Origin of the sequence: Mesorhizobium sp. AR02, from assembly GCF_024746835.1 — a bacterium.
Classification (GTDB): domain Bacteria; phylum Pseudomonadota; class Alphaproteobacteria; order Rhizobiales; family Rhizobiaceae; genus Mesorhizobium.
On the sequence record NZ_CP080531.1, the window covers coordinates 5580749 to 5693776 of the forward strand.

The 113028-nt window shown below is 63.2% G+C and carries 101 protein-coding genes (2 of these 101 only partly in view); 62 read left to right on the forward strand and 39 right to left on the reverse strand.

The genetic code is table 11. The features are described 5' to 3' along the window. Positions 1-654 carry the 5' portion of an ATP-binding cassette domain-containing protein gene (locus tag DBIPINDM_RS31245; RefSeq protein WP_258582816.1) on the reverse strand. The gene continues 90 nt to the left of window position 1, outside the view, so only the first 654 of its 744 coding nucleotides appear in the window; its start codon is at positions 652-654; its stop codon lies off the left edge, out of view. A gap of 487 nt (positions 655-1141) precedes the next feature. Between DBIPINDM_RS31245 and DBIPINDM_RS31250 the strand changes: the two genes are divergently transcribed. Next, positions 1142-2131, forward strand: coding sequence for a sugar-binding protein (locus DBIPINDM_RS31250; RefSeq protein ID WP_258582817.1), 990 nt, complete (start codon positions 1142-1144; stop codon positions 2129-2131). 187 nt (positions 2132-2318) lie between these two features. Continuing rightward, positions 2319-3101, forward strand: a complete 783-nt coding sequence (locus tag DBIPINDM_RS31255; protein WP_258582818.1) for a FadR/GntR family transcriptional regulator — start codon at positions 2319-2321, stop codon at positions 3099-3101. 22 nt (positions 3102-3123) lie between these two features. Here DBIPINDM_RS31255 and DBIPINDM_RS31260 read toward each other — a convergent pair whose 3' ends face one another. Then, complete coding sequence (locus tag DBIPINDM_RS31260; RefSeq protein ID WP_258582819.1) at positions 3124-4062, reverse strand: NAD(P)-dependent oxidoreductase; 939 nt, start codon at positions 4060-4062, stop codon at positions 3124-3126. Between the two features lie 119 nt (positions 4063-4181). Here DBIPINDM_RS31260 and DBIPINDM_RS31265 point away from each other — a divergent pair, with 119 nt between their 5' ends. The 9 genes from DBIPINDM_RS31265 (at position 4182) to DBIPINDM_RS31305 (ending at position 14100) form a co-directional block, all read left to right on the forward strand. Then, on the forward strand, positions 4182-5078 hold the full coding sequence (locus tag DBIPINDM_RS31265) for an NAD-dependent epimerase/dehydratase family protein (protein ID WP_258582820.1): 897 nt from the start codon (positions 4182-4184) through the stop codon (positions 5076-5078). Positions 5079-5180: 102 nt separating this feature from the next. Beyond that, the gene (locus DBIPINDM_RS31270; protein ID WP_258582821.1) at positions 5181-5957 is read left to right on the forward strand and encodes a FadR/GntR family transcriptional regulator; all 777 of its coding nucleotides are present in this window, start codon (positions 5181-5183) and stop codon (positions 5955-5957) included. A 184-nt stretch (positions 5958-6141) separates the two neighbouring features. Beyond that, on the forward strand, positions 6142-7371 hold the full coding sequence (locus DBIPINDM_RS31275; protein WP_258582822.1) for an MFS transporter: 1230 nt from the start codon (positions 6142-6144) through the stop codon (positions 7369-7371). A gap of 136 nt (positions 7372-7507) precedes the next feature. Then, a complete protein-coding gene (locus tag DBIPINDM_RS31280; RefSeq protein ID WP_258589389.1) occupies positions 7508-8536 on the forward strand; it encodes a LacI family DNA-binding transcriptional regulator in 1029 nt (342 codons plus the stop codon). Between the two features lie 299 nt (positions 8537-8835). After that, on the forward strand, positions 8836-9963 hold the full coding sequence (locus tag DBIPINDM_RS31285) for a sugar ABC transporter substrate-binding protein (protein ID WP_258582823.1): 1128 nt from the start codon (positions 8836-8838) through the stop codon (positions 9961-9963). Between the two features lie 78 nt (positions 9964-10041). Continuing rightward, the gene (locus DBIPINDM_RS31290) at positions 10042-11589 is read left to right on the forward strand and encodes a sugar ABC transporter ATP-binding protein (protein WP_258582824.1); all 1548 of its coding nucleotides are present in this window, start codon (positions 10042-10044) and stop codon (positions 11587-11589) included. After that, entirely contained in the window at positions 11586-12566 is a 981-nt protein-coding gene (locus DBIPINDM_RS31295) for an ABC transporter permease (RefSeq protein WP_258582825.1), read from the forward strand. The genes DBIPINDM_RS31290 and DBIPINDM_RS31295 overlap by 4 nt, the downstream gene beginning before the upstream one ends. Next, on the forward strand, positions 12563-13549 hold the full coding sequence (locus DBIPINDM_RS31300; protein ID WP_258582826.1) for an ABC transporter permease: 987 nt from the start codon (positions 12563-12565) through the stop codon (positions 13547-13549). Before DBIPINDM_RS31295 ends, DBIPINDM_RS31300 begins: the two co-directional genes overlap by 4 nt. Positions 13550-13551: 2 nt before the next feature. After that, a complete protein-coding gene (locus DBIPINDM_RS31305; protein WP_258582827.1) occupies positions 13552-14100 on the forward strand; it encodes a gluconokinase in 549 nt (182 codons plus the stop codon). Here the strand turns inward: DBIPINDM_RS31305 and DBIPINDM_RS31310 are convergent. The 3 genes from DBIPINDM_RS31310 to DBIPINDM_RS31320 form a co-directional block, all read right to left on the reverse strand. Beyond that, a complete protein-coding gene (locus DBIPINDM_RS31310; protein WP_318036910.1) occupies positions 14095-15279 on the reverse strand; it encodes a hypothetical protein in 1185 nt (394 codons plus the stop codon). The genes DBIPINDM_RS31305 and DBIPINDM_RS31310 overlap by 6 nt on opposite strands. A gap of 43 nt (positions 15280-15322) precedes the next feature. Next, positions 15323-15772 (reverse strand): RrF2 family transcriptional regulator, encoded by a 450-nt coding sequence (locus DBIPINDM_RS31315; RefSeq protein WP_019859201.1) that lies wholly within the window; start codon positions 15770-15772, stop codon positions 15323-15325. A 249-nt stretch (positions 15773-16021) separates the two neighbouring features. Next, a complete protein-coding gene (locus DBIPINDM_RS31320) occupies positions 16022-17008 on the reverse strand; it encodes a sulfate ABC transporter substrate-binding protein (protein ID WP_258582828.1) in 987 nt (328 codons plus the stop codon). 249 nt (positions 17009-17257) lie between these two features. On the opposite strand from DBIPINDM_RS31320, the gene DBIPINDM_RS31325 reads away from it, so the two are divergent. Together DBIPINDM_RS31325 and DBIPINDM_RS31330 are read left to right on the forward strand one after the other, a co-directional pair. Continuing rightward, positions 17258-17539: a DUF1778 domain-containing protein gene (locus tag DBIPINDM_RS31325; protein WP_258582829.1), complete on the forward strand. Its 282-nt coding sequence runs from the start codon at positions 17258-17260 to the stop codon at positions 17537-17539. After that, a complete protein-coding gene (locus tag DBIPINDM_RS31330) occupies positions 17539-18024 on the forward strand; it encodes a GNAT family N-acetyltransferase (protein WP_258589391.1) in 486 nt (161 codons plus the stop codon). The genes DBIPINDM_RS31325 and DBIPINDM_RS31330 overlap by 1 nt, the downstream gene beginning before the upstream one ends. Before the next feature lie 53 nt (positions 18025-18077). On the opposite strand, the gene DBIPINDM_RS31335 is transcribed toward DBIPINDM_RS31330, so the two are convergent. From DBIPINDM_RS31335 to DBIPINDM_RS31365, 7 genes are all read right to left on the reverse strand, one after another. Then, positions 18078-19118 (reverse strand): sulfate/molybdate ABC transporter ATP-binding protein, encoded by a 1041-nt coding sequence (locus DBIPINDM_RS31335; RefSeq protein WP_258582830.1) that lies wholly within the window; start codon positions 19116-19118, stop codon positions 18078-18080. A 13-nt stretch (positions 19119-19131) separates the two neighbouring features. After that, entirely contained in the window at positions 19132-20016 is an 885-nt protein-coding gene (gene cysW / locus DBIPINDM_RS31340; protein ID WP_258582831.1) for a sulfate ABC transporter permease subunit CysW, read from the reverse strand. After that, positions 20009-20860, reverse strand: coding sequence for a sulfate ABC transporter permease subunit CysT (gene cysT, locus DBIPINDM_RS31345; protein ID WP_258582832.1), 852 nt, complete (start codon positions 20858-20860; stop codon positions 20009-20011). The genes cysW and cysT overlap by 8 nt, the downstream gene beginning before the upstream one ends. A gap of 80 nt (positions 20861-20940) precedes the next feature. Beyond that, positions 20941-21969: a sulfate ABC transporter substrate-binding protein gene (locus DBIPINDM_RS31350; RefSeq protein WP_258582833.1), complete on the reverse strand. Its 1029-nt coding sequence runs from the start codon at positions 21967-21969 to the stop codon at positions 20941-20943. Between the two features lie 207 nt (positions 21970-22176). Then, positions 22177-22890, reverse strand: a complete 714-nt coding sequence (locus DBIPINDM_RS31355) for a M15 family metallopeptidase (RefSeq protein WP_258582834.1) — start codon at positions 22888-22890, stop codon at positions 22177-22179. Between the two features lie 254 nt (positions 22891-23144). Further along, positions 23145-25235, reverse strand: coding sequence for a penicillin-binding protein 1C (gene pbpC / locus DBIPINDM_RS31360; protein ID WP_258582835.1), 2091 nt, complete (start codon positions 25233-25235; stop codon positions 23145-23147). Positions 25236-25352: 117 nt separating this feature from the next. After that, positions 25353-30851 (reverse strand): alpha-2-macroglobulin family protein, encoded by a 5499-nt coding sequence (locus tag DBIPINDM_RS31365; RefSeq protein WP_258582836.1) that lies wholly within the window; start codon positions 30849-30851, stop codon positions 25353-25355. Positions 30852-31123: 272 nt separating this feature from the next. Between DBIPINDM_RS31365 and DBIPINDM_RS31370 the strand changes: the two genes are divergently transcribed. The 8 genes from DBIPINDM_RS31370 to DBIPINDM_RS31405 all read left to right on the forward strand — a co-directional run bounded on the left by DBIPINDM_RS31370 (position 31124) and on the right by DBIPINDM_RS31405 (position 46494). Beyond that, positions 31124-33052, forward strand: coding sequence for an autotransporter assembly complex protein TamA (locus tag DBIPINDM_RS31370; RefSeq protein WP_258582837.1), 1929 nt, complete (start codon positions 31124-31126; stop codon positions 33050-33052). A gap of 1 nt (position 33053) precedes the next feature. Continuing rightward, a complete protein-coding gene (locus DBIPINDM_RS31375; RefSeq protein WP_258582838.1) occupies positions 33054-39107 on the forward strand; it encodes a translocation/assembly module TamB domain-containing protein in 6054 nt (2017 codons plus the stop codon). Positions 39108-39359: 252 nt separating this feature from the next. Next, entirely contained in the window at positions 39360-41015 is a 1656-nt protein-coding gene (locus DBIPINDM_RS31380; RefSeq protein ID WP_258582839.1) for an ABC transporter substrate-binding protein, read from the forward strand. A 222-nt stretch (positions 41016-41237) separates the two neighbouring features. Then, a complete protein-coding gene (locus DBIPINDM_RS31385) occupies positions 41238-42272 on the forward strand; it encodes an ABC transporter permease (RefSeq protein ID WP_258582840.1) in 1035 nt (344 codons plus the stop codon). A 12-nt stretch (positions 42273-42284) separates the two neighbouring features. Further along, on the forward strand, positions 42285-43442 hold the full coding sequence (locus tag DBIPINDM_RS31390) for an ABC transporter permease (RefSeq protein ID WP_258582841.1): 1158 nt from the start codon (positions 42285-42287) through the stop codon (positions 43440-43442). A 48-nt stretch (positions 43443-43490) separates the two neighbouring features. Next, a complete protein-coding gene (locus tag DBIPINDM_RS31395; protein ID WP_258582842.1) occupies positions 43491-45677 on the forward strand; it encodes an ABC transporter ATP-binding protein in 2187 nt (728 codons plus the stop codon). Between the two features lie 155 nt (positions 45678-45832). Then, entirely contained in the window at positions 45833-46060 is a 228-nt protein-coding gene (locus tag DBIPINDM_RS31400) for a CopG family transcriptional regulator (RefSeq protein ID WP_258582843.1), read from the forward strand. After that, on the forward strand, positions 46057-46494 hold the full coding sequence (locus tag DBIPINDM_RS31405) for a TA system VapC family ribonuclease toxin (protein WP_258582844.1): 438 nt from the start codon (positions 46057-46059) through the stop codon (positions 46492-46494). The genes DBIPINDM_RS31400 and DBIPINDM_RS31405 overlap by 4 nt, the downstream gene beginning before the upstream one ends. Positions 46495-46575: 81 nt before the next feature. Here the strand turns inward: DBIPINDM_RS31405 and DBIPINDM_RS31410 are convergent, their stop codons facing one another. Further along, positions 46576-47166, reverse strand: a complete 591-nt coding sequence (locus tag DBIPINDM_RS31410; protein ID WP_258582845.1) for a transglycosylase SLT domain-containing protein — start codon at positions 47164-47166, stop codon at positions 46576-46578. A 217-nt stretch (positions 47167-47383) separates the two neighbouring features. On the opposite strand from DBIPINDM_RS31410, the gene DBIPINDM_RS31415 reads away from it, so the two are divergent. The 3 genes from DBIPINDM_RS31415 to DBIPINDM_RS31425 all read left to right on the forward strand — a co-directional run bounded on the left by DBIPINDM_RS31415 (position 47384) and on the right by DBIPINDM_RS31425 (position 52572). Next, positions 47384-48922: a trimethylamine methyltransferase family protein gene (locus tag DBIPINDM_RS31415; protein ID WP_258582846.1), complete on the forward strand. Its 1539-nt coding sequence runs from the start codon at positions 47384-47386 to the stop codon at positions 48920-48922. 57 nt (positions 48923-48979) lie between these two features. Continuing rightward, a complete protein-coding gene (locus tag DBIPINDM_RS31420) occupies positions 48980-51406 on the forward strand; it encodes a GcvT family protein (protein ID WP_258582847.1) in 2427 nt (808 codons plus the stop codon). 173 nt (positions 51407-51579) lie between these two features. Beyond that, a complete protein-coding gene (locus DBIPINDM_RS31425; protein WP_258582848.1) occupies positions 51580-52572 on the forward strand; it encodes a DUF2806 domain-containing protein in 993 nt (330 codons plus the stop codon). A gap of 70 nt (positions 52573-52642) precedes the next feature. On the opposite strand, the gene DBIPINDM_RS31430 is transcribed toward DBIPINDM_RS31425, so the two are convergent. Further along, positions 52643-53035, reverse strand: coding sequence for a DoxX family protein (locus DBIPINDM_RS31430; protein ID WP_258582849.1), 393 nt, complete (start codon positions 53033-53035; stop codon positions 52643-52645). A gap of 200 nt (positions 53036-53235) precedes the next feature. On the opposite strand from DBIPINDM_RS31430, the gene DBIPINDM_RS31435 reads away from it, so the two are divergent. After that, positions 53236-53724, forward strand: coding sequence for a hypothetical protein (locus DBIPINDM_RS31435; protein ID WP_258582850.1), 489 nt, complete (start codon positions 53236-53238; stop codon positions 53722-53724). Between the two features lie 192 nt (positions 53725-53916). On the opposite strand, the gene DBIPINDM_RS31440 is transcribed toward DBIPINDM_RS31435, so the two are convergent. Next, the gene (locus DBIPINDM_RS31440) at positions 53917-54693 is read right to left on the reverse strand and encodes a VOC family protein (RefSeq protein ID WP_258582851.1); all 777 of its coding nucleotides are present in this window, start codon (positions 54691-54693) and stop codon (positions 53917-53919) included. Positions 54694-54865: 172 nt separating this feature from the next. Between DBIPINDM_RS31440 and DBIPINDM_RS31445 the strand changes: the two genes are divergently transcribed. The 7 genes from DBIPINDM_RS31445 to DBIPINDM_RS31475 all read left to right on the forward strand — a co-directional run bounded on the left by DBIPINDM_RS31445 (position 54866) and on the right by DBIPINDM_RS31475 (position 61038). Next, positions 54866-55600, forward strand: coding sequence for a gamma-glutamylcyclotransferase (locus tag DBIPINDM_RS31445; protein ID WP_258582852.1), 735 nt, complete (start codon positions 54866-54868; stop codon positions 55598-55600). Between the two features lie 121 nt (positions 55601-55721). Beyond that, complete coding sequence (locus DBIPINDM_RS31450; protein WP_258582853.1) at positions 55722-57077, forward strand: NAD(P)-dependent oxidoreductase; 1356 nt, start codon at positions 55722-55724, stop codon at positions 57075-57077. 5 nt (positions 57078-57082) lie between these two features. Beyond that, a complete protein-coding gene (locus DBIPINDM_RS31455; RefSeq protein ID WP_258582854.1) occupies positions 57083-57925 on the forward strand; it encodes a class I SAM-dependent methyltransferase in 843 nt (280 codons plus the stop codon). 12 nt (positions 57926-57937) lie between these two features. Continuing rightward, positions 57938-59251, forward strand: coding sequence for an NAD-dependent dihydropyrimidine dehydrogenase subunit PreA (gene preA, locus DBIPINDM_RS31460; RefSeq protein WP_258582855.1), 1314 nt, complete (start codon positions 57938-57940; stop codon positions 59249-59251). A gap of 339 nt (positions 59252-59590) precedes the next feature. Continuing rightward, on the forward strand, positions 59591-60121 hold the full coding sequence (locus DBIPINDM_RS31465) for an RrF2 family transcriptional regulator (RefSeq protein ID WP_258582856.1): 531 nt from the start codon (positions 59591-59593) through the stop codon (positions 60119-60121). Positions 60122-60133: 12 nt separating this feature from the next. After that, entirely contained in the window at positions 60134-60592 is a 459-nt protein-coding gene (locus DBIPINDM_RS31470) for a carboxymuconolactone decarboxylase family protein (RefSeq protein WP_258582857.1), read from the forward strand. Between the two features lie 68 nt (positions 60593-60660). Further along, a complete protein-coding gene (locus tag DBIPINDM_RS31475; RefSeq protein WP_258582858.1) occupies positions 60661-61038 on the forward strand; it encodes a DoxX family protein in 378 nt (125 codons plus the stop codon). A gap of 9 nt (positions 61039-61047) precedes the next feature. Here DBIPINDM_RS31475 and DBIPINDM_RS31480 read toward each other — a convergent pair whose 3' ends face one another. After that, positions 61048-61770 carry an SDR family oxidoreductase gene (locus tag DBIPINDM_RS31480; protein ID WP_258582859.1) on the reverse strand — a complete coding sequence of 241 codons (723 nt, stop codon included), beginning with the start codon at positions 61768-61770 and terminating at the stop codon, positions 61048-61050. Then, the gene (locus tag DBIPINDM_RS31485; RefSeq protein ID WP_258582860.1) at positions 61767-62606 is read right to left on the reverse strand and encodes an SDR family oxidoreductase; all 840 of its coding nucleotides are present in this window, start codon (positions 62604-62606) and stop codon (positions 61767-61769) included. Before DBIPINDM_RS31485 ends, DBIPINDM_RS31480 begins: the two co-directional genes overlap by 4 nt. 104 nt (positions 62607-62710) lie before the next feature. Here DBIPINDM_RS31485 and DBIPINDM_RS31490 point away from each other — a divergent pair, with 104 nt between their 5' ends. Beyond that, on the forward strand, positions 62711-63583 hold the full coding sequence (locus DBIPINDM_RS31490; RefSeq protein ID WP_258582861.1) for a helix-turn-helix transcriptional regulator: 873 nt from the start codon (positions 62711-62713) through the stop codon (positions 63581-63583). Positions 63584-63796: 213 nt separating this feature from the next. Here DBIPINDM_RS31490 and DBIPINDM_RS31495 read toward each other — a convergent pair whose 3' ends face one another. Continuing rightward, on the reverse strand, positions 63797-64432 hold the full coding sequence (locus tag DBIPINDM_RS31495) for a TetR family transcriptional regulator C-terminal domain-containing protein (RefSeq protein ID WP_027051045.1): 636 nt from the start codon (positions 64430-64432) through the stop codon (positions 63797-63799). A 227-nt stretch (positions 64433-64659) separates the two neighbouring features. On the opposite strand from DBIPINDM_RS31495, the gene DBIPINDM_RS31500 reads away from it, so the two are divergent. The 5 genes from DBIPINDM_RS31500 to DBIPINDM_RS31520 all read left to right on the forward strand — a co-directional run bounded on the left by DBIPINDM_RS31500 (position 64660) and on the right by DBIPINDM_RS31520 (position 69605). Continuing rightward, a complete protein-coding gene (locus DBIPINDM_RS31500) occupies positions 64660-65988 on the forward strand; it encodes an aspartate aminotransferase family protein (protein ID WP_258582862.1) in 1329 nt (442 codons plus the stop codon). Between the two features lie 66 nt (positions 65989-66054). Continuing rightward, positions 66055-67305, forward strand: coding sequence for a Zn-dependent hydrolase (locus DBIPINDM_RS31505; protein WP_258582863.1), 1251 nt, complete (start codon positions 66055-66057; stop codon positions 67303-67305). A gap of 65 nt (positions 67306-67370) precedes the next feature. After that, entirely contained in the window at positions 67371-68822 is a 1452-nt protein-coding gene (gene hydA, locus DBIPINDM_RS31510) for a dihydropyrimidinase (RefSeq protein ID WP_258582864.1), read from the forward strand. A 2-nt stretch (positions 68823-68824) separates the two neighbouring features. Further along, complete coding sequence (locus DBIPINDM_RS31515) at positions 68825-69196, forward strand: hypothetical protein (RefSeq protein WP_258582865.1); 372 nt, start codon at positions 68825-68827, stop codon at positions 69194-69196. A gap of 31 nt (positions 69197-69227) precedes the next feature. Further along, positions 69228-69605, forward strand: coding sequence for a hypothetical protein (locus tag DBIPINDM_RS31520; protein WP_258582866.1), 378 nt, complete (start codon positions 69228-69230; stop codon positions 69603-69605). Positions 69606-69622: 17 nt separating this feature from the next. Here the strand turns inward: DBIPINDM_RS31520 and DBIPINDM_RS31525 are convergent, their stop codons facing one another. Beyond that, positions 69623-70027, reverse strand: coding sequence for a cupin domain-containing protein (locus DBIPINDM_RS31525; protein ID WP_015317160.1), 405 nt, complete (start codon positions 70025-70027; stop codon positions 69623-69625). A gap of 130 nt (positions 70028-70157) precedes the next feature. Here DBIPINDM_RS31525 and DBIPINDM_RS31530 point away from each other — a divergent pair, with 130 nt between their 5' ends. From DBIPINDM_RS31530 to DBIPINDM_RS31550, 5 genes are read left to right on the forward strand one after another with little or no spacing between them, the layout of a single operon-like run. Next, positions 70158-70949: an ABC transporter ATP-binding protein gene (locus DBIPINDM_RS31530; RefSeq protein ID WP_258582867.1), complete on the forward strand. Its 792-nt coding sequence runs from the start codon at positions 70158-70160 to the stop codon at positions 70947-70949. Next, complete coding sequence (locus DBIPINDM_RS31535; protein WP_258589392.1) at positions 70942-71457, forward strand: endonuclease domain-containing protein; 516 nt, start codon at positions 70942-70944, stop codon at positions 71455-71457. The genes DBIPINDM_RS31530 and DBIPINDM_RS31535 overlap by 8 nt, the downstream gene beginning before the upstream one ends. Beyond that, a complete protein-coding gene (locus DBIPINDM_RS31540) occupies positions 71458-72336 on the forward strand; it encodes an ABC transporter permease (RefSeq protein WP_258582868.1) in 879 nt (292 codons plus the stop codon). Beyond that, positions 72333-73487 carry an ABC transporter permease gene (locus tag DBIPINDM_RS31545; protein WP_258582869.1) on the forward strand — a complete coding sequence of 385 codons (1155 nt, stop codon included), beginning with the start codon at positions 72333-72335 and terminating at the stop codon, positions 73485-73487. Before DBIPINDM_RS31540 ends, DBIPINDM_RS31545 begins: the two co-directional genes overlap by 4 nt. 40 nt (positions 73488-73527) lie before the next feature. Continuing rightward, on the forward strand, positions 73528-74499 hold the full coding sequence (locus DBIPINDM_RS31550; protein WP_019859152.1) for an ABC transporter substrate-binding protein: 972 nt from the start codon (positions 73528-73530) through the stop codon (positions 74497-74499). Between the two features lie 48 nt (positions 74500-74547). Here the strand turns inward: DBIPINDM_RS31550 and DBIPINDM_RS31555 are convergent, their stop codons facing one another. Then, on the reverse strand, positions 74548-75006 hold the full coding sequence (locus DBIPINDM_RS31555; RefSeq protein WP_258582870.1) for an Lrp/AsnC family transcriptional regulator: 459 nt from the start codon (positions 75004-75006) through the stop codon (positions 74548-74550). 121 nt (positions 75007-75127) lie between these two features. On the opposite strand from DBIPINDM_RS31555, the gene DBIPINDM_RS31560 reads away from it, so the two are divergent. Both DBIPINDM_RS31560 and DBIPINDM_RS31565 read left to right on the forward strand, forming a co-directional pair. Next, positions 75128-76411, forward strand: coding sequence for a cystathionine gamma-synthase family protein (locus tag DBIPINDM_RS31560; RefSeq protein ID WP_258582871.1), 1284 nt, complete (start codon positions 75128-75130; stop codon positions 76409-76411). Positions 76412-76572: 161 nt separating this feature from the next. Beyond that, the gene (locus DBIPINDM_RS31565) at positions 76573-77016 is read left to right on the forward strand and encodes a CHRD domain-containing protein (protein ID WP_258582872.1); all 444 of its coding nucleotides are present in this window, start codon (positions 76573-76575) and stop codon (positions 77014-77016) included. A 51-nt stretch (positions 77017-77067) separates the two neighbouring features. Here the strand turns inward: DBIPINDM_RS31565 and DBIPINDM_RS31570 are convergent, their stop codons facing one another. The 3 genes from DBIPINDM_RS31570 to DBIPINDM_RS31580 all read right to left on the reverse strand — a co-directional run bounded on the left by DBIPINDM_RS31570 (position 77068) and on the right by DBIPINDM_RS31580 (position 80932). Continuing rightward, a complete protein-coding gene (locus tag DBIPINDM_RS31570) occupies positions 77068-78717 on the reverse strand; it encodes a thiamine pyrophosphate-binding protein (RefSeq protein ID WP_258582873.1) in 1650 nt (549 codons plus the stop codon). Then, positions 78714-79889: a CaiB/BaiF CoA transferase family protein gene (locus DBIPINDM_RS31575; protein ID WP_258582874.1), complete on the reverse strand. Its 1176-nt coding sequence runs from the start codon at positions 79887-79889 to the stop codon at positions 78714-78716. Before DBIPINDM_RS31575 ends, DBIPINDM_RS31570 begins: the two co-directional genes overlap by 4 nt. 113 nt (positions 79890-80002) lie before the next feature. Next, on the reverse strand, positions 80003-80932 hold the full coding sequence (locus DBIPINDM_RS31580; RefSeq protein WP_258582875.1) for an alpha/beta fold hydrolase: 930 nt from the start codon (positions 80930-80932) through the stop codon (positions 80003-80005). Positions 80933-81116: 184 nt separating this feature from the next. Between DBIPINDM_RS31580 and DBIPINDM_RS31585 the strand changes: the two genes are divergently transcribed. Together DBIPINDM_RS31585 and DBIPINDM_RS31590 are read left to right on the forward strand one after the other, a co-directional pair. Continuing rightward, positions 81117-82124: a ribonuclease T2 family protein gene (locus DBIPINDM_RS31585; protein WP_258582876.1), complete on the forward strand. Its 1008-nt coding sequence runs from the start codon at positions 81117-81119 to the stop codon at positions 82122-82124. A gap of 93 nt (positions 82125-82217) precedes the next feature. Next, positions 82218-82829 (forward strand): hypothetical protein, encoded by a 612-nt coding sequence (locus DBIPINDM_RS31590; protein ID WP_258582877.1) that lies wholly within the window; start codon positions 82218-82220, stop codon positions 82827-82829. 9 nt (positions 82830-82838) lie between these two features. Here the strand turns inward: DBIPINDM_RS31590 and DBIPINDM_RS31595 are convergent, their stop codons facing one another. Beyond that, positions 82839-84125, reverse strand: a complete 1287-nt coding sequence (locus DBIPINDM_RS31595; RefSeq protein ID WP_258589393.1) for a sensor domain-containing diguanylate cyclase — start codon at positions 84123-84125, stop codon at positions 82839-82841. Between the two features lie 257 nt (positions 84126-84382). Here DBIPINDM_RS31595 and ettA point away from each other — a divergent pair, with 257 nt between their 5' ends. From ettA to DBIPINDM_RS31625, 6 genes are all read left to right on the forward strand, one after another. Then, complete coding sequence (gene ettA / locus DBIPINDM_RS31600) at positions 84383-86032, forward strand: energy-dependent translational throttle protein EttA (protein ID WP_258582878.1); 1650 nt, start codon at positions 84383-84385, stop codon at positions 86030-86032. 54 nt (positions 86033-86086) lie between these two features. Next, on the forward strand, positions 86087-86335 hold the full coding sequence (locus tag DBIPINDM_RS31605; RefSeq protein ID WP_258582879.1) for a DUF6290 family protein: 249 nt from the start codon (positions 86087-86089) through the stop codon (positions 86333-86335). Beyond that, entirely contained in the window at positions 86295-86564 is a 270-nt protein-coding gene (locus DBIPINDM_RS31610; protein ID WP_318036957.1) for a type II toxin-antitoxin system RelE family toxin, read from the forward strand. The genes DBIPINDM_RS31605 and DBIPINDM_RS31610 overlap by 41 nt, the downstream gene beginning before the upstream one ends. After that, positions 86561-87355 (forward strand): trans-aconitate 2-methyltransferase, encoded by a 795-nt coding sequence (tam, locus tag DBIPINDM_RS31615; protein WP_258582880.1) that lies wholly within the window; start codon positions 86561-86563, stop codon positions 87353-87355. Before DBIPINDM_RS31610 ends, tam begins: the two co-directional genes overlap by 4 nt. A gap of 110 nt (positions 87356-87465) precedes the next feature. After that, positions 87466-87801: a hypothetical protein gene (locus DBIPINDM_RS31620; protein WP_258582881.1), complete on the forward strand. Its 336-nt coding sequence runs from the start codon at positions 87466-87468 to the stop codon at positions 87799-87801. A gap of 106 nt (positions 87802-87907) precedes the next feature. Continuing rightward, positions 87908-89029, forward strand: coding sequence for a beta-ketoacyl-ACP synthase III (locus tag DBIPINDM_RS31625; protein WP_258582882.1), 1122 nt, complete (start codon positions 87908-87910; stop codon positions 89027-89029). 19 nt (positions 89030-89048) lie between these two features. Here the strand turns inward: DBIPINDM_RS31625 and DBIPINDM_RS31630 are convergent, their stop codons facing one another. The 4 genes from DBIPINDM_RS31630 to DBIPINDM_RS31645 form a co-directional block, all read right to left on the reverse strand. Then, positions 89049-89615, reverse strand: coding sequence for a methyltransferase family protein (locus DBIPINDM_RS31630; RefSeq protein ID WP_258582883.1), 567 nt, complete (start codon positions 89613-89615; stop codon positions 89049-89051). A 150-nt stretch (positions 89616-89765) separates the two neighbouring features. Further along, positions 89766-90275 carry a hypothetical protein gene (locus DBIPINDM_RS31635; protein ID WP_258582884.1) on the reverse strand — a complete coding sequence of 170 codons (510 nt, stop codon included), beginning with the start codon at positions 90273-90275 and terminating at the stop codon, positions 89766-89768. Between the two features lie 94 nt (positions 90276-90369). Continuing rightward, positions 90370-90768, reverse strand: a complete 399-nt coding sequence (locus tag DBIPINDM_RS31640) for a glyoxalase/bleomycin resistance/extradiol dioxygenase family protein (RefSeq protein WP_258582885.1) — start codon at positions 90766-90768, stop codon at positions 90370-90372. A gap of 15 nt (positions 90769-90783) precedes the next feature. Next, complete coding sequence (locus DBIPINDM_RS31645) at positions 90784-91206, reverse strand: hypothetical protein (protein WP_258582886.1); 423 nt, start codon at positions 91204-91206, stop codon at positions 90784-90786. Positions 91207-91325: 119 nt separating this feature from the next. On the opposite strand from DBIPINDM_RS31645, the gene DBIPINDM_RS31650 reads away from it, so the two are divergent. Together DBIPINDM_RS31650 and DBIPINDM_RS31655 are read left to right on the forward strand one after the other, a co-directional pair. Then, a complete protein-coding gene (locus DBIPINDM_RS31650) occupies positions 91326-91955 on the forward strand; it encodes a TetR/AcrR family transcriptional regulator (RefSeq protein WP_258582887.1) in 630 nt (209 codons plus the stop codon). Between the two features lie 17 nt (positions 91956-91972). Then, a complete protein-coding gene (locus tag DBIPINDM_RS31655) occupies positions 91973-92590 on the forward strand; it encodes an MOSC domain-containing protein (protein ID WP_258582888.1) in 618 nt (205 codons plus the stop codon). A 47-nt stretch (positions 92591-92637) separates the two neighbouring features. On the opposite strand, the gene DBIPINDM_RS31660 is transcribed toward DBIPINDM_RS31655, so the two are convergent. Beyond that, on the reverse strand, positions 92638-93477 hold the full coding sequence (locus DBIPINDM_RS31660) for an SDR family oxidoreductase (protein WP_258582889.1): 840 nt from the start codon (positions 93475-93477) through the stop codon (positions 92638-92640). 132 nt (positions 93478-93609) lie between these two features. Continuing rightward, complete coding sequence (locus DBIPINDM_RS31665) at positions 93610-94572, reverse strand: D-amino acid aminotransferase (protein WP_258582890.1); 963 nt, start codon at positions 94570-94572, stop codon at positions 93610-93612. A gap of 155 nt (positions 94573-94727) precedes the next feature. On the opposite strand from DBIPINDM_RS31665, the gene DBIPINDM_RS31670 reads away from it, so the two are divergent. Then, positions 94728-95237 (forward strand): hypothetical protein, encoded by a 510-nt coding sequence (locus tag DBIPINDM_RS31670; RefSeq protein WP_258582891.1) that lies wholly within the window; start codon positions 94728-94730, stop codon positions 95235-95237. A 43-nt stretch (positions 95238-95280) separates the two neighbouring features. Here the strand turns inward: DBIPINDM_RS31670 and DBIPINDM_RS31675 are convergent, their stop codons facing one another. Together DBIPINDM_RS31675 and tsaA are read right to left on the reverse strand one after the other, a co-directional pair. After that, positions 95281-95595: a DUF2293 domain-containing protein gene (locus DBIPINDM_RS31675; RefSeq protein ID WP_095202134.1), complete on the reverse strand. Its 315-nt coding sequence runs from the start codon at positions 95593-95595 to the stop codon at positions 95281-95283. After that, positions 95592-96131 carry a tRNA (N6-threonylcarbamoyladenosine(37)-N6)-methyltransferase TrmO gene (gene tsaA, locus DBIPINDM_RS31680; protein WP_258582892.1) on the reverse strand — a complete coding sequence of 180 codons (540 nt, stop codon included), beginning with the start codon at positions 96129-96131 and terminating at the stop codon, positions 95592-95594. Before tsaA ends, DBIPINDM_RS31675 begins: the two co-directional genes overlap by 4 nt. A gap of 194 nt (positions 96132-96325) precedes the next feature. Between tsaA and DBIPINDM_RS31685 the strand changes: the two genes are divergently transcribed. Both DBIPINDM_RS31685 and metF read left to right on the forward strand, forming a co-directional pair. Next, positions 96326-97348, forward strand: a complete 1023-nt coding sequence (locus DBIPINDM_RS31685; protein ID WP_258582893.1) for an ArsR/SmtB family transcription factor — start codon at positions 96326-96328, stop codon at positions 97346-97348. Then, positions 97348-98265 carry a methylenetetrahydrofolate reductase [NAD(P)H] gene (metF, locus tag DBIPINDM_RS31690; RefSeq protein WP_258582894.1) on the forward strand — a complete coding sequence of 306 codons (918 nt, stop codon included), beginning with the start codon at positions 97348-97350 and terminating at the stop codon, positions 98263-98265. The genes DBIPINDM_RS31685 and metF overlap by 1 nt, the downstream gene beginning before the upstream one ends. 443 nt (positions 98266-98708) lie before the next feature. Here the strand turns inward: metF and DBIPINDM_RS31695 are convergent, their stop codons facing one another. Further along, positions 98709-99626 carry a DMT family transporter gene (locus tag DBIPINDM_RS31695; protein WP_258582895.1) on the reverse strand — a complete coding sequence of 306 codons (918 nt, stop codon included), beginning with the start codon at positions 99624-99626 and terminating at the stop codon, positions 98709-98711. A 209-nt stretch (positions 99627-99835) separates the two neighbouring features. On the opposite strand from DBIPINDM_RS31695, the gene DBIPINDM_RS31700 reads away from it, so the two are divergent. Then, positions 99836-101056: an alanine racemase gene (locus DBIPINDM_RS31700; protein WP_258582896.1), complete on the forward strand. Its 1221-nt coding sequence runs from the start codon at positions 99836-99838 to the stop codon at positions 101054-101056. An 87-nt stretch (positions 101057-101143) separates the two neighbouring features. Here DBIPINDM_RS31700 and DBIPINDM_RS31705 read toward each other — a convergent pair whose 3' ends face one another. Further along, entirely contained in the window at positions 101144-102322 is a 1179-nt protein-coding gene (locus DBIPINDM_RS31705) for a lytic murein transglycosylase (RefSeq protein ID WP_258582897.1), read from the reverse strand. A gap of 208 nt (positions 102323-102530) precedes the next feature. Then, positions 102531-103328 (reverse strand): glycoside hydrolase family 25 protein, encoded by a 798-nt coding sequence (locus DBIPINDM_RS31710; protein ID WP_258582898.1) that lies wholly within the window; start codon positions 103326-103328, stop codon positions 102531-102533. A 228-nt stretch (positions 103329-103556) separates the two neighbouring features. Between DBIPINDM_RS31710 and DBIPINDM_RS31715 the strand changes: the two genes are divergently transcribed. Beyond that, positions 103557-104936, forward strand: coding sequence for a serine hydrolase domain-containing protein (locus DBIPINDM_RS31715; protein WP_258582899.1), 1380 nt, complete (start codon positions 103557-103559; stop codon positions 104934-104936). 112 nt (positions 104937-105048) lie between these two features. Here the strand turns inward: DBIPINDM_RS31715 and DBIPINDM_RS31720 are convergent, their stop codons facing one another. The 4 genes from DBIPINDM_RS31720 to DBIPINDM_RS31735 form a co-directional block, all read right to left on the reverse strand. Continuing rightward, positions 105049-106146, reverse strand: a complete 1098-nt coding sequence (locus tag DBIPINDM_RS31720) for an ISAs1 family transposase (RefSeq protein WP_258582900.1) — start codon at positions 106144-106146, stop codon at positions 105049-105051. A gap of 65 nt (positions 106147-106211) precedes the next feature. Continuing rightward, a complete protein-coding gene (locus DBIPINDM_RS31725) occupies positions 106212-106916 on the reverse strand; it encodes a class I SAM-dependent methyltransferase (protein WP_258582901.1) in 705 nt (234 codons plus the stop codon). Then, positions 106913-108211, reverse strand: coding sequence for a DUF3419 family protein (locus tag DBIPINDM_RS31730; RefSeq protein WP_258582902.1), 1299 nt, complete (start codon positions 108209-108211; stop codon positions 106913-106915). Before DBIPINDM_RS31730 ends, DBIPINDM_RS31725 begins: the two co-directional genes overlap by 4 nt. A 32-nt stretch (positions 108212-108243) precedes the next feature. After that, positions 108244-111876, reverse strand: a complete 3633-nt coding sequence (locus DBIPINDM_RS31735; protein WP_258582903.1) for a hydantoinase B/oxoprolinase family protein — start codon at positions 111874-111876, stop codon at positions 108244-108246. Between the two features lie 177 nt (positions 111877-112053). On the opposite strand from DBIPINDM_RS31735, the gene DBIPINDM_RS31740 reads away from it, so the two are divergent. Together DBIPINDM_RS31740 and DBIPINDM_RS31745 are read left to right on the forward strand one after the other, a co-directional pair. Then, on the forward strand, positions 112054-112260 hold the full coding sequence (locus DBIPINDM_RS31740; RefSeq protein WP_258582904.1) for a hypothetical protein: 207 nt from the start codon (positions 112054-112056) through the stop codon (positions 112258-112260). A gap of 161 nt (positions 112261-112421) precedes the next feature. Continuing rightward, positions 112422-113028: the 5' portion of a J domain-containing protein gene (locus tag DBIPINDM_RS31745; protein ID WP_258582905.1), read on the forward strand. The gene runs 113 nt beyond the window's last position; only the first 607 of its 720 coding nucleotides appear in the window; the start codon lies at positions 112422-112424; the stop codon falls past the right edge of the window.

The window sequence follows — 113028 nt, forward strand, 5'->3', positions numbered from 1 at the left end:
GCGCCGCATGACGATGACGCGGTCGGCAACGTCGAAGACGTCGGGCATGCGGTGGCTGATCAGCACGACAGCAATGCCCTGGTCGCGCAGATGGCGGATCAGGTTCAGCACTTCGGCCACCTGCCGCACCGAGATCGCCGCCGTCGGTTCATCCATCAGCACGATCTTGGCCTGCGACAGCATGGTGCGGGCGATCGCCACAGCTTGGCGCTGGCCGCCCGACATCTGCTTGACGAGGTCGCGTGGACGCGTCTCCGATTTCAGCTCGGCGAAGATCTGGCCGGCGCGCTTGTACATTGCTGCATAGTCGAGAATGCGGAACGGACCGATGCCGCGCCGCAACTCGCGGCCGAGATAGACGTTCGCCGCTGCCGTCAGATTGTTGCAGAGCGCGAGGTCCTGGTGGACGATCTCGATGCCGTGCTGGCGCGCCTCGACCGGCTTGTGCAGGATCAGTTCCTTGTCGTCCATGCGCATCGCGCCATGGCTCGGCCGGAAATTGCCGGCGATCATCTTGACCAGCGTCGACTTGCCGGCGCCGTTGTCGCCCATCAGGCCGACGACCTGGCCGGGTTCGATCGACAGCGACACGTCGTTGACCGCCTGGATGGCGCCGAAATGCTTCGAGATATTGGTGAGTTCGAGAACCGCCACCAGCCTGTTGCCTCCCCGTGCTTGCCGCATGCCCACGACAGGGTGCAGCTTTCGCACCGCTCTCCCCAGCTCCTCCCGGAAACAGCGATGGCAGGCATTTACGCAAATGCCTGCGCGGGCGTCAATTGTCAGACGAATAAGAACCGGCAATTGTCGGAGAAACAAGGCCGGCGCCTTCCGGGACGCAGATTTTGCCATTTCGAAAAATCCGTTTTGTAGGACAAATGGCATTGACGTTGGCTTCGCGCCGTTATTAGCTGAGTTCTGGAGGAGTACTCTACCGATCCTGTTGCCGGTTTGCCGCGCGAGGTCTGGTGGAAATTGTCGGTCCTTGCCAGCCCAGTCTGAATCTGGCTGACCGAACTGAAAATGCTTATCGACCTGGCTTGGTGACACGAGCGCTCGCATAACGATCCTCTGTCATCGCACCCTGGTTGGTCTGTGTGGCGGGCACGCCGTGTCCGTCTGTTTCCAAGGGAGGACTGATATGAGGAAAACAGTTTTGCTCGCTGCCGTCGCCGCCATGGCGCTGGGCGCCGGGCCGGCTTTGGCCAAGAAGCAGCTCGTCATCGTGGTGAAAGGTCTCGACAATCCGTTCTTCGAAGCCATCCACCAGGGCTGCGAGAAGTGGAACAAGGAAAACGCCAGCTCGGAATATGAATGCTTCTACACCGGTCCGGCATCGACTTCCGACGAGGCCGGCGAGGCGCAGATCGTCCAGGACATGCTGAGCAAGGCCGACACGGTGGCGATGGCGATTTCGCCGTCCAACGCGCCGCTGATCGCGCAGACGATCAAGACCGCCAATCCGACGATCCCGATCATGACCATCGACGCCGACCTCGCCAAGGAGGACGCCGCACTGCGCAAGACCTATCTCGGCACCGACAACTACCTGATGGGCAAGAAGATCGGCGAGTACATCAAGAAGGGCAAGCCGAAAGGCGGCACGATCTGCACCATCGAAGGCAATCCTGCGGCCGACAACATCCTGCGCCGCGCGCAAGGCATGCGTGACGCGCTGTCGGGCAAGGACGGCCTCGCGGCACTTGCCGGCGAAGGCGGCTGGACGGAAGTCGCCGGCTGCCCGGTGTTCACCAATGACGACGGCGCCAAGGGCGTGCAGGCGATGACCGACATCCTCGCCGCCAACCCCAAGCTCGATGCCTTCGGTATCATGGGCGGCTGGCCGCTGTTCGGCGCGCCGCAGCCCTATCGTGATCTGTTCGGGCCGCTGAAGGACCGGATAGCCAAGAACGACTTCGTCATCGGTGCCGCCGACACGATCGGCGACGAGGTGGCGATCGCCAGGGATGGCCTTGTCACCGCGCTGGTTGGCCAGCGGCCCTTTGAAATGGGCTACAAGGCGCCTTCGGTGATGATCGATCTCATCAAGGGCACCAAGGTCGCCGATCCGGTGTTCACCGGCCTCGACGAGTGTACCAAGGACACGGTCGACACCTGCATCCAGAAGTAAGCTCATGACTTCGGGGCGCTCGGCAGCGGGCGCCCCGTCCCTTTGAATTCCTGGACAAGACGCGGTGGCGAGGGGCAACAGGCTCCAGCCTTGGCGCGTCCATAAGTTTGGATTTTCGGCAACGGGATCGGCGCCGTGCAGCTCCGGATCAGTCCGGGTGACAGACGGCCGACCTATTGGAACGTGGATGCCGGACGAGAAGGCAAACAAACAGGCCAGCCGGGCCAAGGCGCAAGCCAACGGCGATCCGGCGGTCGTGCGCAGGGCGGATGCGGCGCACTTTCCCGGGTCCAGCGTCCATGCCTCGCTCGCCAGCGAGATTGGTCTGCGGATCGTGCGCGGCGACTATCCGCCCGGCAGCATCCTGCCCAACGAGGCCAAATGGGCCGAGACCTTCAATGTCAGCCGCTCGGCGGTGCGCGAAGCGATCAAGATGCTGATGGCCAAGAGCCTTTTGGCATCGCGCCCCAAGATCGGCAGCTGGGTCGAGCCGAAGGAACGCTGGAATCTGCTCGATCGCGACGTGCTTGCCTGGTACGCGACCGCACCCGACCGCGAAGCGTTCCTGCGCACCGTGCAGGAGTTCCGCCACATCATCGAACCGGAAGCATCCGCCTTTGCCGCCATGCGGCGCAGTGACGAGCAGATGGCCGAGATCAGCCTCGCCTGCCGCGAGATGGGCGAGGCAGCGAACCTGCCGGAACGCATCCGTGCCGACACGCGCTTCCACCTCGCCATCCTGCGGGCCTCGGGCAACGACCTTCTGGTGCCACTCGGCGTGCTGATCGAGTCCGCGCTCGACCATCTCTTCGTCTTCACGACACGCCAGGTCGGCGACCAGAACCGGGCGCAGAAACTGCACGAGGCCATCGAGAAGGCCATCCGCCTGCAGCGCCCCGCGGCGGCGCGCAATGCCGTGCACAAGCTGCTCGCCGACACCGATGAGGGGATCGGAAGCAGGCGGCGATAAGGCCGGCCGACCGCTCGTACTTTCAGATCGTCTGCTTCTTGCCATCCTTCGTTGGCATCAGGTCCACCCCATTCACCTTGGCGATATGCGTTGCCAACATCGGCACGAACTGCTCCGCCGGACCGGCGGCATGGGCGCCAGCGAAGGAGTTCTTGGTGGCGTTGCCGAGCGGGTTGGCGATGCCGGCCGCACCCGCCATCGATTCCAGATAGGTCAGGTCCTTGAAGGCGTTGGCGATGGTGAATTTATGGGCGTCGCGGTCGCCTTCCAGCGTCCAGCGCATGAAGGTCTGGTAGAAGCCGCAATCCATGCGGCCGTTGCGGATGACGCTGTCGAAGCGCGGCGGCGAGATGCCGACCTTTTCGGCCAAAGCCAATGCTTCGGAATAGATGGCGGCATAGCCCAGCGAGATGAAATTGTTGAGCAGTTTCATGCGGTGGCCGTCGCCGGTGTCGCCGATGTGCACAATGCGGCCGGCCCAGGTTTCGATCACCGGCTTGACCCTGGCAAAGACGGCGTCTGGCGCGCCGACCATGGCGTCGAGCGTGCCTTCCCAAGCTTCCTTTGGCGTGCGGCTCAGCGGCGCATCGACAAAGTCGACGCCGATCTCCTTCAGTTCTACCGCGAGCGCCACGGTCGAAACCGGATCCGAGGTCGAGCAATCGACGACGACCGATCCCTTCTTCAGGCCTTCCTTGAGGCCGCCGGGGCCGCGGATGATGGCTTCCACTTCGCGCGAGCCGGTGACGCAGATGAAGATGATATCAGATGCCGCGGCGACATCGCGCGAGGTGGCGGCTTCCCTGGCACCCCGGCCGAGCAGATCTTCCGCTGGTTTGCGGTTCTTGCGGCCAAGGAATGTCAGGGGATAGCCCTTGTCGACGATGTTCTTGGCGATGCCGTGCCCCATCAGGCCAAGGCCGATGAAGCCGATCTTTTCGCGCGCGGCGGTGGTGTTCATGTCGTCGTTCCTATCCCGGATTATCGATAATTGCGCTGCCGTTTTAGCCATATGCGGTTGCAGAAAGCAATATTGTCTGACAATAGACGTGAATTCCAGAGCCTGTCATGGAGACCAGAATGACGAAGCGGATCATGTTCACCGGCGGCAGCGGCAAGGCGGGGCGTCATGTCGTGCAATATCTTGTCGAACAGGGCTGCCAGGTGCTCAACATCGACACCAAGCCGCTCGACAATCCCAAGGTGCGCACGCTGATCACCGACATCACCGACAGCGGGCAGGTGTTCAACGCGCTGTCGAGCTATATGGGCCTGCATGAATTCGACCCCTCGCTGCGGCCGCAGCCGGTGGATGCGGTGGTGCATTTCGCCGCCATTCCGCGCATCATGATCACGCCCGACAATGAGGTGTTCCGCATCAATGCGATGGGCACCTACAATGTCATCGAGGCAGCGGTGAAGCTCGGTATCCGCAAGGTGATCATCGCCTCCAGCGAGACGACCTACGGCCTGGTCTTCGCCAACGAACCGCGCGATCCCAAGTATTTCCCACTCGAAGAGGACTATGACGTCGACCCGATGGACAGCTATGCGCTGTCGAAGATCGTCAACGAGAAGACCGCGCGGGCATTTGCTCTGCGCAGCGGTATCGACATCTATGCGCTTCGCATCGGCAACGTCATCGAGCCGCACGAATATTCGCTGTTCCCGAAATGGTTCGCCGATCCCGGTTTCCGCAAACGTATCGCCTGGAGCTATGTCGATGCACGCGATCTCGGCCAGATCACGCTGCGCGCCATCGAAAGGGACGGGCTCGGCTACCAGGTGTTCAACGCCGCCAATGACGACACCTCGTCCGACCTGCCGACGGCGGAACTCCTGAAGCGGTTCTATCCCAACGTGCCGGTCAAGGCCGAACTCGGCGAATACGAGACGCTGCTGTCGAACCGCAAGGCGCGCGACATGCTCGGCTTCCGCCCGGAACATAGCTGGCGCAAATATGTAAAAACCGCCTGAGCAAGCAGCTAAATGAGGCTGGCTTGTGTATAGCGGCGCGCTTTGCGGCCCAAGCGTTCGGTGGTGCTTGACAGCTTCCGTAAACCGGCCTTTCTGAAGCGTATGCGGGACGCAAAGCCGAACAAGGAAAAATCGCCGAAAAAGGCGGCTGCCGCCGAGCGCCCGGCCGGTGTTCGCCGGGCCGATGCGGCGCGCATTCCCGGCGCCAGCGTGCACACGTCGCTGGCCAGCGAAATTGGTCTCAGGATCGTGCGCGGCGATTACCCGCCTGGCACCATATTGCCCAATGAGGCCAAATGGTCGGAAACCTTCAGCGTCAGCCGCTCGGCGGTGCGCGAGGCGATCAAGATGCTGATGGCCAAGAGCCTTTTGGCCTCACGCCCCAAGATCGGGAGCTGGGTCGAGCCCAGGGAACGCTGGAACCTGCTCGATCGCGACGTACTCGCCTGGTACGCGACATCGCCCGATCGCGAGGTCTTCTTGAAGACGGTGCAGGAATTCCGCCACATTATCGAACCGGAAGCGACCGCCTTTGCCGCCATGCGCCGCACCGACGAGCAGATGTCCGAGATCAGCCAGGCCTGCCGTGACATGGGGGAGGCGGCCAGCCTGCAGGAGCGCACGCGCGCCGACACACGCTTCCACCTCGCCATCCTGCGGGCCTCCGGCAACGACCTTCTGGTGCCGCTCGGCGTGCTGATCGAATCCGCTTTCGATCACCTCTTCACCTTTACCACGCGGGCCGTCGACGACCTCAACCATGCGCAGAAGCTGCATGAGGCGATCGAGAAGAACATCCGCCTGCAGCGCCCGGACGCCGCGCGCGCCGCGGTGCGCAAGCTGCTGGCCAACACCGACCACGTGATCAAGTCGCGTTAGACAACCAATCAGCCAGCAGCACGATTGCTCCGGCTATTTGCGCGCGATCCCGGCGGAAGGCCATTGCACTTAGTTCGGGTCTGGAGCCACGGATTTGCCCGCCGTGGCGCTGCTGCGTCCTGAGAATGTGCCGATAGTGGCTCAAACGGCAGCCGGTTTTCGCGACCGCCGACAGGAAACGCCTTTGACCCGAACCGACTTGAGCCAGGCCAGCCCCGGCATCGACAGCTCCTACGCCTGGATGCGGCTCGCCATCTCGATGGTGCTGGCGACGATCGGTGCGGTCGGCATGTGGGCCGTGGTCGTGGTGCTGCCCGCCGTGCAGGCGGAATTCGGCGTCGATCGCGCCGCGGCGTCGATGCCCTACACCGCGACCATGGTGGGCTTCGCCGCCGGCAATGTGCTGGTCGGCCGCGCCATCGACCGCATGGGCTATTGGATCCCGGCGCTGATCTCTTCCGTGGCGCTCTCGGCCGGCCTGCTGCTCGCCGCGCTGTCGACCTCGATCCTGCAATTCACCCTTGCCCAGGGCGTGCTGATCGGTGTCGGCACGTCGGTGATCTTCGGGCCGCTGATCGCCGACATCTCGCATTGGTTCAACCGCAGGCGCGGCGTCGCCGTCGCGGCGGCGGCCGCCGGCAATTACTTGGCCGGCGCGCTCTGGCCGACCATCATGCCGACGCTGATCAAGGCGGAAGGCTGGCGCTTCACCTATGCGGCGATCGGCATCTTCTGCCTGGTCACCATGGTGCCGCTGGTGCTGTTGCTGCGGCGCGGCGCCCCTGAGGCGGCCGCCGCCGGCTCGCCGGGGAGCCGGTCGGTGCAGCCGATTCCGATGTCGCCGGCGGCGTTGCAGGTGCTGCTGGTCGTCGCCGGTCTTGGCTGCTGCGTGGCGATGTCGATGCCGCAGGTGCACATCGTCGCCTATTGCATGGACCTTGGCTACGGCATGGCGCATGGCGCCGACATGCTGTCGATCATGATGGCGGCGGGCGTTGTCAGCCGGCTTGCCTCCGGCTTTATCGCCGATCGCATCGGTGGCGCGAAAACCCTGATCATCGGTTCGGTGCTGCAATGCCTGTCGCTGCTGTTTTACATCCCGTTCGACGGGCTCGCCTCGCTCTACGTCGTATCGCTGGTGTTCGGCCTGTCGCAAGGCGGCATCGTGCCTTGCTATGCGATCATCGTGCGCGAATATCTGCCTGCCAAGGAGGCCGGCCAGCGTATCGGCATCGTCATGATGGCAACGATTTTCGGCATGGCGATCGGCGGCTGGATGTCGGGCTGGATCTACGATCTGACCGGTTCCTACGCCGCCGCCTTCCTCAACGGCATCGCCTGGAATCTGCTGAACATACTGGCCGTCGGGCTGTTCATGTGGAAGGCAAGGCACAGGGCCGTCATGGCAGCCTGAGGCACCTCGGCTTGACAACGGACAGGCACTGCGCGACCCCAGAGGCCAGGGTGCGGCAACAGGCCGGTGAGATGGCGACAACTGGGATGATCCTATTGCGGGCGCACTTCGGCGGCCATGCGCACGGGCCTTGGCCTTGATCAAGCCGCGCTCGCGCCGGGGCGGCGGTCGCCCGACCATATCGGATGTCGCGCGCAAGGCCGGCGTCGGCGCCATCACCGTGTCGCGCGCGCTACGCGAGCCGGAGCGCGTCAGCCAGGATTTGCGCCGCCAGATCCAGGCCGCCGTCGATGAGCTCGGCTATGTGCCGGACCCCAATGCAAGGGCGCTGGCCTCGGCGCGTGCCGAGGTGTTTGGCGTGCTGGTGCCTTCGCTCACCAACAACGTCTTCGCCGAGGTGGTGCGCGGCATCTATGACAGCCTGTCGGACAGTCCGTTCCGCATCCAGCTCGGCAACACCCATTATTCCGGGCTGGAGGAAGAGCGGCTCTTACAGGTGTTCGGCTCGCAGCGGCCGGCAGCGCTGATCGTGGCCGGCATCGACCAGACGCCAACCTCGCGAAAACTGCTGGAAAATGCCGGTTGCCCGGTGGTGCAGGTGATGGAGACCGGGCCTGATCCGGTCGACATGATGGTCGGCTTCTCGCATCTCGACGGCGGCAGGACGGCGACCGAGCACCTGATCGAGGTGGGGTATCGCCGCATCGGCTTCATCGGCGCCCGCATGGATCCGCGTTCGCAGCGACGGCTGGCCGGTTACCGCGCGGCGATGGAGAAGGCCAGCCTGTTCGACCCACGCCTGATCACCACCACGCCGGTTCTGTCAAGCGTGCCGCTTGGGCGTGAACTGTTCCGCGATGCGCTGGCCAAGATGCCGACGCTCGACGGCGTGTTCTGCAACAATGACGATATCGCGCTCGGCGTGCTGTTCGAATGCCATCGGGCCTCGATCGACGTGCCGAAGACAATCGGCATTGTCGGCTTCAACGATCTCGACATGATGCAGGTGGCTTTTCCCTCGATCACCAGCGTCCGCACCCACCGCTACGAAATCGGCAGACGTGCCGTCGCCATGGCGCTGGCGGCGATCGCCGGTGACAGGCCGGAACAGCGGATCGTCGACCTCGGATTCGAGCTCAAGCGCCGCGAGAGCACCGCGCGCTGAACATGCTTTCGAGAACGCCCGCAAATGGCGCTTTACACAACGTCATGGTAGCGCTACCATTTTTGTCGAGCCGGCATCGTCGCTAAGACGCCGAGCCTGTTTATTATACATAAGCGACAGCTCATGCTTGTTTATTATGGATAATATGATAGATTTCACCCGGCTGAAGGGGACGGCAAAGGGAGGGATTGTGGAGGTCTTCGGCACCTGGCAGGCGTGACTGGGCAAGGCGGGAGAAGCCGGCCGGAAACGCGAAAATTCCATAAAACTGAACAGAACTGCAATTGGGAGGATTATCGATGATCAAGTCACTTGTTGGTGGCATCGTTGCCGCCACTGCATTCGTCATGTTGAGTTCGTCGGCGATTGCCGCAGGCCCTGAAATCGTCAAGGGTCCGGCTGCCGAGCCGGATTGCTTCGCACCGTGGGCCGCGGACACGCTGTTCTTCAAATTCCCCAAGAAGGCCGGCCCATACCGCATTGCGCTCGCCAATGGCTACATCGCCAACACCTGGCGCATCCAGATGATCCAGACCGCGAAGGCCTATGCAGCGCAACCGGATGTCGCCAAGAAGCTGAAGGAATTCAAGGTCGTCTCGACCGGTGAGGATGTTCCGGCGCAGATATCGGCGATCAACAACTTCATCGACTCCGGCTTTGATGCCATCGTCGTCAATGCGCAAAATCCGACTGCTTTCGGACCGGTCATCAAGCGCGCCAAGGAAGCTGGCGTTGTGCTGGTCGCCTTCGACAACATCCTCGACACCAAGGATGCCATCGACGTCAATGTCGACCAGAAGGGTCTCGGCGAGCTGTGGGGCAAATGGCTGATCTCACACGTGCCGAATGGCGGCAAGGTACTCGAGGTGCGCGGCGTCGCCGGCACGTCGGTCGACACCGATCGCCACAATGGCATCCATGAGGTGCTCGACGCCTCCGGCAAGAAATGGGCCGTCACCGAGGTGGTCGGCAAGTGGGATGACGGTGTGGCGCAGAAGGCAACAGCCGACGCCATCGCCACCAGCGGACCCTTCGATGGCGTTACCGGACAGGGCGGCGACACCGGCATCGTGCAGGCGATGATCGATGCCAAGCATCCGTTCGTGCCGTTCGGCGGCGAGACTGAAAACGGCTTCCGCAAGTTCTGCGCGGCCCACGCAGCCGACGGGTTGAAATGCTCGTCGGCCGGTACCGGCCCGGCGCAGGTGGCGGTCGCCATCAAGACGGCGATCTCAGCGCTTGAAGGCAATGTCGTCCCGCAGTCGGTCAAGCTGCCGCTGGCGATCGTCGAGGACCCGAACTTCAAGGCAGGTCAGGATTTCTTCCCCGATCAGTCCGACAATTTCTTCGTCGGCAATTCCTTCCCGACCTGCGGCATTAATTTCACCGCGCAGGAGATCATGGGCCAGACCAAGGAAAACAAGTAGTCTGACCGGCCGATGTCGCGGATGGAACCCGCGGCATCGGCTGCTTGACGCTGACGGCAAGATAGCTGGGGAGGGCCGATGGACGGCACGGTTCCGCTCTTCCGCATGGAAGGCATTTCCAAACGCTACGGCGGTGTAAGGGCTCTGGAGAAAGCGGAGCTTTCGGTCACCTCGGGCAGCATCCATGGCATTCTCGGTGAAAACGGTGCCGGCAAATCCACGCTGATCAAGGTCATGGCCGGTGTCGTGGCGCCCGACGAAGGCCGCATGATGCTGGACGGGCGCGAGGTGACCTTCGCCTCGCCGGCGGCGGCAAACCAGGCCGGCATCGTCTGCATCTTCCAGGAACTGTCGCTGGTTCCCGAACTCAGCGTCGCCGACAACATCGTCATATCAGACCCGCCCAAACGCTTCGGCATGATCGACCGCAAGGCGCAGCGCCGTATCGCCGAGGAGGCGCTGGCACGTGCGGGCGCTGCCGATATCCACCCGCTGGCATTGGTCAAGGACTTGCCCTTGTCGCGCCGGCAGATGGTCGAGATCGCCAAGGCGCTGGCACGCAAGCCGCGCATCCTGATCCTCGACGAGGCGACCTCGGCGCTGACGGCAGCGGATGTCGCGAAGATTTTTGGCGTGCTGAAGCGGCTGCGCTCGGAAGGGCTGGCGCTGCTCTACATCTCGCACCGCATGAATGAGATCGACGAACTGGCGGATCAGTGCACGGTGTTCCGCAACGGCCGCAACGTCGCCAGCTACAAGGCTGGCTCGAAGAGCGACAATGAGGTGGTCGAGTTGATGATCGGCCGCGAATACAGCCACATCTTCCCGCCCAAGCCGGCGACCGTGCCAACTACAGCCGCACCCAGGCTTGAAGCCCGCAAGCTCTCGTGGACTGACCGGCTGGACAACATCTCGCTGACCGTCAGGGCAGGCGAGGTGGTCGGCCTCGGCGGTCTCGACGGCCAGGGCCAGCGCGAATTGCTGCTCGCTTTCTTCGGCGTGCTGCGCGGCCTTTCCGGCGAGGTGCTGATCGATGGCAAGCCGGTGGCGATCGGCAGCCCCGCCAAGGCGCGGCAGGATGGCATCGGCATGGCGCTGATCCCGGAGGACCGCAAGACCGAAGGGTTGATGCTGCCGATGACGGTGCGCGAAAACCTGTCCTTCGCCGCGCTTGACCGGTTGTCCAGGGGCGGCATCATCGACCGCGCCGCCGAACAGCGGCTGATCGATGACATGGTCGGCCTTCTGGCCATCAAGACGGCGGGTCTCGACATTCCGGTCGGCGCGCTATCGGGCGGCAACCAGCAGAAGGTGGTGATCGCCAAATGGCTGATGCGCCAGCCGCGGATCATCCTGCTCAACGATCCGACGCGCGGCATCGATGTTGGCACCAAGCAGGAGCTTTACCAACTGATGCGCAAGCTGGCGGATGCGGGAGCGGCGATCCTGTTCTATTCGACCGACTATGACGAGCTGATCGGCTGCTGCGACCGCGTGCTGGTGCTCTATGACGGGGCGGTCAAGCGCGAACTGGTCGGCGCCGAGATCACCGAGCGGGCGCTGATATCAAGCGCGCTCAACATCCATGGCGAGGATATCCCCGTGAGCCAAGGAGCGGACGCGTGAAAGATTGGCGCTACTGGCTGGCCGAGCAGCGCGGGACGCTGCTGGCGTTCGGCATCTTCATCGTCATGTTCGTCATCTACACATCGAACCACCCGGCCGGTTTCACCGCCAATGTCGTGCAGACGGCAGCGAACAAGGGCGTGCTGCTCGCCTTCGTCGCCATGGCGCAGTCGCTGGTGGTGATCACCGCCGGCATCGACCTGTCCGTCGGCATGATTTTTCTCCTGACCAACTGCCTGGCCTCCTGGCTGGTGGTGGGTACGCCGATGCAGACGACGCTCGGCGTCATCGCCGTGCTGGCGGTCGGTCTTCTCTGCGGCGCGATCAACGGCGCCATCGTCATCTACGGCCGGCTGCAGCCGATCGTCGCCACGATCGCCACCGGGGCCGTCTATTACGGCATCGGCCTTCTGCTGCGGCCATTCCCTGGCGGTTCGGTCAATGAGGATCTGGCCGATGCGCTGACCGGCCGCGTGCTCGGTGTGGTGCCGGCGAGCCTGGTCGTGCTGCTCGCCATCGTGCTGGTGATCTGGGTGCCGTTCAGCCGCTCGGTGCTCGGCCGGGCGGCTTATGCGGCGGGTTCATCGGAAACGGCGGCCTACATGTCCGGGGTGCCGATAAGGCGGGGCAAGTTCGCCGCCTACACGCTGGCCGGGCTGCTGGCGGCGATCGGCGGGCTGTTCCTGACCTTCTTCACCTATACGGGCGATGCGGCCTATGCCAGCGGCAACGCCTATACGCTGTTCTCGATCGCCGCCGTGGTGCTCGGCGGCGTCTCGCTGTTCGGCGGCAAGGGCAGCGCCATCGGCGCCATCTTCGGCGCGCTCGCCTTCCGCACCATCGGCGATTTGTTGTTCGTGTTCGATTTCGATCCGCTCTGGCAGCCTTTGTTCCAGGGCGTTATCCTGCTGATCGCGGTCAGCCTCGGCGCCTTCGCCCTGTTTCGGGTCCGCAACCGGCTGGAGTGGTTCCTGTGAGCGAAACGACGCTTGGCGGCATTGCCGGCCGCATGCCGAAATTCATCCGCCGCGCCGATCCGGCGGTGTTGACGGCATTCGCCTGTATCGTGCTGTTGCTGTTCCTCGGCAGCCTCTATTCCAGAAGTTTCCTGTCGCCTGAATATCTGCTGCAGCAGCTCAAGGTCGCTTCGTTCCTCGGCGTCATTGCCACCGGCATGATGCTGGTCGTGCTGCTCGGCCAGATCGACCTGTCGGTGCCGTGGGCGGTGGCGGCGGGCGCGATGATGGCCTGCGCGGCGGCCGCCTACGGTCCGGTTGGCGTGGCGCTGGCCATTCCGTTCGGCATTTTCTGCGGCGTGCTGATCGGTATCGTCAACGGTATCGGCGTCGCCTATCTGCGCATTCCCTCTATGATCATCACGCTCGCCACCAACGCGGTCGCGCAAGGGCTTATGGTGGTCTACACCGGTGGCTTCTCGCCACAGGATTCGGCGACCCGCGCCATGCGCTACCTCGCGACGGGTTTTACCATTCCGGGCGTGCCCAACGCGGTCATCATCTGGGCTGTCATCGGCGCGGCAATGGTCTTCGTGCTGACCCGCACCGGCTTTGGCCGCACCGTCTATGGCATCGGCAACCGCGAGCGTGCCGCCTATCTCTCGGGCATCGACACAAGGCGCGTGGTGATGATCGCCTTCGCCGTCTCAGGCGGGCTCTCGGCCTTTGGCGGCGTGCTGCTTGCCGGCTATGCCTCGAAGGCGGCGCAGTCGATGGGCGATGCCTATCTCTTGCCGTCGATCGCCGCCGTGGTGCTCGGCGGCACTTCGATCCTCGGCGGGCGCGGGTCCTATCTCGGCACTGTCGCCGGCGTCATCCTGATCACGCTCCTGCAATCCATCCTGTCGGTCATGCAGATGCCGGAGGCGGGGCGGCAGATCATCTATGGCGTCGTCATCGTCGCCATGTTGCTGCTCTACGGCCGCGCGCCGGCAAGCCGCTGACCGTGGACGAAGAAGCAGCGCAGGCGCTGACGAGCGCTCCCGGTTCGGTGCCTCCGGCCATCGTGGTGATGGGGGTCGCCGGCTGCGGCAAGTCGGCTGTCGGCATCGCGCTGGCGGCCACGCTGGACGCCGTCTTCATCGAAGGCGACCGGCTGCATCCTCCGGAGAACGTGGCGCGCATGGCCAGCGGCGAGCCGCTCACCGATCAGTTGCGCGAAGGCTGGCTCGACGCGATCGGCGAGCGCATCGCGGCATCGGTCGGCAAAGGGCAGGGTGTGGTCGCGGCCTGCTCGGCGCTGAAGCGCAGCTATCGCGACCGACTGCGCGGTTTTTGCGCTGACATCGTCTTCCTCTATCTGGAGATCGATCAGGCGACGGCGAGCAAGCGGGTCGCCAGCCGCAAGGACCATTTCATGCCGGCAAGCCTGGTCGACAGCCAGTTCGCCATCCTGGAGCCACCGGAGAGGGATGAGCGGGCACTGACAATCGACGCGACGCGTCCCGTTGCCGATGTCGTTGCCGACGTGACGCGGCTGCTGGCCAGATCATGAGCCGGTTTCGTCGCCGGTCATGGCATCGTCCGAGGCTTCCGTCATCCGACGGCTGCCGGACCAGATCAGCATCTGTTCGGGAAAAAGTTTCAGCGCTTCGAGCAGCCGGTCACGCTTGAGCAGGATATAGCGTGCCTGCAGCACCATGTCCTTGGCTCCGTCCCGTCCCATCTCCGCTTCAGCCGGCAGCAGCTCCGGGCTGATGACGGCCTGGTATTCGCGGAAGGGAATGGTCTCGAAGGTCGACATGGCAAACAGCGCCGCCTTGCCCCTGGCGGCGAAATTCGCTGGCGCCGAAGCAAGATGCGTCCAGCCGCCTTCGCCGAGCGCGACCTCGGTGAAGGTCGAGCCTGCGTGGATGGTGTTGGTCATCAGCACCACGCCATTGTGCCTCAGGATCTTCTGGATGCGGATGGTGACCTGATAGGCGTCGTCGCGCTCGAAGACGATGCGGCTTTTCAAGTAGCGGTTCTCGACCTTGACCAGCGGCTGGTTCAGGAAACGCAGACCGAACATCGATTCCGAGACACCGTGGGAATTGACGCTCACCTGGTGCGCCTCGATGCCCGCCTCGTGCAGGGCGCGCTTGCCGAAGATGGTCTGGGAGGTGAACTGATCGCACCAGACGATGGCGCCGTGGCCGCGCAGCAAGGCTGCCTGCAGTCCTTCCTGTCCCTCCAGCCGGATTGTGGGCACCCATCGGAAGCCGACGAGGTGTGCGGCAAGCTGCAGCCGGCGGCGATGGCGGGCCGCGAGCAATGCCTCGAACAGCGTGCGCGCGTCGAGGCCGCTGCCAAGCACGGCGCGCGTCGCTGCGGCATAGCCTGGAAACTGCTTGCGCATATGGCGTTTCAGGCGAAGCCTGGACATCCGATCGCAGATCGACGCCCACCAGCGCACCGGCACTGCAGCCGCGACCACGAGATAGAAGAGGGCCATCGCGCTTTCGCGCAGGTCCTGGTTCGAGAACCGGCGCACCCTGCCAGGATGGACGACCTTACGGCTGAAGAAGCGCACGTCCTCAGCCCTTTCCGGCACGGGGACGTCGGCGATGATTTCAGTCTGGAACCTGGCCGTGGCGGTCGGCCTACGGGCAGTTTTTCGGGATTTCGCGAACTTCGACAGCCTCATCCAGCGGGCGTCCATCTGTTCCTGCTGCTTCAATGCGCCTGCGCGCATCACGCAATCTTACGATGATGAACGCCGATCGCCAGCCGTCGATCTAGATCTGCGACGACAGCTCGACCGGGAAATCGTCGTTGTCGGCATCGCGCATGGCGGCGAGGCTGCGATTATCAAGCACCTCGGCGATCGCCTGACGCACTTCCAGCATCATGTGCCGGACCTGGCAGGTCGCCTCGTCGCAATCCTCGCAGCGCTGGTACTGCGTGCGGCTGGCGCATGGAATCGGCGCCAACGGCCCGTCCAGCACGCGCACGACATGGCCGATCTTGATCTCGGAGGCCGGGCGGGCGAGGCGATAGCCGCCTTCCTTGCCCTTGCGGCTCTGGACGAAGCCGGCATTGCGCAATTCGCCAAGGATGGCGTCGAGGAATTTCTTCGGGATGTTGTTGGCGACCGCGATGTCGTTGACGAAGGCCAGTTGGCCAGCCGGCAGGCCAGACAGATGCACGAGGGCCTTGAGGCCGTATTTGCCTTTTTTTGTCAGCATGCCCGAGTCAACCCGTTGAAGCCCCAACCACCTCGCATCTGGCGGCTGTTTGTGTGCAAATAATGACGGTTTCGCCGCGCGAAGGCATTTCGCGACAACAAGACGCCAAATGGCACGTTAGGCACAAACGCGTTGATTCTTTGTAACGTTTTGCAGGGATGGTGCCGTATTTGTCCTGGCCGATGGCAAAAACGAAGAAAGCCGGCTTGTTGCCGGCTTCCTTCGTCTGTTCAATGTATGCTGTAGCCGTCAGCGGCTGCCATAGGCCTGGTCGAGCAGGCCGCCGGCGGCGAAATGCTCTTTCTGGATCTTGTCCCAGCCGCCGAAGACGTCTTCCACCGTCAGCAGGCGCACATCCGGGAAGTCGGCCTTGTATTTGGCGGCGACGGCTGCGTCGCGCACCCGGTTGCCGTTCTGCGCCAGGATGTCCTGGCCCTGGGGCGTGTAGAGGAAATCGAGATAGGTCTTGGCCAGGTCGCGGGTGCCATGCTCGCCGGCGACCTTGTCGACGATGGCGACCGGGAATTCCGCCAGCAGGCTGACCGAGGGCGTGACCTGCTCGAACTTGCCGTCGCCATACTCCTTGCGGATGCCGCGCGTCTCGGACTCGAAGGTGATCAGCACGTCGCCGATCTCGCGCTGCACGAAGGTGGTGGTTGCGGCGCGGCCGCCCGTGTCGAAGATCGGCACGTTGTTGAACAGCTTGGTGATGAACTCCTTCACCTTGGCATCATCGCCCTTGAACGCTTCCTTGGCATAGGCGGTGGCCGCCAAATAGGTGTAGCGCGCATTGCCCGAGGTTTTCGGGTTGGCGAAGATCACCTGCACGTCGTCGCGCACCAGATCGTTCCAGTCCTTGATGTGCTTGGGGTTGCCGGCGCGGACAAGGAACGAAGGCAGCGAATAGAAGGGCGAGGCGTTGTTGGGAAAGTCCTTCTGCCAGTCGGCGGAGACGAACCCCTTCTTGACCAGGAAATCGATGTCGGTGACCTGATTGAAGGTGACGACATCGGCGCCCAGACCCTCGGCGATGGCGCGCGCCTGCGCCGAGGTGCCGGCATGCGACTGGTCGACGGTCACGTCCGGATGCCCGGCGACGAAGGCCTTGTTGACCTGGACGAACAGTTCGCGGCCGACGTCATAGGAGGCGTTGAGCAATTTGTCGGCCGACCAGGCTTGGGAGGATGCGAGGAGCAGGCCAACGACAGTGGCAACGCCGAGGAAAAATCGCTTCATGAAAAAGGCTCCGGATGCAATGCGTTATGGTTCGACCATAGCCGTGGCGCGGGGGACGCGACGAGGCATGGGGTCGAGGGCTTGGCGCTCATTGCTAGAAAAACCATTGCCCGAACAGGCGGATCGTAGGATTTTCTTTCATGTCCATCCACTCTGTTTGGCCGAACCCCTCAATCTCTCCTTGGCATAGGCGACAAACAGATACACATTGTGTATGCGGAGTGCTATGGAACTGGAAAGGAGTCTTCTATGACAAAAGCCGCACCTGAGACCCACGCCAAGCCTGTCAATCTGCGCATCCGAGAGGACATGCGCATGCTGATTGACCGCGCCGCGAAAATACGCGGCAAAACCCGTTCCGACTTCATGATCGATGCCGCCTACCGTGCAGCCGAGGACACGCTGCTCGACCAAACCCTGATCAAGGTGGATCCCGAGAGTTACCGGCACTATATCGACATCCTTGATGAACCGCCAAGCGGGGAAGATTTTGCGCGCCTTATGAACGCGCCCAAGCCATGGCAGGACTGATGCTATCGGCGCCCACGCCCCTGGCCGAAAACCACGATCTCGAACTTTTCCAAAGTGGTACGGAAAGCCTCGACCAATGGCTTCGCCGCAGGGCACGGGCCAACCAGGTCGGTGGCGCGTCGCGTACTTATGTGGTGGCGGAAGGCGCCCGCGTTGTCGGCTACTACTGCCTGTCTTCGGGCGGCCTTGATCTTGCGGAGGCGCCTGGGCCCATCCGTCGCAACATGCCGGATCCCATCCCAATGGTTGTGCTCGGGCGTCTCGCCGTGGACGCGGGCTGGCAAGGGAAGGGACTGGGTGCAGCGCTGCTCCAAGACGCCGTTCTGCGCGCCGGCCACGCCGCGACGATCCTCGGGATTCGCGGCATTTTTGTTCATGCCATATCGGATGACGCGAAAGCCTTTTATGAGCGCTACGGTTTTGCGGCTTCCCCGAGAAATCCGATGACCTTGGTGCTGTCGTTGAAAGGCCTGGTGAAAGGATAGGTCACGGCCATCGGACCGAGATGTCCCTTTGCCGTACCAAAGTCACCATGGTCTCACGCCGCCGGAAACAGCTTCCAACGCCCCGGACGGAACGCCACCCGGCTTTTCTGTGCCGCCGGATGATCGACCGGCAGTTCGATCTCGACCCGCTGGCGCTCACCGCCGATCTCAAGCTCGACGCGCCTGGTGCCGGCGACGCGGCGGCTGGCGGCGACCGTGCCGGCGATGCAGCCGCTGCAGCCGTCGAGCAGTTCGACATCGTGCGGGCGGAAATATAGCGTCGCGTCGCCCTCGGGCGCGTGCGGCGCCGTCAGTCCGATCGGGCGGTCGGCGAGCCAGATCTCGCCATTCTCGACCTTGACGGGAAGCGAGCTCGATTCGCCGATGAAGCCATAGACGAAGGGTGAGTTCGGCGTGTCGTAGATATCGTCGGCGGTGCCGACCTGCTCGATGCGGCCCTGGCTCATCACCACGACGCGGTCGGCGAGTTCCAGCGCCTCTTCCTGGTCGTGGGTGACGAAGACGGTGGTGTGGCCCGTGCGGTCATGGATCTCGCGCAGCCAGCGGCGGAGCTCGCGGCGCACCTGCGCATCGAGCGCGCCGAACGGCTCGTCGAGCAGCAGCACCTTGGGTTCGATCGCCATGGCGCGCGCCAGCGCGACACGCTGGCGCTGGCCGCCGGAGAGCTGCGCCGGATAACGCTTTTCGAGACCGGAAAGCTGGACGAGGTCGAGAAGCTCGGAGGCGCGACGGCGGATTTCCTGCGCCGGCGGACGCGACGGCCCGTGCCGGACCTTCAGGCCGAAGCCGATATTGTCGGCCACGGTCATGTGCCGGAACAGCGCGTAATGCTGGAAGACGAAGCCGACATTGCGCTCCTGGATCGACTTCTGTGAAGCATCCTCGTCGCCGAAGAAGATTTTTCCACGCGTCGGCCGTTCCAGCCCGGCGATCAGCCTGAGCAGCGTCGTCTTGCCGGAGCCGGACGGCCCCAGCAGCGCGATCAACTCGCCCGACTTGATGTCGAGCGACACGTCGTGGAGTGCGGGAAACCGCTCGAACTCCTTGCGCACGTTGGCAACGCGAACTTCCATACAAATCCCTCTGCTAATGTCCGCGCGTCGCGGCAAGCTCGGCGCCGTAGCGCATCTCGAGCAGTGTTTTCAAGACCAGCGTGACGAGCGCGAGCCCGGCAAGCAATGAGGCGACGGCGAAGGCGCCGACCGCGTTGTACTCATTGTAGAGGATTTCGACATGAAGCGGCATGGTGTTGGTCAGGCCCCTGATATGGCCCGATACCACCGACACCGCGCCGAATTCGCCCATGGCGCGGGCGTTGCACAGGAGCACGCCGTAGAGCAGTCCCCATTTGATGTTGGGCAGCGTCACGTACCAGAAGGTCTGCCAGCCATTGGCGCCGAGCGAGAGGGCTGCCTCCTCGTCGCCATTGCCCTGTTCCTGCATCAGCGGGATCAGTTCGCGGGCGACGAAGGGGAAGGTGACGAAGACGGTGGCCAGCACAATGCCGGGCACGGCGAACAATATCTGGATGCCATGTCCCTTAAGCCATGCGCCGAGCAACCCTTGCGCGCCGAACAGCAGCACATACACCAGGCCCGAAATGACCGGCGAGACCGAGAAGGGCAGGTCGATCAGTGTGGTGAGAAACGCCTTGCCCTTGAACTCGAACTTGGCGATGGCCCAGGCGGCAGAGATGCCGAAGACGACATTGAGCGGCACCGAGATCGCAGCGACAAGCAGTGTCAGGTGGATGGCCGAGCGTGCGTCCGCTTCGCCCAATGCTTGCGTATAGGCACCGATGCCTTTCGCCAGCGCCTCGTGGAAGACGATGATCAGCGGCAAGAGCAGAAAGATGCCGAGGAAAGCGAAAGCGATGGCCATCAGAACGGCCTGTGCCGGACGGCTTTCGGTCACCGCCGCCGAGCGGCTCTCATGGTACGGTTCGTAGGATTTGATCTCGGGATCAGCCATAGCGCTTGCGGCTCCATGTCTGCACGAGATTGACAACCAGCAGCATGACGAACGACAGAGCCAGCATGATCGCCGCGATCGCGGTCGCCGCCGGGTAGTTGTATTCCTCCAGCCGGATGACGATCAGCAGCGGCGCGATCTCGGATTTGTAGGGCAAGTTGCCGGCGATGAAGATGACCGAGCCGTATTCACCGACGCCGCGCGCAAAGGCCAGCGAAAAGCCGGTGATGATGGCCGGCGCCAGGCCCGGGAACAGCACGCGGGTGATGATCTGGAAGCGGCTGGCGCCAAGGGTCGCGGCGGCTTCCTCCACCTCCTTGTCGATTTCTTCCATGATTGGCTGCACGGTGCGCACGACGAAGGGCAGGCCGATGAAAACGAGGGCGACGACGATGCCGAGCGGCGTGTAGGCGACCTTGATGCCGAGCGGCATCAGCAATTTGCCGATCCAGCCATTCGGCGCATAGAGCGTGGTGAGCGCAATACCGGCCACCGCGGTCGGCAGGGCGAAGGGCAGGTCGACCATGGCATCGACGATGCGGCGGCCGGGAAAGCGGTAGCGCACCAGCACCCAGGCAACCAGCGTGCCGAAAACGACATTGACGGCAGCCGCGAGGAAGGCGGTGCCGAAGCTGATTTCCAGCGCGTTGAGGGTACGGCGGTCGCTGGCGATCGCCCAGAATTCAGCCCAGCCGAGAGAGGCCGAGCGCCAGACCAGCCCGGACAGCGGAATGAGGATGATGAGGGTGAGGTAGGCAAGCGAGAAGCCGAGCGTCAATCCGAAACCCGGAATGACACTCGGCTGCCTGAATCGCCACCCCGCCTGCGCGGGTGCTGTGGTCATGGAGTTCTGGATTGTCCCTTCTTACTCAACCAGACTTGCTGAAGAAGCCCATTCGCGGGCTTCTTCAGGGCTGCCGAACCTCACTGGGCCGGCTTGTAGATCTGGTCGAATATACCACCGTCGCCGAAATGATAAGGCTGTGCCTTCTTCCAGCCGCCAAAAAGCGGGTCGTCGATGGAGATCAGCTTGATATCGGGGGTCTTGGGCAGATCCGCCGGCGCCACCAGTTCGGGCTTGGCGGGGCGATAGTGGTTCTTGGCGATGATCGTCTGGCCTTCCTTGGAATAGAGCCAGCCGAGATAGGCTTCGGCCACCTTGCGCGTACCCTTGGCATCGACATTGGCGTCGACAATCGCCACTGGCGGCTCGGCCAGGATCGATGTCGGCGGATAGACGATCTCGAAATTGTCGGCGCCGAATTCGTTGAGTGCCAGATAGGCGTCGTTTTCCCAGCCGATCAGCACGTCGCCGATGCCCTTTTGCGCGAAGGTCACGGTCGAGCCGCGCGCGCCGGTGTCGAGCACCGGGGCATTGGCGTAGAGCTTGCCGACGAATTCCTTGGTCTTGGCCTCGTCGCCGCCATCATGGGCGTTGGCATAGGCCCAGGCTGCAAGATAGTTCCAGCGGGCGCCACCGGAGGTTTTCGGATTGGGCGTGATCACCTGGGTGCCGTCCTTGATCAGGTCGTTCCAGTCGTGAATGCCCTTGGGATTGCCCTTGCGCACCAGGAAGATGATGGTCGAGGTGTAAGGTGCTGAATTGTTTTCGAATTTCTTGCGCCAGTCGGGGTTGATCTTCTTCGACTTGGAGACGATGGCGTTGATGTCGCCCTCGAGCGCCAGCGTCACCACGTCGGCGTCGAGGCCGTCGATCACGGCGCGGGCCTGGGCGCCCGATCCGCCATGCGACTGCTGGATGGTCACCGTCTCGCCGGTCTCGGCCTTCCAGTGCGCGGCGAAGGCCTCGTCATAGGCTTTGTAGAGCTCACGCGTCGGATCATAGGACACGTTGAGGATGGTGGTGTCGGCGAACGCGAAACCGAGCGTGCCGAACTGGACAGATGTGGCGACCAGTGCGCCGAGCAGTTTCCTGAAATGAGGTTTGGTCATTTCTGCCTCCGTTGAACCGGCGCCAAATCTACCGAATTGATAGAAATTAGATGCATCGAATGTTGCCTTTTTTGCCCTCTTGAAGAAAATCTTCGATGATCTTCGGCCACATCGGGAAATATTTTCCTCGCCGGCGCGCTGCGCGGATTCGAGGTCCTATCTAGGGATGCGCGGTGCCGCGGCAAGGTTTGGGGCTTGATCCGGCAATTACTCGGCGCTCACTGGGAAATCGAAGCGCTGCTTTGGAAAGGGCTCGTGCCCGAGCGTGAAGTGCCACCATTCGCGCGCATAGTTCTTGAAACCACCGGCAAGCATGACATCGACAAGCATCTTGCGGTTTGCTGTCGCTTCATTGCCGAGCGGGCGGTGCGCCGTTTCACTCATTGGGTCGAAACAGTCGAAACCGGTGCCGAAGTCGAGCGTATCGGCATCGATGGCGCCACAGGCCGGTTTGGAGACGGATGGACTGCCAACCCTCGCAATCGCGACATCGACGGTCGAACCGCGCGAATGGGTTGACAGTTCACCGACATAGCCCTTGGCGATGAGGTCGCCACGCCGAACCTTCGGATACCATTGCGGATCGGGCGGCCCGCCCTCTCGTGTCCATTCGCCCATGTCGGCGACGGCGCGGGCAGGGCGGTAGCAGTCGAACACGACCAGCGTCAAACCTCTCGCGGCGATTGCCTGTTGGACGCCGGCAAGAGCTTGCGCCGCTTGCAAGGTGAGAATGCAGACCGGTGCACCGTAGCCGCTCACCTTGCGGTGCAGGAAATCGTCCGATCCGGCGTAGCGGATGTCCTGGCGGATCGACGGGGCGATATCGGCGAGGCGGACGAAGCCGGCGGGCAGGGGGTTGGCATGTGCCTGCTGAGGAATTGCGATGAAAAGGATTGCTGCCAGCGCTGAGGCAACAGGCAATAAATGATTGCGCGAGGCACCCCCCTCTGCCCTGCCGGGCATCTCCCCCGCAAGGGGGGAGATTGAGCGCTCAGCCGCTTTCGCCAATCTCCACCATTGCAGAAGATGGCTAGACGCCAGAACTGCTGATCTACCCCCTTGCGGGGGAGATGGCCGGCAGGCCAGAGGGGGGTGCCTCGGAACAGGCATATGGCAAGTATCCTGCTATCCGGTGACCGTATCGAAAGCCAATTCGATGAATCGCTTGGCTCGGTCTATTCGACGAAGACTTTCACGCTCGCCGCTCGTCCAGCCGCGTCGATGACGGTCAGCGTCGAGTAACCCGCGCCGTCGGGCAGCCAGGTCGCGGTGCGGCGGCGGTCGATGCCGACCAGCGGCTTGCCATTGGCCAGCCAGCGGAAGGGCGCGCGGCCGCCTTGCAGTTTCAGCACCAGCGGCGAGGCATCGGCCGAATTGGTGGCAAGGTCGACGCGGGCGCCATCGGGCGGGAAGATGATGGTTGGGGCGGGCTCGGTCGGCGTTGCCTGTACGAGGCCGTCGGCGCCGGCGCCGAAGCGGGCAAGCGTCACCGGCAGGTCCTCGCGCTTTGGCGTGAAGGCGCCGGGTGGCTTGCCCGGCAGCGGCACGGTGGCCAGGCCCGAGCGGACAAAACCCTCGAACAGGATCGGGGCGGCCGAGACGTAGCCGGAGAGACCCGGCACGGCGCTGGCATCCGGCCGGCCGACCCAGACACCCAGCACATAGCGGCCATCGAAGCCGACCGACCAGGCGTCGCGGTAGCCGTAGGAGGTGCCGGTCTTGTAGGCGATGCCGCGCTGCAAGGCGCCTTCCGGCGGTTTTACCCCTGAGAGGATGTCGATGATCTGCCAGTTCGCCTGGTCATTGAGGATAGTGGCGGTGGTGCGCTCGGCATTGGCCGGCTCGGTGCCGTCATGCAGCGTGTGTGTCTTGCCGCCATTGGCGAGCCCCGTATAGAGCTGGACGAGGTCGCGCAGCGTGACGCCGACACCGCCGAGGCCGATGGCCAGGCCCGGCGCCTCGTTGACCGGCAGGATCGGGTTGACGCCGGCCTGGCGGAAGCGTGCCGTCAGCCGCGCCGGCCCGACCGCGTCGAGCACGCGGATCGCCGGCACATTGAGCGACAATTGCAGCGCCTGGCGGACGCTGACATCGCCCTGGTAGCCCATGTCGAAATTCTTGGGCCTATAGCCGCCGAAATCGACCGGGCTGTCCTCGATCAGCGTTTCCTGCGCCACCAGTCCCTGCTCGAAGGCAAGGCCATAGATGAACGGCTTCAACGTCGAGCCGGGCGAACGCACGATCTTGGTCATGTCGATCCAGCCGGAGCGGCTGGCGTCGAAGAAATTGGCCGAGCCGACTTCGCCCAGAATGTCGCCAGTGCGGGAATCGGCTAGCACCATGGCGACGGAGAGACGCGGCCCAAGCCTGGTCGCGGCATCGCGCGCCACCTGCTCCAGCCCTTCCTGGACGCTTTTGCGGATCGTCAGCTTGAGCGGCTGGCCGGGAACGGCCCTGGGCAGCATCGCATAGGCCGCGTGGGCGGCGAGCGCCGGCAGGGTGCGCCGCAGGCCCGACACGTCGTCAAGCGCGGCGCGTGCCGCCTCGCGTTCGCCGATCAGGCCTGACGAGACCATGCGGGTCAGCACACGGTCGCGGGCGGCATGGGCGATTTCGAGGTTGCGGTCGGGTCGGCGCTTTTCCGGCAATTGCGGCAAGGCGACGAGCAAAGCGGCTTCGGAGACGGTGAGCCGCTTTGGCTCCTTTCCGAAATAGGCAAGCGAAGCGGCGCGCACGCCTTCGAGGTTGCCGCCATAGGGCGCCAGCGTGAGATAGCGTTCGAGGATCTCGCGCTTTGACAGCCGCCGCTCGATCTGGATGGCGCGCAGCATCTGCTTGATCTTGGAGCCGAGGCTGCGGCTTTCGCGCGGCTCGATCAGGCGGGCAAGCTGCATCGACAGGGTCGAGCCGCCGGAGACGATGTGACCGCTGGTGATGAGCTGGCCGGCGGCGCGGCCAAGCGCCAGCACGTCGACGCCCTGATGATCCCAGAAGCGCTTGTCCTCATAGGTGACCAGCATGTCGACGAACTGCTTGTCGACCTGGTCGAGCCGGGTTTCGAGCCGCCAGTAGCCGTCCGGCGTGGCGAAGGCGCGCAACAGCTGGCCATCGCGGTCCTGGACTTCGGTGGAGACTGTCAACGTCGCCGGGAGTGGGGGTGGGAAGGCGCGGTCGAGCTCCCAGAGAGAGGCGACCGATAGAGCGAGGATGCCGGCGCAGGAAGCCGCGGTTATAGCGGCGCGGCGGAGGAATTTCTTGGAAAGCATGGCGCTGCCCCTCATCCGGCTGCCGCCACCTTCTCCCCGTATAGTGACGGGGAGAAGGGAGCTGTCATGGCCATCGGCGCTTTTCCGGCAACGTTCATGATCGCCACCATCGGCGCCTTACGGCGCCTTGATCTCCATCATGCCGGTGGCGGTGCGGGCCGAAAATTGCGGCCGGTACATGTCCTCCACCGTTGCCGCTGGATGGGCGTAGGTGCCCGGCGTCACCGCGCGCACGACATAGGCGAGCGTCAGATTGTGGTCGTGATCGCCGTCGGCTGGGTTGAACGCCGCGACGAAACGGTCGTCGCGGAATTCGAGATGGGCGGCGTCGGTCTGTGCCAGCCAGGAGAAGTTCGTCAATTGGGCGCTGGAGACCAGGCCGGGATTGTCGATCTCGAAGCCGGCCGGCAACAGGTCGGTAACCAGCAGGCGCGACGGCCAGCTGTTCTGTTCGGTGACCTTGAGCACGACGACATAGCGTTCGTTCTGGGTCGCCTCCGTCACATTGGCTTCGGTGCCATCGAGCTTGTAGTAGGTGCGGTCGATGGTGAAGCCGTCACCGCCGGCCGGCAGGGGCTGGATCGGCGACGCCACGGTGGTGACGACGGCCTGCAGCGGGGTCTTGCCGGTGTTGGCGATTTCGAGCGGGCTGTCGACCAATTCGCTGCCGTTGACCTGGTTGGAATAGCCGCCCGAATGCGGCGCGCCATTGACGGTCAGCGTGATCGAGTCATTGCCCTCCTTCAGCGCGCGGGCCGCCAGCAGCATCCAGGAATCGTCCTGGGTGCTGGTCCAGCGCACTTCGGCGCGTTCCCTGGTCACCAGCTTGATCAGTTCCGGCACGATCGTCGACACCGGCTTCGATTCCGCCGCTAGCGACAGCATCGCCGCGCCGTCACGCAGCGCCGAGCCATAGTCGGAGCGGTACCAGTCGTAGTCGGTCTGCGACTTGGCGAGCTGCAGCGCGGTCTTGAACGTCGCCTCCGAGCGCTGGGTGTCGCCGTAGAGCGCAAGGCTCGCCGCCAGCTGGGCAACGGCCATCGGGCTCGAGAAGGCTTCGAGCTGCGTGTCTGCGTAGTAGCGCAGATCGCCGATCGAGGCCTTCTTGTTGCGGGCCAGCACGTAGAGGGCGTAGGCGATCTCGCTGCCGCGGTCCTGTACGCTCTGGTCGTAGCCGAGCGAGTTCTGCAGATTGCTCAGCGCCTGGTTCATGGCAAGCGCCGGCACGTCGTATTTCTGCTCGCGCGCCCTGGTCAGGAACTCGCTGACATAGGCGTCGAGCCACAGATCGCCGGAGCCCGGACCCCACAGGCCGAAGCTGCCGGTCGAGGACTGGTAGCTCAGCACCTTGTAGATCGCATCCTGGATGCGGCCATGCAGGTCGGGGTCGCTTTCCATGCCGATGCCGGAAGCCATCTCATTGACATAGAGAAGCGGCATGGCGCGGCTGGTGGTCTGCTCGGCGCAACCATAGGGGTAGCGGTCGAGCGTCATCAAGAGCGAGGGCACGTCGAAGGCAGCCGCCTGCGAAACGCCGACACTGACGGAGGCACCCTCAAGCAGGCTTGCCGCCAGCAGTTCCTTGTCGACGCGCAGCGCGCCGCCATTGCCCTTGAGGTCGACCACAAGACGCGTGGTGACCGGCAGTTGCGCCGGGCGCACCGGCACGTAGAGCGTCTGCTCGACCTTGGTGCCGTCGCCATGCGCCAGCTTGATGGTGAGCGAGGCATTGCCCGGTGTCTTTGCAATCAGCGGCACGGTCAGCGTCTGGCGCGTGCCCTGGGCGAGCGTCAGCTTCTGGGGCAGCGGCTTGTCGCCCGTCGACAGGTCGCCCGTCGTGTCGATCGACAGCGCATAGTCGCCGGCCGGGCCATCGGTGTCGGCCACGTCGAGCCGCATGACGGCGGCGTCGCCCGGTGCCAGGAAGCGCGGCAGGCCGGCGGTGATGACGACGGGGTCGCGCACGACGACGTCCGACTGGGCATGGCCGACCGCTTCCTTGGTCCAGGCGACGGCCATGACGCGCACGGTGCCGTTGAACTGCGGGATGTCGAAGTCGATCCGTGCCTTGCCGTCAGCATCAAGCTGGACCGGGCCGGAGAAGAAGGCGACCAGCTTTTCGGTAGGCGGGCTGCCTTGCGCCTGCATGTTGGCGCCGTCACCGCCAGTCCGGAGCTTGCCGGTGGTGCCGAGCGAGCCGTCGATCAGGCGGCCATAGATGTCGCGGATCTCCATGCCCAGCATGCGCTGGCCGAAGAACCAGTTCTCCGGATCCGGCGCCTTGTAGTTGGTCAAATTGAGGATGCCGACATCGACGGCGGCGACCATGACGTACGCGTTGGTGCCCGGCTGTACGCCGGCCACGGAAACCGGGATCGACAGCTGCTGGCGCGGCATGGTCTTGTCTGGCGGCGTCAAGGTGATGGCGAGCTTCTTCGAGCCCGGATCGACCGTAAGCCATTTCACGCCGATAGCGCGGGCCGGCATGCGCGTCTCCTGCGCATCGCCCGGCCGGAACAGGGTTGCCGTGACATAGGCGCCGGCGCCCCAATCGTCGCCGACTGGAATGTCGACGGTGCTGCCGCCAGCCGGCACGGTCGCCGTGATGGTCTTCAACAGCTTGTCGGAGCCGATATTGATCAGAAGTTCGCCGGCAAAATGCGGCGAGACTTTCAGCTTGGCCACTTCGCCCGCGGCATAATTGTCCTTGTCGAGGGCGATCTCCAGGCCGTCAGGTGTCTCGGTGGTGGTCGAAGCGACATACCAGCCGGCGTCGAATTCATAGCTGGTGGCAGGTCCTTCGGGGTCCGAGGTTTCGACCTCGAGCCTGTACTGGCCCCAGTCGACCGGTACGGAGACGGTGGCGTCGCCATCGGCGTTGAGGTCGATCTGGCCGTTGGCGATCGACTTGGTGAAGGTGACCGGCTCGTAGTTCCAGGAGTTGTTGTTACGGTACCACTGGTAATTGCGTTCGACCTTGACCAGCGTCCACTGCGCGCCTTTCAGCGCCTCGCGCTTGCCCGAGGGATCGACGGCGATCAGGCTGAACTTGGCCGTGCCGCCCTGCGGAACCTCACCATCGGCGAAATCCGGACGGATGCCGATCATATGGCCTTGCGGGCGGATGCCGATGTTGAGCGAGCGCTCGATGGCGCGGCCGCCGGTTTCGCGCATGCGCACCGTCACCTTGCCGTTGACCAGCTTGGTGGTCGAGGGCAACTGGTCGACCGAGATCGGGAAGGTCGCCTTGCCGTCATCGCCAACCACCGGCAGGTTGGTCAGCGGCGTGACCGTGGGCTGCGCCGACTGCTCGTCGGCGAGGCCGAAGGAAAAGTTGGGGAAGCGGTCCCAGTCGCGCGCCGTCGACAGCGTCAGTTCGCCTTCCAGCGCCAGGCCCGCCGCCGGCGCGCCATAGAGGAAGCGGCCGTCAATGTTGATGTTTGCGGTTTCGCCGCGCTCGATTTCCTGCTTGTCGGCCTTCATGTCGAATTCGATGCGATCCGGCACGAAATCCTCGACCAGGAACATCTGGCTGGCGACCGCCGGCTGCTTCGGGTCGGTGTGGATGGACACAGACCAGGTGCCGCGCATGGCGTTGGGTTCGAGCGGCAGGTCGACGGCATAGCCGCCGGCGGAGGCGCCGTCGCTGACGATGCGGCGGTCCTCGACGCCGTCGGGGCGCGAGAAGATGAAGGTCAGCGGCAGGTTCTCGACCGCCTTGGCGGCGCCATCGCGGGCAAGGGCGGCGACATGGACATCCTCGCCGGCGCGGTAGATGCCGCGTTCGGTCCACGCATAGACGTCGAGCGCGCCGGGCGCCGCGCGCCCGGTGACGCCGCGGTCGGAGAGGTCGAAACCGGCCTTGGACATGTCGAGGAAGACGAAATCATTGTCGCCCTGCTTGGCCATCAGCACGGCCGGCACCATGCCGCCGTCGCCGCGCGTCAGCCCGGGATTGAAGACGGCGTGGCCGTCGGCATCCGATGTCGCGGTGCCGAGAACCTCATTGTTACGGGCAACCAAGGTCAATTCGGCGCCGGCTATCGGCTTGGCTGAGCCCAGCGAACGGGCAAAGACATTGAGCCCATCCTGGCCGGTATAGGTCGACAGGCCGATGTCGGAGACGACGAACCACTGCGTGGCCATCGAACCATAGTCGTCGCTCTTGTCGTTGACTGGCTGGGCGGTCAGCACATAGACGCCGGGCTTGCGCTGCGGCAGCGCCTCGTCAACCGGGAAGGAGGTGGTGACCTCCTTGTTAAGGTCGTTGACGATGTCGAGCTGGCCATGCCAGACCGGTGCGCCCATCTGCTCGGAAATGTTGGAAATGTCATAGCCGTCGAGCTGGTGCAGGAACTGGTAGCCCGACAGAAGCTGCGCCAGCGAACGGTCGCCGATGCGGTAGAGCTTCATTTCGGCGGCGTTCATGTTGACGGTGACGACCGGAATGCCGCGGCGCGCGCCGGCCGGTAGCACGAAGCTGTCGCCGGTGAAGCGGGCGGACGGGGCGCGGTCCTGTACATAGATCGACAGCACCACGGGAGCGGCGGTCACTTCGCCGATCGCCGCCGGCAGGCCGGCGCGGAAAGTGACGTCGTAATGCTGGCCGTGTTCGAGCCCTTCGACGCAGATCTGCTTGTCCTTGGCCTCGACGCCCTTCGGCGGCGCGTTGTCGACGGTGACGAACTGCGCATAGTCGACGCCGGTCTTGACCAGTTCCTCGGAGAATTGCGCGCAGAAACGCGGCGCGCTGGTGTCGGCATCGACGCTGTGGTCGATGACGCGGAAACCCTTGCGGGCCTTCAGATCGGCATAGTCGGCCTGCACGGCCGGCGACGTCACCAGCGCAAGGCTCGCCTCATAGGCCTGCAGCGCGGGGCGGTAGAGATCGCGCCTGTCGAGGCCGGCACCGAGCAGGGCCAGCACATCGGCGCGCGTCTTGGTGGTGCGCAAGAGCTTGTAGGCGTTGAAGGCGGCCGAAGTGCCGTTCATCGGCAAGGTAGATGCTTCGGAGGTGTTGGTGGCGGGCTGCACGGCCAGCGTTTCACGCGCCAGGTTGAGCCAGAGCTGGCCATCGTCCGGCATTACCGAGACCGCGGCCTCATATTTCTGCATGGCGGAGCGATGGTCGCCGGTCTGCACAGCCTGCTCGGCCGAGTTGATCAGGGCGGCCATACCCTCGGTCGGCTTGTCAAAGGCCGGGCCGAGCAGCCTGTTGCGGTACTGCTGGGCCTGATCGGCCATCCAGTTGGGGAAGAAGGCGAGTTCCGGCGGGGCGCCGATATCGGGATCGCCGTCAATGTTGACGATCTTGCCCGCAACCGCGCCGTTGAAAGGCTTCAGCTGGTTGTAGTCGGATTTGAGAAAGCACCATTTGGCCTTGGTGTTGTAGGTGAAGGCGCGGCAGGCCGGATCGCCAAGGCATGTCGTCTTGCACTGGTCGAGGGTGACATTCTGGTCGGACCGGAGGTCAAAGCCGAAATAGTCGGAATTGTCGGTCGTTGCGATTCGCCGGGCCTCGGCCGCTTGCGCGACGCCATTCCAGGCTAAGACGTTGGCCCAGGCGAAGAAGAGAAGGATCAGGATCGACAGACCACGAGCCGCGCGCATTGCCATAACACCCTCCAGACAAGTGCAGACGTCCAGGCATGTTCAAGCTTCAGTCAAGCTTGTCAACACAAGGACGCGGCAGGGTTCCGCCTGCCAACGGTTTCCTTTCCGGCCGATGACCGGTAGTACCTCCATAGGACAGGGGATCACGCATTCTTGCGGCGACGCAAAAGGTGTGAATTCCAAGCCCGTCCTATTTCAGACAATTGGATTGTGGCCCCTTTACGAGCGCTTCAGAACTTCATTCCAATTTTAGTTTTGTAACCTAGGTTGTCTTAATGCCGGCGCATGAAGAGCAGATGTCAGGAGGGACCGCGCCAGGGCGCGTACTTCCGCGCGCCCTGCTTTTGGCCATGATGTGCACGACCGCGCTGGCCGCCGAATCACAGCCTTCGGCCGCTTTCGAGCTTTTCGGCATCAAGCTGTGGGGATCGTCCAACGACGAGGACGCCGATATCGTCGATCCGCTGCGCTATGCCGTGACCATCACGGCGCCCGATGCCGACAAGGACCTGGTCAAGAAGCTCGAAAACGCCTCGGCGCTGAAAGGCGATGAGGACCGCCCGGTCTCGGGTTCGCTCGGGCTGATGGCCAAGGCGCGCAGCGACCGTGAGCAACTGGTCGCCGCACTTTATGCCGATGCCCGCTACGAAGGCGTGGTCACCATCACCATCGACGGCAAGCCGCTCGACGACTTGCCGCCGGACGCCGAATTCAAGGGTCCGCAACCGATCCCGGTGGCAGTCAATATCGCTATCGGCCCTAAATTCACCTTGGGCAATATCAGGCTGGAAGGCGATGCGGCAGGGCTGATGAGCGCCGATTACGGCCTGATATCGGGCGGCGACGCCGGGTCGGGCGCGGTGCTCAAGGCCGAGGCGCTGATCGTGCGGACGCTGAAGGAGCAGGGCAGGCCGCTCGCCAAGGTCACTGACCGGCAGATCGTCGCCGACCATGCCACCTCGACGCTCGACGTGACGCTGACGGTCGCAGCCGGCCCGGTCGCCGGCTATGGCGCGACCACGGTGGAAGGCACGGAGAAAGTCGACCGCGACTTCACCGAATACATGACCGGGCTGAAGCGCGGCAAACAGTACTCGCCGCAGGAGATCAGCGATGCGCGCGACAGGCTGCTGGCGCTGGAAGTCTTCAACAGCGTGACGTTCAAGGAAGCCGACAAGCTCGACGCCGACGGCAACATTCCGATCAGCGTCCAGGTCAGCGAGCGCAAGCCGCGCTATTTCGGGCTGGGCGGCACCTTCTCGAACACCGAGGGCCTTGGCCTGGAAGGCTATTGGGGGCACCGCAACCTGTTTGGTCACGCCGAAAAGCTGCGCATCGACGGCGCCATTAGCGGCATCGGCAACAACAATCTGTCCGAGTTGAACTACAATGCCGGCATCATGTTCGAAAAACCCGGCGTGATCGGACCGGCGTCGAAGTTCTTCGCCAGCGTCAAGACCGTGCTCGAACATCCGGACGCGTACGACCATTTCTCGGTCAAGGGCAGCACCGGCCTGTCCTATGAACTCGACAAGAAGCAGACCGTGTCGGCGGAAGTGGCGCTCGACTATTCCAGGATCACGGATGCGTTCGGCAAGCACAAATACCTGATCGCCAGCATTCCGCTGCAATATGTCTACGACAACAGAGACAACCGGCTGAACCCGACCACGGGCTTCCGGGTGCTGGCCTATGCCGAGCCGAGCTACGACATATTGAGTGGTGCGGCCTTCCTCAAGCTGAAGGGCGAGGGATCGGCCTATCAGTCGCTGGATACGGCCTCGAAGTTCGTTCTGGCCGAGCGCGTCGCCGTCGGCTCGATCGTCGGCACGGGGCTCGAAAACGTTCCGGCCGACCGGCGCTTCTATTCCGGCGGCGGCGGTTCGGTGCGCGGCTATGCCTATCAGGGCATCGGCCCGAAGGATTTCAACGGCCAGCCGATCGGCGGCCTGTCCTTCTTCGAAACCTCGGTCGAAATGCGCATCGCCGTCACCGACACGATCGGCATCGTGCCGTTCGTCGATGCCGGCACGGTGTCGACCAAGTCGGTTCCCAACTTCTCCGACGTCAAGGTCGGCGCCGGCGTCGGCCTGCGCTACGTGACGCCGTTCGGGCCGCTGCGCATCGACGCGGCCGTGCCGCTCAACCGCGATCCCGGCGATCCGCATTTCGGCATCTATGCCGGCATCGGACAGGCGTTTTGACATGAAGACGGTCTGGCGCATCCTTCGCATTGTCCTCTACACGCTGCTGATCGTCGTCGCGGGCGCGATTGGCGCACTCTTTGTGCTGACCAAGACCGAGCGCGGACGCGACAATCTCGCCGGCATCATCTCGCGGCTCGCCTCCAGCGACGATCGCAAGGTCACCGTCAGCGGCATTGACGGCATCTGGTCGGGCGCGCTCAGCGTCGATCATGTCGTGCTGGAAGACCGCCAGGGCGCGTGGCTGGTGGCGCGCAAGGTCGCCGTCGACTGGTCGCCGCTGGCGCTGCTGTCGAAAAGCTTCAGTGCCGACCGCATCGCGGCCGAGCGCATCGAACTGGCACGCCTGCCAGTGGCCGGCACGCAGCCGCCGGCGCAGAGCGGCACGACCACGCTGCCGGTTTCGATTGATATCAGGCAGATCGACCTGCCGGAAATCGCGCTTGGCCAGCAACTGGCCGGCAGCGGCATCGCCGAACTCGCCGCGAAGGGGATGCTCAAGGCCGATGCCGCGCCGCTGGCGGTCGAGACCACGCTCAACGTCACCCGCCATGACGGCAAGCAAGGCAATGTCGACGCCAAGATCCACTTTGCGCCGGCTGACAACAGGCTCGACCTCGACCTCAAGGCTTCCGAGCCGGCAGGCGGCATCATCGCCAATCTGCTCAAGCTGCCCGACACGCCGCCGGTCGAAATAGCCGTCGCGGGCACGGGACCGCTTGCCAACTGGAACGGTATCGCCACGTTCATGGTCGATGGCAAGATCGTCACCCAGCTGACCGGCCGTCATCAGCTCACTGACAAGGGCAATCACGTCGAGGCCAAGGGCGACGGCGAGTTCGCGCCTTTCCTGCCGGAAAATCTGCGGCCGCTGTTTGCCGGCAAGACCAGCTTTGATGTCGCCGGCACCGCCACATTGGCTGGCGGCATCAGCGTCGACCGCGCCAATATCGAAAGCGATGCGATACATGGCACCGCGAACGGCATCGCCGACCCTGCCGGCGCCAGCGACCTGTCGGTTGAAATTGCCGCCAAAGGCGCACCTGTGCCGATCACCGTGGGCAATGCGGCACAGCCGATCACGGTGGTCATCCGGAACATCACCGCCCGCGCCTTTGGCGACGGCAAGACGCCGATCATCGACATTGGTGCCTCGCTGGTTTCGGTGGTGGCGGGGGGGACCCAGCTCAACGATCTTGCGGCGCAGATTCACTCCGACGGCTTCGACATCCAGACCCGCGCCGGGCCGTTTGCCGTCAAGCTGACGGCGGGTGGGCTGAAGACCGACGTGGCGACGCTGGCGCCGCTGATCACCGGCAAGGTCGATGTCGACCTCGCGGGATCGCTGAGCAAGGACGCCATCACCATCGACCAGGGCACTTTGCGCTCCGATGCGCTGAACGCCTCGCTGACCATGACGGTGGCGCTTGCGGACCTGTCGATGCAGCTGAAGATGAATGCCGATGCGGTGTCGACCGCCTTGCCGCCGCAGATCAGCTCGGTGCTCGGCGAGCGGGTGAAATTCTCGGCCGCCGCCACCCGCGATCCGCAAGGGGCGTTTGCCGCCAATTCGATCTCGTTAACCTCCGGTTCGCTGAGCGCCAGCGGCACCGCCAGCGCGCAGGGAACGGACATTCAGGCCGACATCAAGGGCACGCTGGGCGACGTTTCGGTGCTGTCGCCGATGGTGGGCGTGCCGGTTGCCGGCGGTGTCGATTTCGCCCTGTCGGCGAGCGGCCCGCGCTCGGCCCCGGATTTTACCGTTTCCGCCGACAGCGACAGCCTGACGGCCTCGGGCCGCACGGTGAAGGCGATCAAGCTCACGGCAAGCGGCAAGGCCGACATAGCCAGCCCCTCGGCCAATGTCTCGCTGACCGGTACCGTCAATGATCAGCCGCTCGACGTCAAAGCAGCGCTTGTGACGAGCGAGGGCAAGCGTTCGATCAACGGTTTCCTCGTTTCGCTCGGCGACAACAAGGTTTCGGGCGACCTGGCGCTGGATGACAAGTTTATGCCCCTGGGCACGCTGACGCTCGCAGCACCCGCGATCGACCAGTTGGCGGCACTCGCCGGCCAGGCGGTGACCGGCGATATCAACGGCACCATCGGCTTTGCCAAGGACGGCGAGACGCCGTCAGTCACCGTCGATGCCAAGAGCACCTCGATCGCGCGTGGCGAGGTGACGGCCAAGGCGATCGCCGTCAACGCGCTGATCGCCAACTATCTCAAGGCGCCGGCGATCTCGGGCACCATCAAGGCTGACTCGGTCACGTCGGGCGCCACCGAAATCAGCGGCATCGGCGTCGACCTGAAGCGCGACGGCGACTGGACCAATTTCACAGGCGGCGCCACCATTGCGGGCATTCCGGCGACAGCGGCCGGCCGGGTCAAGATCGCTCAGGGCACCACCAGCGTCGAGATCGCCTCGGGCGAAGCGACGGTTCGCGGGATCAAGGCGGCAATCGCCCAACCCTCGGCGCTGACCACAGCCAACGGCACCACCACCATTGATAAGCTGGCGCTCGACGTCGGCGGCGGCGCGGTGACGCTGTCGGGCACCGCCGGCCAGACGCTCGATCTCGCGGCACAGTTTTCCGCGCTGCCGGCGGCGCTTGCCAATGATTTTGTGCCCGGGCTCGATGCGGTGGGCACGCTCGGTGGCACGGCGCAAGTGACCGGAACGCCGGCTGCTCCGGAGGTCCGGTTCAATGCGCAGCTTGCCGGCGCCGAAACCAGCCAGACCCGCCAGGCCGGGCTCGGGCCGCTCGCTGTCGATGCGGTCGGCAGCTATACCTTGGCCGGCGGCGTCGCCCTCGACCACGCGACGCTGACCGGCGACAAGATTTCCGGCAAGGCCACCGGCACCATCAATCCGAACGGCGCCAGCGATTTTGCGCTCGATCTCACCTCATCCGGTCCCAGCCTACCGCTGACCTTCGGCAGCGCTGATAGCCCGGTGAAGATCGAGGTCCAGTCCTTGTCGGCAAAGGTGGCGGGCGAGAGCACGCAGGCTCGCCTCGATGTCTCCGCGATCCTGCCTTCGGTCACCACCAGCCCGGCCAAGGTGGAGGGGCTTGCCCTGGCATTGCATTCGGACGCGTTCGATCTCAGGAATCGCGCCGGACCGGTTTCCGGTACGGTGTCGGTGGACAAGGTCGGTCTCGACAATGCCGCGATCGCACCGCTGATCGCCGGCAAGGTCACGGCCGCGCTCAATGCCCGGCTGACATCGGACGCTGTCGCCATCGACAGCGGCTCGCTCAAAAGCGATGCGCTCAACAGCCAGGTCGCGGGCCAGGTGTCGCTGCGTGACGGCGCCATCGACCTCAAGCTGAGTGCGGATGCCCCATCATCGGCCTTGCCGGCGGCGGCGCGCGGCATGCTCGGCGAACGCGCGCAGATCAGCGCCACGCTGAAGCGCGATCCCAACGGCAGCATCAATGTCGATGGGCTGAAGCTGGTCTCCGGCGCGCTGAGCGCACAGGGGCAGGCGAGCCTTGCTGACAACAAGCTGGCTGCCGACATCACCGGCGCTCTCGCCGACATCTCGCTGTTGTCCAAAGACGCCAAGGGCGCCATTGCCTTTGCACTGAACGCTCAGGGGCCGGCCATCGCACCCGATCTGTCACTGACCATCAACAGCGATCGGCTGCTGGTGGCGGAGCGCGAGATCACCGGGCTGAAGCTCACCGCCACCGGCAAGGCCGATGCCGCCAATCCGGCAGCGAATGTGCAACTGACCGGCAATGTCGCGGGACAGGCCTTGCAAGGCAGCGCGGTGCTGGCGACGGCGGACGGCAAGAGCGCTATCAACGGCCTGCTGCTGTCGCTGGGCAAGAACAAGATCTCCGGCGATCTGGCGCTGGACGACAAGTTCGTGCCGGAAGGCACCATCTCTCTCGACCTGCCGGATATTGGGCCGCTCGCCGCACTGGCGCTGGAAAAGGCCGAAGGCGACGTGCGCGGTACGATCGCCTTCACGAAGAACGGTGCCGCACCACAGGTCGCCATCAAGGCGGCCACCGGTTCGATCACGCGCGGCGACTTGCAGGCGAAGGCGGTTTCCATCGACGCGCTGATCGCCAACTATCTCGCCGCTCCGGTGATCTCGGGCAAGATCCGCGCCGACACCGTGACATCGGGCGGCACCGTGATCAGCGGCATCGATGTCGATTTGAAGCGCGACGGCGACTGGACCGGCTTTTCCGGCGGCGCCACGGTCAAGGGCATTCCGGCCAAGGCCGCCGGCCGTGTGAAGGTGGCCAATGGCACCACCACCATCGAGCTCGTTTCCGGCCAGGCGACCGTGCAGGGCATCAAGGCGGCCATCGCCCAGGCCTCGACGGTCAGCATCGCCAACGGCACGACGACGCTGGACCGGCTGGTGCTCAACCTCGGCGGCGGCACGGCGACAGTGACCGGCAAGGTCGGGCAGGTGCTCGACATCAATGCGACGCTGGCGAAGGTGCCGATGTCGCTCGCCAACAGTTTCTCGCCGGGCCTCGATGCCGTCGGATCGATTTCGGGTACGGTGAAGGTGACCGGCGCGCCGGCGAGCCCTGCAATCGCCTTCAACATAGACGCGGCCGGCGTGCAAACGTCGCAAACCCGAGGCGCTGGTGTCGGCGCGGTGAGCGTGTCCTCGTCCGGCACCTTCGCCGGCAACAAGCTGACCTTCAACGCCAATGTCAGCGATGGCGCCGGCCTTGGTCTCAAGGGCGGCGGTACGGTGACGACGGCGGGCACGCCGGCACTGGTGCTCGATTTCAATGGCGCCGTGCCGTTCGGCATGCTCAGCCAGAAGCTGGCCGCGCAAGGCCTAGCGCTGACGGGAACCGCCAATGTCAATGTCCAGGTGCGCGGTCCGGCGACATCGCCCGTCATCGGCGGCAGCGTCAGCACCTCGGGTGCGCGGCTGGTGGATGCGCGCTCGGGGCTGGCCGTCAACGATCTTATGGCCGACGTCTCGATCGGCGGCGGCGTCGCCAGGATCAACCGGCTGACTGGAACCTTGTCGACGCGCGGCAGCCTGTCGGCCAGCGGCACGGTCGGCATCAATCCGGCGCAAGGTTTTCCGGCCGACCTGTCGATCAAGCTCACCGACGGGCGCTATACGGACGGGCGCGTGGTGACTGCCAATCTCGGCGGCGACCTGACGATCAAGGGGCCGTTGACATCGGCACCGGTGATTGCCGGCACCGTCAACCTCGCCAAGACCGTCATCACGGTTCCGGATAAGTTGCCAGGCTCGCTCTCGGCGCTCGACGTCAAGCACAAGAACGCGCCCGGCGCGGTCAGGGCGCAGGACAAGGCGCTGCGCCCGGCCACGACGTCAGGCAAGAGCGGCGGCAGCGGGCTTGCGCTTGATGTCACCGTCAACGCGCCGAACCAGATCTTCATCCAGGGCAGGGGTGTCGATGCCGAACTCGGTGGCTCGCTCAAGCTGACCGGTCCGGCCTCGTCGCCGCAGGCGGTCGGCACCTTCACCCTGCAGCGCGGGCGGCTGTCGATCCTCGGCAAGCGGCTGACCTTCACCGAGGGCACGGTCGGCTTCTCCGGCTCGCTGGTGCCCTATCTCAACCTGACCGCGACAACGACGACGACCAGCGCCACCGTCACCATCGTGGTGTCGGGCGAGGCGACCAATCCGAAATTCACCTTCTCCTCGGTGCCGGCGCTGCCCGAGGACGAGGTGCTGGCGCAGCTGATCTTCGGCCGCTCGATGTCGAACCTGTCGCCGCTGCAGATCGCGCAACTGGCCGAAGCGGCCGGGCAACTGGCCGGCGTCGGCGGCTCGACGTCGCTGCTGGAGAATCTGCGCAGCGCCATCGGCGTCGACGATCTCGATGTGACGACGGACAGCCAGGGCGGCACGGCGGTCTCGGCCGGCAAATACCTGAACGACCGTACCTATGTGACCATCCAGAAGGGCGACAAGCCGGGTTCGGGCAAGGCGACCATCGACCTCAATGTCGGGCGCGGTGTCAAGTTGCGCGGCGAGGCGACGGACGCCGGCGAAGCCAAGGGCGGCATCTTCTACGAGAAGGAATATTGAGGCGCTGGCCCTCATCCTAGCCGGAACTGGCGCTGTCGTAACCTGTGCAAATGCCTCAGTTTAATCGCCCAGAGAGATTTTGGCGGAATCAGGGCGCACTAGCAATTTTGCGCCAAGACTGTCGTTATCACGCGAACCGCTCCCCTTCCAAAGTTGCACATTCGCTAACATGTTCCCAATCCATGCCGTCTTTGACATCATGGCCTGGATGCGGAATGTTAATCGGCGGAAAGCCAACAATGGGAGTTAGTCATGACAATCTACAAGAGTAATGGCGATCGCGTTCCGGATCACATCCTGGCCATGGCCGAAGAAGCCAAGGCAGGAACGGTGGATCGCCGCGAATTCCTGGCGCTCGCCAGCGTCTTCGGCGCGTCGACGGCCATGGCTTACGGCCTGCTCGGCCTTGCCGTGCCGACTGAGGCGCGAGCCGAGGATGCCCCGAAGAAGGGCGGCACCCTGAAGGTCGCCCAGTGGATCAAGGATCCGAAGGACCCACGCAAGGCCGACTGGTCGGAAATCGCCAATGCCGAGCGCCAGGCGCTCGAGCCATTGGTCAAATACACCACCGAATACACGTTCCGCCCCTATCTGCTTGAGTCTTGGGACGTCAACGACGATGCCACCCAATATGTGCTGCATGTGCGCAAGGGCGTGACCTGGCACAACGGCGATGCTTTCACCGCCGACGACGTGGTGCACAACTTCAACCGTTGGGGCGAGAAGGCCGCCGAAGGCAATTCAATGCCCGGCCGTCTTGGCACGCTGTTCGACGACAAGACGGGCAAATTGCGTGAAGGCGCGGTCACCAAGGTCGACGACATGACCGTCAAGCTGTCGCTGACCAAGCCTGACATCTCGATCATTCCCGGCATTTGTGACTATGTTGCTCTCGTCGTCCACAAGTCCTTCGACGAAAAGGGCGGCGACTTCAAGGCCTGCCCGATCGGCACCGGTCCGTTCGAGCTGGTCTCCTACGATGTCGGCCAGAAAGTGGTCTACAAGCGCCGCGCCGACAACAAGTGGTGGGACGGCGACGTCTATCTCGATGGCATCGAATTCATCGACTACGGTACCGATCCAGCCGCTATGGTCAGCGCCTTCGAGGCAGGTGAAGTCCACACCAATTTCGAAACGTCGGCCGACTATGTGTCGATCCTCGACAAGATGAACTTGGTCAAGTCCGAAGTCGTCACCGCCTCGACCATCGTCTGCCGCACCAACGTCACCCACAAGCCTTACGACAACGAGAAGGTGCGCAAGGCGCTACAACTCAGCGTCGACAACAATGTCGTCCTCCAGCTCGGCTACGGCAATGCCGGCTCGGTCGCCGAGAACCACCATGTCTGCTCGATCCATCCGGAATATTACGAGCTGCCCAAGGTTGCCCGTGATCCGGCCAAGGCGAAGGCGCTGATGGCGGAAGCCGGCCAGGCCGATTTCGAACATGAACTGATCACCGTCGACGAGGACTGGCACAAGAACACTGGCGACGCGATCGCTGCCCAGCTGCGTGACGCCGGTATCAAGGTGAAGCGTACGGTGCTGCCGGGCTCGACCTTCTGGAACGACTGGCTGAAGTATCCGCTGTCGATGACCAACTGGAACATGCGGCCGCTCGGCGTCCAGGTTCTGGCTCTGGCCTACCGCACCGGCGAGGCCTGGAACGAGTGTGCTTGGTCGAACCCTGACTGGGACGCCAAGCTCAACGCTGCGCTTGCGGTCGCCGACGCGCCCAAGCGCAAGGAAATGATGAAGGACATCGAGCAGATCCTGCAGGATTCCGGCATCATCATCCAACCCTACTGGCGCAAGCTCTACAGCCACTCGGTTGCCGCCGTTAAGAACTACAAGATGCATCCGACATTCGAGCGCGACTACGGCAAGATCTGGCTTGACCAGGCGTGATCAGACCAATCGGGGAAGGGGCAGTTCGTCCCTTCCCCTCACTCTTTGCATGATTACAAAACCGGATGTCGGCGCAGCAAAAGTTGCGGACTCCTCTGGCTAGGTCGTGCAATAAAACAGGGTTGATTGCATCCGAGGGCCTGTTTGACAGCCAGTTCTGCCGTCGCGGCTGAGGTGGCTTCCAGCGGGCTCCAACCCCAACCAGACCGGCAGGGGGCCGCCATGTTTTCCTTCGTTATCAGGCGTCTTGGCACCATGGCATTGACGATGCTGTGCCTGACCATGGTCGTCTTCTTCCTGATCAACCTTGAACCCAATCTGAAGAAACTGGCGATCAGCCAGACCGAAATGCATACGTCGGCAGAGCAGCTCGAGAGCTGGCTGGTCAACCATGGCTACCGGCAGAACTTCTTCGTCCGCTATGGGCAGTGGCTGGGCGTCATGCCCAAGCAGCCGGTGACCGACCCGGCGACCGGCAAGCCGGCGCAGCGTTTCTCCTTCTGCAACGATCCGGTCGTGCCGACCTTCGCCGGCGTCCTCGAAGGCGATTTCGGCTGCTCGACCAAGTTCAAGACAACGGTTGCCTCGAAATTGTTTCCAGCACTTGGCGCCACCGGCATCCTGATGTTCTGGGTGCTGGCAGTGATGGTGCCGATCTCGCTGCTGATCGGCATCCTGGCCGGCATGCGCGAGGGGTCGCGAACCGACCGGGTGCTTTCGGTGGCCTCGATCGCCTCGACGGCGACACCCGAATATGTGTCGGGCGTCATCTTCACCGTCATCTTCGCCTCCTGGCTCGGCTGGCTGAACGGCTCGGCCGCGTCGGCCAGCCAGGGCATCACCTTCTATAATTTCACCCTGCCGGTCATGACGCTGGCGATCTACGGCATCGGCTATATCGCGCGCATGACGCGCGCCTCGATGGTCGAGGTGATGACGCAGCAATATATCCGCACCGCCCGCTTGAAGGGTCTCTCCTTCGGCAGCGTGGTGGTGAAACATGCGTTGCGTAACGCGCTGATCGCGCCGTTCACCGTCATCATGCTGCAGTTTCCCTGGCTGTTGACCGGCGTCGTCATCGTCGAGGTGATGTTCCGCTACCAGGGGTTCGGCTACACGCTGGTCGAGGCCGCCGGCAACAACGACATCGACCTGCTGCTCGGCTGCTCGCTGGTCTCGGTGTTCATCGTCTTGATCACGCAGCTCATTTCCGATGTCGGCTACGCGTTTCTCAATCCGCGTATCAGAGTTCAGTAGGGGACGAAGCGGATGCAGGTCCAAAATATCAGTGCCTTCACCGTCATTCTCGAAGTGCTGTCGCGCTTCTGGCCGGTCTGGATCGCGCTCATCATCGTCATGGGGGCGAGCTTCCTCTACAAGAAGAAGCTGGCGCTCTACGGCCAGCTGTTCGACAGCGGCGTCGGCATAGCGGGTGTCTTCATCTGCCTGTTCTGGTTGTTCACGGCGATCTTTGCCTCGACCATCTCGCCCTTCGATCCGCTCGGCCAGATCCCGATCATGAAGGACACGCTGCCCGGCGCCATCGAACCGCAATCGGGGCTCGTCTACCTCTTCGGCGGCGACAAGCTGGCGCGCGATGTCTTTTCGCGTATGGTCTATGGCAGCCAGATCGTGCTGATCATCGCCCCGGCAGCAACCGGCTTCGCGCTCATGGTCGGCATCACGCTTGGCCTGCCGGCCGGCTATTATGGCGGCAAGATCGACACCGTGCTGTCGTTCCTGGCCAACCTCGTGCTGGCGTTCCCGGTCATCCTGCTGTTCTACCTGCTGGTGACGCCGGGCATCATGGACACGCCGATCCCCTATGCACTGGCCGGCGTCTTCTTCCTGTTTCCGATCATCTTCTTCAGTGTGCTGTTCTGGACCCGCTACAAGAACCGGCCCGACCGGATCTACATCCTGCTCGGCCTGACGCTGATCATCGGCGGCTGGATCTATCTCGGCCTTGTCTTCGACAGGGACCCGCTGCACATCGTCCACATCGATCCCAACCAGCTCAACATCTTCGTGGCGGTGGTGTTCGCCTCCAGCCCCGGCGTGTTCCGCATCGTGCGCGGCCTGGTGATGGACATCAAGACGCGCGACTATGTGGCGGCGGCGCAGACACGCGGTGAATCGCCCTGGTACATCATGCTGTGGGAGATCCTGCCCAATGCGCGCGGACCGTTGATCGTCGATGCCTGCCTGCGCATCGGCTACACCACCATCCTGCTCGGCACGCTCGGTTATTTCGGCCTCGGCCTGGCGCCGGAAAGTCCCGACTGGGGCACGGCGATCAAGGACGCCAGCCGGCTGCTGCGCTCCTTCATCCACCCGGCGCTGCCGCCGACGATCGCGCTGATGTCGTTCGTGCTGGGGCTCAACCTCTTGGCCGACTCGCTGCGTGAACAATCGATGAAAGACTGATTGACGGGCTCTGGCCCGCATCTGGTAAAATTTGGATTGGAGCGACCCATGAACGAGGCAGTTCGAAATCCCGCAGAGCCGATCATCGAGATCGAGAACCTGTCGATCTCCTTCTTCACCCGCAAGGGCGAGATACCGGCGGTCATGGATTTTTCCTGCACGGTCATGCCGGGTGAGGCGATGGGCATCGTCGGCGAATCCGGCTGCGGCAAGTCGACCGTATCACTCGGCATCATGCGTGACCTCTCCAACATCGGAAAGATCGTCGGCGGCAGGATCAAGTTCCAGGGCAAGGACATGGGCGAGCTCTCCGACGAGGAGCTGCGCGCCATCCGCGGCAACAAGATCGCCATGATCTACCAGGAGCCGATGGCAAGCCTCAATCCGGCGATGAAGGTCGGCCAGCAATTGATGGAAGTGCCGCTGATCCACGACAAGGTGTCGAAGGAAGAGGCCTACAAACGCTCCCTCGAAATGGTTCGCGCGGTCAAGCTTCCGGACCCTGAGCGCATGATGCGCTCCTATCCGCACCAGCTCTCCGGTGGCCAGCAGCAGCGCATCGTCATCGCCATGGCGCTGCTGTCAAAGCCGGCACTGCTTCTGCTCGACGAGCCGACGACGGCGCTCGACGTGACGGTGGAAGCGGGCATCGTCGAGCTGGTCAAGGGACTGGGTGAGAAGTTCGGCACCTCGATGATCTTCGTGTCGCACAATCTCGGCCTCATCCTCGAGACCTGCGACCGCATCACGGTGATGTATTCGGGTGAGGCGGTGGAGACCGGCAAGATCAAGGACGTGTTCGACCGGATGCGCCATCCCTATACGCAAGGGCTGTTCCGTTCGATCCCGCTGCCGGGCGCCGACAAGAACTCGCGGCCGCTCATCTCCATTCCCGGACAGTTGCCGCTGCCGCATGAGCGGCCGAAGGGTTGCAATTTCGGTCCGCGCTGCCACCATTTCGTCGAGGGTGTCTGCAACGCCGCCGAAATCCCGATGATCGAGGTCGCGGGACACGAAGGCCATTTCTCGCGCTGTGTACGCTTCAACGAGATCGACTGGGAGGCGCTGCCGCCCGGCGCCAAGAAGGTCAATGAGCGCGTCGTGCCCGGCGCGCCGGTGCTCAAGATCGAGGATCTGAGGAAATACTACAAGGTCGGCGGCAACGAAGTGTTCGGCTCGAGCGAGGGCCGCGTCGTCAAGGCCAACGAGACCATCTCCTTCATGGCGCGCGAATCCGAGACCGTAGCCATTGTCGGTGAGTCCGGCTGCGGAAAGTCGACGCTGGCCAAGGTGCTGCTCGGGCTGGAGACGGCAAGTGCCGGCACGGTGACACTGGGCAACAAGGAAATCCAGTCGACCGGCATCGAGAGCCGCAGCGTCGAAACCGTGTCGTCGATCCAGATGGTGTTCCAGAACCCGTTCGATACGCTGAACCCCAGCCATTCGGTCGGTTCGCAGATCATCCGCACGCTGGAGAAATTCAATGTCGGCAAGACGGTGGCCGACCGGCGCAAGCGCATGCTGGAGCTGCTCGACCTGGTGAAGCTGCCGCGCGCCTTCGAGACGCGCAAGCCGCGCCAGCTGTCGGGCGGCCAGAAGCAGCGCATCGGCGTGGCGCGCGCCTTTGCCGGCGACGCCAAGGTGGTGGTGGCGGACGAGCCGGTCTCGGCGCTCGACGTGTCGGTGCAGGCGGCGGTGACCGAACTGTTGATGGACATCCAGCGCAAGAACAAGACGACGATGCTGTTCATCAGCCACGATCTGTCGGTCGTGCGCTATATCGCCGACCGCGTCGTCGTCATGTATCTCGGCTACATCGTCGAGCAAGGCACGACCGACCAGATCTTCGCGCCGCCCTATCACCCCTATACCGAGGCACTGCTGTCGGCGATCCCGATCGCCGACACCAGCGTGGTCAAGAAGCACATCGTGCTGGAAGGCGACATTCCCTCGGCGATGAACCCGCCGTCCGGCTGCCCGTTCCAGACACGCTGCGGCTACAAGAAGCTGGTGCCGGACAATCTGTGCGAGACCAAGGTGCCGCCGGTCAAGAACCTTGGCGATGGCCATATGAGCCTGTGCTGGCTGTCCGACGACGTGCTGGCGACGATGGAGCCGGTGATCAAGTTCGACAAGGAACATGCAGCCCATGAGGGCGTGCCGGACGATGCGCCGCATGTTTCGGAGGCGAAAGCGTCCACGCCCAAGGCTCCGCGCGGCAAGAAGCCGAATTGATCAGCATAGAGGCAATGTCGTTCGCTGGCGCATTGCCTCCACAGCGCTGTCATGTCTCATACCTGTCAAGGAATTACAGGCTACGTTCGCTTGAATATCACCGTCCATTGCCTTATGTGATGCGTGATGTTTGATGCGTAACAAGGAAACGTATTGTGAGAACGACGCTTGCAATCGACGACGATGTCCTCCTTGCCGCCAAGGCCATGGCGCGCCAGCAGGATCGTAGCATTGGCGAGGTCATTTCCGATCTGGCTCGCCATTCACTGCGCAGGCCGCGGGCTGGCAGCGAACGCAATGGTATCCCCTTGCTTGCTTCGCGGTCCGATGGTCCGATGGTCGATCTCGAAATGGTCAATGCGCTTCGCGACGAATTGCCGTGACCTTCCTGCTCGACGTCAATGTCTTGATTGCGTTGATTGATCCGGCTCATGTCGCACATGAAGATGGCCATCGGTGGTTCCAATCCACTGGGCATTCTTCATGGGCTACATGTCCGATTACCGAGAATGGTGTCATCAGAATTTTGAGCAATCCGAAGTACCCCAATTCTCCTGGTTCGCCTGCCGTCGTTGCGCAGATTGTCGGCAAATTGCATGCCCTTTCAGGACATCAGTTCTGGCCTGACGACATCAGTCTCGTCGGTTCTAGCGACATAGATGCAGCCAAGATCCTGACGCCGGCGCAAGTAACGGACAGTTATCTACTGGGGCTCGCCAAGGCGCGTGGCGGCCAATTGGCGACCTTTGACCGAAAGTTATCGACGGCGGCGGTAAAGGGAGGCAAGCCGATCCTCCATCTGATCCAGAGCGAATAAATCGCTGAGGTCTATTCCGACCCGAGGGCGCTTTTCCGCGCCGACAGGTGATTCACTTGGCTGGGAAATGCCTCGGCAAAATCAGTTGCCGCATTGCTTTAGCTGCGCCTCGTAGTCCCGCGCCATTTTCTCCGTCGCCCGGGCGTAACCCTGCACGCCGGCATCGCCACGGTTGCCGCGGCCATAGGCGGTCCAGCCGAGATAGTAGGCGAGGTAGAGATTGTAGGTGTCGTTGCGAGCGACACCGTATGTGTCAGCCGTCTTGGAATGATACCAGCCGACGAAATCGACGGCGTCGGCGAACTTCGTGCGCCGCGCCGCCCAATTGCCGGTTTCGCGCTGATATTGCGACCAGGTGCCGTCCAGCGCCTGCGAGAAGCCGGTGGCCGACGAGACGTGTTTCCACGGAATGAAGCCGAGCAGCTTGGTGCGCGGCGGCCGGGCGTTGCTCTTGAAGCCTGATTCCTTACGCACCGTCGCCATCAGCACGGGCACCGGGACGCCATATTTCTGCTCGGTCCGCTCGGCCGCCGACTGCCAATTGTCGAACCAGCCGTCATTCTGGTCGAAGACGGCACAGACATTGTTGATGTGGCTGGGCGCGGTCGCGCAGGCCGACAATGCCAGCAGAACGCCAACCGCTACAATTTTACTAAAACTCGACCTACGCATTGGATGAGCAATAGGCCGAAATCATAAAAGGAATCTTGCTGCCTCCGTTAACGCTTGTCGGCACGGGTCGCTTGGGAAAATGCCATATTGATATTCCGACGCCTCTTGTCGCCTTTTATAAAATGATATTGCAGAAATGCCGCCTTGGCTAAAATCGCGCCGGCAAATGGCGTATTTCTGACAGCTCATCTGGCTTGCCGAGGCTTTGATGCCTGGCATGAACGAACCAAGACGCAAGCGCGGCGCCGAGCGCACCAGCAACCGGGGGCCAGCGCCCATCCCGCAGCTGCCGCAGAGGCGGGTGACGAATCCCTATCCGCCGATGGCGTTGCTGTCTCCAGACCAGATCGAGGCGATCCACCAGGCATCGATGCATATATTGGAGAATTTCGGCATCGAGGTGATGAGCCCACGGGCGCTGGCGCTGTTCGAGAAGGCGGGTGCTGCGGTTGATCACGCCTCGGCCAATGTCCGCATCGACCGTGGCATGGTCGACGAGGCACTGAAGACGACGCGGTCCAACTACACGCTGACACCACGCAACCCGGCCAAGTCAATCCATCTCGGCGGCAACACCATCAATTTCACGCTCGTTGCCGGGCCGCCCAATGTCCACGACATGGAGCGTGGCCGCCGCGCCGGCAATTTGCGCGACTATGCGGATCTCACCCGGCTGGCGCAGCATTTCCACTGCGTCCACATGCTTGGCAACCAGGTCTGTGCGCCGGTCGAGCTGCCGGCCAACTCACGCCATCTCGACACCTATTTCACCAATCTGACGCTGACCGACAAGAGTTTTCATGTCTCGGCGATTGGCCGGGGCAGGGCGCTGGACGGCATCGAGATGATGGCGATCGCGCGCGGGCTGACGCTGGAGCAGCTGCGCGACGATCCCGGCATCGCCACCATCATCTCGGTCAACTCGCCGCGCCGCTTCGACGAGATGATGGCCGAGGGGCTGATGACGATGGCCGAGTTCGGCCAGTCGGTGGCGGTGACGCCGTTCACACTGATGGGGGCGATGAGCCCGGTGACGCTGGCGGGTGCTTTGGCGCAGCAGAATGCCGAGGCGCTGTTCGGCGTCGTGCTGACGCAGCTGGTACGGCCAGGCGCACCAGTGATGTATGGCGCCTTCACCTCCAATGTCGACATGAAATCGGGCGCGCCGGCCTTCGGTACGCCTGAGAACACCAAGGCCAATATCGCCTCGGGGCAATTGGCGCGGCGCTACGGGCTGCCCTACCGGACGACGCCCGGCTCGGCCTCCAACGCGGCGGACGCGCAAGGCGCTTACGAAACGCTGATGGCGCTTTGGGGCGCCGTGCTCGGCCATGGCAACCTCGTCTATCATGCCGCCGGCTGGCAGGAGGGCGGGCTGACGGCGTCGTTCGAAAAATTCATCATCGATGTCGAGATGATCCAGCACATGATGGAGTTCTTGCGCCCGATCGTGGTCGATGAGGCTGAACTCGCCGTCGAGGCGCTGGGCGCGGTGCCGACGGGCGGGCACTTCTTCGGCGAGCCGCACACGCTGGAGCGTTACGCCACCGCCTTCTACCAGCCGATCCTGTCCAACTGGCAGAATTTTGAAGCCTGGCAGGAAGCCGGCGGGCTCGACGCAACCGCGCGCGCGACGCGGCTGTGGAAGAAAGCACTGGAAGACTATGTCGAGCCTGTGATGGATCCTGCCGTGCGCGAGGCGCTGGAAGCCTATGTCGCCAGGCGCAAGGAAGCGATCGGGCAGGGCGAGCCGTGACGCCTCCCATCCTGATTCATCTCACCCATCCAATTCATTGATATCAGAGAAAAATCCATGAAATCGCATGCAAAGGTCGTGGTCATTGGCGGCGGTGTCGTCGGGTGTTCGGTGCTGTTCCATCTCGCGCGCCACGGCTGGACCGACGTGGTGCTGCTGGAGCGTGATGAGCTGACCTCAGGCTCGACCTGGCACGCTGCCGGCGGCATGCACACGATCAATGGCGACCCCAACGTCGCCAAGCTGCAGAAATACACCATCAACCTCTACAAGGAGATCGAGGAGCTGTCCGGCCAGGCGACCGGCGTGCACCTGACCGGCGGCGTGCTGCTCGCCGCGACCGAGGCGCGGCTGGACTGGCTGCGTGGTGTCGTTGCCAAAGGCCGCTATCTCGGCATCGAGCTGGAAGTGATCTCGCCGAAAGAAGCAGCCGAACTGATGCCGCTGCTCGACCCCAAGCAGTTCGTTGGCGCCGTCCGCAACAAGGAGGACGGCCATCTCGATCCCTCTGGCGTCACCCATGCCTATGCCAAGGCGGCGCGGAAACTCGGCGCCGAGGTCGAGCGCTTCACCAAGGTCGAGGACATCGTGCGGCGGCCCGACGGGCTGTGGCGCGTCATCACCAACAAGGGCGAGGTGGTGGCCGAGCATGTCGTCAATGCCGGCGGCCTGTGGGCGCGCGAGGTCGGCCGCATGGTCGGGCTGGAACTGCCGGTGCTGGCCATGGAGCACATGTACCTGATCACCGAGGACATGCCGGAAGTCGCCGCCTGGAACGCCAAGACGGGTACGGAGATCATCCACGCTGTCGATTTCGACGGCGAACTTTACCTGCGCCAGGAACGCGGCGGCATGCTGATGGGCACCTATGAGAAGGCCAACAAGCCATGGTCCGAACACCAGACGCCATGGAATTTCGGCCATGAATTGCTCGAGCCTGACATCGACCGCATCGCGCCGTCGCTGGAGGTCGGCTTCCGGCATTTCCCGGCCTTTGAGAAGACCGGCATCAAGCAGATCATCAACGGGCCTTTCACCTTCGCGCCGGATGGCAACCCGCTGGTCGGGCCGGTGCGCGGCCTGCCGGGTTTTTGGGTCGCTTGCGGCGTCATGGCCGGTTTTTCGCAGGGCGGCGGGGTTGGTCTTGCGCTGTCCAACTGGATGATCGAGGGTGATCCCGGCGCCGACATCTGGGCCATGGATGTGGCACGCTATGGCGACTGGGCGACGATGGCCTACACCAATGCCAAGGTGCGCGAGAACTATTCAAGGCGCTTCTCGATCCGCTTCCCCAATGAGGAACTGCCCGCCGGACGGCCGTTGAAGACGACCCCGGTTTACGATCTTCTTTCGGCCAAGGGCGCGCAGTTTGGCGTCGCCTATGGGCTGGAAGTGCCGCTCTGGTATGCGCCGGAAGGCATCAAGGACGAGTTCTCGTGGCGGCGTTCCAACGATTTTTCCCATGTCGCCAGGGAGGTTGCGGCGGTTCGCGGTGGCGTCGGCCTGTCGGAGATTTCGAGCTTCGCCAAATACAAGGTGAGGGGCGACGGGGCGGCTGCCTGGCTCGACCGCATGCTCGCCTGTAAGCTGCCGAAACCCGGCCGCATGACGTTGGCGCCGATGCTCAAGGACGATGGCAGGCTGATCGGCGATTTCACGCTGGCCAATCTCGGCTCGGACGGGTGGTTCCTCGCTGGCTCCGGTATTGCCGAGCAATATCACATGCGCTGGTTCGAGGCGCATCTGCCTGGAGATGGCTCGGTTCACATCGAGGCGCTGGGGGCGAAACTCACCGGCCTTGCAATTGCCGGGCCGAAAGCGCGGGAGGTGCTGGCCAAGGTCAGCCGCGCGGATGTCTCCAACGCAGTATTTCCGTTTATGGCGGTGGCGAAGATGGATATCGGCATGGCGCCGTGCCTTGTCGGCCGCGTCAGCTACACCGGCGATCTCGGCTACGAGATCTGGGTGGCGCCGGAATATCAGCGCGCGGCGTTCAATGCGCTGATGGCGGCGGGTGGGGAGTTCGGCATCGGCCTGTTCGGCTCTCGGGCGCTCAATGCGCTCAGGCTGGAGAAGAACTACGGCTCATGGGGGCGCGAATACCGGCCGATCTACGGGCCGCTCGAAGCCGGGCTCGACCGCTTCGTCGCCTATGGCAAGGAGGCGGACTTCATCGGCAAGGCGGCGGCACTGGCCGAGCGCAAGCAAGGCGGCAAGTTGCGGCTGCGCAGCTTCATCGTCGATGCGGACGATGCCGATGTCATCGGCGACGAGCCGATCTGGTTCGGCGGCGCGGTGCGCGGCTGGGTGACGTCGGGGGGCTACGCGCATCACTCGAAAAAGTCGGTCGCCATCGGTTATGTCCCGAAGGAGATCGCCGACGAGAGCGACGGCTTCGAGATCGAACTGCTGGGCAAGCGCCACGCGGCGCGCATCCAGGCAGCGCCGCTGTTCGATGCGAATTTCGAACGGATGCGGGGGTGAAGGCTCATTGTCTTTGCCGACTGCCCAGCCGGCGAGGCCGATGAAGCGCTCGGCTAGGCGATCCCGTTAGAGCTGAAGCCGCTTCCCCCGAAAGACGCCGCAGAGCTGACACCATAGCCACTTGTTGGATGAACAGCTTCGTGATTGTGTTTCGCCGAAAAAGGGGGCGTAGAATGCCAGACGATGAAAAGCACGAAGTGTCGGTCGAGGTCGGCGTTACACCAGAGGGCCTGAAGGCTAAGATTAGGTCGCGGCTGGTTTCTGCCGTGGACTACTTCTTGGGAAATAAGGTCACAAAACGTGGCGTTGCCGATGAGTTGCTTATCGAATCCGAAAGAGCCAAAGGAAAACGAGCGGAGAAGCTTCGCGATACCCTTGCCGATATGGCAATTGACCACATCAAGAATGATCCAGCATTAGTCGAGGATTATTTGAAGTCGGAATTCCCAGGACTTTTCAAAGCCCGCGAGAACATCCAAGGGTCGATCACCCATGCGAGTGATCATCTGAATTCCCTACCTCCTCCAGTGGACGAGGAGCTTGAGGGCATCAGCGAAAACCTCGACGAAGACTGGCTTAACCTCTGGGGCAGCTATGCTGAAAAAGCATCTAGCGAAAGCATGAGGATGTGGTGGGGAAGAATCTTAGCCGGAGAAGTCCGCCAACCAGGTGCGTTTTCGCGAAGGACGCTTAGAATCGCATCCGAATTGGACAAGGACACTGCTGAGGTCTTCGCTGGCGCCATACAACGCCGGCTACCGCCAAGGTTTCTGGTAGACCCAAGAGTCGAGACAAAACCGGGCTCTCTGCGCATCCCGCAGGGAGACCTGCCTGGATTTGACCTCTTGGACAACGCCGGGCTAATTGAAATGACCGGCTCTCTTGGGGTCACCATGACCTTTCAAGCGCCAGCAGGCGTTCTGGTCAAGCTTGAGGTTGGACCATTTGTATTGCAAATGCAGCAGAGCCCGGGTTTGAAGATCTCGATTCGTGGTTTCAATCTCACTCACACAGGGATGGAGCTTGCTGCACTTCAGCCTCCAGACCATCGAACAACGGCAGAGCTACTGGCCAGACACGTTGCTACAGCTTGCAAATGGGTTCGTCTCTTGGGCCCCGATGGGCACAATGAAGTGCTGCATGGGGATCCGGAGGCCGACGGTTAGAAAGTGAATCATCTTTTCGAGCATTCAGATAGGGGCATGGCTCCCGTCTCGGTTGTAGACCGGTTCAGCATCACCCATTGCTGCGGTTGTCCAGCGCAAAAGCGCCGGCGCCGGCGAAGACCAGATAGAGGAAGATGAAGCAGAAGGAGATCGCCGCGTCGCCGCCATTGTTGGCCGGGAAGAAGTCGCGCGGCATGTGCGCCATGAAATAGGCGATCGCCATTTCACCGGCCAGGAGGAACGCAACCGGGCGCGTGAACAGGCCAAGAGCCAAGAGAATGCCGCCGGCGAATTCGAGGATGCCGGCGGTCGTCGTCAGCCCGGTGAGGGCATGAGGCTCGGCGCTGACGGGGAAGTTGAACAGTTTCTGGCTGCCATGCTCGATGAACTGCAGCGCGGTCATGATGCGCAGCACGCCGAGCGCCTGCGGCTGGTATCTGGCAAGGCCTTCAAAAAGCTTCATCTAAAACTCCATTTTCACCCTCCCGGCCCGGCCATAAATTATCGCCCGGCGCTGGACCATTCACTTCCCATGGCGTGCTATCAACAATCGGTGATTGGAAATGTTTCCCAGTATGACCTTTGATATTGTTCTCGTCTGGGTTGCATTCGTATCGCTATGGTTGTATTAGTATCGACACTCTAAACCTGTGGGTTCTTGCCATGAAAAAAGTCACCATCAGCCTATTCGCAATCCTTGCAGGCACCAGCTTCGCCATGGCCGAGGACGCCGGTTGCGAGGCCTTCAAATGGCCGGTGACGCGGGAACAGGCGCTGTTTGCCGCGGCGCCGGCGACGACGTCTGGAGCAGCGCTGGCGGTGGGTGCCGCCGCGGATCTGGCACTGGTCCCGGCGGAGAAAGCCGGTTTTACGCTGCCGCCCGAGCACGCCCCGGCAGAGGGCACGTTCGGTGCCGTCGCCAGCGTGGAGGTGCCGGCCGAAGGCGCCATTCAGATAAGCCTGTCAGGCGAGGCCTGGATCGATGTTATCCAGGACGGCAAGGCCATCAAGTCGGCCGGCTATAGCGGCGTGAAAACCTGCCCCGGCATCCGCAAGAGCGTGCGCTTCAAGCTTGCGGCCGGCCCGGCCACCGTCCAGTTCAGCGGCGCGAAAAAGGCTGAACTGAAGGTCGCGGTGCTGACGCCGGAGTGATCCCTGGGGAGCTTGAGGTCAGCGAGCTTGAGGTCAGCGGGACAGCGCCCCCTCTGGCCTGCCGGACGTTCGTCATTTGGAAAGCCAAGCAGTTGGCTTTCCATCCGCTTCGCGGACCATTCCTCAACCCCCACGAGGGGGGAGATCGGCTGTCCGATCGGCTTTCGCCAATGACGCGTTGCTGATCCGCGCCTACCGCACCGGCGCCATCAGCGCGAAATGCGCGCCTTGCGGATCCTGGCACTGCACGATCCAGCTGCCGCCGGGGACCTCCATCGGCCCCATCAGGATCTTGCCGCCATTGTCGGTGACGCGTTTTGCGGCGGCGTCGATGCCGGTGACGTTGAAATAGAACTGCCAGACCGGCACTGGAATCTGTTCGGGCTTGTTCATGATGCCGCCGCCGGATTCGGGGCCGGCCGTAAATGTCTGGTAGATGCCCATCGGGCCCATGTCGAAGTCGCCGGCATTGGCCCAGCCGAACTGGCCGGAATAAAAGTCGAACGCGGCCTTCCAATCGCTGGTGTAGAGCTCGTGCCAGCCGATATGGCCCGGTGTCGTCGCGGGAAGGACAGGCTGGTCGGGGAGATTGGGCTGCAGGAACATGAAGGTCGCGCCTTGCGGATCCGCCACGACGGCAAAGCGGCCGACGCCCGGAATGTCGTCAGGCTGGCGGTGGACGGCACCACCAGCTTTCTTGAGCGATACGGTCGAAGTATCGACATCGCTCGTGTGGATATAGCCGACCCAGGCAGGCGGCATGCCCATCTTGGCTGCATCCTCCGGCATCGTCATCAGGCCGCCGACGCCACGCTCGGCGGAATTCACCACGATGTAGCGCGGCATGCCGGGCGCCTTGTCGAAGGGTTCGGCTTTCCAGCCGACCACCTTGGTATAGAACGTCTCGGCGGCGTCGAGGTCTGATGTCATCAACTCGTACCAGAAGAAGGGCATCGGGGATTTTGGCATTGTCGGTCTCCTCACCGTTCAGGTATCGATCGTCGTGCGATCCATCCCAGGACGATCCTGGCGATGGAAATCCGACAACCGCCCGAACAATAATGTCGGCCTGTGACATGCGTTCCCCGATTGCATGCCCGGCTTTTTTCGATTTCTCTGCGGTAAGAGGGTTGTCGTTTTCATGCGCCTTATGTCGCTCACGCCTGAGCTTGTCGCACTGTGCCATCGGCAAGAGGCCGATCCCGGGCCCGACCCGAACTGGACGCAGTTGAGCGACGCGGATTTCCAAGCCCTTGCCTTGCGGCTATCCGGCGAAGCCGACGCAGGGCCGCTCTGGGTGTTCGCTTATGGCTCGCTGATCTGGAAGCCGGAATTCGAGTCGGTCGAGCAGCAGCTTGCCACTGCCTATGGCTGGCACCGATCGTTCTATCTCGACATGGTGCGTTGGCGCGGCAGTGCCGAGCAGCCGGGGCTGATGATGGCGCTCGAACGCGGCGGGCGGTGCAACGGCGTGATCTACCGCTTGCCGGACGGCGAAAAACCGGCGCAGATCGAAAGGCTGCTGCGGCGCGAGATCAGCGACCATGAGAGCATCAGCTCGGTCCGGTGGCTGCCCGTGCATACGGCGCAAGGGGCGCTGCGGGCGCTGGGCTTCTGGGTTGGCGTGAAGGGCAGGGGGACGTCGCCGAACCAGCCGCTGGAGAAGGTGGCGCGCGTCTTGGCCAGGGCCTGTGGCCATATCGGCTCCGGCGCGGAATATCTCTACAACACCGTCAGCCACCTCGAAGCGTTCGGCATCCATGACCGCAATCTGTGGCGGCTGCAGCAACTGGTGGCGGATGAGGTCCGGGCCATCCATGGCCGGCCGGTCGATGAGGACTACCCGCCCGGGCAAGAGCAGTCGATCACCGCATAACATGAGTGAAAAAATCATGTTTTTATTCAGCCTTTTCAGAGGCTTGCGCCGAAAATTGACCAATTGATAAAAAAATAAAACGTGCTAGCCTTCCCCAAAACGAAAACATGGGGAACTGACAATGCCAGAAGGCCAGTTCAAGGAAGGTATCGTCGGCGGCCGGCTTGCGCCCGACCAGTACGCGGACAATTTTTCCGACCTGCATCCGCCGCTCGATCATCACGAGGCGCTGGTCGAATCCGACCGCTGCTATTTCTGCTACGACGCGCCATGCATGAACGCATGCCCGACCTCGATCGACATTCCGCTGTTCATCCGCCAGATCTCGACCGGCAATCCGATCGGCTCGGCCAAGACCATCTTCGACCAGAATATCCTTGGCGGCATGTGCGCCCGCGTCTGCCCGACCGAGACGCTGTGCGAAGAGGTCTGCGTGCGCGAGGTGGCGGAAGGTAAGCCGGTGCAGATCGGCCGCCTGCAGCGCTACGCCACCGATGTCGCGATGGCCGAGAACAAGCAGTTCTATCCGCGCCCAGAGCCGACCGGCAAGACGGTTGCCGTGGTCGGTGCCGGTCCGGCCGGCCTTGCCGCCGCGCACCGGCTCGCCCGTCATGGCCATGACGTGACCATACTGGAAGCGCGGCCGAAGGCCGGCGGCCTCAACGAATACGGCATCGCCGCCTATAAGAGCGTCGACAATTTCGCCCAGGCCGAGGTCGACTACGTCACCGCGATCGGCGGCATCGACATCCAGAACGGCAAGGCGCTCGGCCGCGACTACCAGCTCTCCGACCTGATCCGCAATTACGACGCGGTGTTCCTCGGCATGGGGCTTGGCGGCGTCAATGCGCTGCGCGCCGATGGCGAGGATGCCGCCGGTGTCACCAATGCGGTGGAGTTCATCGCCGAGTTGCGCCAGGCCAGCGATCTCTCGGGCCTGCCTGTCGGCCGCCGCGTCGTCGTCATCGGCGGCGGCATGACGGCGATCGACGCCGCCGTGCAGTCGAAACTGCTCGGCGCCGAGGAGGTGACGATCTGCTACCGGCGCGGCCAGGAGCACATGAACGCCTCCGGGTTCGAGCAGGACCTGGCCGCCGCCAACGGCGTCACCATCCGCCACTGGCTGCAGCCGAAGCGCGTTATCGCCGACGGCGGCAAGGTGTCGGGCATCGAACTCGAATACACGGCATTGAAGGGCGACAAACTCGCCGGCACCGGCGAGACGCTGACGCTGGTTGCCGACCAGGTATTCAAGGCGATCGGCCAGAGTTTTGTGCCTGCCGCTCTCAATGGTAGCGGGGCCTCGATCGATCTCGAAGCCGGCCGCATCAAGGTCGATGCGGAAGGCCGCACTTCGCTGGCGAAAGTCTGGGCCGGCGGCGACTGCATCTTCGGCGGCGACGACCTGACCGTCTCGGCCGTGGCGCAGGGGCGCGATGCGGCGGAGAGCATAACCAGGAGTCTGACGCAGGGATAAGGGTCATGAGCGCGGTGGAACCGGGCATCGCCCGTCACTACGACATAGCGGGTCTCGAGCAGCGCATTCTTGCCGCGCTCGCCGATACGGGCGTGGACATTGCCCATCTGCGTGCCGGCGATCTCGAAGCGGTCGACGAATTCCACATTGGCGGTGTCGCCGCCACGCGGGAACTCCTTGAGCAGATGGGTTTGAAGCCGGGAGCCAGGCTGCTCGACATTGGTTCCGGCGTGGGTGGCCCAGCCCGCTTTGTCGCCAACAATGCCGGCGCCGATGTCACCGGCATCGATCTCACGCAAAGCTATGTCGACATCGCGACCAGCCTGTCGAAGCGCACGGGAATGGCCGACAAGACGCGCTTCGTGCAGGGCAGCGCGCTGGACATGCCGTTCCAAAACGCCAGCTTCGACGCGGCAATGATCCTGCATGTCGGCATGAATCTTCCCGACAAGCCGAAGCTGATGAGCGAGGCTGCGCGCGTCCTCAAGCCGGGCGGCGTCTTTGCTGTGTACGACGTGATGCGGCTGAAGGCCGGTGTGCTGACCTATCCGCTGCCATGGGCCTCCAACGAGACCATGTCCTTCGTCGTCACGCCAGACGACTATCGCTCGGCGGCGACGGCTTCGGGGTTCTCGGTGGCCGCCGAGCGACAGCGTGGCGCCTTTGCCATCGAATTCTTTGCCACGGTGCGTGCCAGGATGGCCGCCGCGCAAGCAGAGGGCAAAAAACCGCTGCCCGGCGTCGGCCTGATCATGGGCGAGAGCGCCCGCACCAAGATCGCCAATATCACTGCCGCGCTTGAAGGCGGCATTCTCGCACCCGTCGAATTGATCCTTCGTCTCGGCTGAAAGGGACCTGTCATGGCTGACATCCGCAACAATTTCGTCGGCATCAAATCGCCCAATCCGTTCTGGCTGGCTTCGGCGCCGCCGACCGACAAGGCCTACAACGTCATCCGCGCCTTCAAGGCAGGGTGGGGTGGCGTGGTCTGGAAGACGCTGGGTGAGGAAGGGCCGCCGGTGGTCAACGTCAACGGTCCGCGCTACGGCGCGATCTGGGGCGCCGACCGGCGCCTGCTCGGCCTCAACAACATCGAACTGATTACCGACCGCGACCTGCAGGTCAATCTGCGCGAAATCAAGCAGGTCAAGAAGGACTGGCCCGACCGCGCCATCGTCGTCTCACTGATGGTGCCCTGCGTCGAGGAGAGCTGGAAGGCGATCCTGCCGGTGGTCGAGGAGACGGAAGCTGACGGCATCGAGCTCAATTTCGGCTGCCCGCACGGCATGTCGGAGCGCGGCATGGGTGCTGCCGTCGGCCAGGTGCCGGAATATATCGAAATGGTGGTGCGCTGGTGCAAGGCCAACACCCGCATGCCTGTCATCACCAAGCTGACACCCAACATCACCGATGTGCGCAAGCCGGCGCGGGCCGCGCTCGCCGGCGGCACCGACGCGGTGTCGCTGATCAACACCATCAACTCGATCACTGGTGTCGACCTCGACTCCTTCGCGCCGCAGCCGACCATCGACGGCAAGGGCTCGCATGGCGGCTATTGCGGCCCTGCGGTGAAGCCGATCGCCATGAATATGGTGGCCGAGATCGCGCGCGATCCGGAAACGCATGGGCTGCCGATCTCCGGCATTGGCGGCATCACCACCTGGCGTGACGCCGCCGAATTCATGGCGCTCGGCGCCGGCAATGTGCAGGTGTGCACGGCGGCGATGACCTATGGCTTCAAGATCGTGCAGGAGATGATCGCCGGTCTCGAAAACTGGATGGACGAGAAGGGCCACCGCTCGCTCGACGACATTGTCGGCCGCGCCACGCCCAATGTCACCGACTGGCAGTATCTCAACCTCAACTATGTCGCCAAGGCGCGTATCGACCAGGACGCCTGTATCAAATGCGGCCGCTGCCACATCGCCTGCGAGGACACCTCGCATCAGGCGATCACCAGCATGGTCGACGGCCTCAGGCATTTCGAGGTGATCGAGGCCGAATGCGTCGGCTGCAATCTGTGCGTCAATGTCTGCCCGGTCGAGAACTGCATCACCATGGAGCCGCTGGCGGTCGGCGTGATGGACCAGCGCACCGGCAAGCCGGTGTCGCCGATCTACGCCAACTGGACGACGCACCCGAACAACCCGATGGCCAAGGTGGCGGCGGAGTAGGGGTTTTCGTTCGCAGAATTTGGGTTCCTCGCCCCACGAAGTGGGGAGAGGTGGCCCGGCGAAGCCGGGACGGAGAGGGGCCTTCGGGACGACTGGGAACTGCCCAAGGCTCCTGATCGCCTGCCTATCTGCTCGCGTCTCATTCTTCACCGGTTCTGACTTCGTAGAGGTCGTCCCCCTCTCCGTCCCGGCTTCGCCGGGCCACCTCTCCCCCGCTTCGCGGGGTGCGAGGAACCCAAGTCCTGTGAAGCCATCACGAATATCGGGACACCTCCATTTCCCTATTGCAGATAAAAAATATCCACGATAAAAGATATCCATGGATAGGAGATCGGTCCCATGAAGCTGGGCGAGGGCGTTGAAGCGGCGATCCATTGCGCGGCCACGCTGGCGAGCGTCGAGGGCAACAGCACCATGCCAGGTGCGGCCCTGGCAGAGGCGTTCGGCCTGTCGCCGAGCTATCTCCTGAAGCATCTCAACATGCTGACCGCCGCGCGCATCCTGGAATCGGTGCCGGGGCCGGCGGGTGGCTATAGGCTGGCGAGGCCGGCCGAACGCATCACGCTGCTCGACATCGTGCTGGCGGTCGAAGGGCGCGAGCCGGCATTTCGTTGCGGCGAGATCCGCCGCAACGGCCCGGTCAAGCTCGATGCATCCGCCTATGTCAAACCCTGCGGCATCAATGCCGCGATGCTGAAAGCCGAGCGCGCCTATCGGGCGGCGCTCGCCGAAACAAAGCTGTCCGACATCGTGGCGGATTACGCGGCAGAGGGCGATCCGAGATCCTTTGCCGCGAGCTGCGCCTTCGTGGCGCGCCACCAGCGGCCACAGAAACCCAGTTCAACCCCGCAAACCCCAAAGCAGATGTGAAAGGACATCAAGATGAAACAGAGGATGCAATTTTACGCCAAGGCGCCCGAGATCATGAAGGCGGTGTCGGCGCTCAACAAGGCGGTCGACGAATGCGGGCTCGAGGTCAGCCTGCTGCACCTGATCAAGCTCAGGGCTTCGCAGATCAATGGCTGTTCCTTCTGCGTCGAGATGCACAGCCGCGAGGCGCGGCGCGATGGTGAAACCGAGCAGCGGCTCTATCTCGTCGCGGCCTGGAAGGAATCGCCGCTGTTTTCCGCGCGTGAGCGCGCCGCCTTCGCCTGGACGGAAGCCGTGACGCTGATCGCCAACAATGGCGTGTCGGATGAGCTTTATGCGCGCACGCTGGAGCATTTCTCGGAAGAGGAACTGGTCAAGCTGTCCGTCGCGCTCGGCATGATCAACACCTGGAACCGGCTGTGCATTCCGTTCCACGCCATTCATCCGATGCCGGCCGCCAAGGCGGCCTGATTGTCCTGATGTGTTTGGGAGCGCCGTCGGGGAGGCGGCGCTCCAACTGTTTTCAAAGGGAGCGTTTGATGCCTGTCGATTTGCCTTCGAGTTTATTGTTTCTCGGCCGCCTGTTGCTTGGCGCCGCCTTCGTCTTCGCCGGCCTGCGCAACATCCAGAACGCGGCTTTCCTGACCGGGCTGATGGCCGCGCGCGGCGTGCCGCAGGCGCGGCTGGCGCTGTGGGCCGGCATCGTGCTGCAGGTTATTGCCGGCGCCCTGGTGATGGCCGGCCTGTGGACCGCGATCGCCTGTGCGGTGCTGGTGCTGTTCCTGATCGTCGCCACGCCGATGTTCCACAATTTCTGGGACCATCAGGGCCCAGACCGCGCCGCGCGCATCAACGGCTTCGTCGGCAATGTCGCGCTGAGCGGAGGGTTCCTGACGCTGATCGCGCAGTCGCTCTGAAGGGCGGAGTCACGCGGCAAATCGCAAGCCGCCATCGCAGGTCAGCACCTGGCCAGTCATGAAACCGTTGGAAACAAGGAAGGCTATCGCCGAGGCGACGTCCTCGGCGCGGCCGATCCTGCCCACAGGCGTCTTGCCGGCATATTCGGCAAAGACCGCCTGCCGCTGTTCGTCGGGCAAAAAATCCCACCACGGCGTGTCGATGACGCCGGGCGCCACGACGTTGACGCGCAGCGGCTTCAGCTCGACAGCCAGGATCGGTGTCACGGTCAGCAGCATACCGTTGACGGCACCGATGCCGGCGACGCCGGGCATGGTGACCTGAGCCGACACCGCCGATATGAAGGTGACCGATCCCGATCTGTTGAGCGTCGGCAATGCCGCCTGCAGGCAGGACAGTTGCGGCCGCACCTTCTCCTCGACGCCGCTGCCGATGTCGGCAAGGTCGAGCGTCGCGAAGGGGCCAAGGCCCTTGCCGCCGCTCGCCGCCAGAACGAGGTGGTCGAACGGGCCGAGGCGCTCGAAGAACTGACGGACCTCATCCGGCTTGGACGCATCGAACGCCACCTTGTCGGCAGCACCGCCAAGGCTCTTCCAGGCGCTGTTGAGCTTGTCCTGGTTGCGCCCGGTGATCGTCACCTTCATGCCGGGACCAATCAGCTTGCGCGCGGTCGCCAGGCCGATGCCGGACGAGCCGCCGATGATGACTGTGTGTTCGGTTCTGTCGGTCATGAGTGTTGTTCCTTCGATTTTGAGGAGGCCGGGCCGACAAGGTCGAGGCTCAGGCTTCGCAATTGCTGTCTTGCCCTGGCGTCGTAGGCCTGGGCGTCGGCGCGAGATTCGCGCAGGCCGTCGAAATAGAGGCCAGCGCGTCCTTCGAGCGCGGGTGAGGTGGCGAGATTGACGATGGCATCGGCGCCGGTCTCCACCGAACTCCATGGCGTCACGCCTGCCTGCCGGACCATGGTCGTGTCCATGTAGCTCGCCGGATGCAGCGCATTGACGGTGACCCCGGTGCCTTTCAACTGTTCCGCCAGATCGACGGTGAACAGGATCTGCGCCAGCTTGCTCTGGCAGTAGGCGCGCACGCCGCTATAGCCATGGGTCAGCATGACATCGCCGAAATCGATCGCCTGCTGGCCGGCCGAGGCGACATTGACGATGCGCGCCGGCACGCTGGCCTTCAGCAGCGGCAGAAGCTCCGCGGTCAGCAGGAAACCGGCGAGATAGTTGACCGCGAAGCGCAGTTCGTAGCCGTCGGCGCTGATCTGTCGTTTGGCGCCTGCCGTACCGATGCCGGCATTGTTGATGAGGATGTCGAGCCGGTTCGTCCTGGCGCGGACAGCTTCGGCGAGGCGGCGAACTTCGGCCAGCGAGGCGAGGTCGGCGGCGAAGAACTCGGCCTTGCCGCCAGCGGCTTCGATTTCGGCAACCGCTGCCTTGCCGCGCGCCGCATCGCGACCGTGCACCAGCACGCGGGCGCCGGCGGCACCCAGCCTTTGTGCCACGACGCGACCGACGCCGTCGGTCGAGCCGGTGATGAGGATTGTCTTGTCTTTCAGGTCCATGTCCAGAGCCTCCTGTATGTCGCTCTGGACGCAAGATGGGGCATCCGGCTGATCTCAAACAGTTCAAACTTTATCCTGGTATCAGTACTGCTATAATAGGCATCATGGATGCTCCCACTCACTCCGCTGAAGACAGCCGCCGGCGCGAGCTCGGCGCTTTCCTGCGTTCGCGCCGCGAAAGGCTGACACCCTCGGCAACCGGCATCGCGACCGGCCTCAGGCGCCGTACGCCGGGCCTGCGCCGCGAAGAGGTGGCGATGATCGCCGGCGTCGGCACCACCTGGTACACCTGGCTGGAACAGGGCAGGGACGTGCGCCCTTCCGTGGAGGTGCTGACAGCGCTGTGCGGGGCGCTGCGGCTCGACGCCGCCGAGAAGCGGCATCTTTTCACGCTTGCCGGCCGCCAGCAGCCGGAGCGCCGCCGAATCGCGGCAGGAAAGGTCGAAGGCCCCTTGCTGCATATGTTGCAAAGCCTTGTCCTGCAGCCCGCCTATGTCGTCGGCCCGCGCTGGGACGTGCTGGCATGGAATGCCGGCGCCGTTGCCATTTTCGGCGACTATGGCCAGCTGGAGGGTGACGCCCGCAACATCATTCACGGCGTGTTCACCGATCCGCACCGGCGGCATTTGCTGGTCGACTGGGAGCAGCTGGCGCGTGCAACCCTTGCCGCGTTCCGCGCCGAGAGCGCAAAGTATGTCGGCGATCCGGATTTCGAGCGGCTGATTGCATTGATGATGCGCTCCAGTCCCGAATTCCGGGAATGGTGGCCGCAACGTGATGTCGTGCACCGCCTGTCCGGCATGAAGCATCTGCGCCACCCGATCGCCGGCGCGATGGTTTTCGAGCATATGAGCCTGTCGATCGATGATGGCTCGGACATGAAGCTGATCGTCTACACGCCGCTCGCCGAGCAGAACTCGATCGCCAAGCTGCGGACGCTGCTGGACGCGCTGCCGGCGGAGCGGCGCAGCGCCTGAGATTGGCTGGCGGCAGCCCCTCAACGTCGTCATCCACGGGCGGAGCGGGAGCGAAGCGGACGCGGAGACCCGAGGATCCATGCCGGGACGTTTGCCGAAGAGTGCTACGGAGCAGAATTTGTACCGTTGCGGCGCGTTGAAGTCGCGGCATGGATTCTAGGGTCTGCGCCGCGTCGCTTCGCTCCTTGCTTCGCCCTAGAATGACGAAACCATTTACCCCTTCGGCTTCAGCCCATCCAGAAACAATTGCTCCAGGAATCTCGCCGCATCTTCGAAGCGGCCGTCGCCGCCACGGTTCGGTCCCAGCACGGCGCGGACCTGGACGTCGAAATCGGCATAATGCTGCGTCGTTGCCCAGATCGAGAAGATCAGGTGCCAGGGGTCGGTCCTGGCGATCTTGCCGGCGCGCATCCAGCCCTTGATGACGGCGGCTTTCTCGTCGACCAGCGTTTTCAGTTCGCCGGCCAGCAGCGGCATGATGCGCGGCGCGCCTTGCAGGATCTCGTTGGCGAACAGGCGGCTCTCGCGCGGGAAGTCGCGCGCCATTTCGAGCTTGCGCCTGATGTAGCTCCTGAGTTCGGTCATCGGATCGCCGATGTCGTCGAGCTCGCGCAACGGCGCCAGCCAGGTGTCGAGCAGGCGCTGCATCAATGTCTCGTGAATGTCCTCCTTGCGGCGGAAGTAATAGAGCAGGTTCGGCTTCGACATGCCGGCCGCTTCGGCGATCTGGTCGATGGTCGAGCCGCGAAAACCGTTGGTCGAGAACACCTCGAGCGCTGCCTCCAGGATGAGTTCGCGCTTTTCCTGCTGGATGCGTGTGCGGCGAGGGGCTTCCGTGCCGGTGTTCACCGTTGCGCACCCTCATGTTGGCGGTCATCTGGACCAATTCTCTGGACCAGTTTTTCCCTAGGCTGTGGAACGCACTTCAGGAGCCGCATTTCCGCTAGTAATCCCTTGACCGCCGACAGGGCGGTGCTAACGTTTGTCCAATCGGTCAAAAATTTGCGTAGCATGAAAACGGCGCAAAGACCAAGCGTTGGACGCACCGAAACAGGTTACAAGGGGAAGTCTTGGTCATGTCCAACCGGCTGAAAGTCACGCCGAACGATCTCAGCGCATTCTGGATGCCGTTCACGGCAAACCGGCAATTCAAGCAGGCGCCACGCATGTTCGTGTCCGCCAAGGACATGCACTACACGACCAGCGATGGCCGCAAGGTGCTCGACGGCACCGCCGGTCTGTGGTGCGTCAATGCCGGCCACTGCCGGCCGAAGATCACCGAGGCGATCCAGCATCAGGCCGCCGAACTCGACTACGCGCCGGCCTTCCAGATGGGCCATCCCATCGTGTTCGAACTGGCGAACCGCCTGGTCGACCTGGCGCCCAAGGGCATGGACCATGTCTTCTTCACCAATTCCGGTTCGGAATCGGTCGAGACCGCGCTGAAGATGGCGATCGCCTATCACCGGGTGAAGGGCGAGGGCTCGCGCACCCGCCTCATCGGCCGCGAGCGCGGCTATCACGGCGTCAATTTCGGCGGCATCTCGGTCGGCGGCATCGTCTCCAACCGCAAGATGTTCGGCACGCTGCTCGGCGGCGTCGACCACATGCCGCACACGCATCTGCCGGAGAAGAACGCCTTCTCCAAGGGCGTGCCGGAATATGGCGCCGAGCTTGCCAACGAGCTGGAGCGCATCGTTGCCCTGCATGACGCCTCGACCATCGCCGCCGTCATCGTCGAGCCGGTCGCCGGCTCCACCGGCGTCATCCTGCCGCCCAAGGGCTATCTGCAGAAGCTGCGCGAAATCTGCACCAAGCACGGCATCCTGCTGATCTTCGACGAGGTCATCACCGGTTTCGGCCGTCTCGGCGCGCCGTTCGCCGCCGACTATTTCGGCGTCACGCCCGACATCATGACCACCGCCAAGGGCGTCTCCAACGGCGTCATCCCGATGGGTGCGGTGTTCGTGAAGAAGGAAATCCACGACGCCTTCATGACCGGCCCGGAGCACATGATCGAGTTCTTCCACGGCTACACCTATTCGGGCAATCCGATTGCCTGTGCCGCCGCACTCGGCACGCTCGACACCTACAAGGAAGAGGGCCTGCTGACGCGTGGCGAGGAACTGGCGCCCTATTGGGAAGATGCGCTGCATTCGCTGAAGGGCGAGCCGCATGTCATCGATATCAGGAACATCGGCCTGATCGGCGCGATCGAACTGGCGCCGATCGCCGGCAGCCCGACCAAGCGGGCCTTCTCGGCCTTCGTCAAGGCGTTCGAGCGCGGCGCGCTGATCCGCACCACCGGCGACATCATCGCGCTGTCGCCGCCGCTGATCATCACCAAGGGCCAGATCAACGAACTGATCGACCATGTGCGTGAAGTGCTGCGGTCGATAGACTAATCTGTTTCCATCGGCCGGGCGGCGGGAACCCCCCCCCGGCCGATGTCATGAGTGAGAGGATGTTGAATGGCCGCACCCGGCGAGAATCTGCGAATCAATTCAGACCGTTTGTGGGATTCCATCATGGAGATGGCGAAGATCGGCCCCGGCATTGCCGGCGGCAACAATCGCCAGACCGTGACCGATGAGGACGGCGAGGGCCGGCATCTGTTCAAGCGCTGGTGCGAGGCAGCCGGGCTCGAAATGGGCGTGGACGAGATGGGCACCATGTTTGCCCGCCGCGAAGGCACCGATCCCAGCCTGCCGCCGGTCTATGTCGGCAGCCATCTCGATACGCAGCCGACCGGCGGCAAGTATGATGGCGTGCTCGGCGTGCTTGGCGGGCTGGAAGTCGTGCGCTCGCTGAACGATCTCGGCATCAAGACCAAGCATCCGATCGTTGTCACCAACTGGACCAACGAGGAAGGCTCGCGCTTTGCCCCGGCGATGATGGCGTCCGGCGTGTTCGCCGGCGTGCTCGACCAGGCCGATGTCTACGAACATACCGACAAGCAGGGCAAGAAATTCGGCGAAGAGCTGGAGCGCATCGGCTGGAGGGGCACCGAGAAGGTCGGCGACCGCAAGATCCACGCCTTCTTCGAACTGCATATCGAGCAGGGGCCGATCCTCGAGGACGAAGGCATCGACATCGGCGTCGTCACCCATGGCCAGGGCCTGAAATGGCTGCAGGTGACGCTGACCGGCAAGGAAGCCCATACCGGCTCGACGCCGATGCCCAAGCGCCGCAATGCAGGGCTCGGCATGGCGCGGGTGATCGAGCTGGTGCACGAGATCGCCATGGACTACCAGCCCGACGCCGTCGGTGCGGTCGGCCACATGGAGGTGTTTCCCAACTCGCGCAACATCATCGCCGGGCGCACCGTGTTCACCATCGACATCCGCTCGCCGGAAAAGGAAGTGCTGGACGCGATGGACGGCCGCATTCGCGAAGGCATCGACACGATCTGCGAGGCGCTCGACATCCAGTACAAGGTCGAACAGGTCGGCGCGTTCGACCCGGTGACCTTCGATGCCGGTTGCGTGAAGGCGATCCGCGATGCCGCCGACCGCCTCGGCTATACGCACCGCAACATCGTCTCGGGTGCTGGCCATGACGCCTGCTGGATCAACCGCGTGGCGCCGACCGCCATGGTGATGTGCCCTTGCGTTGACGGGTTGTCACACAACGAGGCTGAAGAGATCACCAAGGAATGGGCCTCGGCGGGCGCCGACGTGCTGTTCCACGCGGTGGTGGAGACGGCTGTCATCGTGGAGTGAGCTTAGAGATTTACCTTCCAAACGCCGCTCGTAAAGAAGCGCGAAGAGAACAAGGGAACAAGAAAATGACCAAAGTCATCAAGAACGGCACCGTCGTTACCGCCGACCGCACGTGGAAGGCCGATGTGCTGTCCAGCCACGGCAAGATCGTCGCCATCGGTTCGGACCTGCATGGCGACCACGAGTACGACGCCACCGGCTGCTATGTCATGCCGGGCGGCATCGACCCGCACACCCATCTCGAAATGCCGTTCATGGGCACCTATTCGGCTGACGATTTCGAATCCGGCACGCGCGCCGCGCTTGCCGGCGGCACCACGATGGTGGTCGATTTCTGCCTGCCGGCGCCGCAGCAATCGCTGCTCGAAGCTTTGCAGATGTGGGACAACAAGACCTCCAAGGCTGCCTGCGATTATTCCTTCCACATGGCCATCACCTGGTGGGGCAAGCAGGTGTTCGACGAGATGGCCACAGTCGTCGACAAGGGCATCACCTCGTTCAAACACTTCATGGCCTACAAGGGCGCGCTGATGGTGGATGACGACGAGATGTACGCGTCGTTCCAGCGCTGCGCCGACCTTGGCGCACTGCCGCTGGTGCATGCCGAAAATGGCGACGTGGTTGCGGCCCTGTCGCAGAAACTGCTCGCCGCGGGCAACAACGGCCCCGAAGGCCACGCCTATTCGCGTCCACCGGAAGTGGAAGGCGAGGCAACCAACCGCGCCATCATGATCGCCGACATGGCCGGTGTGCCGCTCTATGTCGTCCATGTCTCCTGCGAACAGGCACACGAGGCCATCCGCCGGGCACGGCAGAAGGGCATGCGCGTCTTCGGCGAGCCGCTGGTCCAGCATTTGACGCTCGATGAAAGCGAATATTTCAACAAGGACTGGGACCATGCGGCGCGCCGCGTGATGAGCCCGCCCTTCCGCAACAAACTGCATCAGGATTCGCTATGGGCCGGCCTGCAGGCCGGATCGCTGCAGGTTGTCGCGACCGACCATTGCGCCTTCACAACCAAGCAGAAACGCAACGGGATCGGCGACTTCACCAAGATCCCCAACGGCACCGGCGGGCTCGAAGACCGTATGCCGGTGCTGTGGACCACGGGCGTCAATACCGGGCGGCTGACGATGAACGAGTTCGTCGCGGTGACCTCGACCAACATCGCCAAGATCCTCAACATGTATCCGAAAAAGGGCGCCATCGTCGAAGGCGCCGACGCCGACATCGTCGTCTGGGATCCCAGCGCCAAGAAAACCATCACCTCGAAAAAGCAGCAGTCGGTCATCGACTACAATGTCTTCGAAGGCGTCGAGGTGACCGGCCTGCCGCGCTTCGTGTTTTCGCGTGGCGAACTGTCGATCGAGGAGGCCGAGGTGAAGGCCAAGCCCGGCCACGGCCAGTTCGTCGGCCGCGAGCCGAACGCGGCGGTCAACCGGGCGCTGTCGACGTGGAAAGACATCACCGCGCCGCGCAAGGTCGAACGGTCAGGCATTCCGGCGACCGGGGTCTGAGCTTGGCGCGTTCGGCCGCGCTCATCTCGGTGGTCCTGGCGGCAGTTGCCGGTGGTCCGGCAAGTGCGGCCAGCGTGCTGGCCGGCTCCTGGGGCAATGATGTCGGCTGTGCCGGCGTCAAGGCCGGATATCAGGACAGCAATGCCTATATCCTGCTGACGGCAGAAGGCATCGAGACCTATGGCAGCGGTTGCCGGTTCGAGCAGCAATTGACGACGGCGCTGGGTGCGCAATCGCTGCGTTCGACCTGTTCCGCCGAGGGCGAGGCGGGGACGACGATCGAAACAATTGTGGTCACCAACAAGGGAGAGGATGGTTTCTTCGTCACCATTCCCGGCCTTGAGGAACTGGGGCCGCTGCAATCATGTTCTTGACGTTTTGACCATCGGGATCTGGGGGATGAGCATGCGCGGTTTTGGTTTGTCTGTTGCGATGGTTCTTGTGCTGATGGCGGGGCAGGCTTCTGCGGCAGGCATCGATCTGTCGAAACCCTATGGCGACAAATATGGCTGCATCAACCGCAACGGCCAGGAAGTCGCCGCCGATCAGATGCTGCTTTTGACCGACAAGGAATTGATCACCGCCGCCAGCGCCTGCACGTTCACGAAAACGCAAGCGCAGGCTGACGGATCGCTCGTGGTGACGGCGACATGTGAGGCGGAAGGCGAAGAGGGACAGGAGCCGACCAATTTCACCATCAAGCGCAGTGCCAAGAACACCAAGAAGCTGACGATCGCCGATGCGGACGGCAATGTGATGGGGGAAGTCTCGCGGTGCAAATGACGACGATCCCGTCAGCGTCAGGCGACCAGCGCATCCAGTTCCGGCAGCAGGACGACGCTTTCCTGCTCGTTGGGATCGGTGCGGGCAATGACGGCCGAGGACGGGGCGTTGCTCAGATTGGCCGGCAGATGCGGCACGCCGGCCGGAATGTAGAAGAGGTCGCCGGCCTTGACGACGATGTGGTGCTCGAGCCGGTCACCGTACCAGGTATGGACCTCGCCGGAGAGCACATAGATCGCCGTTTCATGGTTCTCATGCAGATGCGCCTTGGCGCGGGCACCGGGCGGCATGGTGAGCACGTGCATGCAGATGCCGGAGGAGCCGACCGACTCCGTGGCGATGCCGGCGAAATAGGTCAATCCCTGCTTGCCTTCATAAGTGCTTTCAGGGCGGATAAGATGACAAGTGGGTTTGGGCGACATCGGGGAACTCCGGGCGTCGATCTGAGTGGGACAAGACCAATGGGACTGGGCGAGTGGAAAACAACATCGCGATAAAAGCAATCGGATTCCAGCCGGCGCCGCTGTGGCGGGAACAGGCAGGCAGCGGCCGATGACAGGGATTTCGCCAGCCGTCGTCGCGGCAAGCAAACTTGGCCTCACCTTCCAGACCAATGATGGGCCCGTCCAGGCGCTGTCCAATGTCGACCTGACGATCGGCAAGGGGGAGTTCGTCTCCTTCATCGGGCCGTCTGGCTGCGGCAAGACCACCTTGCTGCGCGTCATCGCCGATCTGGAGAAGCCGACCTCGGGGACGATCTCGGTCAACGACATGACGCCGGAACAGGCGCGCGAGAAGCGCGCCTATGGCTATGTCTTCCAGGCGGCTGCGCTGTTTCCCTGGCGCACGATCGAACGCAATGTCGCGCTGCCGCTGGAGATCATCGGCCTCTCCAAGGCCGAGCAGGCCGAGCGCATCAAGCGGACAATGGAGCTCGTCAACCTCTCCGGATTCGAGAAGAAGTACCCCTGGCAGCTGTCCGGCGGCATGCAGCAGCGCGCCTCGATCGCCCGCGCGCTGGCCTTCGACGCCGACCTGCTTTTGATGGACGAGCCGTTCGGGGCGCTGGACGAGATCGTGCGCGACCACCTCAACGAACAATTGCTGGAGCTGTGGGGGCGAACGAACAAGACCATCTGCTTCGTCACCCACTCCATTCCGGAAGCTGTGTACCTCTCGACGCGCATCGTCGTCATGTCGCCGCGGCCCGGCCGGGTCAGCGACATCATCGAATCGACACTGCCAAAGGAAAGGCCACTCGATATCCGTGAAACGCCGGAGTTTTTGGCGATCGCCGCGCGCGTGCGTGATGGGTTGCGGGCAGGGCACAGCTATGATGATTGAGCGGGGCGAGGATTGGGTTCCTCCTCTCCCCACCGGGGAGAGGGTGGCCGCGAAGCGGCCGGGTGAGGGGGCGGCGCCGACGCATCCAACCAAGAGGAAGGCCGGGGTCACGGAGCGCGCCCGAGAGCTGCGGCTTGACGAAACCAAGGCCGAATACCGGCTTTGGGGTGAGTTACGGGACCGTCACCTCAACGGCTATAAGTTCGTAAGGCAAGTGCCACTCGGGCCGTTCTTTGCAGACTTTCTCTGCCGCGAGAAGAGCTTGATCGTCGAAATCGATGGCAGCCAACATGCCGAGTCCCTGACTGATGAAAACAGAACAACTTGGCTAAACAGCCATGGTTATTCTGTCCTTCGCTTCTGGAATCACGAGGTTCTGGCGGAACGGCGGGCGGTTCTGGATACAATATTAGCGGTGCTTGAGGGGCAGATACACTCCCCCTCACCCGGCCTTCGCTTCGCTCCGGCCACCCTCTCCCCGGCGGGGAGAGGAGAAGGGGAGCGCTAGATGGACACCTTCCGCGACAAACTCATCCCTGTCACCTCGATCCTCGCCGGCGTGGTCGTGCTCTGGTACGTCATGGCCGTCATCCTCAACGCGCCGTTCCAGCGCGATCTCGACACCCGTGCCAACGAAACCTCCGGCACCGTCGAATTCATCGGCAAGACGCTGGCGCAGCCGAAGCCGACGCTGCCGGCGCCGCATCAGGTGGCGGTGAACTTCTTCGAGAACACCTTCCTGCGGCCCATCAATTCGAACCGCAGCCTCGTCTACAATGCCTGGGTGACGCTGTCGTCGACGCTGCTCGGCTTTGCCTTCGGCACAGCACTCGGCATCATCATTGCCGTCGGTATCGTGCATGTGGCGACGCTCGACCGCAGCCTGATGCCGTGGATCATCGCCTCGCAGACGATTCCGATCCTGGCGGTGGCGCCGATGATCATCGTCGTGCTGGCGGCGGTCGGCATTACCGGGCTGATCCCGAAGGCGATGATCTCGACCTATCTGTCGTTCTTCCCGGTCACCGTCGGCATGGTCAAGGGGCTGCGCTCGCCCGAGATCATGCATCTCGACCTGATGCACACCTACAATGCCAGCGCTTCGCAGACTTTCTGGAAACTGCGCGTGCCGGCCTCGGTGCCGTTCCTGTTCACCTCGATGAAGGTGGCGGTGGCGGCAAGCCTCGTCGGCGCCATTGTCGGCGAACTTCCGACCGGTGCGGTCGCTGGCATCGGCGCCAAGCTGCTCGCCGGCGCCTATTACAGCCAGTCCATCGACATCTGGTCGGCGCTGGTCGCCGGTTCGATCGTGGCGGCACTGCTGGTCATGGTGGTCGGCATTGCCGGCCGCCTGGTCGACCGTGCCATGGGCGGGAGGCCGGCATGAACTGGCTGAAACCCTCCTGGCAAGCGGTGCTGGCGGTCGTGTTGTGCCTGATCGCGGTGGCGCTCGGCGCGATCGCCGCGCCAAAAGTAGATCCGCTGGCCGAGCCAGCCGGAACGTTGATCCATCCCTATGCAACGACAAGCTGGCTGATCTTCGGCGTGCTGCTTCTCGCTGCTCTGATCTCCATGGCCAGAATACCGTCCATCGTCGAAGCTGTCGTGCTTTTCATCGGCGCGCATCTCGTCGCCTGGCTGCTGATCGGTGGCATCGCTGGCTTCGAAGGTCAGGCACGGGCCTCGTATTTCCTGCTGCTCGCGGCTGCCTGGCTGCTAGGTTGGCGCTGCGTGGCCGTTCTGTCCGGGCTTCGCCCGATGGCGAACTGGGCGCGGACGGCCTTTCGTCTGATCATTCCCACCATCTTCGGCGCCTGGATACTGATCATTTGGGAAGCGGTGACGCGGGGCGCCGGCATTCCCTTCATCCTGTTGCCGCCGCCGAGTGCGATTGGCGTGCGCATCGCCAACTCCCTGCCGGTGCTCGGCGCCGATGTCCGGCAGACCATCTTCAAGGCGGTGATCTTCGGCTATGTCGTCGGCAGCGGCGCCGGCTTCATCACCGCGGTCCTTGCCGACCGCGTGCCGTTCCTGCGGCGCGGGCTCTTGCCGATCGGCAACATGGTTTCGGCGCTGCCGATCATTGGCGTCGCGCCGATCATGGTGATGTGGTTCGGCTTCGACTGGCAGTCCAAGGCGGCTGTCGTCATCATCATGACCTTCTTCCCGATGCTGGTGAACACGGTCGCCGGGCTGGCCGCCTCGGGCCATATGGAGCGCGACCTGATGCGCACTTATGCGTCGGGCTACTGGCAGACGCTGCTGAAGCTCAGGCTGCCGGCAGCGGCGCCTTTCATCTTCAACGCGCTGAAGATCAACTCGACGCTGGCGCTGATCGGTGCCATCGTCGCCGAGTTCTTCGGCACGCCCGTCGTCGGCATGGGCTTCCGGATCTCGACCGAGGTCGGGCGGATGAACATCGACATGGTCTGGGCCGAAATCGCAGTTGCAGCACTTGCGGGTTCGGTCTTTTATGGCGTGGTCGCTCTTGTCGAAAGAGCCGTCACGTTTTGGCATCCCTCTGTCCGTGGTGGATAGGGGCGGTGGGTTAAGGGCACTAACTTCAGAGGGTAGAAAAATGAAAAGACTTGTTATTCCCGTTCTGGCCGGCGCGATGTCGCTGGCCGCTTTCCAGGCAATGGCCGCCGACAAGGTGACGTTGCAGCTGAAATGGGTCACGCAGGCCCAGTTTGCCGGCTACTATGTCGCCAAGGCGAAGGGTTTCTATGAAGCCGAGGGCCTCGACGTCGACATCAAGCCGGGCGGCCCGGACATCGCGCCCGAGCAGGTGATCGCCGGCGGCGGCGCCGACGTCATCGTCGACTGGATGGGCGGCGCGCTGGCCGCGCGCGAAAAGGGCGTGCCGCTGGTCAACATCGCCCAGCCGTTCAAGAAGGCCGGCATGGAACTGGTCTGCCCGAAGGATGGCCCGATCAAGACCGAAGCCGACTTCAAGGGCCACACGCTCGGCGTCTGGTTCTTCGGCAATGAATATCCGTTCTACGCCTGGATGAACAAGCTTGGTCTCAAGACCGACGGCGGCAAGGACGGCGTCACCGTGCTGAAGCAGAGTTTTGACGTGCAGCCGCTGATCCAGAAGCAGGCGGATTGCATCTCGGTCATGACCTATAACGAGTACTGGCAGCTGATCGACGCCGGCTACAAGCCGGAACAGCTGACCGTGTTCAACTACTCGGCAATGGGCAACGACCTGCTCGAGGACGGGCTTTATGCGTCTGAAGACAAGCTCAAGGATCCGGCCTTCGCCGACAAGATGGTGCGTTTCGTGCGCGCCTCGATGAAGGGCTGGAAATACGCCGTCGACAACAATGACGAAGCTGCCGGCATCGTCATGGACGGTGGCGGCCAGGACGAGAACCACCAGAAGCGGATGATGAGCGAAGTCGCCAAGCTGATCGACAATGCCGACGGCAAGCTCGATCCGGCGACCTATGAGCGCACCGCCAAGGCGCTGCTCGACCAGAAGATCATCACCAAGGAGCCGAAAGGGGCCTACACCACCGCGATCACCGACAAGGCGATCAAGTAAGCCCAGTCAGCAACTTTCGATTTCGAACGCGGCGCCTCTGGCCAAATGTCAGAGGCGCCGTTCCTTTATGGTGTTCATGACGAAACTGGTCTCGATCGAGGCGACGCATTTCAGCCGCGCGATCTTCTCCTTGATGAAGCGCTCATACTGTTCGAGGTTGCCCGTCACCACCTTCAGCACATAGTCGCGTGAACCGGTGACGAGGTGGCATTCCAGCACCTCTTCCCAGCCGCGGATCGCGTCCTCGAACATGACGATCTCATCCTCGTTCTGGCGGCTGAGGCGGATGGTGGCGATGGCGACCATGCTCCAGCCGAAGGCGGCGGGATCGACCAACGCGGTGTAACCTCTGATGACGCCAGTCTCCTCCAGCCGCCGTACCCGCCTGAGGCAGGGCGACGGCGACAGGCCGATGCGCTCGGCAAGCTCATTGTTGGTGATGCGGGCGTCCGCCCGCAGTTCGCGCAGAATCCTGAGGTCGAAATCATCGGCTATCTTCTGCTGCATTCTTTATCGCTCCAGGCAATTTCTTGCTGACAAGCAGCCATGCAGGGTCGAAAATAGCAAGGACTGGCTGATCGGGATCGCATAAATTGCGGCGCGATATCCCTCGAACGCAGGAAAAGCCATGACCGCGCCACGCCCTTCGAAAACCCATATCGGCAACCACAAGCTCCATCCGGAGACGCTGATGCTGAGCTATGGCTTCGATCCGCAGCTGTCGGAAGGCGCCGTCAAGCCGCCGGTGTTCCTGACCTCGACCTTCGTGTTCAAGTCGGCGGAGGAGGGGCGTGATTTCTTCGATTACACGTCCGGCCGCAAGGAACCGCCGAGCGGCACGGCGTCCGGCCTCGTCTATTCGCGCTTCAACCATCCCAACAGCGAAATCGTCGAGGACCGGCTGGCGATCTATGAGGGGACGGACGCCTGCATCCTGTTTTCATCGGGCATGTCGGCGATCGCCACGACACTGCTCGCCTATGCTCGCCCGGGCGATGTCATCCTGCACTCGCAGCCGCTCTACGGCGGCACCGAGACGCTGCTGACACGCACGCTTTCCGGCTTCGGCATCGGCGCTGTCGGCTTCGCCGACGGTGTCGACGAGAAGGCGGTGCGGGCGGCGGCCGATGCCGCGGTGGCGAAGGGGCGCGTTTCGGTCATCCTGATCGAGACGCCGTCGAACCCGACCAACAGCCTGGTCGATATCGCGCTGATGCGGACAATCGCCGACGAGATCGGCGTCAGGCAAGGATCTGCGCCGATCATCGTCTGCGACAACACGCTGCTCGGTCCGGTGTTCCAGCGGCCGATCGAGCACGGCGCCGATGTCTCGGTCTATTCGTTGACCAAATATGTCGGTGGCCATTCCGACCTGATCGCGGGCGCGGCGATGGGCAGCAAGGCGGTCACCAAGCCGATCAAGGCGCTGCGCGGCGCGATCGGCACACAGCTCGACCCGCATTCCTGCTGGATGCTCGGACGCTCACTGGAGACGCTGTCGATCCGTATGGAGCGGGCCAACGACAATGCGCGTCTGGTTGCCGAATTCCTGCGTGATCATGCCAAGGTCGAGAAGGTGCATTATCTGCCGTTCCTGGACGAGGAGACGCCAGCGGGTCGCGCCTATCTCAGGCAATGCAGCGGCGCCGGTTCGACCTTCTCCTTCGACATCAGGGGCGGAGAGAAGGCGGCTTTCGCCTTTCTCAACGCCTTGCAGATCTTCAAGCTGGCGGTAAGCCTCGGCGGCACGGAGTCGCTCGCCAGCCATCCGGCGGCCATGACCCATTCCGGCATTCCCTTCGACGTGCGCCAGCGCATCGGCGTGCTGGAGACCACGGTCAGGCTGTCGATCGGTGTCGAACATCCGGACGATCTGATCGCCGACCTGACCCAGGCGCTGGCGGCGGTCTGACGGCTCTCTTCTGGAAGCTGGAAGGGGCGGGCGATCGCCCCTTTTTGTTTTCCCGGTCACAAAAACGTGTGCGGGGAAACATTGCGCCGCCCAGCCGTTGCGTTGGAGCATGCGCGCGTCGGGGGACCGTGACCCATGCGACAGCCAATCGGAGGTTCTTTATGCGCACTCATTCTTTCCTGCCGGTATTTTCGGCGCTGGCCATTTCGACCGCTTTCCTGCTCGCATCCCCGGCCATGGCCGAGGTGGTGAAGTACAAGGCGACGCTCGATGGCAGCCAGCAGAGCCCGCCCGTCACCACCAAGGGCAAAGGCACCGCCACGTTCACCTTCGACACCACCAAGAAGAAGCTCAGCTGGGACGTCAAATATTCCGGCCTCAGTGGACCGGCGACGGCAGCGCATATCCACGGCCCGGCTGCGATGGGGGCGAACGCCGGCCCCGTCATCCCGTTCAAAGGCAAGCTCAAGAGCCCCATCAAGGGGTCGGCAACGCTGACGGACGCCCAGGCCGCCGACCTGGCAGCTGGCAACTATTATGTCAACGTCCACACCGCCGCCAACAAGGATGGCGAGATCCGCGGCCAGATCGAAGCGGCGAAGTAGCGCAAACCGCGTCGACAAAAGGGGCGGGCGACCGCCCCCTTTTGGGTTGGATCAAGCCTTGTCGCGGATCTGCGTCATCGTACGGGTCGGCGTGATCGCTTCGGGATCAAGCCTGATTTCGACAATGGCCGGCTTGCCGCTGGCCCGCGCTCGCTCGAAGGCCGGCGCGAAGTCGGCCGTCTTTTCGACCATCTCGCCGTGGCCGCCATAGGCGCGGGCCAAAGCCGCGAAGTCGGGGTTCTTGAGATCTGTGGCGACGACACGGCCGGGATATTCGCGCTCCTGGTGCATGCGGATGGTGCCGTAAATGCCGTTGTTGACGACGATGACGATGATCGGCAGGTCATACTGCACGGCGGTGGCGAACTCCTGGCCGTTCATCAGGAAGCAGCCGTCGCCGGCAAAGGCGACCACGGTGCGATCCGGATAAAGCGCCTTGGCGGCAACGGCCGCCGGCGTACCGTAGCCCATCGAGCCGGACGTGGGCGCCGCTTGCGTGCCGAAGCGACGAGAGCGGTAGAAGCGATGCACCCAAGTGGCATAGTTGCCGGCGCCGTTGGTGAGGATGGCATCTTCCGGCAGAGCCTTTCCCAGATACTCCAGGATCGGACCCATATGGACCGCGCCTGGGCCGGTCTTGGGCGGTGTCGACCATTCCAGATAGGCGGCATGCGCCTTTTCCGTCTCGGCCGCCCATACAGGCTTGGCTGCCGGCTTGCGCTTGGCGAAAGCCTCGACGAAAGCGGCGGGCGAGGCGTTGATCGCCAGCGTTGGCCGGTAGACGCGGCCGAGCTCGCCGGCATCGGCGTGGACATGCACCAGTGCCTGGTCGGGGTAGGGGCTTTTCAGCAGCGTGTAGTCCGAGGAAGGCATCTCGCCCATGCGGCCGCCGATCAACAGCACGACGTCGGCCGCCTTGATCTGCGCCGCCAGCTTCGGATTGATGCCGATGCCGACGTCGCCGGCGTAGTTCGCATGAAGATGGTCGAACAGCATCTGGCGGCGGAAAGAGCAGCCGACGGGGAGCGACCATGTCTCTGATATGGCGCGCATGTGCGCCACAGCTTCCTCATTCCAGCGTGTGCCGCCGAGGATGACGAACGGTCGCTTGGCGCCGTTAAGCAGCCTTTCCAGCGCATCGAGCTCGGCCGCGCCGGGATACGTCTCGACCGGCGTGTAGGGGAGCGCTTCCGGCGCCTCGACTTCGCTGGTCAGCATGTCTTCGGGAAGGGAGATGACGACCGGGCCGGGGCGGCCCGATGTCGCCACGGCGAAAGCGCGGGTAACGAATTCGGGGATACGCGCGGCGTCGTCGATCTCGACTACCCATTTGGCGATGTCGCCGAAGAACCTCTTGTAGTCCACCTCCTGGAACGCCTCGCGCTCCTTGGCGTGGCTGGCGACCTGGCCGATGAACAGGATGAGCGGAACCGAATCCTGCATGGCGATGTGGATGCCGGCCGACGCGTTGGTGGCGCCGGGGCCGCGGGTGACGAAGCAGATGCCGGGCTGGCCGGTCAGCCGACCCTGGCAGTCCGCCATCATGGCCGCACCGCCTTCCTGGCGGCAGACGATGGTGCGGATCGGCGAGTCATGCAGCGCATCGAGCACCGCCAGATAGGATTCGCCCGGCACGCAGAAGATGCGGTCGGTGCCGTTCGCTTCCAGCGCTTCGACGATCAGTTGTCCACCGGTCTTCATTTCGCTGATCTCTCCAGTTCGGCAAGGATTTCTTCGGTGTGCTCGCCCAGGCGCGGCGAGGGGCGTTCATAGACGAGCGGCGTGCCCGACATCACCATCGGCGCGCGTACGGACGGCAGTAGATTGCCATGACCGTCGTCGAGGTCGAGCCGCATGCCGCGCGCGATGGTCTGCGGGTCGGCGAACATCTGGCCGATCGTGTTGATCGGGCTCGCCGGCACGCTTGCCGCTTCCAGCTTTGCCAACAGCGGGTCGCGATCAAAGATCTTCAGCGCCTCGATCATGTGCTCGCGCAGCTTCACCCGGTTGGCGACCCGGGCCGGGTTGGTGGCGAAGTCGGGATTGGCCGACAGTTCGTCCAACCCAACGGCAGCGCAGAATTTGGCGAACTGGCCGTCATTGCCGACCGCCAGGATGATGTGGCCGTCCCGAACCGGCACCACTTCGTAAGGGGCTATGTTCATATGCGCATTGCCCATCTGCACCGGCGACTTGCCGGAGACGAGATAGTTGAGATTCTGGTTGCCGAGCGCCGAGATCTGCGTGTCGAACAGCGCCATGTCGATGTGCTGGCCGTCGCCGGTCTGGTCTGCATGCCGCAACGCGGCCTGGATGGCGATGACGGAATAGAGGCCGGTGAAGATGTCGGAGATGGCGACGCCGGCCTTTTGCGGCTCGCGGCCGACCTCACCGGTGATCGACATCATGCCGGCCATGGCCTGGATGATGAAGTCGTAGCCGGCGCGCGGCGCGTAGGGTCCATCCTGGCCGAAGCCGGTGATCGAGCAATAGACGAGGCGGGGGTTGATCTTGCGCAGGCTGTCATAATCGAGCCCGTACTTCCTCAGGCCGCCGAGCTTGAAGTTCTCGATCAGCACATCCGACGTGGCGACCAGCCGGCGGATGGTTTCCGCACCCTCAGGCGTCGAAAAATCGACTGATATGGAGCGCTTGCCGCGGTTGCAGGAATGGTAGTAGGCGGCCGACAGGTTCTCGCCATCCTTGCCCATGACGAAGGGCGGGCCCCATTTGCGGGTGTCGTCGCCGCCATCGGGGCTTTCGACCTTGATGACATCGGCGCCGAGATCGGCAAGCAATTGCCCAGCCCAGGGCCCGGCGAGGATGCGGGCGAGTTCGACGACGCGGACGCCTTTCAGGGGTGGTTCGGCCATAAATCACCATGATTGCTGCAATCACCGTGATTGCTGCGAAAGCAGAGCCTCTATCAAGCCCGGCATCGGCTGTCACGACCCTTGCGATGGGCCAACGGGTCGGTTCGAAATAGCTATTTCAGCACGCCGTCCGCCCAAGCGGCGAAATCGTCCATGATGATGTCGCGGTTCACCTCGTTCAGGCTTTCATGGCGGGTGTCGGCGTAAACCTTTGAAACCAGATTCGAAAAGCCCATCCTGCGCATGCGATTGGCGAGATGGGTGATGCCCTTGCCGTAGTCCGAGGCAGGGTCCTTTTCACCGCCGACAATCGCGACGGGAAGGCCGCGCCGGATGCCGGCAAAACCGGCGTCCTTGCCGCCATTCAGCGCCATCGAGACCACGTCCTGCCACATCGAGACAGAAGCATCCCAGCCGCACAGCGGATCGGCGATGTATTTCGCCACCTCCGCTTCATCGCGCGACAGCCAGTCGAACAGCGTGCGGTGGTTGGGCACCGCCTTGCCCCAGGCCTGGAAGGTGAGTTTCGGCAGCAGGCGTGACGGGATATCGGAACCAAGCCGCATCCGTTCCCAGGCAAGAATGCCGAGCGCCACCTGCCCAAGCCGACCTTGCGAAAAATTGCCGTTCCAGATCGCGGCGGCATGGACGCGTGGCGAGTGGCCCAGGAGGTAGTTCAACGCCACCGACGCGCCCATCGAATGACCGAAGAGGATCACCGGTAGGTTTGGCTGTTCGCTGGCGATGAGATCATGGATGGCGTCGACATCGGCGATCACCTTGGCCGGGCCATCCCTGTCGGCGAATTTGCCGAGCGGTGCATCGGCGGCCCTGGTCGCGCCGTGACCGCGATGGTCATGGACATAGATGTGGAAGCCGCGAGGCCCGAGGAAATCGGCGAAGCGGGCATAGCGCGCGGCGTGCTCGGCCAGGCCATGATTGATCTGGACGACGGCGCGTGGCTTGCCTTCAGCCTGCCTGACGAAAAGGTTGAGGTCGGCACCGGTCGGTGAGCGGACCATGCGTTGTTGATTAAAGGGCATGGCCGCCTGGTCTCTCCCTCATTTTATCGTTGTTGGCTTTGTTTGCGCCGGTGCCGGTTTGGCGTCAATCCACACCAACTGCTTTTGCGCGACGATGTTTCTTGCGTTTGACCAGCAAAATATCGCAATTCTGACATGGAGACAGAGACAGTCTGTCGGCCACTTTCTTCAACCGGGGATTCTCATGCGCATTGGTGTCGTTTTCGGATTGGCCATGCTGGCGGTGTCGCTGGCCGGCGCGGCGCATGCCGACGTGAAGATGAGCGGCACCTTCGTTGCCGACGCTGCCTGTCCGGCAACGCAGGCCATCAAGAACGGCAAGAACCCTGGCAACGTCTCGACCGATGCCGGACAGAGCTACCAGCTGCTTGCCGGCAACAAGGATGCGCCGACGCATTATCTGATCCAGGTGCCGGGCGCCGATCCGGAACGCCGCTGGGTAAAGGTCACTTGCGGCCATCTGTCGGGCAGCAGTGCCGCGACGGTGCCGGCGGCACCTGGCGGACAAGGCAAGCCGGCCCCATCGGGAAAACCCGAATATGTCTTCGCGCTGAGTTGGCAGCCGGCTTTTTGCGAGACCAAGTCGAGCAAGACCGAATGCAGGGCGCAGAACCCGAACGAGTTCGATGCCACCAACTTCACCTTGCACGGCCTGTGGCCGCAGCCGAACGGCAATTTCTATTGCCAGGTGGCGGCAAGCGACAAGGCCAACGACAATCCGGCTCACTGGAAGGATCTTCCGCCGGTCAATCTGGACGCCGGCACCCGCAAGGAGCTCGATCAGGTGATGCCGGGCACGGCCTCCCAGTTGGAACGGCATGAATGGATCAAGCACGGTACCTGCTACGGCAAGAGCCAGCAGGAATACTTCTCCGATGCGCTCGGCCTGATGCGACAGGTCAACAGCTCGCCGGTGCGCGAACTCTTCGCCAAGACCATTGGCGGCAAGCTGACGGCAGACCAGATCCGCGGCGCCTTCGACACCGCCTTCGGCGCCGGGGCAGGGGATCGCGTGCGGGTGTCCTGCGTCATCGATCCTTCGAACGGCCGGCGGCTGATCGGCGAACTGACGCTCGGCCTTGCCGGGCCGATCGGCCCGAACAGCTCGTTGAAGGACCTGCTGCTGGCCTCGGTGCCGACCAACAAGGCCGGTTGTCCGACAGGCACCGTTGACGCGATCGGGTTCCAGTAAGGACGTCGCGGGCTTTCGGTACGCCCTTGACGGCTGTCGCCGGCCAGTGAAGTGGTGCTATGCTGTCCCCGGCATCATTGAACGGGGGCGGCAATGAATGGCATGACAAGCAGTGCGCTGGCGCGGCTCGCCTTCTGGGCCAAGGGCATGGTTTCGATCAACGATGCCCGGATGGAGTGGCCGGGCTTTTCCTATAGCGATGCCGAGTGGGCGCGCATGCGCACGCTGTCCGAGCCGATCGGCACCGGCACCTATCAGCTGTTCACGATCGTCAACGCCGTGATCTTCATCGCCATCGCGGCCATCGGCATGTTCGGCGTCTTCCTGCCGCTGGCGACGCTGCTGTTTCCAATACCGGCGCAAACCAGCGCGCTGAAGTTTTCGCTGCTTCTGGCCGCTTGCGCCTTCCTCATCATCGGGCTCGGCCTGCCGATCTCGATGCGCCTCTCGGCCATGCTGGTGGGCGGCAAGACGGTGCGCGCGGCGCTGGTCCCCGCATCGGGCGATGAGGCGCTGGCCGCAAAAGTGTCCTGGCAGATCAACCGCATCATGCTGATCATGTGTGGGCTGCTGGTGCCGGGCATTCTTTTGTTCATCGCCTATGACATCCAGGCCGGACCGATCATCACCGCGCTGAAATGGCTGGCGATCGCGCTGATGGCGGTCTCGACGCTGACCGGCATCCGGCGCCAGAGAAAGTCGTAGCAAACGAAACTAGATCTGTTCGGACTTGGTCCACGCAATGGCGGTGTCGGGTTCGTGGCCACCCGGCTCGCCGACGACCCGGTCGCGTCCGGTCGACTTCGCCTTGTAGAGACGCTGGTCGGCGAGTGCGAACAGGTCGGCAAGGCAGTGCGTCGTTTCGCTAACGCTGGAAACGCCGGCGCTAACGGTGAACTCGAAGCGGCTGGTGACGGTCGATGCCTTGACAGCGTGGCGAATGCTTTCGCCAAACAGCCTGGCGACCGAATGCGGGCGCGAACTCAGGATGGCGAATTCCTCGCCGCCGATCCGGAATACCTGGTCTTCGGCGCTGGCCACTTCGCGAAGCAGGGTCGCAACCGCTTTCAGCACCTTGTCGCCCTCGGCGTGGCCGAACCGGTCGTTGATCGACTTGAAATGGTCGACATCGATGATCAGCAGGCTGAGCGGCCTCGCCGTGCGCAGGCTGACCTGGACGGCGGCTTCACCGTCGGCGTCGAAGCGGCCGCGATGCAGCAAGCCGGTCAGGCCGTCGCGGCCGACATGTTCGACCAGCGCTTCATAGCGCTCGCGATAGGTCAGCGTTTCGAAAATATCGGTCAGCCCACGCGGCAGCGGAATGTCGCGGGCCTCGAACCATCGGAGGTAAGCCACGAGCATGGCGCTGAAGGTCAGCGCCGCCACCATCTTGGCGAACCAGCCGCCGAAGAAGACCGCGATCGGCGCACCGGCGACGAAATGCAGCGCGGTGAAAAAGCCCGCTTGGTCGAAGGTGAGCACGCAGGCGACGCAAATCAGGATGCGCGCGAACTGCGCCTTGCGCAGGGTGCGCCCAAGTTTTTCATAGAGCAGGATGATCAGGATGGCGTCGATGAAGAGCAGCGTCGTGCCCCACACCATCAGCCAGCCCATCTCGTCGATGAAGCCGATGTCGGGCAGCCTGCCGTCGGGCAGCGGTGCGATAACGTGCAGGCGCAAGAGCAGCACCAGCCCGATCATCAGCGCATTGCCGAGCAGCAGGCCGTAGATCGGCTGGCGCACGGTGGCGGCGTCCTCCTTGATGTAGAGCAGGAGCAACATCACCAGCTTGCCTGAAAACAGCACCGCCGAGCCTGGCGAGACCATGCCGAACGGCAGCGCGACATAAAAGACGCTGGCGAGATAGGTTTCCAGGAAATGCATGACGCCGAGCGCGCAGACGAAGACACCGAGACCAATGCGCTTCCTGAAGCGGAAAAGCGTCACCATGACGCTGAAGTAGACGACCGCTTCGGCAAGGAGCAGGAAACTGTTCAGCACTGCCGTCGATCCGATCTCTCGCTCGAAATCGCGATAATCCAGCGATTCCACCCCGATCCTGTTTTGACGCGGAAGGGTTAACCAGAGATTTCAACGTGCCTCGTGACCGGTGGAAAACTTTAACGGCCGGCACACACTTGTCCGTGTGATCGGCTTGATCTGGCAAAAGCGATTGCCGTTCGCCGCCGCATCGCCTACATAGCGGCCAACCTCCATTCAATTCGACAAATCCAGTCATTTTTCAGGGAAAAGCGCGCGTGGCACGCCAGTTCATCTATCACATGGCCGGCCTCAACAAGGCCTATGGCACCAAGAAGGTGCTCGAGAACGTTCATCTGTCCTTCTATCCCGATGCCAAGATCGGCATTCTCGGCCCCAACGGTGCCGGCAAGTCGACGATCCTCAAGATCATGGCCGGCATCGACAAGGAGTGGAGCGGCGAGGCGTGGCTCGCCGAAGGCGCCACCGTCGGTTACCTGGCTCAGGAGCCGGCGCTCGACGCCAACAAGACGGTGTTCGAGAACATCATGGAAGGTGTCGCCGCCAAGACCGCCATCATCGAGCGCTACAACGAATTGATGATGAACTATTCCGACGAGACGGCCGACGAGTCGGCCAAGCTCCAGGACGAGATGGACCGGCTGAACCTGTGGGATCTCGAACAGCAGGTCGAGATGGCGATGGAAGCCTTGGGCTGCCCGCCCAAGGATTCGGAGGTCACCAAGCTTTCAGGCGGTGAGCGCCGCCGCGTCGCGCTTTGCCAGCTTCTGCTGCGCCAACCCGACCTCTTGCTGCTCGACGAACCGACCAACCATCTCGACGCCGAAACCACGGCGTGGCTGGAAAAGCATCTGCGCGCCTATCCGGGCGCCGTGATGATCATCACCCACGATCGCTACTTCCTCGACAATGTCACCGGCTGGATCCTCGAACTCGATCGCGGCCGCGGCATCCCCTATGAGGGCAACTACACCAAATATCTGGAAGCCAAGGCCAAGCGCCTCAAGCAGGAAGGCCGCGAGGACGACGCCCGCCAGCGCGCCATCGGTCGCGAGCGCGAGTGGATCCAGTCGAGCCCGAAGGCCCGCCAGACCAAGTCCAAGGCACGTATCCAGGCCTTCCAGGACCTGCTCGATGCAGCCGACAAGCGGCGCCCGAGCGACACCCAGATCGTCATTCCGCACGGTGAGCGGCTCGGCAATGTGGTAATCGAGGTCGACGGCCTGTCGAAGGGCTTTGGCGACACGCTGCTGATCGACGGACTGGAATTCAAACTGCCGCCGGGCGGCATCGTCGGCGTCATCGGTCCGAACGGCGCCGGCAAGACGACGCTGTTCCGCATGATCACCGGCCAGGAAAAGCCCGATGCCGGCACGGTCCGCGTCGGCGAGACGGTCAAGCTCGGCTATGTCGACCAGAGCCGCGATGCGCTCGATCCGTCGAAGACTGTCTGGGAAGAAATCTCGGGCGGCGCCGAAGTGGTCAAGCTCGGCAAGTTCGAGGCCAACACGCGTGCCTATTGCGCGTCGTTCAACTTCCGTGGCGGTGACCAGCAACAGAAGGTCGGCAATCTCTCCGGCGGTCAGCGTAACCGGGTGCACCTGGCCAAGATGCTGAAGACGGGCGGCAATGTGCTGCTGCTCGACGAACCGACCAACGATTTGGACACAGAAACACTGGCCGCACTTGAAGACGCGCTGGAAAATTTCGGCGGCTGCGCGGTCATCATCTCGCACGATCGCATGTTCCTCGACCGTCTGGCGACGCACATCCTCGCCTTCGAGGGTGACAGCCACGTCGAATGGTTCGAGGGCAATTTCGAGGACTACGAGCAGGACAAGATCCGCCGGCTCGGGCCCGAAGCTGTCAACCCGCACAGGATGACGTATAAGAGGCTGACGCGGTAAGGGATCGTTGCGAGGGATCGTCGTTTGACCTAAATTGGGCTGACGGAGCTTGCCATGATCACAGTCAAACTGCCGCCAAAGACCGAGAAGCTTCTGGCCGACATGGCCAAGGCCAGCGGTCGAACGACCGATCAGGTCGCTGTGGATGCGATCCTCGAGGCTATCGAGGATTGGCAGGACGCCAAGATCGCGGATGAACGCCTGAGAGAAGATGACGGTGTTCGCATTCTGCTGAAGGAGATGATCCGCAAGCTTGAACGTCGTGAAGTCGAGGAGCGCGCCAAGAAGCCTACTGCTGAATGACTTGGCGCGTCGAGTTCACCCGGCGCGCCGAGAAAGACATCGAGCAGCTTTCGACGAAAGATCAACGGCGCATCCCAATCCGAGGGCGCTTGCCAAGCGTCTGATAGCGACCAAGGAAGAGGCTTGGCGTTTTCGCGTCGGTGACTACAGGATCATTACTCAGTTCCATGACAGCAGGCTTGTGGTCCTGGTCGTGGAAGTGGGCAACCGTCGCGAGGTCTATCGATGAACAATACCGCCGCTTCACAGAAGCCCGATTGGTCCGCCGCCCAATATCTGAAATTCGAGGACGAGCGCACGCGCCCTGCGCGTGACCTCGCAGCGCAGGTGCCGGTCGATTTTCCGCGCCGGGTCGTCGACATCGGCTGCGGGCCGGGCAATTCGACCGAACTTCTGGTCGATCGCTGGCCGGACGCGCAGGTGAGCGGTTTCGACACCTCTCCCGACATGATCGAGAAGGCGAGGGCGCGGCTGCCCAATGTCAGCTTCGACCTTGCCGATGCGTCGACATGGCAGCCGGCCGAGCCGGTCAATGTGATCTTCGCCAACGCTGTCTTCCAGTGGCTGCCGGAACATCCGGCAGTGTTTCAGCGGCTGATGGGTTTTCTTCCGCCTGGTGGCGCCCTCGCCATCCAGATGCCCGACAATATGGCGGAGGATTCGCACCGGCTGATGCGGGAAACCGCCGCCGAAGTGCCGTTTGCAGCGAAGATAAAAAACGCGGCGCGCGCACCGCTGCCGCCGGTGTCGTTCTACTATGACCTGTTGTCGCCGCTCTCCGATCGGCTCGACATCTGGCACACCGTCTACAACCATCCCCTGGCCGACGCCGAGGCGATCGTCGAATGGGTGAAGTCGACGGGACTGAAGCCCTTCCTCGATCCGCTGGACGCCGACGAGCGCAAGCTGTTCCTCGACAGCTATACGGCCAAGATCGCCAAGGCCTATCCGAAGATGGCGAATGGCAAAGTGCTGCTGCGTTTCCCACGCATCTTCATTGTCGCCAAGCGAGCCGGCTAGGAAAGAATTATCCACTTCGCCTAACCTCGATTGCGGCCGCTTGACCCGGTTTCGCCGCCATGGCCAATTCATCGCGTGGGGCCATGATGGCCCGCGTGGCAGGGGGAACGATGACTTTGAAAAGATTGCTCTACGGTGGCGGCGTGTGCGCGGCAGCCCTTCTGGCGTTCTCGGTTTCGGCGGAAGCCAAGCGGGCGCGCTGCTTCACCAGCGATGACGGCTATTTCGCGTGCAGCTACCGCGCGATCGACGATGCGGGCAGCTTCCGCATCTCGGCGCCGGGCTATCCGACCTATGTGCTGGAGATGGACGGACCGGGCTTTGCCTATGGTTACGTCAATCTCGGCCGCCGCAATGTGCCGTTGCCGGGACAGTTTGTGCGCAGCCGCGACGACGGCGCCTGCTGGAACAACCCGCAGACCAACACCAAGTTGTGCGCCTGGTGAACCCGGTTTAAGCCGGCGTAAACCGGCCTGATGAGAAAAGTGTTGCGCCGAAGCGTTTCGGCGCCCACATGAAGCCGCAACGCCTGCGGATGGGACGGACTGAAACATGCATCGCGTCATCATCAGCGGCATCGGCGCTGAAATTCCTGAATCTGTCATCACGAATGAAGAGCTGGTCGAGAGCTTCAACAGCTGGGTCGACACGGAGAACGCGCGCCGTCAGGGCACCGGCGAGGCGCTGTTGCAGAAGTCCGACAGCGACTTCATCGTCCATGCTTCGGGTGTGAAATCCCGTCATGTCATCGAGCGCGAAGGCATTCTCGACCCGGCGCGGATGACGCCGCGCATTCCGGCACGACCGGACGATACGTTGTCGCTGGAAGCCGAGTTCGGCATCGCCTCGGCCAGGAAGGCGCTCGATCATGCCGGACTTGAACCGTCCCAGATCGACCTGATCATCTGCTCGGCCTCGCACCACCAGCGTCCCTATCCGGCGATCGCCATCGAAATGCAGGAGGCGTTGGGCACCACCGGCGCCGGCTTCGACATGGGGCTTGGCTGTTCGTCCGCGGCGGCAGCGCTGCATCTGGCGGTCAATCTGGTGCGCTCGGGCGCGCACAAGCGCATCCTGGTGACCACGCCGGAGATCATCACCGGCCATCTCAATTTCCGCGACCGGCAGACGCATTTCATCTTCGGCGACGCCTCGGTTTCGTTGGTCGTGGAGGGGCTTGCCCAGGGCGACAAACGGCCAGGGCGTTTCGAGGTGCTGGACACGCGCCTCTGGACGCAGATGTCGAACAACATCCGCACCAATCTGGGCTACCACACCCGCACCGCCCAGGACGATCCCTATATGATCAACCTCGAAGGCAATCTCATCAAGCAGGTCGGCAACAAGGTGTTCAAGGAAGTCACTGTTGCCGGTCAGAAGTTCATCGTCGAATTCCTCGCCGAGCACGGGCTGACCCCTCAGGCCGTCCGACGCTTCTGGCTGCATCAGGCCAATGCGCGCATGAATGCGATGATCCTGAAACTGTCCTTCGGTCACGATGTCGATCACGACCGTGCGCCGATGGTGCTGGAGCGGTTGGGCAACACGGCGGGCGCCGGCGCCATCGTCGCGCTGTCGGAGAACCATGCCGACATGAAGCCCGGCGATTTCGGCTTGATCTGCGCCTTTGGCGCGGGGTATTCGATCGGTGGCGCGCTTATCCGAATGCTTTGATCCGCAAGCTTCTGATGCGTCAGGCTGGCGCAAAGGGTACCAGCATTGGAATGCGCCTTGCGTAGTTGTCATAGGCCGTTCCGAGTTCGCTACGCAGGAAGCGTTCTTCCAGCCTGGCCTTCATGACGATGCCGATGATGAGAAGGATGGCGCCGGCGATGCCCCAGACGGTGCCCTTGGCGGCCATGGTGGCAAGGATCGCCAGCAGCAGCCCGGTATAGATCGGGTGGCGGACCAGACCATAGGGACCGGTGTCGACCACGTGGTGCTCGGCCTTGGCCGTCACCGTGCCTGACCAGAGCCGGCCGAGATGCAGGCGCGCCCACCAGCTGAACATGAGGCCGGCCGCGATCAGTGCCACGCAAATCCATGCCTCGATCCTGTCGGGTATCCACAGCCGCAGGCGCCCGACATAGCCATGCGCCGGGATGAAGAACAGGATCGCGCCGAACAGCAGCATTGCCCGGTAGGGCATTTCAGCCTGGAAGCCGGCGCGTCGCTTGACCGGGTCGGCCCAGAATGCCGCCAAGCCCCAGGAAACGGCCCAGATCAGCCAGAGCAATGTGATTGCAGTAACCGGACGCATGATGAAACTCCCGTAGCGCGCGCCTGGGCCCGGCCATCAAACCGGCGTGGCGAGGCCGCAATGCGGCGCGGCGCTGAAACATGTCTCGTTTCAGGTAAGAAGATCGTGATCGGGCGCCCCGGCATTCAGCGCGGCCCGGTATCCGCTCGCCTATCCCCAGATGAGGATTATCGGGGACGCCAGGACAAGGATGAGGGCAAGGATAAAGCGGCGCTTGCCATATGTCTGCATCTCGGAGAGCGGCAGCCACCAACGTACCAGCGCGTAGCCGATCGCGATCGCTATGCTGTAGACCACGGCCCACAGGAATATGTGCCACCCGCCGCCAAACAGGCCGATGGCCAGACCGAAGCCCGTCAGCGCACCCAGGATTCCATAGCCGACGTCGAACATCAGTGTTGTGGTCATGGAGAGCGGTCGCCAGATCATCGGAAACGCAATCGCGACGGCGGCTGTCAGAAGCCATATGCTTATGATCGCCTGAAGCGTGGAGGAACTCGCTATCGAGGTGGCTACGCCAGTGAGGTGTCCCGGTGTCGACAGGCGCACGACCTGGGCAATCCGGTCGAAGACGGCCGCCCAAATCCACAACAGGAACGCGCAAGCCATAAAGATGGCGAAGTTCCCGGCCGAGCGCCGCACAAGTTCACTTTGTTCCATCGCCGCCTCCTGCTATCCCGAAGGCTAGCATCGAAACCGACGCACTGGAACTTGAATGGCGGGATGCCCTTCTGATGGAACAGGCCTGGCAACATCAGTCGCCAGAACAGCTGAACATCCACTGCACGCCAAAAGCGTCCACGATTAAGCCGAAGCTGGTTCCCCAGTACTGCCGCGCCAAGGGCACGGTGATCCGGCCGCCCACCGCCATGCGATCGAAAATAGCGTGCATAGCGGCAAGGTCATCGAACTCCAGCATCATTGCGGAGCCTTTCATCGGCTCCGCATCATCATTGTCGGAGGCGTGGAACAGAACGCCCGGACCTTCGAAGCGCGCATGCAGGATCTTTCCGCGCATGGCTTCGGTCCGCACCGGCATGTCGTTGTCGCCCCAGCGCAGCAGGATCGTTGCCCGGCCAAGGCCGCACTGTTCGTAGAAGGCCAGTGCCGGCTCGCAATTGGTGGTGAAAAACAGCGAAGGGGAGAGGCGCATCCAGTTTTTCCCTATCTAGTGCGCGGCGGCGGTGGCGGCTGCGACGAGCGCGTCTCCCGTATATTGCCTGTCACCGATGCCCCAGCCGCCGTCAGGCGCGTTGACGATGTTGATCCAGGTGTTTTCGGGCCTGTGCTCGGGCACGCAGAGTTCGGCGACAATCCCGGAAGCGGCGTCGATGAAGGCCTTGCGCGCTTCGATCGAGCCGAGGCCGATATTGGGCAGTTTCAACTCGACCATGACCACGGGCCGGTTGGCGCCGCCGGCATAGATGTGGCGCGGCGGCAGGACGTGGACCGTGCCGCCGACAATCGCGGTGAAGAAAGAATTGCCAGTGGCGCCGGAGGCTTCGATGAGGGCGGCGCTGAGGCGCGGCAGGATCTCGCGCTCTCCGGCCTCTGTCAGAACGCCTTCCGGCGCGGTCACGGTGATTGGCATTTGGGCTCTCCTTGTCCTCGGGTTGCACGGCCTTGTCGGGAGCTTCCGACTTGCCATGTTTCGTATCAATTGTTACGTTATGCGGAACGAGCAAGTCAACAGGTTTCGTATCGATCGCTATGGATAATTTGGAAAAGCCGCGCGGCGGCCGGCCGCGTGCCTTCGATCCCGACCGGGCGCTGGATGCGGCGATGCATCTGTTCTGGGAGCATGGCTATGAGGCGACGTCGCTGGCCATGCTGCGCGAGGCGATGGGGCTGACGCCGCCGCAGATCTACAACGCCTTCACCGACAAGGAGACTTTGTTTCGCAAGGCGCTGACACGCTACCACGAAACGGAGATCGGCTTTGCGCTGGACGCGCTGAGCGCGCCAGTGCCGACGCGGGAGGCGATCCGGCGGTTGCTGCTGGGGGCGGCGGAGGCCTATTCCAGGCCTGGCAAGCCGGGCGGATGCCTGTTCGTCAGCGGTGCGTTGGCGGCCTCGCCGCAGGCGCAAGCCATTGCCGATGAACTCAAGGCCTATCGCAAGGCGAGCGAGGCGGCGATCGCGGCGCGGCTGGCCAAGGGGAGGGCGGCGGGCGATCTGCCGGAAGCCCTCTCCGTCGAAGGCTTCGCCAAATACCTGGCCGGCGTCATGAACGGCATGTCGATCCAGGCGCGGGACGGCGCGTCGGTCGAAGAGTTGCGCCTTTTGGCCCAAACCGCTCTTGCGGCCTTGCCGGCCGAAGAGCAAAAACGGGGAATGTGATTCAAGGACGGAACGCCATGCTGGATCTCTTTCCCGAGGCCGACAAGCCGGTCGAAATCATACCGGCGAAGAAGCTTTCCGCCCGTGCGGCAACGCTCTATGTCGCGCCGGCGGATCATTTCCAGACCAGCCCGGTGGAAGAATTGCGGCTGGGCTTCGACGGCATATCGGGTGATTTTCATGCCGGACCGACGCGCCGCTCGGGCGGGCGCGAACCCTGGTATCCGCGCGGCACCGAAATGCGCAACGAGCGGCAGCTGTCGATCGTGGCGACGGATGAACTGGCCATCGTCGCCGAGCGGATGGGCTTGGCGGAGATCAAGCCGGAATGGATCGGCGCCAATCTGGTGATCGAAGGTGTGCCAAACCTCTCCATGCTGCCGGCCGGCACGCTGCTGTTCTTCAAGGGCGGTGTGACCCTCAAGGTCGACGCACAGAACGGACCATGCCGCATCGCCGGGCGATCGATCGCTGAAAATTCTGGAATGGCCGACGTTGAAGCCGGCGCACTGCTCTTTCCCAAAGTAGCCAAACGGCTGCGTGGTCTCGTCGCCTGGGTCGAGAAGCCGGGAACGATCAGCGTCGGCGAAGAGATTTCGGCACGGGTGCCGGAGCAGTGGATCTATCAAGCCTAAGGGTGAGCTACACCGCCCACTGGGCGGCGTAGCATAAGCGCCGGGCCTCAGTCCTTGCGGTTCTTCTTCGCGCCTTGCGCCATGACGGAAACGTGGTCCCACTTGTCCCAGGTGGCGAGGCGGTTGGCGTACTCCTGGCGGATCATCGGCAAGCCGCCATCGCCGAAGAACACGCGCAGCGGCGGCTCGGCCGCATCGACAATGGCCAGCATTGCCGGGCCGGTCGCCTCGGGATCGCCGGCGACCGAATTGGCGCGGCGCTCGGCCATCTTGGCGCGGGCGGGCGCGTAGGCCTCGATCGGCTTGGAGACCTTGGCGGAGGCGCCGGACCAGTCTGTCGAGAAGCCGCCGGGCTCGACCAGCGTGACATGGATGCCGAATTCCGCGACCTCGATGTTGAGCGACTGGCTGAAGGCTTCCAGCGCCCATTTCGAGGCATGGTAGAGGCCGAGCGAGGCAAAGGCGTTGACGCCGCCGATCGACGAGATCTGGATGATGTGGCCGGAGCGCTGCGCCCGCATGATCGGCAGGGCGGCCTGGGTCACCCACAGAGCGCCGAACACATTGGTTTCGATCTGGTCGCGGGCTTCCTGTTCGCTGACTTCCTCGATGGCGCCAAAATGGCCATAACCGGCGTTGTTGATGACGACGTCGAGCCGGCCAAAGCGCTTGTGCGCTTCCGCGACAGCGGCATCGACGGCCTTCTTGTCGGTGACGTCCAGCTTTATCGCGGCGATGTTGTCGCCATATTTCTCGACCAGATCGGCGAGCGTGCCGGCGTCACGAGCGGTCGCGGCAACGCGGTCGCCACGCGCCAACGCGGCCTCGGCCCAGACGCGGCCAAAACCCTTCGACGATCCGGTGATGAACCAAACCTTGTTTGTCATGATGTGGAATCCTTGCCCCTGCGGGCGTGATTTTGGGTGAAAGCGGAGGCTTCTCCGCTTTCGGGCATATACGGTCTATCCCGTGATTTTCCAGAGGCGAGGGGAAATCTTTTTGAACAAGAGGCCCTTTGATCAGGGGTAATTCACCTGAGACGACCACGCCGGATCGTCGTGCTTTTGCCAGTAGAGCGCCGTCAGCCGGCTGGTGATCGGCCCGACCTTGCCGTCCGCGATCGCCGCGCCGTCGATCTGCGTCACCGGCATGATACCGCCGGCGGTCGAGGTGATGAAGACTTCGTCGGCCGTCTTGAGCGCGCCGACGCTGACATCGGCGGGAGCAGCGACAAGACCTTCTTCGCCACAGAGATCGAAGACGGTGCGCCTTGTGATGCCGGGCAGCACGCCGATGGCCGGTGTCGACAGTCTGCCGTCCTTGACGCAGAAGACGTTGAAACCCGGGCCCTCGGCGACATTGCCGTTGAAGTCGAGGATGAGCGCAGTCTCGGCGCCGCGGTCATAGGCGTCGTAGAGGCCGCGCACCAGGTCGAGCCAATGGTAGTTCTTGATCGCCGGGTCGATCGAGGCCGGCGGGATGCGCACCTTGTCGCTGATGGCGACACGCAGGCCGCGCTGCAGCTGCTCGGCATTGGCGACCGAGCCGAACGGAACGGCGAAGGCCATGAAGCGGTTGATCGCCTGGCGCGGATCGCGGCTGAAGGTCGGCGAGGCGCCGCGCGTGCACAGCATTTCGACATAGGCGGCGCGATGGCCCGACAGCGCTACGCAATTGTGCAGGATTTCGGCCACGCCATTCCTGTCGAAGGGGATCGTCATGCGCAGCTTTTCCAGCCCGCCGAAGAAGCGGTCGAGATGCAGATCGAGGCGGAAGAAGCGGCCGTTCCAGACATGCACCGTGTCGTAGGTGGCGTCGGAATGCAGGAACCCCCAATCCAGCACCGACACCTTGGCTTGCGACATCGGCAGGTACTGGCCATCCAGGAAGGCGATGCCGTCGGGATAGGAATGCGGGTCGACATGGCGATCACTGACCACAGGCAGTGGCTTTGAAGCCTGTGTTGCCGTCGGCCGGTCCATCGGTGCCTCCTCTCGCACAGAGCGGACCAACAGGCTATCGGCGCTGGACAGAAGGGATAGAGCCACCCGACGGGTGCTGTTCGTCCTCCACGATCTGGCCGATACATTGGATTAGAGTTGCCTTATGGTCGTCGGACACTGAGCTGGAGGGGGACATGGGCAGGCTTGGGATCGTTGTTGCAGCTTTGTCGATTTTCGCTGCCGCGGGCGAAGCCAGCGCCCAGTGCGTGAAAGAGGGCGACGAACTCTGCCAGAACGGCCAGACCTATCGCTGCGAGAAGACCGGCAGCGAACTGACACCGATCTTCCAGAACGTGCCTTGCGCGGTGAATGTGCCGGCGCCGTCTCTGACCGGCACCTGGGTCGGTAGCGGCCACCAGAGCCCGGCAGGCGACGCCGGCGCCGACTGGTCGATCGCCATGGCCATCAGGGATGACGGCGGATCGATCGATTATCCGTCACTTGGCTGCGGCGGATCACTGTCGCAGACGGCGAGGGATGACACGTCGGCGGAATTCCACGAGAGCATCACCTACGGTCAGGACAAATGCATCGATGGCGGCGATATCACCGTGCGGTTCTTCAAGGGGAACCTGTCCTGGACCTGGGTCGGCCAGGCCGACGGTCAGCCCTACAATGCGATCGCTGTGCTGACGCGGCAGTAAGAGACTGTTTGGAAATTCTAGTCCGTCTCTAGGCGGACCGCGTTCATTCCTCTTCGTCGTCGGCGTCGAGCAGGCGTGTCGCGCGCCAGCGGGTGAGCACGATGTTGGTCTGCTCGATGACGAAGAAACGCGCCGAGTCGCGGTCATAGCCCTCGGCGAGCAGCTTTTCGTAATCGGTGTGCATGTGGCGGATATGGGCGATCGTCGCCAGCCACACCGCGATGCCCGGCGGCAAGGTCTTCATGTGAACAGCACCGGCGTCGGTGCGGATCTTCTCCATGTCGGCATAGGGCGCCAGCGGCAGAAGGGCGGTCAGCGCCTTGGCGATGGCGCGGCGGCGGCCGGTCGGCGCTGTCATGGCCGGATCCGATCGGGCTCCTCACGCCCCTCAATGGTCGCCTCGGCAATGGCATCGGTCGAGGCGAAATAGGGCTTGATGTCGATGACCGGCGTGCCGTCGAGCACGTCGATGGCGTCAATGTCGATGCGCCCGGTGGCAATGTCCAACCCGACGAGCCTGGCCACATGCACGCCGACCGGATTCGGTCGGGCAGGTGAGCGGAGACCGAATACGCCTTTTGCTTCAGCTGCATGGCGGGGTTTTTGCACAATTAGATTCCGCGGCGCGTGATGCAGCCAGGACAGGATGATGACATGGCTGGCACGCTCCAGGCCTTGCAGGCCGCTGCGATAGGGGGCGTCGATGGTCAGCACCGCTGGTTGTCCGGTCTCGCGGGCCGTGCGCATGTTCTTCGGGCAGTTCTCCCGCGTCACCCAAGGCGAGGCGATGCGGCCGATGAAGACGACGCCAGCATCCGCCGTCATCGTTGCCGGATCCTGTTCCAGCCGCTGCTCGCCTTCGCGTGCCTCGAACATCTCATGCGGCCCGGTCATTCTGCCCATTTCTGTGTTGGCGCCTGTCATTGTCCCAGAACCGCTACACATTTTTGGGCGGCACGCACCGAAAAATCACGCCTGCGGCATTTTCTTGTCCGGTAGCGACATAGCGCTTGCAAGGTTTTGAAAATCGACATAAACATATGTTTATATCTTTTTCAAAGTGAATGCGCTGAAAAGAGAATACGCGGATGCATGTCTCGCTCGACACCATGGTGGATACGCTGAAGGCGGCGGCCGAATCCAGCCGCCTGCGCATATTGGCACTGTTGTCGCGCGGCGACCTCACCGTTTCCGATCTTACCGAAATTCTCGGCCAGTCGCAGCCGCGCGTCTCGCGGCACTTGAAGCTTTTGCTCGAGGCCGGGCTGATCGGCCGCTACCAGGAAGGATCGTGGGCGTTCTTCCGCCTGTCGGATGCCGATTCCGCGCGTGACTTCGTCATGGGGCTGATTTCCAGCATTCGCGGTGCCGATCCGCAGGTCGAGCGCGATCTCGAGCGGCTGGCCTCGGTCAAGCGCAAGCGCCAGGACCGGGCGACGGAGTATTTTTCCGTGAATGCGGCAAGTTGGGACCATATCCGCTCGCTGCACGTGCCGGACCGCGCGGTCGAGGCGGCGATGCTGAAGCTGGTCGGCAAGCGGCCATTCCAGTCGATGCTCGATCTCGGCACGGGCACCGGGCGGCTCTTGGAAATCTTCTCGCCGCTCTACCGGCGCGGCGTTGGCATCGACATGTCGCGCGAAATGCTGACCGTGGCGCGTGCCAATCTCGACAAGGCCGGCGTTTCGAATGCGCAGGTGCGGCAAGGCGATATCTTTTCGCCGCCGGTCGAGCGCGATACCTTCGATCTCGTCACCATCCACCAGGTGCTGCACTATCTCGATGATCCGGCCCGCGCCATCCACGAGGCGGCGCGGCTTTTGCGCCCGGCAGGCCGACTGGTCATCGTCGACTTCGCGCCGCACACGCTGGAATTCCTGCGCGACGAGCATGCGCATGTCAGGCTCGGCTTTTCCGACCGGCAGATCGGCGAGTGGTTCGCCGAGGCAGGCCTTGATCTCGAGGATGCCCAGGAATTCGAGCCGCGCGGCGGCAACGAGGCCAGGCTTACCGTAAAACTCTGGCTTGGCCGCGACCGGCGCCTGCTGATCGCCGATCCTGCCAATGACAGCCAGCAGACCAAAGTGAACTCGATAGGGGAAATCGCCTGATGAACCAGTTCCGCTTTTCCCGCCGCCCCGACATTGGCGAGAAGATCAAGGTTTCCTTCGAATTCTTCCCGCCCAAGAACGACGAGATGGAGGCGCGGCTGTGGGACGCCGTCACCCGGCTGGAGCCGCTGAAGCCGAAATTCGTCTCGGTGACCTATGGCGCCGGCGGCTCGACGCGTGAGCGCACGGCGCGCACCATTGGCCGCATCCTGAACGAGACCAGCCTGACGCCGGCCGCGCACATGACCTGCGTCGACGCCGCCCGCCATCAGGTCGACGCGGTGATCCAGGAATTCGCCGATATGGGCGTGAAGCGTTTCGTCGCCTTGCGCGGCGATCCGGCGGCCGGCGTCGGCACCGCCTATCGGCCGCATCCGGACGGCTATGCCAACGGCGCCGAGCTGGTGGGCGCGCTGAAAGAGGCCGGCGATTTCGACATCTCGGTCTCGGCCTATCCGGAGAAGCATCCTGAAAGCCCGGACTTCGCCACCGATATCGACATGCTGAAGCGCAAGGTCGACAATGGCGCGACGCGGGCGATCACCCAATTCTTCTTCGACAATGATCTCTACGAGCGCTATGTCGAGCGCGCGCGCCGGGCTGGCATCTACATCCCGATCGTGCCCGGCATTTTGCCGGTGCACAATTTCACCCAGGTCGCCAATTTCTCGGCACGCTGCGGCGCGCTGGTGCCGGCATGGCTGGCTGAGCGCTTCGACGGCCTGCAGAACGACCCGCAGACGCATGCGCTGGTGGCGTCCGCGGTGGCCGCCGAACAGGTTCTCGACCTGGTCGAGCGCGGGGTGGGCGATTTCCACTTCTACACGATGAACCGCGCCGACCTCGTCTTCGCCGTTTGCCACATGATCGGCATCCGCTCGCACGAGGCGGAGGTGGCCGGGTCCGCTGCTGCGTAAGGTTGGCCAGAAAAGCAAAAGGCCGGGTAAAAACCCGGCCTTTCGAATTGTCTAAACTATCTGGTGCTGGTCTTCCCCGTCTTGGCGGGTTCAGGGAAGGACGCCCATAATGAGGGCGCCGATGAAAGCAAACGCAGCACAAATCATCAATGCGTTGATTGGCCTCGTAAGTCCCATGACATAGCCTCCTCTTAAAGAGCTATGCCTAAGAGTCTAGGTCCATTTGTGCCACAGGCAAGCGGAAAATGTGCTGCATTGCGACGTGATTGTGAAATTTGCGACCCCGGTTCTGTCGTTAGCCGTTGAAACTCTTCGGCAAAAACCCGCTTCAGGCCTGTGAATAAATTGTGGCGGGGACGTGTCGATGCTGTGTCATGGCAGCGCTACCACCGCGAAAGTCGACTTCGACTTTCGCGCCAATGCGGGGATTCAGTTAAGGCGCGCTACCGTCTTGCAAACAAGCGCCCGTCGATGGTGACGAGGCCCAGCGCGATCAGCACCACGCCGCCGATCTCGAACAGTTCCAGCCGCTCGCCGAGGAACAGAAAGCCGAGCAGCATGGCGCTGGCCGGGACGATGAGCGTCACCAGCGAGGCGTTGGTGACGCCGGCCGAGGCGACGAGGTTGAAATAGAGGATATAGGCGAAGGCGGTGGACAGCAGCGCCAGCGCCAGCACCGCCGCCCAGACCGGGGGCGAGGCCGAAAACAGGCCGGCGGGGCCGTGCGCCAGCAGCACGACCGGTATCATGATGATGGTCGAAGCGGTCAACTGTCCGGTAGCGAGAACCGGCGAGGGCACACCCTTGAAGCGGCGGGCGATCATCAGCGCGACACCATAGGACAAAGACGCGCCGATCAGCGCGAATTTCGCCCAGACCGGGCCGCCGAGCCCGGCAAGCAGGCCGGGACCGATCATGACAGCGGTGCCGGCGACACCGAGCCCGATGCCGGCGAGCTTGTTCCAGGACAGTTTTTCATCCGATGTCAGCGCATTGGCGAGGATCAGCGTCCAGAACGGTGTCGTCGCGTTGAGCACCGAGGCGACGCCGGCGCCAAGCTCAGTCTGGCCAGCGAAGATCAGCGAGAAGGGGACGACATTGTTGGTGAAGGCCAGCAGGAAGAACAGGCCGGCATGCGGAAAGGCAAGGCGGAAGGATGGGCCACGAATGGCCAGATACAGCTGCAGCGCGATTGCCGCGATGGCGACGCGAAACAGCACCAGCACCAGCGGATGAAGCTCCGCCACCGCGATGCGGGCGAAGAAGAACGAGCCACCCCAGATCGCGCCAAGCAGCAGGAGCTGTCCCCAGTCCTTGAGCACCATCGGCCCGCGTGGCGCAGATGTCTCGGCTATTGCCATGTTGATCGCCCTCCCAGACGGCCTGAATGCCAGCCAGTCAGGTGAAAGGCATATCGGGTTTGCCAACAAGGGCCACCCGAAACCTGATCGATGGCAAACACTGTTGCCAAAGAGCTAGCGCCGTTGCGTCAGGCACACGAGACACAGAATTGTTTTCATTAGCCGCTAGCTTGGATTAATTGTGCGCAGCCGAGGTCGAGGATTCGTCAATGCAGCGATTCGAGAATGCCCGCGAGGCGGCCCTGGCGCTTCGGCCCGACGATCCGGTCTATTGCTTCCGCCCGCAAGTGCTGAAGGCCGACGCCAGGCAGTTCATGGGCATGTTCCCCGGCAAGACCGCCTATGCGGTCAAGACCAATGGCGAACCGATCGTGCTGAAGGCGCTGGTCGAGGCCGGCGTCACCGCCTTCGACGTCGCTTCGCCCGGCGAATTCGCCGCCGTGCGCGCCGTCTCGCCCAATGCCGAGATGCTCTACATGCACCCGGTCAAGGCGCAGTCGGACATCAAGCTGGCGCTGGAGAAATACGGCATCCGCGGCATTTCGCTCGACCATGAGGATGAGATCACCAAGCTGACGCGGGTGGTGCGGGCACTCGACATCGACCCGGGCTCGATCAGCGTGTTCGTGCGCATCCAGACGAAAGGGTCGGCGGCCTACGAACTGTCGAAGAAGTTCGGCGCGGGGCCGGCCTATGCGGTGGAGCTGGCGGAGCGGCTGAACCGCACCGGCTACAAGGTGGGCCTGTGTTTCCATGTCGGCAGCCAGATCGAGGATCCCGATACCTATGAGCGGGCGCTGGCTTCGGCCGACTGGGTGCGCAACCGGCTGACCTTCGATATTGCCGGGCTCGATGTCGGCGGCGGCTTTCCGGCCGAATACGGCCATGATCCCAACCGAAAGCAGGTCGAGATGCCGTCGCTCGGCCAGATCATGTCGCGGCTGTCCGGCGACCTGAAAGAGTACCAGTTCGACCAGATACCCTTGGTGGCGGAGCCGGGCAGGGTGATCGTGGCGCGCTGCTTGTCGCTGATCGTGCGGGTGCTGTTGCGCAAGGGCAAGCGGCTCTACATCAATGACGGCATCTGGGCGTCACTGTCGGATTCATGGACCGGCAAGATCACACTGCCGGCCCGCTTCATTCCCGATCCGGCGATCCGAACCCGCAATGGCGATGAAAAGAACATCGTGCCGTTCAAGGTCTGTGGCGCGACCTGCGATTCCGTCGACATCCTGTCCAGGCCATTCTGGCTGCCGGAAACCGTCGACACCGGCGACTGGATCGAGATCGGCCATATCGGCGCCTATTCGCTGTCGCTGAGGACCCGCTTCAACGGCTTTTATCCCGACACTTTCGTCGAGGTGACGACGCCCTTCGACGAGGGCGACGCGCCGCAGGGGTTTGCGAGCTTGGAGACGATGGCGGATTAGGGAATAGTCAGTAGTCAGTAGTCAGTAGTCAGTAGGGAAATTTCTATATTCCACTACTCACTACTCACTACTCACTACTCACTCTCTTCACAATTTCCCCAACAGTTCCGGCGTCGGCCAGCCATCCACCGGCAATCCCAGCCGCATCTGTTCCTTGCGGATCGCTTCGCGGGTGTTGGTGCCCAGAATGCCGTCGACCGTGCCGACGTCGTAGCCTCGGGCCTCGAGCTTGGTCTGCAGCGCCTTCATCTGCTCGTTGTTGAGGCCTTGCTCAGGATTGCGCGGGTCAAGCGGCGGCGCGCCGGCGAGGCGCGCGGCGAGATTGGCCGCGGTCAGCGCGTAGGTGAAGGACTGGTTCCATTCGAGATAGACATCGAAATTGTCGTAGGTGAGGAAGGCTGGACCCTTGCGGCCCATGGGCAAAGCGAGGCCGGCCTTGAGACCCTTGTCGACCAGCGGCGAGCCGTCGGGGTTGGTGACGCCCCATTGCGCCCACTGGGTCAGCGGCAATTTGTTGGTGCGCCCGGTCTGGTCCCAGGGCATCTCGTCGGGGACGCGCACTTCCTGAATCCAGGGCTCGTCGCGCTTCCAGCCGCGCGACAGCACCTTGTTGGCCGTGGTCATGATCACGTCCGGCACGCTTTTGCGCAGGTCGATCTTGCCGTCGCCGTCGCCGTCGACGCCGTGCGTCAGATAATCGGAAGGCAGGATCTGCGTCTGGCCGATCTCGCCGGCCCAGGCGCCCTCGACGTCGGCAGGCAGCACGCCGCGATCGATCAGCTCCAGAAGCGGCACAAGCTGCTGGCGGAACAGCTGCGGACGCCGGCAATCATGCGAAAGCGTCACCAGCGCGCTCAGCGTGTGGAAATCGCCCTGCACGGCGCCGAAATCGGTCTCCAGCGCCCAGAAGGCGGTGATGACCGGCGCCTGGACGCCGAACTGCTGATCGGCGCGGGCGAAGATATCGGCGTATTTCTTCATGTTCGCCGCACCTTGCTTCAGCCGGTAGGCCGAGATCATGCGGTTGGAAAATTCGACGAAGGTCTGGGTGAAGACGCCCTGGGCACGGTCGCGCGCCAGCGCCCTCTCGTCAAAGTTGGCATCTTCCAGCGCGTCGAGACCGACGGCGCCGACGCCGGCCGCCTTGGCCTCCGCCGCGACACCCTGTTTCCAGGTTTCGAAGTCGCCGCCGCATTCCTGCGCCATCGCCGGCAAGGCCGTGGCGCACAGGAATAGCGCCGCGAGGGCTTGGGAACGCAGTCGCATCAGCTTCCTTTCGAAACGAAGAGGGCATTGTCGTGCTTGGCTGGAGGCCCAACGCCCTGAATTACCGGCGGTTGCACTTTTTTACCGCTGGCTGTGTCGAAAAGCAGGCGGCAGGCCCGGTGTCAACGGTTCTTCTGCCGCAGCGCCTCGTTGAAGGCAGTTCTGCTGGGGCGATTTGATCCAGGCGGTGCTGCCGTTGAACCCGGCGTCAGCGCGTGTTCTGCCGCAGCCACTTGTTCCAGGCGGCTTCGCTGCCGTTGAAGACGTTGATGTCTGATTTGCCGGTCATGCCGGGAACGATGCCGGTTCCGGTGTACTGCCAGAAGGTGAAGGGGTGGCTGCCGTACTTTTCGCGCGGGTGGCCGGCGACGGAGCGCAGCCAGTAGGGATAGCCGCGGAAGGTCGCCAGCTCATTGTCGTCGAAGAAGTCGACCGAGGTGTAGATGATCGGCTTCTTGCCGTAATGCCGCTCGACGATCTCGAGGAAGGTGGTCATCTCCGCGCGCACGGTGGCGGCGTCGGGACGCAGCCTGCAGGTCGGCGATTTCGGATTCCATTCCATGTCGAGCACCGGCGGCATCGCCGAGCGGTCGACGGGAACATTCCGGATGAACCAGTGCGCCTGCTGGGCGGCGGGGGTGCAGAAATAGAAGAAATGATAGGCCGCGCGCGGAACACCGGCGGCTTTCGTGCGCGCCCAATGCTCGTTGAAATACTCGTCGAAGCGGTCGCCGCCTTCGGTCGCCTTGATGAAGGCGAAGGAAATGCCGCTCGCCTTGGCTGTCGGCCAGTCGACCGAAGTCTGGTACTTAGAGACGTCGGTGCCGTGGACGGCATAGTTCCACGGCGCGCCGCTGTCCCATTCATGCGGCTTGGAATCGGCGAAGCGCGGCGCGCGCACAGCGACCGTCGGGCTGCTGGACGCGGATGGCGACAGCGAGAGATCGTCCACGGTCGAGCAGGCGCCAAGCAGCGTCAGCATGAAAAGGGCCGCAAGACGGCGCATCACAACTTCCAAGCCGGAATCAGCCGGTCGCTGATGGGTCTGTGAACTGATGGCCGACGACTGGTCGAACCCCCTCCAGGCGATCGCCCCACAGCATCGCCTGATTATCTGTGATCGCCGATCATGGTTGATAATCCGTTGATGGCGCTCGACAAGAGTCCTGATTTTGCGGAAGCAATGGCGGCAATTCGATGACATAAGGGTCGGGCGAGAGCCCGGAGGAAGCAGATGCGGATCGTCGTCAAGATCGTCAGATGGCTGCTTGGCCTGATCGTGCTGGCGGTCGTGGCGCTTTTTGCCTGGCTTTACATCGCGCCGCCCGAATTGATCCGCGTCGGTTCAGGCTATTCGGCCAAGATCGTCTGCTCCAACGTCTTCATTGCCGGGCGCGACCCCAACGAGGTGCTTGCCGTCGACGTGCAGGCGCCCGGACACCCGCTGTTGCGGCTGATGCGGGTCTCGGTCGACAAGAACCGAGGCACCGTCTCCGCCGGTCTGCTTGGCTTCCTCGGCAGGAGCGAGGCGGTTTCCCGTGACGGGCTGGGCTGCGCCTCGATTCCCGACGGCGATGTCGGCAAAGCGCGGCGCACGACGGTCCATGCTGAACCCGCTGCAACCAGCCAGGACACGCTGTGGCCCGTGGGCGAGCGGGTCGAGGCGTCGCAGGATCCGGTGATTGCCAAGCTGCTCGACGATGCGGCGCTGACCGGCGCCGGCATGCGCGCGGTGGTCGTGGTGAAGAACGGCCGCGTCGTCGCCGAACGCTATGGCGACGGCTTCTCGGCCAGGACGCCGCTGCTCGGCTGGTCGATGACCAAGACGGTGAACGCCGCCATCATCGGCACGCTGGTCAAGGACGGCAAGATGGCCGTCGACAACAAGGGCCTGTTCGCACCGTGGAAGGCCGACGGCCGCGCCGCCATCAGCCTTGCCGACATGATGGCGATGTCGAGCGGGCTGGAGTTCAACGAGGATTATGGCGACGTCGCTGATGTCACGCGCATGCTCTATCTCGAACCCGACATGGCGGGCTTTGCCGAATCAAAGCCGCTGGCTGGCGAGGTCGGCAAGGTGTTTTCCTATTCGAGCGGCACGGCGGTGATGCTGTCGCGGCTGTGGCAGGATGCGATCGGCGACAAGGCCAAGGCGCTGACATGGCCGCGCAGCGCGCTGTTCGAGCCGCTCGGCATGCACAGCGCGGTGCTTGAAACCGACGAACAGGGCACGTTCGTCGGCTCGTCCTATCTCTACGCCACGGCGCATGACTGGGCCCGCTTCGGCCAATTCCTGCTGCAAGGCGGGGTGTGGAACGGCAATCAGGTGTTGCCGGCCGGCTTCGTCGACTGGATGCGCGAGCCGGCGCCTGCCTCGAAAATCTACGGCAAGGGCCAGTTGTGGATCGAAGCGCCGGGCGATGAGGAAAAGCCGGGCGCCGGCGTCGCCGCCGGCTTGCCGAAGGACACTTACTGGATGGAAGGGCATGACGGGCAGACGGTCACCATCATTCCGTCGGAGCAATTGGTGATCGTGCGGCTGGGGCTGACGCCGGCCAAATTAGGCTATCGCCCACAGACAATGGTGGGTGCGCTGGTGAAGGCGCTGCATTAGCTCCCTTTACCCTCCCCTTGATGGGGAGGGTCGGCGCGCAGCGCCGGGGTGGGCTGCCTAGCGCTTCACCCCACCCGCGCCTTCGGCGCGACCTCCCCCATCGAGGGCAGGGCTATCGCATATGAGTAAAGAGGTCATAGAAGAAGTCTTTGCTCCAGTTTGCCCTGCGCATCTTGCTGGCGATTGGCTTGTCGAGTGGATGGGCAGCCAAGATGTTTTGAGCGAGCCTTCGGATGACAGCCAGGTTTTGTGGAGCGTTATCCTTTCGGGTGCGAGCGTCGTCTTCGCGGAAGACGACATCAAGGCTCCAGTGCAACTGGTTCTCGATCGTCCAGTGGGCGCGAACCGTCTCAGCCAGATGCTTGGGCGTCAGCACCTTGGAAAGCGCGACGTATCGGACCGAGGCAGCCGTCTTGCCGTCGGTGGTGCGCAGAGCCTCGATACGGCCGATGGCCTTGAGGCCGGGGAACACGGGCAGGTCCTTGAGTTTGGCAAGCGGCAGCACGCTGGCTCGTCGCACTTCCGTGCGACCATGAGCCGTATCGCGCGTTTCGAAACTGGCGATCTCGCCCGCCACGGCGAAGCTTTTCTCAGCTGCGGCAAACAGACGGCCCCGGTTGGCCTTCAGCCCAAGGGCATAATGCGCCTTCTGCGCAATCAGCGCCTCGGCCGTGTCGGGGCGGCAATGCAGGGCGTCGGCGGTGACCGTGCAGCCCTTGAGGTCCAAGCTCTTCAGCAACGCCAGCGTCGCCCCAACCTCGTCGGAGGCCAGCGCCCGCGTTGCTGCAATCGCCAGCCTGGTCTCGGCATCCCAGGCATTGACCATCAGCGGTGGCATGAAGGCACGGCCCTTCTCATAACCGCGCCTGAGCGCCTTGCCGTCGATGGCCACCACGCCACGCGGCGAGCCAAGTCCAAGCTCACGCCGCAATGCCACCATGAAGGCGCTCAGTGCATCCGACAGCGCCTGCGGATCAAGAAGCCGAAACACCCGGCTGAAGGTGTCGTGGCTCGGACACCCATGCTTCAGCTCGACGATCGCTTTCAGTTCGTCTTCCCGGCCCTCCACGAATTCAGCAATGTCCACACAGCTTTTGGCCCCACACAGCGTCGCTGCAAGTGCCACAAACAGAAGTTCAGCAAGATTATGCCGCGCGTTGATGTCGCGCGGATCGCGAACTTCTTGCAGGATCGACAAAACCAGCCGCACTCGGACCTCCTCTGCAACGAGAAAGCCTCTCAAGAATCCCTCTTGTCCTGCTTGGCAAGAGCCAATCAACTTATCTGCGATTCCCCTGCCATCGAGGGGGAGGTGAGGTTGCGCGGCCCGATCACCGCCAGCCAGGCATAGCCGCGATAAAGCGTGCGGAAACGGAAGGTTGCGCCGGTTCGCCGAGATTCCGATTCCAGAACTTCGCACAGCGATTCACGCGGCGTGACGTGGAATTTTCTGAGCCAGCCGCGCAGTAATGTCCGGAACCAGTTGGGCAAGCCTTCCTGCTGGCCGAAATCGACGATGTGCAGGGAACCATTGGGGGCGAGCGCGGCCAACGCCGCCGACACCGTCTTTTCCCAACCGGGGATCATCGACAGCGAATAGGAGACGAAGACGCGGTCGAAGCGCTCGATGCCGTAAAGGGAGCTCGCGTCGAAATCGGTGGCGTCACCTCGTGCCAGCGTGACGCGGCTGGACAGGCCTTCGCGGTCGATCGCCTTGCCGGCCGTCTCCAGCATTTCGGCCGAGATATCGAGGCCGAAGAAGCGGGCATCGGAATAGCGGCGGGCGGCCAGAATGATGTTGCGGCCGGTGCCGCAGCCGAGTTCCAGCACGGTGCCGCCGGCCGGTACCTCCAGCCCATGGATGAGCCGGTCGCGGCCGAGAAGGTAGTATTTGCGGGTCAGGTCATAGATGTGGCGCTGCCAGCGGTAGACGCCGTCCATCAGTTCGGCATGGCTGGCCGGCAGTTCCGTCGTGCTCATGTCGCGCGCTTCACATAGAGGTGGAAGCCGCCATAGATGGCGGAGCGGTCGCGGGCCGAGAATTCGCGCGACGCTTCGTCCTGATAGTCCCATTGGTCGAGCAGCGAGGTCGAGACACGGCCCGGCAGCAGGCTGGGCTCGGCGGCGGTGCGGAAGATGACGCGGGCGCCGGCCGAAGCGGTGCGGCTGATTTCCGACCACAGCGCATTGAGCTGGTCATCGGTCATCCAGTCCTGGGCATCGAGCAGGATGAAACGGTCGACGGTGCCGGCATCCTTGCCGGCCAGGAATTCGATCAGATTGGCATGGTGGATGGCGACGCGGTCGATATTGCCGCGGATGGTGTCATAGTTCTGCTTTTCCAGATAGGCGGGCAGGGCGGCTTCGCCCGGCTCGGGGTAGCGGCGAGCAAAAGCCTGCCAGGCGAAATAATTGTTCTGCAAGGGAAAATCGCAGGCGAGCTTTTCCAGGCGGGCCTTCAGCACGCTGGCCATGGTGCCGTCGCCGGAGGTGATCAGCGAATCATACTGTGCCGGCGGAATGCCGAGGCCGAACAGGGAGGCCTTGCGCGACGTCGCCCATTTCAGAAGCGGTTTGTCGAAGACCGGCGCCAGTTCCTCGTTGAAGAAGCGGCGCTGTTCGCCGATATTCCTGGCTTCCATCATGCGGGCCGGGTTGACGCCGAAGAACTTCGCCGTGCGGTGGCCCATGGCGATGAACAGACCGAGCAGGCCGGTCTGGTAGAAATTGCGGTCGAAAACACCGATGCGCCGGCGGCCGCGCCAGTTGCGGTGCTCCCAGTAATGGCGGCTGACCGGATCGAGATGGGGCGCGATGAAACGGTCGTAGGCTTCCGAATTGTGACTGGTGTCGGCGGCGCCGAAGAAGCGGAACAGGTCGCCCTGCGAGGGCAGGCGGCGCACCGCCTCCAGCTTCATGCGGTTCAGCGCGATGTGCGCGGCGTTGAGGTCGACGGCGTCGACCCTTGCCGGCGAGCGGGTGAGGTAGGCCAGGATGTTGCAGCCGCCCGAGGCGATGGTGACGACGCGGTGGCCTTGGCCAAGCTGCATCGCCTCCATGTCGACATCGGGGTCTTCCCAGATCTGCGGATAGACCAGGCCGGAAAACAGGAAGGCGAACAGCCGCTCGGAGATGCCGGCTTTCGAAAGCGCGCGGTTCTGGTAGACGGCTTTTCCAACTTCCTTGCCGCGGCGAAAAACCAGATCTGCGGAAACGTCCGTCATGACAAAGTGATTCCCCATTTGCTTTGTCGCAAGCGGGTAGCGCAGGGTCATGACAGCCCGGTGACAGCCTGTTGACGCGTTCTTTACAGCTTGCCAAACCCGCCCGGCGTCGGCGTCGTCAGGATGACGGCTTCACCTGCATCGAGCACGGTCTGGTCGCAGGCCTTCAGCACGTCGATCGAGCCGTCCTTGCGACGAATTTTGGTCGAGCCGACCTCGCCGTCGCCGCCACCGTCCAGCCCTTGCGGCGGGCGGTTGCGGTGCGAGGACAGGATCGCGCACTCCATCTTTTCAAGGAAGCGGATGGTGCGTTTGGTGCCGTCGCCGGCATTCCATTTGCCCTTGCCGCCGGATCCCTGGCGGATGTGGAAATCCTCGAGCACCACGGGAAAGCGCAATTCCAGCACTTCCGGATCGGTGAGGCGCGAATTGGTCATGTGGGTGTGCACGCCCGAGGTGCCGGCAAAGCCGCGGCCGGAGTTCATCTGGCCGGCCGGCGAACCCGAGCAGATCGTCTCGTAGTATTGGTACTGCTTGTTGCCGAAGGTCAGGTTGTTCATCGTGCCCTGCGCATTGGCCATGGCGCCCATGGCGCCGAACAGCGCATTGGTGACATGCTGCGAGGTCTCGACATTGCCGGCGACGACGGCGGCGGGGTAGGCGGGCTTCAGCATGCAGCCATCGGGAATGACGATGTTGATCGGCCTGAGGCACCCGGCATTCATCGGGATCATGTCCTCGACCATGACGCGGAAGGCGTAGAGCACCGCCGCGCGGGCAACGGGCTCCGGCGCATTGAAATTGTTCTTCATGACAGGCGAGGTGCCGGTGAAGTCGACCGTCGCCTCACGCTTTTGCCGGTCGACCGATATCTTCACCTTGATGACCTGGCCGGTATCGGTGGGATATTCATAGGCCGATGTGTCCGGCAGCCGCTCGATCACCCGCCGCACGCTTTCGGCAGCATTGTCCTGGACATGGCCCATATAGGCCTCGACGACATCGAGGCCGAAATGCGCGACCATCTTGCGCAGTTCGGCGACGCCTTTTTCGTTGGCGGCGATCTGCGCCTTGAGGTCCGCGATGTTCTGGTGCGGGTTGCGGGCCGGATATCGGTGGTCGGTGAGCAGCGTATGCAGCTCTTTTTCGCGGAATTTTCCGCGGTCGACGATGCGGAAATTGTCGAACAGCACGCCTTCTTCGTCGACCGTGGTGGCGAGCGGCGTCATCGAGCCGGGGGCAGTGCCGCCAATATCGGCGTGATGGCCGCGCGAGGCCGCCCAGAACAGGATGTTCTTTTGGGCATCGTCGAAGACGGGCGTCACCACGGTGATGTCAGGCAGATGCGTGCCGCCATTGTAGGGGGCGTTCAAGGCAAAGACGTCGCCGGGGTGGATGTCGCCGGAGTTCAGCCGGATGATGGTTTCGACCGAGCGGTCCATCGAGCCGAGGTGCACCGGCATGTGCGGCGCATTGGCGACCAGCGCCCCGGTGTGGTCGAAGACGGCGCAGGAAAAATCCAGCCTTTCCTTGATGTTGACGGAGTAGGCGGTGTTCTGCAGCGTCACGCCCATCTGCTCGGCGATCGACATGAAGAGATTGTTGAAGACTTCCAGCATGACCGGATCGGCTGATGTGCCGAGGGCAGCGGCGCGCGCCTTCCTTGCCGTGCGGCGGATCACGACGTGATCGAGGTTGGTGATTTCAGCCTGCCAGCCGGGTTCGATGACAATGGTCTGGTTGGGCTCGATGATGAGGGCAGGGCCGGCGACCAGATTGGATGGGCGCAGGTTTTCGCGACGGTGGATGCCGGCATCATGCCACCGGCCTTCGGTGTAGATGCGCCGCGTTCCAGAAGCGCCAGCTTCAACCCTCGCAGGTCCGGCGGGCGCATAGGCTTCAGCGCTGCTTTCGCCGATTTCGCTGCCCTCGACGCCGACCGTCTCGACGATCATCGGTTTGTCGTCATAGACGAAGCCGAATTGCGCCTTGTGGGCGATTTCGAAATCGCGCTTTGCCTGGAAAATCGAGTCACTTTCGAAATTCACCGGCAGTGTCGTGTCGGTGCCGTCATAGCGAATATGCAGCACGGGCTTGGTAGCAACCGCGTCCTCGGCAATGCCTTGCGCGGCGAGTTCGGCAATGACGGCTTTTCTTAAGATGGCGATGAGGTTGCCGATCTCGGTTCTGGATTCTTCGGCAAGCGGCTTGAGCAGCGCTTGTTGGCGTGAGGCAAAGACCGAGGCAAGGCCGATGCCATAGGCCGAAAGCAGGCCGGAGAAGGGGTGGATCAGCACTGCCTCCATGCCGAGCGCGTCGGCGACCAGGCAGGCGTGTTGGCCGCCGGCGCCGCCGAAGCAGTTGAGCAGATATTCGGTGACATCATAGCCGCGCTGCACGGAAATCTTCTTGATGGCATTGGCCATGTTCTCGACAGCGATGGTGACAAAACCTTCGGCGACGGCCTCGGGCGTTCGGCCATCGCCGATTTCGGCGGCCAGCGCGCTGAATTTCTTGCGCACGGTGCCGACATCGAGCGGTTCGTTCCGGCCGGGGCCGAAAATGGCCGGGAAGAAATCGGGCTGCAATTTGCCCAGCATGACGTTGGCGTCGGTGACGGCCAGCGGCCCGCCACGCCGGTAGGCGGCGGGGCCGGGATTGGCGCCAGCGGAGTCCGGTCCGGCGCGAAAACGGCCGGCCTCGTAATGCAGGATCGAACCGCCGCCGGCGGCGACGGTGTGGATGCGCATCATCGGGGCGCGGACGCGCACGCCGGCGACTTCCGTGTCGAAGGCGCGCTCATACTCGCCATCATAGTGGGCGACGTCGGTGGAGGTGCCGCCCATGTCGAAGCCGATGACCTTGTCGAAGCCGGCGAGCTTGGCCGTCTCGACCATGCCGACGACGCCGCCGGCGGGACCCGACAGCAGCGCGTCCTTGCCCTGGAACATGTCGGCGGCGGTGAGGCCGCCAGAGGACATCATGAACATGAGGCGAGGGGTTTGGTCGCTCTCGCGCGCCGCACCCAGTTCTCCCGCCAACCTCTGCACATAGCGCGACAGGATGGGCGAGAGATAGGCGTCGACCACGGCGGTGTCGCCGCGGCCGACCAGCTTGATCAGCGGCGAAACCTCATGGCTGACCGAAACCTGGGCGAAACCGATCTTGCGGCAGACTTTGGCCACCGCCTTCTCGTGATCGGGGTATTTCCAGGCATGCATGAAGACGATGGCGACGGCATCGATGCCATCGGCCTTGGCCTGCTCGATCGCCGGCCGGCAAGCGGCGATGTCGAGCAGCCGTTCGACACAGCCATCCGCGAGCACGCGCTCGTTGATTTCGATGACGCGCTCATAGAGCTGCTCGGGAAGGATGATCTCCTTGGCGAAAATGTCGGGCCGCGCCTGGTAGGCGATCCTGAGCGCATCGCGAAATCCCTTGGTGATGAGCAGGAGCACGCGGTCGCCCTTGCGTTCCAGCAGCGCGTTGGTGGCGACCGTCGTGCCCATCTTGATGTCGCCGATCAGGCCGGACGGAACCGCGGTGCCCGATTCGAGGCCGAGCAGGTCGCGGATGCCCTGAATGGCGGCATCGGCATAGGCTTCGGGATTCTCCGAAAGCAGCTTGCGTGGATGCAAACCGCCTTGCGGATCACGGCCGATGACGTCCGTGAAGGTGCCGCCGCGATCGATCCAGAAATCCCACTTCGCGGTCATACGGCATGCTCCGGCATTCTTATCGAGCAATCTGTTAGTTCGCAATGGCTTGGCCTGCAACGACCATGCGCATGATGTTACATGCGGATACGCAACGTTACGAAACCGATAGCCATCCAATGCATTTTCTCTTCAACCGCTCACGTCAACGTGAGCGTGTGTTGAAGGAGAGATACTATGAAGAAGCTCATTCTTGCTTCCGTTTCCGCCCTGGCCTTGCTTGGCGTGGCCGCCTGCAGCAACAGCGGCACGGACAAAACCACCACCGAGAGTACCAATCCGCCAGCCGCCGAACAGCCGATGAAGCCTGCGGCCCCGGCGGATAAATCGACCAAGCCTGCCGAGCCGGCTCCGGCAACGCCCGCTCCTGCGCCCGCGCAGTAGTCTGTAAGCAGTAAGCGTGTCTTGTTTGGAAAGGCCGGCGTGAAGCCTGCCTTTCCGCATATCAGCGACAGCAGGCCTGACAAGGCGGCTTGTCGTCACATCCCAAACACGGGCCGTTATTGGCTTGATAGCGGGGACCGGTTGGCTCTATGAAGCGGGCCATGTCGATTTGGGACCGCCTCGGCGAGTTTATCACACGGGTATCATCTTCAGCGACGTCGGGCGTTGCCGACGTTGTCGAGGCCGTGCGCACAGTGTTCTCCGGCGATGCGGACCTGCGCCGCCGCGTCGCCTTTTCGGTGGCGATGATCGCGCTCTCGGCCAAGATGGCCAAGGCCGACGGTATCGTCACCCAGGATGAGGTGCGCGCCTTCCAGGAAATATTCGAAGTGCCGCCGAAAGAGACGCGCAACGTGGCGCGGCTGTTCGATCTCGCCCAGCGCGATGTGGCCGGGTTCGAGACCTATGCCGAGCGCATGGCGCAGCTGTGCGGCTCCGGCCATTCGAACTGCGTGATGCTGGAAGACATACTCGATGGCTTGTTCCACATCGCCAAGGCCGATGGGCTGGTGCATGAACGCGAAGGCATCTTCCTGCACCGTATCGCCGAGATCTTCCGCATCGACGAGGCGCATTACGAATCGATCCTGGCCCGGCACGTCAATCTGGGCGCCGGCGACCCCTATGTCGTGCTCGGCATCGAGCGCGGCAAGCCGTTCGACGAGGTCAAGAAGCGGTATCGCAAACTGGTGTCCGACAACCATCCGG

What these genes read in the sequence shown, in the direction of transcription:
- DBIPINDM_RS31620 (WP_258582881.1), top strand. Translation starts at nt 87,466, where the DNA reads ATGACTTTGAAAAGATTGCTCTACGGTGGCGGCGTGTGCGCGGCAGCC.
- DBIPINDM_RS31730 (WP_258582902.1), bottom strand. Translation starts at nt 108,211, where the DNA reads ATGACCCTGCGCTACCCGCTTGCGACAAAGCAAATGGGGAATCACTTT.
- DBIPINDM_RS31330 (WP_258589391.1), top strand. Translation starts at nt 17,539, where the DNA reads ATGCTATCGGCGCCCACGCCCCTGGCCGAAAACCACGATCTCGAACTT.
- DBIPINDM_RS31395 (WP_258582842.1), top strand. Translation starts at nt 43,491, where the DNA reads ATGAACGAGGCAGTTCGAAATCCCGCAGAGCCGATCATCGAGATCGAG.
- DBIPINDM_RS31285 (WP_258582823.1), top strand. Translation starts at nt 8,836, where the DNA reads ATGATCAAGTCACTTGTTGGTGGCATCGTTGCCGCCACTGCATTCGTC.
- DBIPINDM_RS31310 (WP_318036910.1), bottom strand. Translation starts at nt 15,279, where the DNA reads ATGCGCGCAGGCGCATTGAAGCAGCAGGAACAGATGGACGCCCGCTGG.
- DBIPINDM_RS31625 (WP_258582882.1), top strand. Translation starts at nt 87,908, where the DNA reads ATGCATCGCGTCATCATCAGCGGCATCGGCGCTGAAATTCCTGAATCT.
- DBIPINDM_RS31725 (WP_258582901.1), bottom strand. Translation starts at nt 106,916, where the DNA reads ATGAGCACGACGGAACTGCCGGCCAGCCATGCCGAACTGATGGACGGC.
- DBIPINDM_RS31545 (WP_258582869.1), top strand. Translation starts at nt 72,333, where the DNA reads ATGAACTGGCTGAAACCCTCCTGGCAAGCGGTGCTGGCGGTCGTGTTG.
- DBIPINDM_RS31350 (WP_258582833.1), bottom strand. Translation starts at nt 21,969, where the DNA reads ATGACCAAACCTCATTTCAGGAAACTGCTCGGCGCACTGGTCGCCACA.
- DBIPINDM_RS31715 (WP_258582899.1), top strand. Translation starts at nt 103,557, where the DNA reads ATGCGGATCGTCGTCAAGATCGTCAGATGGCTGCTTGGCCTGATCGTG.
- DBIPINDM_RS31370 (WP_258582837.1), top strand. Translation starts at nt 31,124, where the DNA reads ATGCCGGCGCATGAAGAGCAGATGTCAGGAGGGACCGCGCCAGGGCGC.
- DBIPINDM_RS31415 (WP_258582846.1), top strand. Translation starts at nt 47,384, where the DNA reads ATGAACGAACCAAGACGCAAGCGCGGCGCCGAGCGCACCAGCAACCGG.
- DBIPINDM_RS31475 (WP_258582858.1), top strand. Translation starts at nt 60,661, where the DNA reads ATGCCTGTCGATTTGCCTTCGAGTTTATTGTTTCTCGGCCGCCTGTTG.
- DBIPINDM_RS31670 (WP_258582891.1), top strand. Translation starts at nt 94,728, where the DNA reads ATGGGCAGGCTTGGGATCGTTGTTGCAGCTTTGTCGATTTTCGCTGCC.
- DBIPINDM_RS31500 (WP_258582862.1), top strand. Translation starts at nt 64,660, where the DNA reads ATGTCCAACCGGCTGAAAGTCACGCCGAACGATCTCAGCGCATTCTGG.
- DBIPINDM_RS31260 (WP_258582819.1), bottom strand. Translation starts at nt 4,062, where the DNA reads ATGAACACCACCGCCGCGCGCGAAAAGATCGGCTTCATCGGCCTTGGC.
- DBIPINDM_RS31685 (WP_258582893.1), top strand. Translation starts at nt 96,326, where the DNA reads ATGCATGTCTCGCTCGACACCATGGTGGATACGCTGAAGGCGGCGGCC.
- DBIPINDM_RS31290 (WP_258582824.1), top strand. Translation starts at nt 10,042, where the DNA reads ATGGACGGCACGGTTCCGCTCTTCCGCATGGAAGGCATTTCCAAACGC.
- DBIPINDM_RS31635 (WP_258582884.1), bottom strand. Translation starts at nt 90,275, where the DNA reads ATGGAACAAAGTGAACTTGTGCGGCGCTCGGCCGGGAACTTCGCCATC.
- DBIPINDM_RS31705 (WP_258582897.1), bottom strand. Translation starts at nt 102,322, where the DNA reads ATGCGACTGCGTTCCCAAGCCCTCGCGGCGCTATTCCTGTGCGCCACG.
- DBIPINDM_RS31735 (WP_258582903.1), bottom strand. Translation starts at nt 111,876, where the DNA reads ATGACCGCGAAGTGGGATTTCTGGATCGATCGCGGCGGCACCTTCACG.
- DBIPINDM_RS31315 (WP_019859201.1), bottom strand. Translation starts at nt 15,772, where the DNA reads ATGCTGACAAAAAAAGGCAAATACGGCCTCAAGGCCCTCGTGCATCTG.
- tsaA (WP_258582892.1), bottom strand. Translation starts at nt 96,131, where the DNA reads ATGACCGGGCCGCATGAGATGTTCGAGGCACGCGAAGGCGAGCAGCGG.
- DBIPINDM_RS31320 (WP_258582828.1), bottom strand. Translation starts at nt 17,008, where the DNA reads ATGAAGCGATTTTTCCTCGGCGTTGCCACTGTCGTTGGCCTGCTCCTC.
- DBIPINDM_RS31650 (WP_258582887.1), top strand. Translation starts at nt 91,326, where the DNA reads ATGGATAATTTGGAAAAGCCGCGCGGCGGCCGGCCGCGTGCCTTCGAT.
- DBIPINDM_RS31410 (WP_258582845.1), bottom strand. Translation starts at nt 47,166, where the DNA reads ATGCGTAGGTCGAGTTTTAGTAAAATTGTAGCGGTTGGCGTTCTGCTG.
- DBIPINDM_RS31255 (WP_258582818.1), top strand. Translation starts at nt 2,319, where the DNA reads ATGCCGGACGAGAAGGCAAACAAACAGGCCAGCCGGGCCAAGGCGCAA.
- DBIPINDM_RS31375 (WP_258582838.1), top strand. Translation starts at nt 33,054, where the DNA reads ATGAAGACGGTCTGGCGCATCCTTCGCATTGTCCTCTACACGCTGCTG.
- DBIPINDM_RS31570 (WP_258582873.1), bottom strand. Translation starts at nt 78,717, where the DNA reads ATGAAGACCGGTGGACAACTGATCGTCGAAGCGCTGGAAGCGAACGGC.
- DBIPINDM_RS31555 (WP_258582870.1), bottom strand. Translation starts at nt 75,006, where the DNA reads ATGCAGCAGAAGATAGCCGATGATTTCGACCTCAGGATTCTGCGCGAA.
- DBIPINDM_RS31480 (WP_258582859.1), bottom strand. Translation starts at nt 61,770, where the DNA reads ATGACCGACAGAACCGAACACACAGTCATCATCGGCGGCTCGTCCGGC.
- hydA (WP_258582864.1), top strand. Translation starts at nt 67,371, where the DNA reads ATGACCAAAGTCATCAAGAACGGCACCGTCGTTACCGCCGACCGCACG.
- DBIPINDM_RS31535 (WP_258589392.1), top strand. Translation starts at nt 70,942, where the DNA reads ATGATTGAGCGGGGCGAGGATTGGGTTCCTCCTCTCCCCACCGGGGAG.
- DBIPINDM_RS31585 (WP_258582876.1), top strand. Translation starts at nt 81,117, where the DNA reads ATGCGCATTGGTGTCGTTTTCGGATTGGCCATGCTGGCGGTGTCGCTG.
- DBIPINDM_RS31365 (WP_258582836.1), bottom strand. Translation starts at nt 30,851, where the DNA reads ATGGCAATGCGCGCGGCTCGTGGTCTGTCGATCCTGATCCTTCTCTTC.
- DBIPINDM_RS31490 (WP_258582861.1), top strand. Translation starts at nt 62,711, where the DNA reads ATGGATGCTCCCACTCACTCCGCTGAAGACAGCCGCCGGCGCGAGCTC.
- DBIPINDM_RS31440 (WP_258582851.1), bottom strand. Translation starts at nt 54,693, where the DNA reads ATGCCAAAATCCCCGATGCCCTTCTTCTGGTACGAGTTGATGACATCA.
- DBIPINDM_RS31420 (WP_258582847.1), top strand. Translation starts at nt 48,980, where the DNA reads ATGAAATCGCATGCAAAGGTCGTGGTCATTGGCGGCGGTGTCGTCGGG.
- cysW (WP_258582831.1), bottom strand. Translation starts at nt 20,016, where the DNA reads ATGGCTGATCCCGAGATCAAATCCTACGAACCGTACCATGAGAGCCGC.
- DBIPINDM_RS31740 (WP_258582904.1), top strand. Translation starts at nt 112,054, where the DNA reads ATGAAGAAGCTCATTCTTGCTTCCGTTTCCGCCCTGGCCTTGCTTGGC.
- DBIPINDM_RS31655 (WP_258582888.1), top strand. Translation starts at nt 91,973, where the DNA reads ATGCTGGATCTCTTTCCCGAGGCCGACAAGCCGGTCGAAATCATACCG.
- DBIPINDM_RS31550 (WP_019859152.1), top strand. Translation starts at nt 73,528, where the DNA reads ATGAAAAGACTTGTTATTCCCGTTCTGGCCGGCGCGATGTCGCTGGCC.
- pbpC (WP_258582835.1), bottom strand. Translation starts at nt 25,235, where the DNA reads ATGCTTTCCAAGAAATTCCTCCGCCGCGCCGCTATAACCGCGGCTTCC.
- DBIPINDM_RS31540 (WP_258582868.1), top strand. Translation starts at nt 71,458, where the DNA reads ATGGACACCTTCCGCGACAAACTCATCCCTGTCACCTCGATCCTCGCC.
- DBIPINDM_RS31470 (WP_258582857.1), top strand. Translation starts at nt 60,134, where the DNA reads ATGAAACAGAGGATGCAATTTTACGCCAAGGCGCCCGAGATCATGAAG.
- DBIPINDM_RS31525 (WP_015317160.1), bottom strand. Translation starts at nt 70,027, where the DNA reads ATGTCGCCCAAACCCACTTGTCATCTTATCCGCCCTGAAAGCACTTAT.
- DBIPINDM_RS31530 (WP_258582867.1), top strand. Translation starts at nt 70,158, where the DNA reads ATGACAGGGATTTCGCCAGCCGTCGTCGCGGCAAGCAAACTTGGCCTC.
- DBIPINDM_RS31710 (WP_258582898.1), bottom strand. Translation starts at nt 103,328, where the DNA reads ATGCGCCGTCTTGCGGCCCTTTTCATGCTGACGCTGCTTGGCGCCTGC.
- DBIPINDM_RS31505 (WP_258582863.1), top strand. Translation starts at nt 66,055, where the DNA reads ATGGCCGCACCCGGCGAGAATCTGCGAATCAATTCAGACCGTTTGTGG.
- DBIPINDM_RS31630 (WP_258582883.1), bottom strand. Translation starts at nt 89,615, where the DNA reads ATGCGTCCGGTTACTGCAATCACATTGCTCTGGCTGATCTGGGCCGTT.
- DBIPINDM_RS31560 (WP_258582871.1), top strand. Translation starts at nt 75,128, where the DNA reads ATGACCGCGCCACGCCCTTCGAAAACCCATATCGGCAACCACAAGCTC.
- preA (WP_258582855.1), top strand. Translation starts at nt 57,938, where the DNA reads ATGGCTGACATCCGCAACAATTTCGTCGGCATCAAATCGCCCAATCCG.
- DBIPINDM_RS31455 (WP_258582854.1), top strand. Translation starts at nt 57,083, where the DNA reads ATGAGCGCGGTGGAACCGGGCATCGCCCGTCACTACGACATAGCGGGT.
- DBIPINDM_RS31425 (WP_258582848.1), top strand. Translation starts at nt 51,580, where the DNA reads ATGCCAGACGATGAAAAGCACGAAGTGTCGGTCGAGGTCGGCGTTACA.
- DBIPINDM_RS31660 (WP_258582889.1), bottom strand. Translation starts at nt 93,477, where the DNA reads ATGACAAACAAGGTTTGGTTCATCACCGGATCGTCGAAGGGTTTTGGC.
- DBIPINDM_RS31465 (WP_258582856.1), top strand. Translation starts at nt 59,591, where the DNA reads ATGAAGCTGGGCGAGGGCGTTGAAGCGGCGATCCATTGCGCGGCCACG.
- DBIPINDM_RS31385 (WP_258582840.1), top strand. Translation starts at nt 41,238, where the DNA reads ATGTTTTCCTTCGTTATCAGGCGTCTTGGCACCATGGCATTGACGATG.
- DBIPINDM_RS31335 (WP_258582830.1), bottom strand. Translation starts at nt 19,118, where the DNA reads ATGGAAGTTCGCGTTGCCAACGTGCGCAAGGAGTTCGAGCGGTTTCCC.
- DBIPINDM_RS31265 (WP_258582820.1), top strand. Translation starts at nt 4,182, where the DNA reads ATGACGAAGCGGATCATGTTCACCGGCGGCAGCGGCAAGGCGGGGCGT.
- tam (WP_258582880.1), top strand. Translation starts at nt 86,561, where the DNA reads ATGAACAATACCGCCGCTTCACAGAAGCCCGATTGGTCCGCCGCCCAA.
- DBIPINDM_RS31485 (WP_258582860.1), bottom strand. Translation starts at nt 62,606, where the DNA reads ATGGACCTGAAAGACAAGACAATCCTCATCACCGGCTCGACCGACGGC.
- DBIPINDM_RS31325 (WP_258582829.1), top strand. Translation starts at nt 17,258, where the DNA reads ATGACAAAAGCCGCACCTGAGACCCACGCCAAGCCTGTCAATCTGCGC.
- metF (WP_258582894.1), top strand. Translation starts at nt 97,348, where the DNA reads ATGAACCAGTTCCGCTTTTCCCGCCGCCCCGACATTGGCGAGAAGATC.
- DBIPINDM_RS31640 (WP_258582885.1), bottom strand. Translation starts at nt 90,768, where the DNA reads ATGCGCCTCTCCCCTTCGCTGTTTTTCACCACCAATTGCGAGCCGGCA.
- DBIPINDM_RS31605 (WP_258582879.1), top strand. Translation starts at nt 86,087, where the DNA reads ATGATCACAGTCAAACTGCCGCCAAAGACCGAGAAGCTTCTGGCCGAC.
- DBIPINDM_RS31575 (WP_258582874.1), bottom strand. Translation starts at nt 79,889, where the DNA reads ATGGCCGAACCACCCCTGAAAGGCGTCCGCGTCGTCGAACTCGCCCGC.
- DBIPINDM_RS31450 (WP_258582853.1), top strand. Translation starts at nt 55,722, where the DNA reads ATGCCAGAAGGCCAGTTCAAGGAAGGTATCGTCGGCGGCCGGCTTGCG.
- DBIPINDM_RS31565 (WP_258582872.1), top strand. Translation starts at nt 76,573, where the DNA reads ATGCGCACTCATTCTTTCCTGCCGGTATTTTCGGCGCTGGCCATTTCG.
- DBIPINDM_RS31580 (WP_258582875.1), bottom strand. Translation starts at nt 80,932, where the DNA reads ATGCCCTTTAATCAACAACGCATGGTCCGCTCACCGACCGGTGCCGAC.
- DBIPINDM_RS31250 (WP_258582817.1), top strand. Translation starts at nt 1,142, where the DNA reads ATGAGGAAAACAGTTTTGCTCGCTGCCGTCGCCGCCATGGCGCTGGGC.
- DBIPINDM_RS31520 (WP_258582866.1), top strand. Translation starts at nt 69,228, where the DNA reads ATGCGCGGTTTTGGTTTGTCTGTTGCGATGGTTCTTGTGCTGATGGCG.
- DBIPINDM_RS31665 (WP_258582890.1), bottom strand. Translation starts at nt 94,572, where the DNA reads ATGGACCGGCCGACGGCAACACAGGCTTCAAAGCCACTGCCTGTGGTC.
- DBIPINDM_RS31645 (WP_258582886.1), bottom strand. Translation starts at nt 91,206, where the DNA reads ATGCCAATCACCGTGACCGCGCCGGAAGGCGTTCTGACAGAGGCCGGA.
- DBIPINDM_RS31445 (WP_258582852.1), top strand. Translation starts at nt 54,866, where the DNA reads ATGCGCCTTATGTCGCTCACGCCTGAGCTTGTCGCACTGTGCCATCGG.
- DBIPINDM_RS31695 (WP_258582895.1), bottom strand. Translation starts at nt 99,626, where the DNA reads ATGGCAATAGCCGAGACATCTGCGCCACGCGGGCCGATGGTGCTCAAG.
- DBIPINDM_RS31675 (WP_095202134.1), bottom strand. Translation starts at nt 95,595, where the DNA reads ATGACAGCGCCGACCGGCCGCCGCCGCGCCATCGCCAAGGCGCTGACC.
- DBIPINDM_RS31380 (WP_258582839.1), top strand. Translation starts at nt 39,360, where the DNA reads ATGACAATCTACAAGAGTAATGGCGATCGCGTTCCGGATCACATCCTG.
- DBIPINDM_RS31430 (WP_258582849.1), bottom strand. Translation starts at nt 53,035, where the DNA reads ATGAAGCTTTTTGAAGGCCTTGCCAGATACCAGCCGCAGGCGCTCGGC.
- DBIPINDM_RS31700 (WP_258582896.1), top strand. Translation starts at nt 99,836, where the DNA reads ATGCAGCGATTCGAGAATGCCCGCGAGGCGGCCCTGGCGCTTCGGCCC.
- DBIPINDM_RS31590 (WP_258582877.1), top strand. Translation starts at nt 82,218, where the DNA reads ATGAATGGCATGACAAGCAGTGCGCTGGCGCGGCTCGCCTTCTGGGCC.
- DBIPINDM_RS31435 (WP_258582850.1), top strand. Translation starts at nt 53,236, where the DNA reads ATGAAAAAAGTCACCATCAGCCTATTCGCAATCCTTGCAGGCACCAGC.
- DBIPINDM_RS31270 (WP_258582821.1), top strand. Translation starts at nt 5,181, where the DNA reads ATGCGGGACGCAAAGCCGAACAAGGAAAAATCGCCGAAAAAGGCGGCT.
- cysT (WP_258582832.1), bottom strand. Translation starts at nt 20,860, where the DNA reads ATGACCACAGCACCCGCGCAGGCGGGGTGGCGATTCAGGCAGCCGAGT.
- DBIPINDM_RS31390 (WP_258582841.1), top strand. Translation starts at nt 42,285, where the DNA reads ATGCAGGTCCAAAATATCAGTGCCTTCACCGTCATTCTCGAAGTGCTG.